At 64.0% G+C, this 112,620-nt stretch carries 120 protein-coding genes, 3 tRNA genes and 1 CRISPR repeat array (2 of these 124 only partly in view); of the genes, 83 read left to right on the top strand and 40 right to left on the bottom strand.

Annotated features, from left to right (window positions below; translation table 11 throughout):
- From OPIT5_04070 to OPIT5_03710, 71 genes are all read left to right on the top strand, one after another.
- Window positions 1-342: the 3' portion of a hypothetical protein gene (locus tag OPIT5_04070; protein AHF94052.1), read on the top strand. It extends 30 nt beyond the left edge of the window; the window shows 342 of its 372 coding nt (coding positions 31-372); its start codon lies off the left edge, out of view; the stop codon is at window positions 340-342.
- A gap of 53 nt (window positions 343-395) precedes the next feature.
- Window positions 396-566 carry a hypothetical protein gene (locus tag OPIT5_04065; GenBank protein AHF94051.1) on the top strand — a complete coding sequence of 57 codons (171 nt, stop codon included), beginning with the start codon at window positions 396-398 and terminating at the stop codon, window positions 564-566.
- Window positions 567-1,335: 769 nt separating this feature from the next.
- Entirely contained in the window at window positions 1,336-1,485 is a 150-nt protein-coding gene (locus OPIT5_04050; protein ID AHF94050.1) for a hypothetical protein, read from the top strand.
- Between the two features lie 59 nt (window positions 1,486-1,544).
- Window positions 1,545-1,793 carry a hypothetical protein gene (locus OPIT5_04045; GenBank protein ID AHF94049.1) on the top strand — a complete coding sequence of 83 codons (249 nt, stop codon included), beginning with the start codon at window positions 1,545-1,547 and terminating at the stop codon, window positions 1,791-1,793.
- A gap of 29 nt (window positions 1,794-1,822) precedes the next feature.
- Entirely contained in the window at window positions 1,823-2,050 is a 228-nt protein-coding gene (locus tag OPIT5_04040) for a hypothetical protein (protein AHF94048.1), read from the top strand.
- 53 nt (window positions 2,051-2,103) lie between these two features.
- Entirely contained in the window at window positions 2,104-2,511 is a 408-nt protein-coding gene (locus tag OPIT5_04035) for a hypothetical protein (protein AHF94047.1), read from the top strand.
- Between the two features lie 308 nt (window positions 2,512-2,819).
- Complete coding sequence (locus OPIT5_04030) at window positions 2,820-3,452, top strand: hypothetical protein (GenBank protein AHF94046.1); 633 nt, start codon at window positions 2,820-2,822, stop codon at window positions 3,450-3,452.
- A 60-nt stretch (window positions 3,453-3,512) separates the two neighbouring features.
- Window positions 3,513-4,862 carry a hypothetical protein gene (locus OPIT5_04025; GenBank protein ID AHF94045.1) on the top strand — a complete coding sequence of 450 codons (1,350 nt, stop codon included), beginning with the start codon at window positions 3,513-3,515 and terminating at the stop codon, window positions 4,860-4,862.
- Window positions 4,859-5,746: a hypothetical protein gene (locus OPIT5_04020; GenBank protein AHF94044.1), complete on the top strand. Its 888-nt coding sequence runs from the start codon at window positions 4,859-4,861 to the stop codon at window positions 5,744-5,746. Before OPIT5_04025 ends, OPIT5_04020 begins: the two co-directional genes overlap by 4 nt.
- 24 nt (window positions 5,747-5,770) lie before the next feature.
- Window positions 5,771-6,385: a hypothetical protein gene (locus tag OPIT5_04015; GenBank protein ID AHF89538.1), complete on the top strand. Its 615-nt coding sequence runs from the start codon at window positions 5,771-5,773 to the stop codon at window positions 6,383-6,385.
- Window positions 6,382-6,915, top strand: a complete 534-nt coding sequence (locus OPIT5_04010; protein ID AHF89537.1) for a DNA methyltransferase — start codon at window positions 6,382-6,384, stop codon at window positions 6,913-6,915. Before OPIT5_04015 ends, OPIT5_04010 begins: the two co-directional genes overlap by 4 nt.
- Window positions 6,912-7,406 (top strand): hypothetical protein, encoded by a 495-nt coding sequence (locus OPIT5_04005; GenBank protein AHF94043.1) that lies wholly within the window; start codon window positions 6,912-6,914, stop codon window positions 7,404-7,406. Before OPIT5_04010 ends, OPIT5_04005 begins: the two co-directional genes overlap by 4 nt.
- Before the next feature lie 73 nt (window positions 7,407-7,479).
- A complete protein-coding gene (locus OPIT5_04000; GenBank protein AHF94042.1) occupies window positions 7,480-7,794 on the top strand; it encodes a hypothetical protein in 315 nt (104 codons plus the stop codon).
- Complete coding sequence (locus OPIT5_03995) at window positions 7,791-8,213, top strand: hypothetical protein (protein AHF94041.1); 423 nt, start codon at window positions 7,791-7,793, stop codon at window positions 8,211-8,213. Before OPIT5_04000 ends, OPIT5_03995 begins: the two co-directional genes overlap by 4 nt.
- A 304-nt stretch (window positions 8,214-8,517) precedes the next feature.
- Entirely contained in the window at window positions 8,518-8,895 is a 378-nt protein-coding gene (locus tag OPIT5_03990) for a hypothetical protein (protein ID AHF89536.1), read from the top strand.
- The gene (locus tag OPIT5_03985) at window positions 8,892-9,146 is read left to right on the top strand and encodes a hypothetical protein (protein ID AHF94040.1); all 255 of its coding nucleotides are present in this window, start codon (window positions 8,892-8,894) and stop codon (window positions 9,144-9,146) included. Before OPIT5_03990 ends, OPIT5_03985 begins: the two co-directional genes overlap by 4 nt.
- 23 nt (window positions 9,147-9,169) lie before the next feature.
- Entirely contained in the window at window positions 9,170-9,910 is a 741-nt protein-coding gene (locus tag OPIT5_03980) for a hypothetical protein (protein AHF94039.1), read from the top strand.
- Window positions 9,911-9,966: 56 nt separating this feature from the next.
- Entirely contained in the window at window positions 9,967-10,302 is a 336-nt protein-coding gene (locus OPIT5_03975; protein ID AHF89535.1) for a hypothetical protein, read from the top strand.
- A complete protein-coding gene (locus OPIT5_03970; protein AHF94038.1) occupies window positions 10,299-10,694 on the top strand; it encodes a hypothetical protein in 396 nt (131 codons plus the stop codon). The genes OPIT5_03975 and OPIT5_03970 overlap by 4 nt, the downstream gene beginning before the upstream one ends.
- A complete protein-coding gene (locus OPIT5_03965; GenBank protein ID AHF94037.1) occupies window positions 10,691-11,032 on the top strand; it encodes a hypothetical protein in 342 nt (113 codons plus the stop codon). The genes OPIT5_03970 and OPIT5_03965 overlap by 4 nt, the downstream gene beginning before the upstream one ends.
- Window positions 11,029-11,394, top strand: a complete 366-nt coding sequence (locus OPIT5_03960) for a hypothetical protein (protein AHF89534.1) — start codon at window positions 11,029-11,031, stop codon at window positions 11,392-11,394. The genes OPIT5_03965 and OPIT5_03960 overlap by 4 nt, the downstream gene beginning before the upstream one ends.
- Complete coding sequence (locus OPIT5_03955; GenBank protein AHF89533.1) at window positions 11,387-12,505, top strand: hypothetical protein; 1,119 nt, start codon at window positions 11,387-11,389, stop codon at window positions 12,503-12,505. Before OPIT5_03960 ends, OPIT5_03955 begins: the two co-directional genes overlap by 8 nt.
- Window positions 12,502-12,735, top strand: coding sequence for a hypothetical protein (locus OPIT5_03950; GenBank protein ID AHF89532.1), 234 nt, complete (start codon window positions 12,502-12,504; stop codon window positions 12,733-12,735). The genes OPIT5_03955 and OPIT5_03950 overlap by 4 nt, the downstream gene beginning before the upstream one ends.
- Before the next feature lie 31 nt (window positions 12,736-12,766).
- Window positions 12,767-13,189, top strand: coding sequence for a hypothetical protein (locus tag OPIT5_03945; protein AHF94036.1), 423 nt, complete (start codon window positions 12,767-12,769; stop codon window positions 13,187-13,189).
- Window positions 13,190-13,612, top strand: a complete 423-nt coding sequence (locus tag OPIT5_03940; protein AHF94035.1) for a hypothetical protein — start codon at window positions 13,190-13,192, stop codon at window positions 13,610-13,612.
- 12 nt (window positions 13,613-13,624) lie between these two features.
- Complete coding sequence (locus tag OPIT5_03935; protein AHF94034.1) at window positions 13,625-14,068, top strand: hypothetical protein; 444 nt, start codon at window positions 13,625-13,627, stop codon at window positions 14,066-14,068.
- A gap of 14 nt (window positions 14,069-14,082) precedes the next feature.
- Window positions 14,083-14,988: a phosphoadenosine phosphosulfate reductase gene (locus OPIT5_03930; GenBank protein ID AHF89531.1), complete on the top strand. Its 906-nt coding sequence runs from the start codon at window positions 14,083-14,085 to the stop codon at window positions 14,986-14,988.
- On the top strand, window positions 14,985-15,146 hold the full coding sequence (locus tag OPIT5_03925; protein ID AHF94033.1) for a hypothetical protein: 162 nt from the start codon (window positions 14,985-14,987) through the stop codon (window positions 15,144-15,146). Before OPIT5_03930 ends, OPIT5_03925 begins: the two co-directional genes overlap by 4 nt.
- 64 nt (window positions 15,147-15,210) lie before the next feature.
- Window positions 15,211-15,603 carry a hypothetical protein gene (locus OPIT5_03920; protein AHF89530.1) on the top strand — a complete coding sequence of 131 codons (393 nt, stop codon included), beginning with the start codon at window positions 15,211-15,213 and terminating at the stop codon, window positions 15,601-15,603.
- 35 nt (window positions 15,604-15,638) lie between these two features.
- Window positions 15,639-15,899 (top strand): hypothetical protein, encoded by a 261-nt coding sequence (locus OPIT5_03915; GenBank protein ID AHF94032.1) that lies wholly within the window; start codon window positions 15,639-15,641, stop codon window positions 15,897-15,899.
- Window positions 15,900-16,311: 412 nt separating this feature from the next.
- A complete protein-coding gene (locus tag OPIT5_03910; protein ID AHF94031.1) occupies window positions 16,312-16,584 on the top strand; it encodes a hypothetical protein in 273 nt (90 codons plus the stop codon).
- Between the two features lie 21 nt (window positions 16,585-16,605).
- The gene (locus OPIT5_03905) at window positions 16,606-16,845 is read left to right on the top strand and encodes a hypothetical protein (protein AHF94030.1); all 240 of its coding nucleotides are present in this window, start codon (window positions 16,606-16,608) and stop codon (window positions 16,843-16,845) included.
- A 126-nt stretch (window positions 16,846-16,971) separates the two neighbouring features.
- Window positions 16,972-17,226, top strand: a complete 255-nt coding sequence (locus tag OPIT5_03900) for a hypothetical protein (GenBank protein ID AHF89529.1) — start codon at window positions 16,972-16,974, stop codon at window positions 17,224-17,226.
- A 471-nt stretch (window positions 17,227-17,697) separates the two neighbouring features.
- The gene (locus tag OPIT5_03895; GenBank protein ID AHF89528.1) at window positions 17,698-18,120 is read left to right on the top strand and encodes a hypothetical protein; all 423 of its coding nucleotides are present in this window, start codon (window positions 17,698-17,700) and stop codon (window positions 18,118-18,120) included.
- A 617-nt stretch (window positions 18,121-18,737) separates the two neighbouring features.
- Complete coding sequence (locus tag OPIT5_03890) at window positions 18,738-19,184, top strand: hypothetical protein (GenBank protein AHF94029.1); 447 nt, start codon at window positions 18,738-18,740, stop codon at window positions 19,182-19,184.
- A 1-nt stretch (window position 19,185) separates the two neighbouring features.
- Window positions 19,186-20,010, top strand: coding sequence for a hypothetical protein (locus OPIT5_03885; protein AHF94028.1), 825 nt, complete (start codon window positions 19,186-19,188; stop codon window positions 20,008-20,010).
- A gap of 173 nt (window positions 20,011-20,183) precedes the next feature.
- The gene (locus OPIT5_03880) at window positions 20,184-20,933 is read left to right on the top strand and encodes a hypothetical protein (GenBank protein ID AHF94027.1); all 750 of its coding nucleotides are present in this window, start codon (window positions 20,184-20,186) and stop codon (window positions 20,931-20,933) included.
- A 12-nt stretch (window positions 20,934-20,945) separates the two neighbouring features.
- Window positions 20,946-22,289 (top strand): plasmid partitioning protein ParB, encoded by a 1,344-nt coding sequence (locus OPIT5_03875; protein ID AHF89527.1) that lies wholly within the window; start codon window positions 20,946-20,948, stop codon window positions 22,287-22,289.
- Window positions 22,282-22,833 carry a hypothetical protein gene (locus tag OPIT5_03870; GenBank protein ID AHF94026.1) on the top strand — a complete coding sequence of 184 codons (552 nt, stop codon included), beginning with the start codon at window positions 22,282-22,284 and terminating at the stop codon, window positions 22,831-22,833. The genes OPIT5_03875 and OPIT5_03870 overlap by 8 nt, the downstream gene beginning before the upstream one ends.
- A 154-nt stretch (window positions 22,834-22,987) precedes the next feature.
- The gene (locus OPIT5_03865) at window positions 22,988-24,802 is read left to right on the top strand and encodes a hypothetical protein (protein ID AHF94025.1); all 1,815 of its coding nucleotides are present in this window, start codon (window positions 22,988-22,990) and stop codon (window positions 24,800-24,802) included.
- 2 nt (window positions 24,803-24,804) lie between these two features.
- Window positions 24,805-25,110 (top strand): hypothetical protein, encoded by a 306-nt coding sequence (locus OPIT5_03860; protein ID AHF94024.1) that lies wholly within the window; start codon window positions 24,805-24,807, stop codon window positions 25,108-25,110.
- 2 nt (window positions 25,111-25,112) lie between these two features.
- The gene (locus OPIT5_03855; protein ID AHF89526.1) at window positions 25,113-26,975 is read left to right on the top strand and encodes a portal protein; all 1,863 of its coding nucleotides are present in this window, start codon (window positions 25,113-25,115) and stop codon (window positions 26,973-26,975) included.
- A gap of 145 nt (window positions 26,976-27,120) precedes the next feature.
- The gene (locus tag OPIT5_03850) at window positions 27,121-29,280 is read left to right on the top strand and encodes a hypothetical protein (GenBank protein ID AHF94023.1); all 2,160 of its coding nucleotides are present in this window, start codon (window positions 27,121-27,123) and stop codon (window positions 29,278-29,280) included.
- Between the two features lie 86 nt (window positions 29,281-29,366).
- Complete coding sequence (locus OPIT5_03845; GenBank protein ID AHF94022.1) at window positions 29,367-29,603, top strand: hypothetical protein; 237 nt, start codon at window positions 29,367-29,369, stop codon at window positions 29,601-29,603.
- Window positions 29,604-29,609: 6 nt separating this feature from the next.
- Window positions 29,610-29,981, top strand: a complete 372-nt coding sequence (locus OPIT5_03840; protein ID AHF94021.1) for a hypothetical protein — start codon at window positions 29,610-29,612, stop codon at window positions 29,979-29,981.
- Window positions 29,978-30,628 (top strand): hypothetical protein, encoded by a 651-nt coding sequence (locus OPIT5_03835; GenBank protein ID AHF94020.1) that lies wholly within the window; start codon window positions 29,978-29,980, stop codon window positions 30,626-30,628. The genes OPIT5_03840 and OPIT5_03835 overlap by 4 nt, the downstream gene beginning before the upstream one ends.
- On the top strand, window positions 30,625-31,185 hold the full coding sequence (locus OPIT5_03830; GenBank protein ID AHF94019.1) for a hypothetical protein: 561 nt from the start codon (window positions 30,625-30,627) through the stop codon (window positions 31,183-31,185). Before OPIT5_03835 ends, OPIT5_03830 begins: the two co-directional genes overlap by 4 nt.
- Complete coding sequence (locus OPIT5_03825) at window positions 31,182-31,727, top strand: baseplate assembly protein (protein ID AHF89525.1); 546 nt, start codon at window positions 31,182-31,184, stop codon at window positions 31,725-31,727. The genes OPIT5_03830 and OPIT5_03825 overlap by 4 nt, the downstream gene beginning before the upstream one ends.
- 206 nt (window positions 31,728-31,933) lie before the next feature.
- On the top strand, window positions 31,934-32,107 hold the full coding sequence (locus tag OPIT5_03820; GenBank protein AHF94018.1) for a hypothetical protein: 174 nt from the start codon (window positions 31,934-31,936) through the stop codon (window positions 32,105-32,107).
- Between the two features lie 69 nt (window positions 32,108-32,176).
- Window positions 32,177-32,527 carry a phage baseplate protein gene (locus tag OPIT5_03815; GenBank protein AHF89524.1) on the top strand — a complete coding sequence of 117 codons (351 nt, stop codon included), beginning with the start codon at window positions 32,177-32,179 and terminating at the stop codon, window positions 32,525-32,527.
- Window positions 32,524-33,411, top strand: coding sequence for a baseplate assembly protein (locus tag OPIT5_03810; GenBank protein AHF89523.1), 888 nt, complete (start codon window positions 32,524-32,526; stop codon window positions 33,409-33,411). The genes OPIT5_03815 and OPIT5_03810 overlap by 4 nt, the downstream gene beginning before the upstream one ends.
- Window positions 33,408-34,112, top strand: a complete 705-nt coding sequence (locus OPIT5_03805; protein ID AHF89522.1) for a tail protein — start codon at window positions 33,408-33,410, stop codon at window positions 34,110-34,112. Before OPIT5_03810 ends, OPIT5_03805 begins: the two co-directional genes overlap by 4 nt.
- 6 nt (window positions 34,113-34,118) lie before the next feature.
- Window positions 34,119-35,678 (top strand): tail protein, encoded by a 1,560-nt coding sequence (locus tag OPIT5_03800; GenBank protein AHF89521.1) that lies wholly within the window; start codon window positions 34,119-34,121, stop codon window positions 35,676-35,678.
- Complete coding sequence (locus OPIT5_03795; protein ID AHF94017.1) at window positions 35,675-36,448, top strand: hypothetical protein; 774 nt, start codon at window positions 35,675-35,677, stop codon at window positions 36,446-36,448. The genes OPIT5_03800 and OPIT5_03795 overlap by 4 nt, the downstream gene beginning before the upstream one ends.
- Window positions 36,449-36,450: 2 nt before the next feature.
- Window positions 36,451-37,407, top strand: a complete 957-nt coding sequence (locus OPIT5_03790) for a hypothetical protein (GenBank protein ID AHF89520.1) — start codon at window positions 36,451-36,453, stop codon at window positions 37,405-37,407.
- A gap of 59 nt (window positions 37,408-37,466) precedes the next feature.
- The gene (locus OPIT5_03785) at window positions 37,467-38,246 is read left to right on the top strand and encodes a hypothetical protein (GenBank protein ID AHF89519.1); all 780 of its coding nucleotides are present in this window, start codon (window positions 37,467-37,469) and stop codon (window positions 38,244-38,246) included.
- 3 nt (window positions 38,247-38,249) lie between these two features.
- Window positions 38,250-38,810 (top strand): hypothetical protein, encoded by a 561-nt coding sequence (locus OPIT5_03780; protein AHF89518.1) that lies wholly within the window; start codon window positions 38,250-38,252, stop codon window positions 38,808-38,810.
- 78 nt (window positions 38,811-38,888) lie between these two features.
- On the top strand, window positions 38,889-39,326 hold the full coding sequence (locus tag OPIT5_03775) for a hypothetical protein (protein AHF94016.1): 438 nt from the start codon (window positions 38,889-38,891) through the stop codon (window positions 39,324-39,326).
- A 135-nt stretch (window positions 39,327-39,461) separates the two neighbouring features.
- The gene (locus tag OPIT5_03770) at window positions 39,462-39,776 is read left to right on the top strand and encodes an ABC transporter ATPase (GenBank protein ID AHF89517.1); all 315 of its coding nucleotides are present in this window, start codon (window positions 39,462-39,464) and stop codon (window positions 39,774-39,776) included.
- Between the two features lie 54 nt (window positions 39,777-39,830).
- A complete protein-coding gene (locus OPIT5_03765; protein AHF89516.1) occupies window positions 39,831-40,208 on the top strand; it encodes a hypothetical protein in 378 nt (125 codons plus the stop codon).
- A 136-nt stretch (window positions 40,209-40,344) separates the two neighbouring features.
- Window positions 40,345-40,542: a hypothetical protein gene (locus tag OPIT5_03760; GenBank protein ID AHF89515.1), complete on the top strand. Its 198-nt coding sequence runs from the start codon at window positions 40,345-40,347 to the stop codon at window positions 40,540-40,542.
- Complete coding sequence (locus tag OPIT5_03755; protein ID AHF89514.1) at window positions 40,539-40,781, top strand: hypothetical protein; 243 nt, start codon at window positions 40,539-40,541, stop codon at window positions 40,779-40,781. The genes OPIT5_03760 and OPIT5_03755 overlap by 4 nt, the downstream gene beginning before the upstream one ends.
- Window positions 40,782-40,845: 64 nt before the next feature.
- The gene (locus tag OPIT5_03750) at window positions 40,846-42,021 is read left to right on the top strand and encodes a tail protein (protein AHF89513.1); all 1,176 of its coding nucleotides are present in this window, start codon (window positions 40,846-40,848) and stop codon (window positions 42,019-42,021) included.
- A 59-nt stretch (window positions 42,022-42,080) separates the two neighbouring features.
- On the top strand, window positions 42,081-42,578 hold the full coding sequence (locus OPIT5_03745) for a hypothetical protein (protein AHF89512.1): 498 nt from the start codon (window positions 42,081-42,083) through the stop codon (window positions 42,576-42,578).
- A gap of 55 nt (window positions 42,579-42,633) precedes the next feature.
- Window positions 42,634-42,708: transfer RNA gene (locus OPIT5_03740), tRNA-Met, on the top strand.
- A gap of 25 nt (window positions 42,709-42,733) precedes the next feature.
- Entirely contained in the window at window positions 42,734-42,991 is a 258-nt protein-coding gene (locus OPIT5_03735; protein AHF89511.1) for a hypothetical protein, read from the top strand.
- Window positions 42,992-43,175: 184 nt separating this feature from the next.
- On the top strand, window positions 43,176-43,352 hold the full coding sequence (locus OPIT5_03730; GenBank protein ID AHF94015.1) for a hypothetical protein: 177 nt from the start codon (window positions 43,176-43,178) through the stop codon (window positions 43,350-43,352).
- A gap of 63 nt (window positions 43,353-43,415) precedes the next feature.
- Window positions 43,416-45,647, top strand: coding sequence for a hypothetical protein (locus OPIT5_03725; protein ID AHF94014.1), 2,232 nt, complete (start codon window positions 43,416-43,418; stop codon window positions 45,645-45,647).
- 2 nt (window positions 45,648-45,649) lie between these two features.
- On the top strand, window positions 45,650-46,045 hold the full coding sequence (locus tag OPIT5_03720) for a tail protein (protein AHF89510.1): 396 nt from the start codon (window positions 45,650-45,652) through the stop codon (window positions 46,043-46,045).
- Window positions 46,035-46,247, top strand: a complete 213-nt coding sequence (locus tag OPIT5_03715; GenBank protein ID AHF89509.1) for a phage tail protein — start codon at window positions 46,035-46,037, stop codon at window positions 46,245-46,247. Before OPIT5_03720 ends, OPIT5_03715 begins: the two co-directional genes overlap by 11 nt.
- Window positions 46,248-46,284: 37 nt before the next feature.
- Complete coding sequence (locus OPIT5_03710) at window positions 46,285-47,310, top strand: hypothetical protein (GenBank protein ID AHF94013.1); 1,026 nt, start codon at window positions 46,285-46,287, stop codon at window positions 47,308-47,310.
- 82 nt (window positions 47,311-47,392) lie between these two features.
- Here OPIT5_03710 and OPIT5_03705 read toward each other — a convergent pair.
- Window positions 47,393-47,467 (bottom strand) — tRNA-Thr (locus tag OPIT5_03705).
- 106 nt (window positions 47,468-47,573) lie between these two features.
- On the opposite strand from OPIT5_03705, the gene OPIT5_03700 reads away from it, so the two are divergent.
- Window positions 47,574-48,785, top strand: a complete 1,212-nt coding sequence (locus OPIT5_03700; protein AHF89508.1) for an S-adenosylmethionine tRNA ribosyltransferase — start codon at window positions 47,574-47,576, stop codon at window positions 48,783-48,785.
- Between the two features lie 99 nt (window positions 48,786-48,884).
- Here the strand turns inward: OPIT5_03700 and OPIT5_03695 are convergent, their stop codons facing one another.
- Both OPIT5_03695 and OPIT5_03690 read right to left on the bottom strand, forming a co-directional pair.
- A complete protein-coding gene (locus OPIT5_03695) occupies window positions 48,885-49,304 on the bottom strand; it encodes a hypothetical protein (GenBank protein AHF89507.1) in 420 nt (139 codons plus the stop codon).
- Between the two features lie 164 nt (window positions 49,305-49,468).
- A complete protein-coding gene (locus OPIT5_03690; protein ID AHF89506.1) occupies window positions 49,469-50,209 on the bottom strand; it encodes a hypothetical protein in 741 nt (246 codons plus the stop codon).
- 126 nt (window positions 50,210-50,335) lie between these two features.
- On the opposite strand from OPIT5_03690, the gene OPIT5_03685 reads away from it, so the two are divergent.
- Window positions 50,336-51,733 (top strand): dihydrolipoyl dehydrogenase, encoded by a 1,398-nt coding sequence (locus OPIT5_03685; protein ID AHF89505.1) that lies wholly within the window; start codon window positions 50,336-50,338, stop codon window positions 51,731-51,733.
- A 217-nt stretch (window positions 51,734-51,950) separates the two neighbouring features.
- On the opposite strand, the gene OPIT5_03680 is transcribed toward OPIT5_03685, so the two are convergent.
- From OPIT5_03680 to OPIT5_03660, 5 genes are all read right to left on the bottom strand, one after another.
- Entirely contained in the window at window positions 51,951-53,705 is a 1,755-nt protein-coding gene (locus OPIT5_03680) for a dihydroxy-acid dehydratase (GenBank protein AHF89504.1), read from the bottom strand.
- Window positions 53,706-54,008: 303 nt separating this feature from the next.
- The gene (locus OPIT5_03675; protein AHF89503.1) at window positions 54,009-54,455 is read right to left on the bottom strand and encodes a hypothetical protein; all 447 of its coding nucleotides are present in this window, start codon (window positions 54,453-54,455) and stop codon (window positions 54,009-54,011) included.
- A gap of 91 nt (window positions 54,456-54,546) precedes the next feature.
- The gene (locus OPIT5_03670) at window positions 54,547-55,461 is read right to left on the bottom strand and encodes a hypothetical protein (GenBank protein AHF94012.1); all 915 of its coding nucleotides are present in this window, start codon (window positions 55,459-55,461) and stop codon (window positions 54,547-54,549) included.
- 85 nt (window positions 55,462-55,546) lie between these two features.
- The gene (locus OPIT5_03665) at window positions 55,547-57,526 is read right to left on the bottom strand and encodes an alpha-galactosidase (GenBank protein AHF89502.1); all 1,980 of its coding nucleotides are present in this window, start codon (window positions 57,524-57,526) and stop codon (window positions 55,547-55,549) included.
- Window positions 57,508-58,284: an N-terminal cleavage protein gene (locus tag OPIT5_03660; GenBank protein ID AHF89501.1), complete on the bottom strand. Its 777-nt coding sequence runs from the start codon at window positions 58,282-58,284 to the stop codon at window positions 57,508-57,510. The genes OPIT5_03665 and OPIT5_03660 overlap by 19 nt, the downstream gene beginning before the upstream one ends.
- A gap of 109 nt (window positions 58,285-58,393) precedes the next feature.
- Here OPIT5_03660 and OPIT5_03655 point away from each other — a divergent pair, with 109 nt between their 5' ends.
- Window positions 58,394-59,497 carry a LacI family transcriptional regulator gene (locus OPIT5_03655; GenBank protein AHF89500.1) on the top strand — a complete coding sequence of 368 codons (1,104 nt, stop codon included), beginning with the start codon at window positions 58,394-58,396 and terminating at the stop codon, window positions 59,495-59,497.
- Here OPIT5_03655 and OPIT5_03650 read toward each other — a convergent pair.
- The 3 genes from OPIT5_03650 to OPIT5_03640 all read right to left on the bottom strand — a co-directional run bounded on the left by OPIT5_03650 (window position 59,472) and on the right by OPIT5_03640 (window position 64,027).
- Window positions 59,472-60,425, bottom strand: a complete 954-nt coding sequence (locus OPIT5_03650; protein ID AHF89499.1) for an anchor protein — start codon at window positions 60,423-60,425, stop codon at window positions 59,472-59,474. The genes OPIT5_03655 and OPIT5_03650 overlap by 26 nt on opposite strands.
- A 57-nt stretch (window positions 60,426-60,482) precedes the next feature.
- A complete protein-coding gene (locus OPIT5_03645; GenBank protein AHF89498.1) occupies window positions 60,483-63,095 on the bottom strand; it encodes an endopolygalacturonase in 2,613 nt (870 codons plus the stop codon).
- Window positions 63,096-63,175: 80 nt separating this feature from the next.
- Window positions 63,176-64,027: an N-terminal cleavage protein gene (locus tag OPIT5_03640; GenBank protein ID AHF89497.1), complete on the bottom strand. Its 852-nt coding sequence runs from the start codon at window positions 64,025-64,027 to the stop codon at window positions 63,176-63,178.
- 6 nt (window positions 64,028-64,033) lie between these two features.
- On the opposite strand from OPIT5_03640, the gene OPIT5_03635 reads away from it, so the two are divergent.
- From OPIT5_03635 to OPIT5_03610, 6 genes are all read left to right on the top strand, one after another.
- Entirely contained in the window at window positions 64,034-64,270 is a 237-nt protein-coding gene (locus OPIT5_03635) for a transcriptional regulator (protein ID AHF89496.1), read from the top strand.
- Window positions 64,271-64,818: 548 nt separating this feature from the next.
- Entirely contained in the window at window positions 64,819-64,926 is a 108-nt protein-coding gene (locus tag OPIT5_03630) for a hypothetical protein (GenBank protein AHF94011.1), read from the top strand.
- Between the two features lie 259 nt (window positions 64,927-65,185).
- Window positions 65,186-69,352: a hypothetical protein gene (locus OPIT5_03625; GenBank protein ID AHF94010.1), complete on the top strand. Its 4,167-nt coding sequence runs from the start codon at window positions 65,186-65,188 to the stop codon at window positions 69,350-69,352.
- Window positions 69,353-69,499: 147 nt separating this feature from the next.
- Complete coding sequence (locus OPIT5_03620) at window positions 69,500-71,254, top strand: CRISPR-associated protein Cas4 (protein ID AHF89495.1); 1,755 nt, start codon at window positions 69,500-69,502, stop codon at window positions 71,252-71,254.
- 5 nt (window positions 71,255-71,259) lie between these two features.
- Window positions 71,260-71,556: a CRISPR-associated protein Cas2 gene (locus OPIT5_03615; GenBank protein ID AHF89494.1), complete on the top strand. Its 297-nt coding sequence runs from the start codon at window positions 71,260-71,262 to the stop codon at window positions 71,554-71,556.
- Window positions 71,557-71,642: 86 nt separating this feature from the next.
- On the top strand, window positions 71,643-71,843 hold the full coding sequence (locus OPIT5_03610) for a hypothetical protein (protein ID AHF94009.1): 201 nt from the start codon (window positions 71,643-71,645) through the stop codon (window positions 71,841-71,843).
- A gap of 33 nt (window positions 71,844-71,876) precedes the next feature.
- Window positions 71,877-73,607: a CRISPR direct-repeat array (repeat unit 36 nt; unit sequence GCCGCAGCGAATGCCGTTTCACGAATCGTCAGGCGG).
- Between the two features lie 130 nt (window positions 73,608-73,737).
- Here OPIT5_03610 and OPIT5_03605 read toward each other — a convergent pair.
- From OPIT5_03605 to OPIT5_03525, 17 genes are all read right to left on the bottom strand, one after another.
- Window positions 73,738-74,577 (bottom strand): Restriction endonuclease, type I, EcoRI, R subunit/Type III, encoded by an 840-nt coding sequence (locus OPIT5_03605; GenBank protein AHF89493.1) that lies wholly within the window; start codon window positions 74,575-74,577, stop codon window positions 73,738-73,740.
- A gap of 310 nt (window positions 74,578-74,887) precedes the next feature.
- Window positions 74,888-76,186, bottom strand: a complete 1,299-nt coding sequence (locus tag OPIT5_03600; GenBank protein ID AHF89492.1) for a cell division protein FtsZ — start codon at window positions 76,184-76,186, stop codon at window positions 74,888-74,890.
- A gap of 224 nt (window positions 76,187-76,410) precedes the next feature.
- On the bottom strand, window positions 76,411-77,619 hold the full coding sequence (locus tag OPIT5_03595) for a cell division protein FtsA (protein ID AHF89491.1): 1,209 nt from the start codon (window positions 77,617-77,619) through the stop codon (window positions 76,411-76,413).
- 12 nt (window positions 77,620-77,631) lie between these two features.
- The gene (locus OPIT5_03590) at window positions 77,632-78,807 is read right to left on the bottom strand and encodes a cell division protein FtsQ (GenBank protein ID AHF89490.1); all 1,176 of its coding nucleotides are present in this window, start codon (window positions 78,805-78,807) and stop codon (window positions 77,632-77,634) included.
- Window positions 78,808-78,939: 132 nt separating this feature from the next.
- Window positions 78,940-80,100: a D-alanine--D-alanine ligase gene (locus tag OPIT5_03585; GenBank protein ID AHF89489.1), complete on the bottom strand. Its 1,161-nt coding sequence runs from the start codon at window positions 80,098-80,100 to the stop codon at window positions 78,940-78,942.
- The gene (locus OPIT5_03580) at window positions 80,097-82,484 is read right to left on the bottom strand and encodes a UDP-N-acetylenolpyruvoylglucosamine reductase (protein AHF89488.1); all 2,388 of its coding nucleotides are present in this window, start codon (window positions 82,482-82,484) and stop codon (window positions 80,097-80,099) included. Before OPIT5_03580 ends, OPIT5_03585 begins: the two co-directional genes overlap by 4 nt.
- A complete protein-coding gene (locus OPIT5_03575; protein ID AHF89487.1) occupies window positions 82,481-83,698 on the bottom strand; it encodes a UDP-N-acetylglucosamine--N-acetylmuramyl-(pentapeptide) pyrophosphoryl-UDP N-acetylglucosamine transferase in 1,218 nt (405 codons plus the stop codon). The genes OPIT5_03580 and OPIT5_03575 overlap by 4 nt, the downstream gene beginning before the upstream one ends.
- Entirely contained in the window at window positions 83,695-84,876 is a 1,182-nt protein-coding gene (locus OPIT5_03570; protein AHF89486.1) for a cell cycle protein, read from the bottom strand. The genes OPIT5_03575 and OPIT5_03570 overlap by 4 nt, the downstream gene beginning before the upstream one ends.
- Before the next feature lie 71 nt (window positions 84,877-84,947).
- Window positions 84,948-86,099 (bottom strand): peptidoglycan-binding protein, encoded by a 1,152-nt coding sequence (locus OPIT5_03565; protein AHF89485.1) that lies wholly within the window; start codon window positions 86,097-86,099, stop codon window positions 84,948-84,950.
- A gap of 91 nt (window positions 86,100-86,190) precedes the next feature.
- A complete protein-coding gene (locus OPIT5_03560) occupies window positions 86,191-87,753 on the bottom strand; it encodes a UDP-N-acetylmuramoylalanine ligase (GenBank protein AHF89484.1) in 1,563 nt (520 codons plus the stop codon).
- Window position 87,754: 1 nt separating this feature from the next.
- Window positions 87,755-88,876, bottom strand: a complete 1,122-nt coding sequence (locus OPIT5_03555) for a phospho-N-acetylmuramoyl-pentapeptide-transferase (protein AHF89483.1) — start codon at window positions 88,874-88,876, stop codon at window positions 87,755-87,757.
- 27 nt (window positions 88,877-88,903) lie between these two features.
- Window positions 88,904-90,355: a UDP-N-acetylmuramoylalanyl-D-glutamate--2,6-diaminopimelate ligase gene (locus OPIT5_03550; protein AHF89482.1), complete on the bottom strand. Its 1,452-nt coding sequence runs from the start codon at window positions 90,353-90,355 to the stop codon at window positions 88,904-88,906.
- Window positions 90,356-90,396: 41 nt separating this feature from the next.
- Window positions 90,397-91,881: a UDP-N-acetylmuramyl peptide synthase gene (locus OPIT5_03545; protein ID AHF89481.1), complete on the bottom strand. Its 1,485-nt coding sequence runs from the start codon at window positions 91,879-91,881 to the stop codon at window positions 90,397-90,399.
- 161 nt (window positions 91,882-92,042) lie between these two features.
- Window positions 92,043-93,965, bottom strand: a complete 1,923-nt coding sequence (locus tag OPIT5_03540; GenBank protein AHF89480.1) for a peptidoglycan glycosyltransferase — start codon at window positions 93,963-93,965, stop codon at window positions 92,043-92,045.
- Entirely contained in the window at window positions 93,962-94,429 is a 468-nt protein-coding gene (locus OPIT5_03535; GenBank protein ID AHF89479.1) for a hypothetical protein, read from the bottom strand. Before OPIT5_03535 ends, OPIT5_03540 begins: the two co-directional genes overlap by 4 nt.
- Window positions 94,430-94,461: 32 nt before the next feature.
- Window positions 94,462-95,439, bottom strand: a complete 978-nt coding sequence (locus OPIT5_03530; protein AHF89478.1) for a 16S rRNA methyltransferase — start codon at window positions 95,437-95,439, stop codon at window positions 94,462-94,464.
- A gap of 28 nt (window positions 95,440-95,467) precedes the next feature.
- The gene (locus OPIT5_03525; GenBank protein ID AHF89477.1) at window positions 95,468-95,968 is read right to left on the bottom strand and encodes a mraZ; all 501 of its coding nucleotides are present in this window, start codon (window positions 95,966-95,968) and stop codon (window positions 95,468-95,470) included.
- Window positions 95,969-96,136: 168 nt separating this feature from the next.
- On the opposite strand from OPIT5_03525, the gene OPIT5_03520 reads away from it, so the two are divergent.
- A tRNA-Val gene (locus OPIT5_03520) sits at window positions 96,137-96,213 on the top strand.
- 458 nt (window positions 96,214-96,671) lie between these two features.
- On the opposite strand, the gene OPIT5_03515 is transcribed toward OPIT5_03520, so the two are convergent.
- The 9 genes from OPIT5_03515 to OPIT5_03475 all read right to left on the bottom strand — a co-directional run bounded on the left by OPIT5_03515 (window position 96,672) and on the right by OPIT5_03475 (window position 107,301).
- Complete coding sequence (locus tag OPIT5_03515) at window positions 96,672-97,091, bottom strand: nucleotide-binding protein (GenBank protein AHF89476.1); 420 nt, start codon at window positions 97,089-97,091, stop codon at window positions 96,672-96,674.
- The gene (locus OPIT5_03510) at window positions 97,088-97,417 is read right to left on the bottom strand and encodes a hypothetical protein (protein AHF94008.1); all 330 of its coding nucleotides are present in this window, start codon (window positions 97,415-97,417) and stop codon (window positions 97,088-97,090) included. The genes OPIT5_03515 and OPIT5_03510 overlap by 4 nt, the downstream gene beginning before the upstream one ends.
- Window positions 97,418-97,514: 97 nt before the next feature.
- Window positions 97,515-97,970, bottom strand: a complete 456-nt coding sequence (locus OPIT5_03505; protein AHF89475.1) for a hypothetical protein — start codon at window positions 97,968-97,970, stop codon at window positions 97,515-97,517.
- A 39-nt stretch (window positions 97,971-98,009) separates the two neighbouring features.
- A complete protein-coding gene (locus OPIT5_03500; protein ID AHF89474.1) occupies window positions 98,010-98,474 on the bottom strand; it encodes a hypothetical protein in 465 nt (154 codons plus the stop codon).
- Between the two features lie 41 nt (window positions 98,475-98,515).
- Window positions 98,516-101,692 (bottom strand): cation transporter, encoded by a 3,177-nt coding sequence (locus tag OPIT5_03495; protein AHF89473.1) that lies wholly within the window; start codon window positions 101,690-101,692, stop codon window positions 98,516-98,518.
- A gap of 60 nt (window positions 101,693-101,752) precedes the next feature.
- Window positions 101,753-102,574, bottom strand: a complete 822-nt coding sequence (locus OPIT5_03490; GenBank protein AHF89472.1) for a hypothetical protein — start codon at window positions 102,572-102,574, stop codon at window positions 101,753-101,755.
- Window positions 102,571-103,881, bottom strand: coding sequence for a transporter (locus tag OPIT5_03485; GenBank protein ID AHF89471.1), 1,311 nt, complete (start codon window positions 103,879-103,881; stop codon window positions 102,571-102,573). The genes OPIT5_03490 and OPIT5_03485 overlap by 4 nt, the downstream gene beginning before the upstream one ends.
- Window positions 103,882-103,997: 116 nt before the next feature.
- Entirely contained in the window at window positions 103,998-104,417 is a 420-nt protein-coding gene (locus OPIT5_03480; GenBank protein AHF89470.1) for a hypothetical protein, read from the bottom strand.
- A gap of 304 nt (window positions 104,418-104,721) precedes the next feature.
- Window positions 104,722-107,301 carry a DNA mismatch repair protein MutS gene (locus tag OPIT5_03475; protein AHF89469.1) on the bottom strand — a complete coding sequence of 860 codons (2,580 nt, stop codon included), beginning with the start codon at window positions 107,299-107,301 and terminating at the stop codon, window positions 104,722-104,724.
- A gap of 144 nt (window positions 107,302-107,445) precedes the next feature.
- Between OPIT5_03475 and OPIT5_03470 the strand changes: the two genes are divergently transcribed.
- Complete coding sequence (locus tag OPIT5_03470) at window positions 107,446-108,309, top strand: alpha/beta hydrolase (GenBank protein ID AHF89468.1); 864 nt, start codon at window positions 107,446-107,448, stop codon at window positions 108,307-108,309.
- Here the strand turns inward: OPIT5_03470 and OPIT5_03465 are convergent.
- From OPIT5_03465 to OPIT5_03455, 3 genes are read right to left on the bottom strand one after another with little or no spacing between them, the layout of a single operon-like run.
- Complete coding sequence (locus tag OPIT5_03465) at window positions 108,246-109,214, bottom strand: DNA-binding protein (GenBank protein ID AHF89467.1); 969 nt, start codon at window positions 109,212-109,214, stop codon at window positions 108,246-108,248. The two genes, OPIT5_03470 and OPIT5_03465, sit on opposite strands and share 64 nt — an antisense overlap.
- The gene (locus tag OPIT5_03460; GenBank protein ID AHF89466.1) at window positions 109,211-110,863 is read right to left on the bottom strand and encodes a GTP cyclohydrolase; all 1,653 of its coding nucleotides are present in this window, start codon (window positions 110,861-110,863) and stop codon (window positions 109,211-109,213) included. The genes OPIT5_03465 and OPIT5_03460 overlap by 4 nt, the downstream gene beginning before the upstream one ends.
- A gap of 30 nt (window positions 110,864-110,893) precedes the next feature.
- Window positions 110,894-112,231, bottom strand: a complete 1,338-nt coding sequence (locus OPIT5_03455; GenBank protein AHF89465.1) for an adenine permease — start codon at window positions 112,229-112,231, stop codon at window positions 110,894-110,896.
- A gap of 129 nt (window positions 112,232-112,360) precedes the next feature.
- On the opposite strand from OPIT5_03455, the gene OPIT5_03450 reads away from it, so the two are divergent.
- Window positions 112,361-112,620, top strand: the beginning of a protein-coding gene (locus OPIT5_03450; protein ID AHF89464.1) for an amidohydrolase. It continues 598 nt past the right edge of the window; 260 of the gene's 858 nt are visible here — the first part of the coding sequence; the start codon lies at window positions 112,361-112,363; its stop codon lies beyond the right edge, outside the window.

The raw sequence follows: 112,620 nt of genomic DNA, 5'->3' as shown, positions 1-112,620 counted from the left end.
CTTCCCGCCTGCATCATCCAAGAGATGAAGAAGGTGGCGGCCAAAGCGCGTGATACGTTTGGCCCGATATCAGTTGAGGTGGAATTCCACGCACGCATCAGCAAAACAGGTGAGGCAAGCCGATCTGGTTACTCCTCCATTGCGGTCGAGATCGTCGGAGGAAGATATAATTCCCGCGAAGGCTCAGGAGATTCCATCGGAGAGGCGGTGCTCGATTTGGCGCAATCTACGTCCTTTCGAGAGAACGATATAGCCAATACCACTGACCGCATTGACCGCCTGCGCATTGAGCTGGCCGAGGCAAAGGAGCGGTTGGCGAGACTGAAAGGAGGTGCGTCATGAAGCACCCTTCCGCCAGCGACTCCAACCGCATGCAGCCACCCTTGCGTGACCGTATGCGTCCTCCGCCCCCTGCCCGCGACATGGACGGTCTCGCCCGCCAGTTGGCGAAGGCGCTCAAGAAGAAGGGGCACGACGTGAAGATCGGCTCTGACATCCGACACGACCCTATCGGAGCCGAAATTTCAGCCCCAACCCCGCGAACCCAAGAAAGGAAAACCGTATGAGCCAGACACTCACCCCCCACATGCAGACCGACGGCAACCCGCTCGTTTTCCTGAAAGACGGACAGGCCGTGACCACATCTCTCGCGATTGCCGAGGGCACGCAAAACGAACATCGTGCCGTTCTTCAGCTCGCCCGCAACTATCTCACCGACCTTGAGGAGTTCGGAGGGGTCGCATTTGAAATGCGACCCTTTGCGACCGCCGGCGGAACGCAAAACCGCGAGGTCGCCCTCCTCAACGAGCAACAGGCAACGCTCTTGCTCACCTACATGCGCAACAGCGATGTGGTGCGTTCGTTCAAGAAGGCGCTCGTAAAAATGTTTTGGGAGATGGCGAAGGCGCAGCGCCAGTTTGTCACCGATCCGCTGGCCGTGCTTAACGACCCTGCGCAAATGCGGTCGCTGCTCCTCAACTACACGGAGCGGGTTCTTGCCCTTGAGTCCACGGTGGCAACGCAGGCCCCCAAGGTCGATGCCCTCGACCGTATCGCCACACGCACGGGCGGCACTCTCTGCGTCACCGATGCGGCCAAGGCGCTGCAAATGGGCGTCAAGGCGCTCTTCGACTGGTTGAGCGCAAACCGGTGGATTTACCGCCGTGCCGGGGGTAAGTCGTGGCTCGGCTACCAGGACCGCGTGCAGTCCGGCCTGCTTGAGCACAAGGTAACGACCATCACCGTAGCCGGCGAAGAGCAAATCCGAGAACAGGTGCTTGTCACCGCCAAGGGACTCGCTCGCCTCGCCGAAATTCACGGGAAGGAGATTGCCGCATGACGAACATCGACCCCATCGCCTCCCATCTCATTGCCGCCGGAGTCGGTGCGCTCGTTATGGCCTGCGTCATCGCACTTTTGATACGCGAGCCGAGGCCAAGCCGCCCGAATTACGGAACCATTGACTTGCGAAAGGAGGATAAATGAGCCGCAAGCCAGAGCGATACGGAGAACTGGCGAGGTCCATCGCACTGCATGTTGTCGAAATGCTGCGCGCAGATGGTGCCATCATGCCGCCCGCAAAAGATCCGCTTCGGCTTCATGACCGGAAAAGCGCGGCCCGCATTCTGAACATGTCGGTTCGCTCTTTCGACGCGGAGCGCGTGCGCGTCCCTGACCTTCTCAAGCCTGCCGGCACCACCGGTCCGATGAAGGTCCGCTGGACCGAAGGCGTCCTCGACCTTTACCGCATGACAGGCGGAAACCCGATTTTGGCGAAGCACTTTCGCCGCTAATTCACCATGTAACAAAAATTGGATACGCGATGAATACCATGACCCCGCAAGCCTTTCTCATTTTCAACCGCTGGCTGATCAGCGAATTACTGAACGCGCTCCTTCGCCCGGTCTATCTGCGCGCCGGCGGCGACTCTTTGCGGTTCCTCCGGCTTCTCGATGCCTGCGACTGCTACCCGTTCGTCGTCGAGGTCGGCGGCGGGCTCTGGATTCTGGATGAGCCGACCGACTTCGACTTTGGCGATCCGTGCGCCTGAATGCGCCTCACACTTTCCCCGTTAGTATCACAATAACAAATACATAAAATGCTATGAGCACCACAACCGAACCCACACCCGCCGCCCCCGCGATCCGCGAGGACGTTGCCAACAGTATCACGCCCGTCGAAATTGAAGAGGCGATGAAGCGCCTCTTGGTCAAGGCAAAGCAGATGGTTCCCGGCATTACCGTAATCGGCATTGAGGCGAAACAGTATGCGGGCGATAAAAAGCCCCACACCGATTGGGATGGGCATGGTATCAACAACGCCTGCGTGGTGTCGTGCCCTAGCTCTGAGAGCGCCATCCGCGGGCTGGCGGAGCGACTTGCCGACCCTGCGACCATCGCTGAAAAAAAACGCAAAGAAGCGGCTGCTCTCCTCGCCGAGGCCGACGCTCTCGACCCGAAGCCGCGCCCGCACGTGGCTCCTTCGCCCATCACCGGCGTCCCCGTCGCCTGACCCTTTCCCATCCGCGCAAGGGGTTTCGCGGAGTGGGCTCAAAGCAAGCCGCCGCCTGCCTAGCGGGCGGCGGCAAACCCCAAGTTCTTTTTAACCGGCAAACTAGATGAGGCATCGAAACGCCGAACGGGCCAGACGGCTGGCAGTCAACGCGAGGCAGGCGGCCCCGCATAACAAGCCAATGAGAAAGGATAGCAGCAATGTTGTAACAAAATACGGATACGAAAAACAAACCCGGGCCGGGGCGGGTGGCACCCCGGCAAGCCCCAAGACTATTTTTCACCCACAAACCGCAGAACCTACACATCATGAAAACATACAGCAAGGCGCCCGAAGAGGCGTATGACCGCGTGGCGGAATTGGTCCGCCGCTTTTACCCGGAGATCGACAAACACAAGCTCCGCATCGACCTGCTCATGGTCGCCAGCGACAAGGAAGGCGCGGCGCTCAAACATCAGGGCTACCCGGCTAACGCCGTCGTTCGCGCCGTCCCGCAAAAGGAGCGGGCGAAAAAGGGCAACGGAGACGTCGAGATCGTCATCGACTACGTCCGATACGAGAAGATGACGAGCGAAGAGAAAGACGCCCTCCTCGATCACGAGCTTTATCACATCGAGATCCAGTACAACGACGACGGCGTGAAGCTCGACGGCCAGCACCGCCCGGTCGTTAAGATGAAGAAGCACGATCGCCAACTCGGCTGGTTCGACGAGATTGCCCGCCGGCACGGCGAACACTCCTGCGAAGTGCGGCAGGCCCGCGGGATCGTGGAAGAAACCGGCCAGCTTTATTTCGATCTCGACGACGGGAAAATCACCCGCGCCAACCTGAGCAAGCTCCGCCCGAAGGGCTGCGACAGTGTCACGATCACCGACCAGACCGGCAAGGGCGTGAAGATCGACGACGAAGGTGTCCACACGGTGGACGCGAACGCAGCCTGATCCACCGCGCACAAGTAACCTAATCACGGCGCAAGCGCGCCACCAAATTCCCGATACAAAATGGAACTTCAAGCCACTGCTTTGCCCGAAAATAACGACCCGGAGGAAGTCAAAACCGTCCTCGCTCCCGAGGTCATCGCGCCCGAACTGGTCCCCGCTGTGACGAATGTGGGACTTGAGCCGGAAACGGCGCAAGGTCTGCTCAACCAGTTCGCCCCCCTGTTTGCCAAGGCGAAGGCCGTCTTCGCCGACGCCGAGAAGATCAGCGTGACCGACGCGACGCAGGTCACGGAAATCAAAAAGGCTCGTGCCGCTCGTCTCGCCCTCCGCGTCATCCGGATCGATGCCGACCATCTGCGCGAGAAGCTCAAGGCGGATTCACTCCGTCGGGGAAATGCGATTCAGGGGGTGTATAATATTATCAAATACGCCATCGTTCCCGTCGAGGAGAAGCTGGAAGAGATGGAAAAGTTTGCCGAGCACGCCGAGGCCGCTCGCATGGAGAAGCTCAAGGTAGAGCGCGAGGAAGCGTTGCGCCCCTATGTCATCAATGCGTCGATTTACCCGCTCGGAGGGATGGACGATGCGTCGTGGCAACAATTTTTCGACGGCATGAAGTCCGCCCACGAAGCCCGCGTCGAAGCCGAGAAAAAGGCCGAGGCGGATCGCATCGCCAAGGAGAAGGCGGAAGCCGAAGAGAGCGAACGCATCCGCCAGGAGAACGAGCGCCTGAAGCGCGAAGCCGAGGAGCGCGAACGCAAAGAGCGTGAGGAACGCGAGGCCCGCGAGAAGACCGAAGCCGAAGCCAAGCGCAAGCGCGATGCGTTGCAGGCCGAGCGCGTGAAGGTGCTCGCGCCCTATATGCCCCAGGGTGCAGACGCCCGCCTTATGGACCTCGCCGTTTTTAGTGAGGTCGAGTTCGTGGCGCTCCTCGACACACAGAAGCGGCAGCACGCCGAACGCGAGGAGAAGGCGCGGATCGCTGCCGAAGAGAAGCGCGCCTCCGAGGAAGCAGCCCGCGCCTCCGAGGAAAAAGCGCGCAAGGAACGCGCCGCCCTTGAAGCCAAGGCCAAAGCCGAGAAGGAAGCTGCCGCCAAGGCCAAGGCAGAAGCCGAGGAGAAGGCACGCGAAGAGCGTGAGCGCGCCGAACGTGCAGAGGCGGAATTGCGCAAGCAGCGCGAGGCCGAGGAGGCGCGAAAGGCGGCAGAGGAGAAGGCGCGCCGCAAAGCCGCGCAGGCGCCCGACCGCGAGAAGGTCGCCAGCTTTGCCAATGCCGTCCGCTCCCTGCCGATCCCGACCGCCACCAGCGAAGAGGGTAAGCGCATCGCCGCGACCATCACGGCGCAGGTCGAGAAGTTCGCCAAGTGGATCGAGGAGCAGGCCGCGAAGCTCGGAGGAGAAGCGAAATGAGCGACGCGCCCAAACCTCTCGACGTTGGCCTGCACTACGGCGTGCCCGCGAAGGTCTATCACAGCGATCCTTGCCCGCTTCCATCGCTGTCCAGTGGCATTGCCCGCACGATCATCGGCCAATCGCTCGCCCACGCCTGGCTTGAGCACCCGCGTTTCGGCGGGAAGGGCAAGGTCGCCACGCCGGCGATGAATACCGGCTCGCTTGTCCATGCGTTGCTCTCCGGCAACGATGACGAATTCGAGATCGCCACTTACGACAGCTTCAAGGGCGGAGCGGCGCAGGCATGGAAAGCCAGCGTCGAGGCGCAAGGCAAGGTTGCCGTGCTGGAAAAAAACCTAGATTCGGCTCACGCCATCGTGGAAGCGGTCCGCAAGAAGGCTTCTATCGGAATCGACAATACCCCCTTTGCCACTCACGGCAAATCGGAGGTTACGGCGGTATGGAAACGCGGCGAGGTGTATTGCCGGGCGCGATACGATCGCCTCATGATCGACGCACACAGCGCCGACGTTTGGGATTGGAAGGTCACTAGCGACATAAGCGACCACGCGATCAACAACAAGATCGCCGAGTTTCGTTACGACATCCAGGCAGCGCATTACCTCGACGGACTGGAGGCGACGCTCCCCGAATATCGAGGGCGCATGAGCTTCATTTTTGTCTTCGTGGAGGACCGCGCGCCCCACACCGTGCGCCGCGTCGTGCTCTCCGACGAGTGGGCAAACTTTGGCCGCATCGAGCAGCGGGCGGCGGTCCGCGAATGGAGCGTCGCGGTCAAAGAGGACCGCTTCCCATCCCTGGGCGACCTCGGCCAAACCTTCGAAGCGTGCCCGCCAGCGTATCTCGCAAACAGATACGCCGATATGATCTCCACCAGTTAACACTAACCCCACGCACACGACATTATGAACTTGGCAAGCACCATCATTCCGAAGTCCGATCAGATGAACAGCGATGATCTGATCTCCGGTCCGCGCACGATCAGGATTACCTCGGTCGAGGCGGGCAGTCGAGAGCAGCCGGTAATCATCCGATATGAGGGCGACGACGGCCATCCCTACAAGCCGGGCAAGTCGATGCGCCGTGTCCTCGTGGCGATGTGGGGCAGCGAGGGTAAGGATTACGTCGGGCGCCGCCTCGTGCTCTATCGTGAACCCGAGATCAAGTTCGGCGGCGACAAGGTGGGCGGTATCCGAATTTCACATGCGAGCCACCTCGAAGGGCCGTTTGAAATCGCGCTCACCGAGACGCGCGGGAAGCGGAAGCCGTTCCGCGTGGAGCCGATGCCCTCCGAGAGGAAAGCGGTTTCGAATACAGAGGCGCAACCCTCCGCCATCGATCCCGACAAGCTGGCCGAGTTCGAGCAATACGGCGCCGAGAAAGCGACGGAGGGAACCGCCGCGTTCCGCACCTGGTGGGCTGGCATTCCGAAAGAAATTCAGTCCGCACTCAAGACCAAGGCTAGCACCGACTGGAAAGTCATCGCCGAAAAGGCCGACGCGAAGGGAGGGCAGGCGTGAAGCTAGTCCGTCCATCCGGCAGCGACGTTGCCATTGTCGAAATCACGGGCGGCAGGAAGAACAGCGAACCCGCCAGCGTCCGTATCGTATTTCCGGGCGGACACGTCGAGGTCACGCGCGCCACCGACGAGGATCGGCCCGCGTATTGGGTACACACTTACGTGAACCGCCCCGAGTCCGTCGGACACATCCCCGGCGAAACCGAGACGGCCCGCTTCGTCGCCGCGTTCCTTCGTGAGCATGGCGTCGAATTCGATGGCGAATTTGCCCGCGTGGGCGATTACGTGATCGTGGACATCGGCATGCGGATGCTCCGACCTCGCGAACTCTACCGGGCGCAAGGTTTCCCGGAAAACTACATCATCGACCGCGGACTGGATGAAGATCCCGAGACCGGCCGACTGACCGAAATCAAACTCACCGGAACGGCACAGGTTCGCATGTGCGGAAACAGCGTGTGCCCGCCGATGGCAGAGGCGCTGGTGAGGGCAAACCTGCCGGAAATGATCGAAGAAGAAATCGCAGCATGACTATGTATCCACAACCGAGAGACAACGAAATCCGCGAGCAGCGGGAACGGGAGATTGAGCAGGAGCGCCGCGAGGAGGCCAGCCTGATAAACGACGGGCCGATTGCGCGACCGTTGAGACATCCCGTGCAGCCGAAGCCGACATACGAGCAGCTTGAGGCGCTGGTGGCGGAGTTGCGCGAATGGCGTGACACGTTCTCCCTTCTTGGAGGAACGCCCGGGATTGCCTGGGAGTTCTACAAGGGTCTTGAGTCTGTGAAAATCGCCACAGAGGCGCTGGCGGTGGAGCTACGGGAAGCGCTGCAAATGGCAAACCCGTTCGTTCCGTGTCACGAGCACAGCGAAACGCGGAAGCTAGTTGAAGCCGCCCTCGCCAGGACGCCCGCGCCGTCCTCGAATCGCTCGGCATCACCAAGCGGAGGGCGCGCAAATGGCACCGGAAGTTTCAATCCACGCGCCCGCGAGGGCGCGACGCCGCCTGCATCGCCCTGATCCGCGCAAAGCGGGCGGATGGCGTGGATTTTGGACAGCGAAAAAAAGAACCGAGTAACGAAAGGACAACTACATGACTGCACAACAGTCCGTATCCATCAGCCAGCTTCGCTTCGCGCTGGAAAAGCGCGATGAATGGCTTGCGGCCGAACGCAGAGCCGAAGGGCAGGCGAGCGGATGGTACAGCAAAGCATGCCAATGTTTCGACGAGGCATTCCCTCCGGGGACGCGCGTAATTGCATCGTTCTATCAGCAAGGCGGCGAATATAAGGATTTCCCCGGAGTGCTTGTCGGGCGAGAGGGTGATAACGCCTGTGTCGCGACCAGCAACAGCTACATCGGCAAAACGCCGTTCACCAAGGTGCGCTACAGGGAGGACGCGTCATGACAATCCTACCAGGCCAAGTCCTCGCCATCGGCACCGATCCCGAGACGCACATTTGCCGCGCCGTCGTCGGCGTCGAGCCTGACGACGTTTCCGCGCTCAAAACCAATCTCGCCCGGCGCAAGGTCGTGATCGTTGACCCCGAGACGGCCAACTTCACGAATGCCGTCGGCTGCGCAATGGCGCTTTCTCGGGCGATTGCCCGTGGCGATTCGCATCGAATCGTCGAAATACAGACCGATCTTGACCACTATCGACGCGACAGGGAAGCGTCACGCGACATCGCCCTCCGCATTCTTACCGAAGAAGTCTTGAATCTCTTGATACTTCTCGGAAAGGAGAAGGGGAAATCCGACGACCTGGCGCGTCGCCTCGATGCGGCGCTCAACCCGCACCGGATGCCGGGGAGGGAGGAGCCGTGACAGACCTCCGGCTTTACTGCACCTGTGGCGCGAAGTGGATCGGCTTGCTGCCCGGCATGGTCGCAAAGCAGGTCCGGGCGGTGTGGGATGCCGAGCACACCGGCGAAGGCCACGCGCCGACAAACGCCCATCGGTGCGGCATGGCCCGCTACACCACTCCGCCAGATGTTGTGGCAACGATTGTTTCTATGGGGCGCGAGGGTTGCCACCAAAAGGAAATCGCTATCGCTACCGGGACATCGCAACCGACGGTATCCAAGATAATAAGACAGGCGGGAATTCGCAGATCACAAAAAAGGAAAATATGACTCTTTCACCCAAACAACTCCACATCCTCCAGCACTCGCTCGGCGTCGATAAATACGGGCAGGGGACACAGTATCGAAACCGCTTTGTGACCGGCCCCGGCAGCGATGATTTCGCTGACTGCCGGGCCCTCGCGGACGCCGGACTGATGATCGATCACGGCGCGAGGGAAATTTACGGCGGCGACCACGGTTTCTCGGTAACGCAGGCAGGCATTGACGCGGTGGCGTTGCAGTCACCGAAGCCGCCGAAGCGGAGTCGCTCGGCAGAACGTTATCAGCAATTTCTAAGGCAGGACACGGGCGAATCATTTCGTACTTGGCTCCTGCGAAATGAACACAACCGGAAGGTCGAAATGATGGAGGCACTACAATGAGCACGGTAATTTTTGCACCTGACCGCAAGGGATTCGTGGTAAGTGGGGAGGGCGTCTTGGCTACGAAGCGCCGCGAGAACAAGGGGCTGCGTTACATGCGCGGCCAGATGTATGAGCATCTCGAAGAAGCCGCGAAGCGTTACTACGGCGGCGAGACGGCTGCGATCGATGACTTCTTCCAGCTTTACAGCATCGGCGAAGAGGAGCGGAAGAAGGCAAAGGCCAAGCTGACGGAAGGGGGTGCACAGTGAAAGGGATGCCATTTTCTCCCCCGATGGCGGTCGCCGTGATGCAGGGCCGCAAGACGGTCACGCGGCGGATCATCAATCCGCAGCCAGAGGGCGGCGGCATCATTCGTCATTTGGCAGGCGAATTTTTCGCCCGGCAGTTGTCGGAGGATAACCGCTGGTGTGACATCCGGTCCGCATATCGTCCCGGCGAGCGCGTCGCCATGCTCGCGACGTGGGCGGTAAGCAAGGGGTTTGACCACCTCAAGCCGAGGGAGATCACGCTGGAAGAGGCAACCCATCCGTTCGCCGACTTCTGGCATTCTGGCATGGGCGAGCCGAAGTCGGAATACCTAGGCAAATCCCGCCCCGGTCGCTTCCTCCCGGACCACCTGCGCGGGCTCATGCCGATACTGGAAATTGTCAGCGTTCACGCCGAGCGGTTGCAGCACATCAGGGATGCGGATGCGATCCGCGAGGGGCTTCAAGAAGAGAATTTCACGGGGTGGGGAGACGAACCGCATTTGCCACACGTCCCCGAGCCGACTGTGTATCGAGGTTTTTCTGACGCCGAATGGGAGGAGTCTCCGATTGAGGCTTTTCGCGTCCTGTGGAACAGTATCAACGCCAAGCCGGAGCCTGTCCTTGGGGAAGACGGGAAGCCTGCGCATTACGTCAGCTATCCATTCGACGGAGTAGCTGAGATACGCATCAATCGAGGTAAACCCTGCTACGTATGCCCAAATCCGTGGGTTTTCCGGTACGAGTTTAGGAGGATTACAGCATGAGCCCGGACCTCCGCATAAAACGCTCCGCGCTCAAATCGGAGAACGCGAGATATGGCCTGGATTTCGTGGTGATCCCGCGATCGGAATGGCCGCTAAAACAGTCGAACATGATCACTGCGTATCGCAACCGGCACTACCTCGTGCAAGCATTCGCCGAGACGGGTGGCGTTGTCCGGCTGTCGGTCAACCGCACCGACATCGACCGCGACGGCAGATGGCGCGACGGCATCACCTGGGATGAGTTGCAGCGGATCAAGGCAGCAGTGGGCTTCGGCGACCGGCAGGCCGTCGAGATTTTTCCACCCGACAGAGACGTGGTAAACGTGGCGAACATCCGGCACCTTTGGGTGCTTCCGGAGCCGTTGCCGTTCGCATGGAGGGCCGAAGCATGAAGAAATATAAATGCTGGCGCTACAAATGCGAGCATTGCGGCAAAAGCGGTTGCCGGGCCGACGCGATCCGCGATCACGAGGCGCGATGCTTCAAAAATCCTGAGCGCCGTTGCTCAATTTGCCAGTCGCAGTGGCCGCGCCCGGAGTTGGTTGCGCTGCTTGAAGGCGTCGATGCGAGTAACGAGGCCGAGAGGGTCAAGGAAGTTGAAAAAGCGGCAGACTTTTGCCCGGCCTGCACGCTCGCGGCTATCTACCAGGGGCCAACCCGCGTGTTCGATGCAGAAGGCTTTGATGGCCAGATCGAGGAAATCCATTTCCGCCCAAGCTACGACTACAAGAAGGCGATGGATGAATACATGCGCGACCTCAGAGCGGAGGAAAACGGGCTATGACCGACCGCGTAACAATTCCGCATGACAACCGCCGCGTGACTCTCAAGCACATCGACGAGGTCAACCGCCTCATGCATGGGCAGGTGATCGACATGCCTGACACAAAAAGAGTCCTGCGCATCCACCATCTCGTGCAACTCGGGCACATGGACGACGCCGTGCATGCGCTCCGGATGCTCCCGCCCGCGAGTCGCCGCTACCGGATGCACCCCGAGACGCTGAAAGCCATCCGCGAGAGTGCGCGCGACCAGTCGGGCGGCGACGGAGAGGAGCTTGTAATGATCACATACACACAACTGCTCGAACTTTTGGATACATACGAAGGGAAAAACCAATGAGCTTTTCCAGCACAACGCCCATTGCCAAAACCCGCCGCGTCCATCGGTGTCGCTGGTGCGGCAAGCGCATCGAGATCGGGAGCGCAGCCGTCTCCGTCGCGGGGAAATGGGAAGGCGACTTCTTTCATGACTACCAGCACCCCGAGTGCTGGCGCGCCGAGAACCAATACGTGCGCGATGAGGGCGGATGCGAGGTCGAGTTGCCCGACGAAGCCCAGCCGCGCGGCGCAACCACAGACCAATACGGCGACGAGATCACGGACAGGTGGAGTGATGCGCCGGTCAGCAAGCGCGAAGTGCTTTTCCCTGATGAATTTATCAAGCGGATGAAAATCGAAAAAAAGGATACAACCAATGGCTGAATATACAAAAATCGAATGGTGCGACCACACCTTTAACCCGTGGATTGGCTGCACAAAAGTCAGTCCCGGCTGCGCACACTGCTACGCTGCCGCACAGGATGCATTCCGGCACTGGACGCCGGCGGGCTTCGGCAAAGGCAAGCCGCGCAAACGCACGAGCGAGGCCAACTGGCGGCAGGTGCTCAGATGGGATCGCGAGGCGGCTAGATTTGCGGAAGCCATGACGTCTGAACTCAAGATGGCTTTTGGGCCAGACGGAGGGCATCTTGACGCTCCGCGTCGCCCTCGCGTCTTTTGTGCCTCACTCGCCGACTGGCTCGATCCGGAGGTGCCGGTCGAGTGGCTGACTGACCTGCTCGACCTGATACGCCGCACTCAGCATCTCGACTGGCAGCTGCTCACGAAGAGGCCGGAGTTGTGGGAAAAGCGTATCGGGCAGGCTTGCGGGCTTGCGGGGAAGAGGGGCATGTCGGAAGCAGGCTGGTCTGACACATGGGGGATGGCCTTCGACTGGCTGCGCGGCGGCATACCCCCTGCCAACGTCTGGATCGGCACGACGGTCGAGAACCAGGACATGGCCGACAAGCGCATTCCGGAGTTGCTCAAGATTCCCGCCCGCGTGCGCTTCCTCAGCGTCGAGCCGATGCTCGGCCCGGTGGATCTATACAACCACCTGCACGACCCATCAGGCGGCGAGGAGTGGACATCGCGCCCGTCTGACTTGGTGCAATACGGGATACAGGACGGACTCCCTCTCATGCGCCGCGGTATCCATTGGGTGATCTGCGGTGGCGAGAGCGGACCGCACGCACGCCCGATGCACCCGGCATGGGCTCGCTCTTTGCGCGACCAGTGCGCTGCCGCCAACGTACCGTTCTTCTTCAAGCAACAGGGCGAGTGGCGCGAACCGCTACCCGGTGAGGAATATGATACAAGCAAGGGCCGTGCTAGTAGCCCGCCCGCCTTCATTGTCGCGCCTGATGGCTCTGTCCACTGCTACCACAGCGACCGGACAAATGGCGGCGCGGTCATGGTGCGCGTCGGCAAGAAAGCCGCCGGGCGCCTCCTCGACGGCGTGGAGCACAACGGAAGGCCGGAGGTGCAAGCATGAAACTGTCAGAACTAATTCAACACGTCGGCGACGAATGTATCCAGATGCAAAATCTTGAGCAATCTCTTGTGCGCGTCGTGCAGAAGAAAAACGACGGTGAAATCACCTTTGCGACCAGCAAGGGGAAAGCATCGCAACTGGCGAAATGCGCCGTTCTCGGAGGCAAGCCCGATCACGTCGGCCTGGTCGTGTGGTTGCCCCGAGAAAAACTGCCGGAGTCCATGCGTTGACATGAAATTCCACGTATCCAAAGAATGGTGCATGAAAGCGGCGAGCACCGGGCAACTGACAATCGCTCTCCCCGGCGTCCCGCCTGCGCCCGCGCCGGTGAACTCTCCTGTCAGGCGCGACCGCAAGGCATACGCCGAGGAATGCGCGCTGCGTTGGTCCGGCGAGTGTTTGCGTGATGCCCGGCGGAACTGGAACGTATTTGAAGAAAACTACGAAACGCTCGCTGAAATCATCCGGACGTACTTACGCGACAACTACTGTGAGGATTTGGACGGAAAGGCGCATAACCCATCCGGAACGCTGACTGCCTGGTTGTGGCAATGCTCGGACGCCAACCCGTGGATTTGGGGCTTTTGCGCGCACTACCAGAAGTGCCACCTGCGACGCGGCCTTATCGCCTACTGCAAGCAGGTTATCGGGGAGATTCAGGCGGATGAAAGAAAGGACACATAAATGAACGACACGATACCACCACTCGCACAAAAGCTCGTCGATTTCCTCCGGGGAATCGACACCAGATACGCCGCGCATGAATACTTGGTCCAGAAGACGGCGCGCATGATTGACGAGCATGTCCCGATCAAGTCTCTCGAATCCGAACTCAATCAGTTTCGATACGAAAACCAGTGGTATCCCGCGGATGAAGTGATCCCGGACCGTGGCAAGCCCGTGCTGGTGGGTTGGATCAAGCGCAATGGCGAGGAAACCTTACGAGTGGCTGTTTGGTGGGGATTGTCACGCGGTTGGCGCCTCAGTGGATCGGATGTCAGTCCACGCACGCCACCCGATTACTGGCGCGAACTGCCCACGATTAAGCGTCGTCCGTCTAGCACTGCTGACGGTACGGATAAAGCCTCGCACGAGTCGAACGGTTAGCCTGTATTTTATATGGATTACAAAACCGAAAACATCACCACACGAGCGGAACAATCTCCGCTTTGGCCTTTGCTCTCCAAGCAGGCCGGCGAGACAATGCCTTACCTGTTGGAGCGCTATCTCCTCCTCGAAAACTGGAAGCGCCAGGACATGTGGGACGATCCGCAAGTCGGGTTTTGTCCCACGGACGAAATCGCATTCCTGCATCTGCTGCTTGCCGATGCCGTCACCGTACTCCTCTCGCAGGAGGAGCGAATCCGCCACCTGGAAACCAAGGCCGGGACTCTGATCGCCGGAGAAATCGACCGCCCGCAACGTGCTAGCGCGGCAACTCATGCCAGCGAACGTATGTGCGAGGGATGCGGCAAGCCTTCGACTCACTTCGACAGCGAAGGCGTTCCGCTGTGCCAAGAGTGCTATGACGCGCTCCCACCGCTTGAGGAGGACGAAGCGTAACACCGAGGTGAAACATGACTGAGCAACGCGAAGGCATTGTTTCGACCGTTTGGTTGGACGGGTTTGCACCGGCGACGCTGGATGAGCGTGAGGCAACCGCGCTCGCCCTGCTCCGTGAGTGGGAGCCGGACGAAGGCTATTACCTCGCATTCTCTGGCGGCAAAGACTCCATCGTCGTCAAACACCTGCTCAAGCTCGCGGGCGTGCGTTTCGATGCTCACTACAACCAGACCACGATAGATCCGCCCGAGTTGGTCCGTTACATCCGGCAACATCACCCTGATGTCGGATGGAACTTGCCCAAATACGGCAACATGATGCACCGCGTCGCCACCGCCGCCAAAGTGCCGCCAACTCGGCTCATGCGGTGGTGTTGTGGCGAATACAAAGAGCGGAGCGGTGAAGGTCGCGTGCGTGTGTTTGGAGTGCGCAAGGCAGAAAGCGCGAGCCGGGCGCGGCGGTGGAACGAAGTGGCTGACTACAATGGGCAACTCGTCATCTGCCCAATCGTGCATTGGTCCGACGACGAGGTATGGGCATTCATCCGCAAACATGCGTTGCCGTATTGCTCCCTCTATGATGAGGGATGGACGCGCTTGGGCTGCGTAGGTTGCCCATTGGCAACGCCAGTAATGCAGGCCAAAGAGTTTGCTCGATGGCCCGCGTTTGAACGGAATTGGAAGCGTGCCATCGTGGCGAATTGGGAACGGTGGAAAGACATTCCGCGCGAAGACGGAAAACCACGGTATCATGCCCGCTTCAAGAGCGGAGAGGACTTCTGGCAATGGTGGCGCACGCAACGCGCACCAGACTACTTCCACGAGGACTGCCAAGGCGGTCTCTTGTGGACCAATCAACCCGGAGACGAGGACTCTCCGGCCAACACCACGACGAGCCAGCCGGCTCCTGAAAAATCATGAAAACTAACAACGCAACGGCCGGCTTGGCTCCGGCAGACGGTTCAGCCGACCTCGCCGCGCAGGTCGCATACCAGCGCGGAGTCGCGCACGGCATGGTGGCCATGCTGGGTATCGTCTTCGCATGCCTCGTTCTCACGGCACTTCTTGTCAATGGCTGAACACCGGAAATCAGCCGGCGAAGCTCGGCTGAGGAGACTTGGTTACGCATCAATTTTTTTACCTATGAGCAAAAAACACAAAAGAAATCGGATCGAAATAACGGATACGCAAAAAGCACGCCTTGACGCAGCGGTTGAGGCGCTTCACGAAATCTTGGTCGCCTACGAGGCAGCCAACGGGGAAAGCGACAGCGTGGAAATCGCTCTCAAAATTGAGCGCGGCACCAACATCGCGGACAAGTGGCCCCGCCCTCGGATCACCAAACCATGGTGGACCGTTGGCGGCTACTTCGACGGACAAGGCAGCGGGGCAACACTTCCCGATGCATTCGAGCGACACTTCGCGGCGAACGACGCGACAAAAAAACGTGAGGCCGCAAAAATGTGCCGCATCCAAGCTGACATTTACGAGCGCGAGGCCGACGCGATTGATGCTGAGGACAAGTCGCGTGAGTGAGCGTAACACCTAGCCGAGTAGCGGCCCAAAATATCATGAAAACGAAAACTGAAAACGCAGCCGGGCCGTCTGCTCCGGCGCCTGGTTCGGCAATGCCCGAGAGCCAGATGGATGATTGCCTCGCGATCTGTCCCTACTGCCTCAAGTCGTATCAGGTCGAGAGCGAGAGCTACTCCGAATTTGATGTGGAAGAGGACTGTTACCACTGCGGGAAGACCTACATCCGCTGCACTGCTTTTGAGATCACGCATCACACACGTCCTTTGCCGAACACCCAAACGGAGGCACGGCCATGACATGCGACGGATGCTCACCGGAATTTGGATGCTGGAACGACAGCCAGCCATGCCGCAAGAGGCCGTTGCCTCGTGCGAATGGTTCGGCGTTGTCCACGGAAGAACTGATCGAGGCGTATAAACTGATGCTCACATGCGCATTCAAACTTGGCGAAAGAGACGCAAAGGAGGGTGTGACGGTGCCGCCTGCTGAATTCTCAGTCCGCACGCAAGCAGCCGAAGCTTTGCGGGAGCAATGGCTGGCTGGTTATCAGTCGGCGAACACCCCAGCCCCGGACGCGGAGCGTTCCGGGAGATGACTGGTTCGACCTCTTTTTAACCCATGAAACACTCAATATTTCTCCCAAATCTCCACCACGCCTACGCGCAGACAGATAGCTCGTATGCTTTCCCGAACAGCAGAGAGGGCGATATGCTGAAGACGGCAAAAACCGAAATCGAATATCATCTCGCCGGTATCGAAAAGTTGCGGCGGGAAATCCACGAAGCCGAGGCGGACCACCGCCACGCCTGCCTGAATCTTGGCATTGCTGCGCAGATCGCAAAGTCATCTCGACTCGACACATTGCGCCAAGCCTTCGCGCTCGTGACCGGCACCGCTGTGAACGGTGCTCATTTCAACGCTCTTCTTGGGTCGAACACCCCCAATGCGGAGCACGTAGTGACTCCGCCAATACATGGTTAGCCTGTTTTTTCTATCACACCTATGAAAATCGCACTCTACTTTGAGGATCAGCCCGACGGCACCGTCAGGATGCAACGCAAAGATCTCGCTGGTCAGTCATCTGACGGCGAAGCAGCCAGCATTGTGCTTGTCGCACAAGATGCCGTCCGTGACTTCATGCTGCGGCAAAATCGACAACGCCGCGAAGAAGACACGGACATTGAGCCGTCAGATGCCGACCTCTCCCAAGCCGAAAAAATCCTTCGGGCATTCGGAGGCTAACACCACAGATCACGAATCGCCGAAGCACGGCGGCGATTCCAATTAAAACGAAACCGGCGATTTCGTGCATCGCATTGTTCGGAGAACCTCATGCAAACAACAGCAAATCAAGTCAGGCAAGTCCTGATGAATGAACTCGGATTGAGCCGCGAAAGCGTGCGCCAGTTGGTCGAGCAGATCGTTACCGAGACGGTAAATAAGCACATGACCACTTTGGAAACGAGCGGGGCGCTTGCCCGCATTGTTGAAGACGCTTTTCACCGCCTGTATCGCGATCCCAAGACTGGCTACGCTAATTTCAAGAGCCTCATCCAAGACGCAGCCATGACCACAGCCAAGGTATTCGTGTCGGAAAATGTCCGTATTTCTCCGAACACCTGATTCTGGAAAGACAGGTTCGCATATCAGTAACCAAATTCTAATGACAAATCATGAAAGAAACTATCATAGTATTTATCGCAGGCGCATTAAGTTTCGCCGTCCCGTGTGCGGTGGTGTTGTGCAGGTGCTACCCGAAGGCTTTGCATCGTGCTTACTGCCGAGGCTGGGTCGATTCGTTCATTAAACACACCAAGCCTCGTACGTATCGCCGAAATAATGACGGCCAGTTCGCCGGAAAGGAGACTTTATGATCCTCGATCAAGATAAAGATGAAACGAGTAACGTAAAACCTAATGCAGACAACCGAATCTCACTAACGTGGGGCGTCGATGGATACGGGAAGCGCCACTACCTCTGCGCGAAATGCGAAGAGGTGTTTGGGGCGGTGGACCCGGACACAATAAAACATGAGTGCAGGAAAAGACGACGAGATGACCCCGTTCTTATTTACAAAGAGAGAAGCGACCTAAAATGAGCCGCCGCGTAACCATTGCCGACCTCTCGCCGAAGTTTCAGGTCGAGGCATATCGCCAAATCGCCGCCAAGGCCGCGCCGGCGATAAAGCCCACCGTCGCGCCATCCGCCAAACCGCGCATCCGCCAAAAATCGGGCGACGGTCTCAACGGGTGGGAGCGCGAGCACCTTGGCCGCATCCGTCCCCTCTGGCATCACATTTACCGCGAGCCTACTCTTCCGCTCGCAAACGGTGTCGTCTACAAGCCCGATTTCCTCGTCGTCCGCGCTGGCGAAATCGAGGGGCACGAGGTGAAGGGTCAGCACAAGCCCGCCGGCATTGCAAAGGTCAAGGTAGCAGCCCGTCTGTATCCGTGGATCAAGTTCAGGCTCTTTTGGAAAGAGAAAGGTCAATGGAAAACGCAGGAGGTGCTTCCGTGACCCGCTATCCGCCATATTACGGATTAACGAGAACCGTAATAACGCGAAGCTGGTTTTTTCCGAGCAATTCGCCCAAGAGTTTTCCGACGCGAATCAACGCCTTCCCCTGCGGACAGCGGCCGTGAGAAAGCCGAAGCGAGACATGAATACATCATCACCACAACAATTTAACCCGCACTCCGAGAGCAGGCCAATCATGTCGGCCAATTTCTCACGCCTCGGAGTGACGGGTTCCTTTTTTGGATCAAATGGACTGGCTTAACCTGCATATCCCGACCGTCATTCGCTCGCCCGAATACATCGGAAGCTCACCTGCCGAGCGCGGAACATGGCTCTCGGTAATTGCGTATGCCTGCACGATCGAATGCGGCGGCATACTTGTCGGCGCTGCCGCATGGAAAGACCGCCAATGGCAGCAGTCTTGCGGGGTCACGTTGCGCGAAGTGCGCGCCGCCTCCCGCCTCTTGCGCGTCAGTGGAGATGACGTGATCGTCAATGGCTACCCTGCCTCAAAAGAGGCGCACGTGAGGCAGGCACGAGGGGCGGGGATGGCGGGCGCAATGGCGCGATGGGGAAAGCGTAGCGACTCTGCCAATACCGAACCCATTGGCGAAACGATGCCGACCGGCATGCCGACCGGCATAGCGGACGGCATTGGCGAAAAAATGGCGACCGGTATAGCGAACGCCAATGCGGAAGGGGAAGGAGAAGGAGAAGAAGAAGAAATACCCCCCCTCCCCCCTGAGGGGGGCGCGAAGGCTTCGGCAAAAAAGTCTCACCCACCCCCGCCGCCGGAATTTCCGCCACCCCTCGACACCCACGAATTCCGCACCGCCTGGGCCGACTGGCTGGCCTACCGTCGCGAACGGCGGCTGTCGGCCTACAAGCCTCGCACCGTCACCGCACAACTGGCCACCCTCGCCGAATGGGGGGAATCCGCTGCCATCACGGCAATCCGCGACTCGGTCCGCAACCAATGGCAGGGACTTTTCCCGCCAAAACCGACACAGGGTGCATTGCCACGCCGCCCGCCCTCCGACCCCGAACTGTTCCGTGCCTTCTGACATGCCCACAGACGCCGACACACCCGAATATCCGGCCATTGAGCCGCCAGCCGATGTCAACATAGGCGCCGCCGAAAACGACGCCGCCAAAGCGCAGGCAATCGCGCCAGCACCAAGGCCCGACTTCCTCGCCGTGCTCGCTGCCGAAACCGGCGTCGACATCAACGCCGTGCGCAACGCGCCGCCGCTCGACCACGAGGCGCTTTCGCGCAAAGCCATCTCCGAGGCACGTGCCAAATCCCGCCGCGAGCAATTCGAGCATGACATCGGTGCCGGCTACCGAGAGTCCGACTGGACGCACCCCAAAATGCAGCCTTGGCGCGAGCAAATCGACCGCGTGATTGGCTGGCAGGTGTCGCCCAAAGGACTATTGCTCTCCGGCCCAACCGGACGCGGGAAAACCCGGTCTCTTGCCGCGCTCTATCGCCGCCTAGCCATCGACGAGGGGCACGAGGTATTTTACACAAACGCCTCTGACTGGTTCGCCAGGCTCCAGACGTGGGTCAATTACGGACGCGACGATGCCAGGGGATGGGTTCACGCCCAAGCAAAGCGGCAGATATTCATCCTCGACGACATCGGGCAAGAGGCCGTCAGCACCGCCCGCGCCGATTGGGCACAAGCCTGGCTTTTCCGCTTCCTTGACCTTCGGCGCGAGCACGCTTTGCCGCTCCTCGCATCGACAAACCTTTCGTCTGCTCAGATCGCCGGCACGAGCGAGAAAAGCGCCATTCGCCAGGAGCCGTTACTCCGCCGCCTCCTCGATCTCTGCGAAGTCATCAACTTCGGTGAACGCCCTTCACGGCCCCATAACCCAAACTGCTAAAGTAACCACAAACCAACTACAGGCTTGACATGAAAACGACCGCATCCGGGAGATTACCCTTGTCGCCCCGAACCCACGAAGCGCAACCAGGACGGAGTTACGAAACACCCTCCCGCTTCGCCCGCGCATCGCACGCACAAGCCGACGACGCAGCCCTCTGGTAATCCGTAGCCATGCCCGACAGCAACGATCTGCTCTCTCGCAAGTCCCTCGCCGCCGCGCTCGGGCGAGGATACGCCTATGTCACCGCCATGATCCGCGACGGGTTCCCCATGCCAGCCAACCGGGCGACACTCGCCGAGGCGCGCGAGTGGCTGCGCGCGAATCCCGATTTCCGGCAATACCGGCCGATGAAGCAAAACAAAGAAAATCGAAGCAAAACAAAGCAGAATCTTTCACCAGCGGACCGCCCCACCTACGACTCGCTTCCGCCCCACGGCAAGGCCATCGCAGACGTGATCGGCATCCCTGACCTACTCCGCCTCGCTGCCGCTGCAAAGAGTCGTCACGTATCCATCCCGCACGCACTCAAGGAGGACTGCGCCGTCGTGCAGATGGTCGGCATGGAGGTCGCGCGTAAACTTCACGCCGCATTTCCCGGCGAGGTCATCCTGGTCCCGCAATGCTGGACTGCCGCGCTCAAGCCAAAGGCGATTGCGGCCATGCAGAAGGCCACGATTCTCGGGGTCGGTATCCGTGATCTAGCGTGCATAACAGGGCTGTCAGAAAGCGGCGTAAGGGCTGCCCTGCGGCGTTCGGTGACTGGCTCAGGCGTAGTTGATGGAGTAATACGGGACGCTAAATCCATGCAAGAAAATGATGGATGGCGGGGGGAGGCGGGGGGGGGTATAGGTTCTTCCCTGGGGGGAGGGGTGCGGGTGGAAAACAACCGCAGAGTTTCTGTAGTTAGCGAAAAATTGTGACCTTTTTACTAAATGACCACCGCACCACTCAAGATTGACTACCTCGCGACCGCCTCGCTGATACCTTACGCCCGCAACGCTAAGTTGCATTCAGACGCGCAGGTTGCGCAGATCGCCGGCGCAATAAAAGAGTTCGGTTTTAACAACCCGGTGCTGATCGACGACGAGGGCGTGATCGTCGCCGGCCACGGTCGCGTGCTGGCCGCGCAGAGCCTCGGGCTTGAGCAGGTGCCGTGCGTGCGCCTCAGCCACCTGACCGAGGCGCAACGTAAAGCCTACCGCATCGCCGACAACCGGCTCGCGGAAATCGGCGGCGGCTGGAACGAGGAGCTTTTGCGGATCGAGCTCGAGGAGTTGGCCGAGCGGTTTGATTTCGACACCGGCCTCACCGGCTTTACCGCGGCGGACATTGCGGCGCTCGCGTCGGGTGCCGATACGCCGCAAGGTTCCGGCGCCCTGTCCGAGCGGTTCGGTGCGCCACCGTTTTCGGTTTTCGACGCGCGCGCCGGCTGGTGGCAGGACCGGAAAAACGAATGGCTGGCCTATGGCTTGGCATCAGAGGAAGGCCGCAGCGACAGCCTGATATTTGAGTCCGAGACGGCGAAAAACTTCGGACGGATGCACGGCGGCAACGCACCCAAGGGGACCAGCATCTTTGACCCGGTGCTTTGCGAGTTGCTCTACACCTGGTTCTGTGCGGCGGGCGGCGTGGTCCTCGATCCCTTCGCCGGCGGGAGTGTCCGCGGCGTGGTCGCGTCCGAGTTGGGGCGGCATTACGTGGGCGTCGATCTTCGGTCCGAACAGGTCGAGGCGAACCGCGCACAGGCCGAGATCCTGTGCAAGCCTCCTCACCCGGCGCCGGTCTGGCACGTGGGCGACTCGCGCAACATCGCGCATCTCGCGTCCGACGTCCGCGCCGACTTTCTTTTTTCCTGCCCGCCCTACGCCGATCTCGAAGTTTACAGCGACGACCCCGCTGATTTGTCCACGATGGAGTATTCACAATTCATTACATGTTACCGGGAAATCATCAGCGCGTCCGCGGCGTTGCTCCGCAACGATCGCTTCGCCTGTTTCGTCGTCGGCGACATCCGCGACCCGGCTACCGGCCTTTACCGCAACTTCGTCGCCGACACCATCGCGGCCTTCCACGCCGCCGGCCTTGCGCTCTACAACGAGGCGGTGCTTGTCACGATGGCCGGCTCACTCCCGCTGCGCATCAACAAGCAATTCACCGTCGCCCGCAAACTCGGGAAGACGCACCAGAACGTGCTTGTATTCGTAAAAGGCGACCCGCGCCGCGCCGCCGCGTCGTGCGGTGACATCCAGCCGTGGGAGGGGAGGGCGGATGAGTGACGTTGACGCGAACCGCCAGACCGTCGCGATTGGTCCGCTTGCGAAGCTCTGCAACCTGACGCCCGCCCGATGCTCGCAACTGGCAAACGGGGGAGTCATGCGCAAGGCCGGGCACGGCCTTTATTACCTGCTGCCCTCGGTGAACGGATACATCCGCTATCTCCAGGAACGGAGCATCGGGAACAAGGAATCCGATTACGCGGGCGCCAAGCGTCCCGCCGAGACCAGCCCGCGTCGCCGGATCGAGGAAGCCAATGCGCGCATCAAGGAGGCCGAGGCCGCGCAGTTGGAGGGCGCATGGCTCCCCATCGCAGCCTACGCCAGTGCATGGATCGAGCTTGCCACCGTCATCAAGACCAAGCTCCTCGCCATCGAGGGCGAGGTTCCACCCGAGGCCCGCGTCGCCACGCGTGCCGCAATCCACGAATCCCTGAATGAACTTGCAGACCACAGTATGGAAGAAGTCGCTGAGCGAATTGCTAAAGAAGTCTCTGGAAGCGATGCGCCCGCCGCCGAACCTGAAGACGAGCAAGTGGGCGAATAAGTATCGGCGACTGCCGCGCGAGACAACCGCTTCGCCGGGTAGATGGCACAACGAGAAAAACCCGCTCCTGGTTGAGCCGATGGATTCCTTTGACGACCCGCTCGTCGAGGGGACGGTATTGAGAAAGTCGGTACAGGTTGGCGGATCTGAATTGTTGCTCAACGCCATCGGAAAGACTGTGCACATCGATCCATGCGCGATGCTCTACCTTATGCCCAAGGTCGAGGACGCGCGTAAATTCTCCATCAAGCGCCTTGCCCCGATGATCCGCGATACGCCCGTATTACGCACGCGGTTCGTATCCCCGAAGTCCAGGGACACCGGCAACACCATCGAGTATAAAAAATTCGTCGGCGGCGACATCACGATCGTTGGCGTCAACTCTCCGTCAAACCTCGCCTCCCTCCCGATCCGCATCGTCCTTTCCGACGAGGACGACCGGCAGGCGGCAAGCTCCGGTGACGAAGGCGACCCCTGGGAACTGGCATGGGCGCGCACGACGACCTTCCGAAACCGCAAGGGCATCCGCGTATCCACGCCCACGCTCCTCGGTTCCTCGCGCATCATCGCCGCCTATGAGAACACCGACAAGCGCCTCCTGCACATCCCGTGCCCGCATTGCCGGACGCTCCACGTCATCACCCGCGACATGCTCACGTGGGAGAAGCGCGAAGACAAGTCCCCCAGGCCCGGCACCGCGCGCCTGATCTGTCCGCATTGCCAGACCGGTTACGACAACGCGGCCAAAAACGCTGCCATCGCCACGCTCCTTCTCCCCTCCGACGACCCCGCCCCTCGTGCCCGCTGGATTCCCACCGCGCCTTTCAATGGCTGGCGCGGCTATTTCGTGTGGGCAGCGTATTCGCCATTCATGACGCTCGACGAGATTGCGAAAAAAATCCACGACGCCCGCACGTCCGGAGACCCCGCAAAAATCCAGGTGCTGGAAAACACCGTCTTCGGCGAAGGCTACGCTGGCGTTTCGGAGAAAATCGACGAAAAGAAAATCGCCGGTCGCGCCGAGAAATATACCGCCGCCGTCCCGCGCCGCGTCCTTATCCTCACCGTCGGACTCGACACCCAGGATGACCGCATCGAGGCCGAGGTTGTCGGGTGGGGCGCCGGGCACGAGTCGTGGTCCATCGACTACCGCGTCTTCCCCGGCGATCCCGACATTCCGGAGGGACAACCCGGCTCCCCCTGGGATGCCGTCACCGAATTCCTCGGCACGCTCTACCGCCACGAAAGCGGACTCGACATGCGCATTACCGCCGCCGCCATCGACACACAGGGGCACAAGACACAGTCCACTTATTCCTACGTCAACGCCCACCGCTCACGCCTGTTTGCCATCAAGGGCAAGGGAGGGTGGGACCGTAACCCTGTCTCGAATCCGACGCGTATCCGTTTCGGCAAGAACAAGTCGCGTCATATTTTTCTCTATACACTCGGCGTTGACCAACTGAAGAACACCGTCGTCGGTCGCCTGCAAATCGAGGCGCCCGAGTCAGGAGAGCCTTGTCCCGGCTACTGCCATTTTCCGCTCGGGCGCGATGCCACCTACTACGAACAGCTTACCGCCGAGCGTCTCGTCACCACGATCAAAGCCGGCCGCCGCGTGACGACGTGGCAAAAGGAAAAGGACAGCGACCGAAACGAAGCCCTCGACTGTCGCGTCTATGCGTGGGCCGCGTTTCTCATTCGGTCGCCGCGCCTCGATCGCATCGCGCTCAGGCAGAAGCGCCAGATCGCCGCCCGCTCTCAGGCCGCCCGCGAACTCGACGCCGACGACGCAACCCTTCCGGAGTCCGACGCCGGCACGCCCGACGACGCCGGCACACCTCCCGCACAAGACGAAACGCCCGATGTTGCGCAGGATACGAGCGACAACGAAACACCGCGCAGCCGCCGTAAGAGGCGCCGGCGCGATAGCATATCCAACCGCATCTCCCGCCTCCGATCCTGGTAGCCATGCCCGACACCACACCAACCGCCGACGTCCACGTCACCGCTGCCTTGCCGGTTACGGCATCGGGCAGCGTCTCGCCTCCCGGAACTCCCGCCGTCTCCTACCGCGAGATCGTCCGTAAAATTGACGCCATGATGGCGGGCCGCGCGGACGACGGCGTGAAGAGTTACCAGATCAACAACCGCCGCCTCGACCGCTACTCCATCACCGAACTCCTTGAGCTTCGCAAATACTACGCCGGCCTCGCCGCCCGGCAGGAAACTCCCCGCGACCGCCTCGGTGGTCGTCGCATCGTTTGCTATCTCTGACCATGAGCCTGCTTGACCGCATCCCGTTCCTGCGACGCTCCGGTAGTGACGTAAAAAATACGAACCGGCAATCGCGTGCGCACTCTCGCCCGCGCTCTGGCCGAGTCGCTTCGCCGCGAGCCATCCTTACCGCCGAAGGCACCGGGCGTCTTGAGTCCACCTGGGGTATCACTCCGCAGGAGATCGACAGCTTCATTTACTCCCACTGGAACAAACTCGTTGCCCGCTCCCGCGTCATGGCGCGGACAAGCGACCACGCCCGCAAGTTTGTGCAACTTTGCCGGGACAACATCGCCGGACCCAACGGCTTTACCCTGCAACCGCAGATCACCGGTGCTGACGGAAAGCCCGACAAAGTGGCATCCGATGCGATTGTTGATTCGTTCGCGAAGTGGTCGAAGAAGAAAAACTGCACGGTGACTGGACGCATGTCCCGGCGGGCGCTTGAGCGTCTGGCGGCGACGGAGCTGGCGACGACGGGCGAATTCATCCTCCGCAAGCGGTGCGGGCCCGGCGCGGGCCCGTGGGGATTTTCCCTGCAAGTGATCGACCCCATCCGCCTTGACCCCTGCCACGTTGAGCAACTCACCGATGATCGCTTCATCAAGCACGGTATCGAATTCAACGCCGACGGGCGCCCGCTCAATTATCACTTCCTGAAAGAGCCGCCGGGTGCGTGGCTATGGGGAGCCACCCGAACGAGCTTCGAGCGCGTCGTCGTTCCCGCCTCGGAAATCATCCACCTCTACGTTGCCGAGTACACGAACCAAAAGCGCGGACTACCTCCGATGATGACTGCGCTTGCGCGGATGCGCGTGCTGCAAAACTACGAAGACGCCGCCCTTGTCGCCGCCGATGTCGGCGCCCGCAAGTCAGGCTTCTTCAAAGATCTCGACCCCGAAGAAGAATCAGATCCCGTCGAGAGTGAGGACCTGCCTATGGACGCCGAAGCCGGCGTATTTGAAAACATAGGAAACCGGGAGTTCATAAAATTCGACCCTCAATATCCATCTGGCGAATTCGCCCCGTTCACTACTGCTGCCCTCCGCGCCATCTCCTCCGGCCTGTGTGTCAGCTACAACAACCTCGCCAGTGACCTGACCGGAGTAAACTTCTCCTCGATCCGCCAAGGCGCGCTTGACGAACGCGAGATGTGGAAGGGCATCCAGGAGGACGTCATCGAAGGCGTATGCGATGACACTTTCGAGGCATGGCTCGAATACTCGTTGCTTGCGAAAAAGATCGTCGCAAGGGGCAAGCCACTGAACCCCGCCCGGCTGGACGATTACCTCTCATGCACTTTTGCCGGACGCCGGTGGGGATGGATCGACCCCGCATCGGAAATGACCGCCGCCGAGAAGGCCCTTGCTCTCAAGCTGCGCTCCCGCTCCTCGATCATCCGCGACTACGGTGCCGACGCGTGGGCAACGTGGAACGAGATTGCCGCCGACAATGCCGACATGGAAGCCCTCGGACTCGAGACCGAGGTTATCGTTGCCGGTGCTACCAACGTCCCGACGACCGAGGAAAAGGACAAGGCCGACGACAAGGAGGGCAAGGGCAAGGACGCCGACGCGAAGGGCGGCAACGAGGACAAAGACGCCACTGGCAAGAAGCCTGTGCCGCCCCCCCCGCCTCCGCCCAAGAAAGCAGACGCCGAGACGACTCCCTCCGAAGCGACGCCCCCCGAGGCAGAGCAGGAGACCGCCGCCAAGGACGCCCTCGCCGTGCAGCTTGGCGTCGGCGGCACGACCGCGCTCGTCGAAATCCTGAAAGACCCTAACCTCACAAGCGCGCAGAAGAAGGATACCCTGGTCATCCTCTTCGGACTCTCCGAAGCCGACGCCGAAAAACTCGCCGGCTAAGGCCGGGCGCCCATCCGTATCCCTCCGCCTGTGACACCGCCCCGGCCTCGCCAGCCGGGGCTTTTCTGTGCCCGGCCATCCCTCGGCTGACCCCGCGCACTCCCCGCACAAGACCGCATTGCCCTCTGTGTGACAAGGTGACGCCATGCCCGCACCGGACATCACATTTTCGCCGCTCCCCGCCTGGACGTTGGGCCCGCTTTGCCGCGACACCGATCCACGCGGCAACGGTGACATCGGCGACCATCCTCACGCCGTCCCTGGCGAGCGCGGAGCGTGGCGCGAGCAGCCCTTGCGCCGCACTCTCAGCTTCGACCCCGCCACCGTCAACGACACCGACCGCACCGTCGAAGTCTCCTTTTCGTCTGACACCCCGCTCCTCCGGTGGGGCGATTACGAGATACTCAGCCATGCCTCGGGCGCTTGCGACCTCACCCGCCTCAACGACGGCGCTTGCGCCCTCTTCAACCACAACCGCAACGACTACATCGGCAAGGTTGTCGAAGGCACCGCCCGCATCGAGGGAGGCAAGGGACGCGCCCGCATCAGGTTTTCCGAGACGGAACTCGGCGAACGCATCTTCAAGGACGTAAAGGCCGGAATCCTCCGCCAGGTCTCCGTCGGCTACGAAGTGCTCGAATGGCAGATCACCCGTGCTGCCGACGGCAAAAGCCCCGACACCTACACCGCCCTCCGCTGGAGCCCCTACGAAATTTCCATCGTCACCGTCGCCGCCGACACCTCCGTCGGCGTTGGCCGTGCGTATCCGAAAAACAACCACCACACCAAAAGCACCATGAATCGCGCACAACTCATTGCCGCTCTCCGCCAGCGCGGCATTGCCTTTGCGGACGACGCCACCGACGAACAGCTTCAAGCCCTCCTCGATGGTGCGCCCTCCGACGGCAACCGTAACCACCAGCCGACGCCGCCCCCGGCGCAGGCTCCTGCCCCGGCTGCTCCTGCCGCCGCGGCCCCGGCTCCCGCCGCTCCCGCGGGTGGCGGCCAGCGCGCCACCGCGCCGGTTGTCGCCACGGTGGGCACCAGCGTCACCGACATCCTCAACCTCGCGGACGCCTACGCTCGCGCCATCCCGACGGCGCACGACCTCGCCCGCGATGCCCTGCGCCAGGGCCACGACATTACGCAGTTCCAGCGCACGCTGCTTGACACGCTCAACACCGGGAACCGTGCCGCCGAGAAGCAGATTCGCGAGACCGCCACCATCGGACTCGGCGAGCGGGAGGCCAGCAAGTTCAGCTTCCGCAAATTCATCCTCGCCATCACCGCCCGCCCCGGCGAGCGCCACGTTCTCGACGACGCTGCCTTCGAGCTTGAGGTGTCCGAGACCGCTGCCACCAAGCTCCGCGCCTCCGGGCGCGAGGTCCGCGGTCACGTCATCCCGCACGACGTGCTCGAACTGTCCGGACGCCGCGACATCGTTTCTGTCAAGACGGGCAATGACTATACAGGCACCGGTGGTAATGTGATCCAGAATACGCTCATGATGGGCTCCTTCATGGAGATGCTCCGCAACCGCTGCGTGTTCCTCAAGCACACCACGCCGCTCGGCGGGCTCCAGGGTTCCATTTCGATTCCCAAGCAGACCGGCGGCGCGACCTCCGGATGGATCGGGGAAGACGACGATGCGCCGGATACCGAGGTCACTCTCGGCCAGGTGGCTCTTTCCCACAAGACCGTCGCTGGCTATACGCAGATCACTCGCGACATGCTCAAGCAGCCGTCGATGGACATCGACGCCTTTGTCCGCCGCGAACTCGCCAACTCTCAGGGGCAAGCCATCGACACCGCCGGCTACTATGGCACCGGTGCCAACGGCCAGCCGCTCGGTCTCAAGAACGTCTCCGGCATCTCCGCTTACCAGTTCGCCGATGGCGCCGTCGATTACGCCGGCCTCGTCGCGCTGGAGACAGCCATCGCCGCCGAGAACGCCGACATCGGCTCCATGCTCTACTTGCTCAACGCCGTCGTGCGCGGCCAGTGCAAGACCACCAAGCGTTTCCCCGGCTCTGCCGGCGAGTCCGTGCTGTGGGAACCCGGCAACACGCTCAACGGCTACCCGACCGACGTGTCCAACCAGATTGCCTCGACCGACATGTTCTTCGGCGTCTGGTCCGAGATCATCCACGCCCTGTGGGGTGGCCTCGAAATCCTCGCCGACCAGAAGGTACGCAATGCGCGCATCGAGATTTCCGCGTTCCAGGACATCAACTTCTTGGTTCGCCGTCCCGAGTGCTTCGCCCTCGGCGACCTCACGCAGCCCGAGCCCGAGCAGGGCGGCTGACAATCCGCCAGTTACCAACCCTCGGTGACTGGCTTGCTTACATCTCACCAAACCACGTAAACACGTAACAGAAAGGTAATTACACTGTGAAAGTCGTAGAAATCATCAAGCCCATCATGGTAAACGGAAAGATCGCCAAGGCGGGATCGACGGTACAGGTCGATAACGGCCTCGCCAAAAACCTCGAACTGCGCGGTCGGGGAAAGATCATCAAGGACGTCGGGAACGCCGAGGGCACTCGCATCCTCACCACGCCCAAGGCGACCAAGGAATCCAAGGACCCCAAGGGCGCCAGTCCTCCCCCTGCCGATCCCAAAAAGTAACCGCTCGTGCAGGAAGATATTTCCATCTTCTTCCGCGAATTCTCCACGCCCGTCACCGCGACAATCGGTGGCGGGCTTTTCACGTTTCGCGGCATCTTCGATGACGGAGACCTGGCGGCCAGACTCGGCAAGACCGACGCCGACCTCACGCAGCCGCGTATCACGTGTAACATGACGGACGCCTCGCGCCTGTCGCGCAACATGCGCGTCACCGTGTTCGAGCGCGGGCCAGGTCTCCCCGGGCCCGGTGACTACGACGTGCTCGAAATCCTCCCCGAGGGAACCGGCCTCGCCGTCGTTGTCCTCGCCCCGCCCGGCCCCGCGAGTGCCGGCGCCGACGCGCTGCATGACGACCTCCTCGACGACACCGGCGCATGAGCACCATCGACATCACCATCACCGCCGACGGCCTCGACGACCTGCGCGCCGACGCCGAGGCGCTGGGAATCTCCGTCGAAGAGTTCGAGCGCGCTGCGAAGAAAGCCATCACGACCACCACGCGCACGCTTCACCGCCTCGGCCTCTCGCGCCTTGCGAAGATCACCGGAGCCAAGTCCGCATCGCTCCGCAAACACCACCGCGTTTCCATGCCGGCGAAAGGCGCGCTCGGCGTCATCTGGTTCGGGCTCGATCCTGTTTCGCTCTCTGCCTTTCCGGCGTCCGCGATTCGCAAGGTACCGAAGGGATTCCGTATCAAGAAAATCGGCTCGACGGTCTGGCAACGCCCGCCGAAGCGCGGCGACATCACGGCCAATGTTCCCGCAGATCACACCGGCCGCGTCTATTCTTTCGGTGGCAATTCCGGCGGGCAGGTATCCACCGCAGCCCTTGAGAAATCCCCCGGGCTCCGCCGCCGGGCCCGCAACACAAGCCCCGACGCCCTCCTCAAGATCTATCGCCGCATCAAGGCCGAAGGACTCGACGCCGTTGACCAACTCGGCGACGAGGCCGACGCCCTCCTCGAAAAGAACTTCCGCCGCGAACTCGATCAGGTCATCCGCCGCAAACGCTACGCCAAAAAATGAGCACGCCCGCCGACACCAACATCAAACTCCTGCCGCTCCTCGATGCCATCAACGCCCACATCAAGGGTAAGTTTTCGGCGCTGCACGTCGCCGACCACGAGCGTTTCACGAAAGACACACCGCGCCCCGCCGCGCTCACGGAGATTGCCGACATCGCCGTCCTCGATCCCACCGGCGACGACGGCACCGAACGCCTTTGCATCACCCTCTCGTTTTCCACCTTCGTCATTTACAAGGGCATCGGCGACGAGCGGGAAAACCGCATCGCCGTCCGCGCCCTCGCTCTCCGCATCGCGCACCATCTCCGCAAAAATCCGCTCGCCGGCCAGCCCGTCAGCCAGCCCGTCGTCACTGACATCGCTACCGACTACCTCGCGGCTGATGGGGACAACGCCAACGGACGCAACAACGCATCCCTCGTCGAGTGCCAGCGCATCGACTGGTCGGTCGATGGCTACGTTGGCGAGGACCTCTGGACGGATGAAATCATTGGCGAAACCCTCGTGTTCGGAGAGCCGCAAATCACCGACGAATACTTTGACCGCCTCTCGCCATGAGCCGGATACTGACCGACGCCATCCGCCGCATCACCGAGCTTGAGCGCCGCCAGGCGAACATGCTGCGCGTCGGCACCGTCGCGCAACTCAGTGCCGATCCGCCCCGCGTCCGCGTCAAGATCGGCCTGCTCCTCACCACTTGGCTCCGCTGGCTCACATATCGCGCCGGCAACGTCCGCACCTGGTCCGCGCCGACGATCGGCGAGCAAGTCCTCGTGCTGGCGCCGACCGGCGACCTTGCGCAGGCGGTAGTGCTCCCCGCGCTCAACCAGGACGATTACCCCGCGCCCGGAGACAACCCCGCCGAGACCGTCGCCGTTTTCCCCGGCGGGCTCCGCATCCGGACCCTTGCCGACGGCTCCGCCGTCATCGACGCAGCCGCGCTCACCCTCAAGGCCGGGCAAGTCACCATCGACGCACCCGTCTCCACGACCTCGACAATCACCAGCGCCGGCGACCACGTGGCCGGCGGCATCAGCCTGATCCAGCACACGCACGGCGGTGTGGATCGGGGCAGCTCACAGACCGACCCGCCCTCCTGAAAAAGACTCGCGCTCCGTCGCCGCCGCCGATTGGCTCCCGCATGGCCGTGACAAGCCAACCAAAACAAAGGCGCGAATCGCCCTATGCCGGGCGGCGGAGGGCGGCTCGTCTGCCGCCCAATTGTCACCCGTCGCTTGGCATAGGGTCTTAACCAGTGCGGACATGGGCCGTGACAAGCCTGCCCCGCACACACCCACCACAGACGATGACACAGAAAACGCCCGGCGATAAAGCCACGGACAGCGAAATCCCCAACCCCGCGACGGACATCGACGGCATGGCGCGAGCCCTCGCGCATGCGCTCAAGACCGAGCCGGTGTCGGACGACTTGCCGCCTCCGGACGCCAGCCGCGAACCAGCGCGGCCCCAGGCTGATTGAGCCTTTCGCGCGCGCCACCGCGCACTCCCCGCACAAGACCCCGGACGCCGCGCCCGGTAACGTGTCGCCATGCGCGGCACAGACCAACAGACAGGCAAGGCCATCGACGGCATCGCCCATCTCCGGCAGTCGATTCGGGACATCCTGACGACGCCGCTCGGCTCACGTGTCATGCGTCGGGACTACGGATCCCGCCTCTTTGAGCTTCTCGACGCGCCCGTTACGCCGGCATTGCTCGCGCCCGTAACCGCTGCCGTTGCCGAAGCCCTCGCCAAATGGGAGCCGCGTTTCGCCCTCGAAAGCGTCGGCATCAATTCCGGCGCCACCACCCCCGCCGCCGGTCGCCTCGTGCTCACCCTGAAAGGTCGCCACCTCCCCGACGGCCATCCGCTCACCCTGGAAGGAGTCGCCACCGCATGAGCGGCATCATCGACATTTCCGGACTCCCCGCGCCGGCCGTCGTCGAGACGCTGTCCTTTGACGCAATTCTCGCCGAGATGATTGCGGATCTTCGCGCCCGCGACCCCGCCTTTACCGCTCTCGTCGAGTCCGACCCCGCCTACAAAATTGTCGAAGTTTGCGCCTACCGCGAACTCCTGATCCGCGCCCGCGTCAACGACGCCGCCAAGGCCGTCATGCTCGCCTACGCGACCGGCGCCGACCTCGACAACCTCGCGGCAAATTACGGCGTCATCCGCAAGGTCGTCACGCCCGCCGACCCCGAGGCGCTTCCGCCGGCCGAGGCCGTGATGGAGACCGACGCCGATCTTCGCCGCCGCGCCCTGCTTTCCCTCGATGGCCTTTCCACCGCGGGCCCGACGGGTGCCTACAAGTTCCACGCCCTCAGCGTGGCCGGCGTCCGCGATGCCTCCGTTTCGTCGTCCGCGCCCGGCGTCGTTGACGTGTATATCCTTTCCACCGCTGGCGACGGCGAGCCATCCACCGAACTCCTCGATGCCGTGCAAGCCGCCCTCACCGCCGAGGACGTGCGCCCGCTGACCGACAACGTCGTCGTCAACCCTCCCGAGATCATCGAGTACACCGTTGCGGCTACCCTCACCACCTTTGCCGGTCCCGATGTCGCCGTCGTTCTCGCCGCCGCGCAGGCCGCCGTCGGGAAATACGTTTCGGAAAACTTCCGCCTCGGACGCTCGATCACGCTCTCCGGGCTCTACGCCGCGCTCCACCAGTCCGGCGTGCAGCGCGCTGACCTCGTCTCGCCCGCCGCCAACATCATCTGTCCTGCCGGACATGCCGCCCGCTGTAACGGCATCAGCATTACACACGGAGGGACCGAGACATGAGCACGACTGCCGCCGATCCCACCGCCCTCCTCCCGCCAAACTCCACTCCCCAGGAGCGCGCCATCTCCTTTGCCACCGAGCGCGCCGCCACCATTCCCGTTCCCAACCGCACACTCTGGAATCCCTGGACCTGCCCCGCCGACACCCTGCCCTGGCTTGCGTGGTCACTCGACGTGAAGGACTGGGACAGCGCATGGACCGAGCGCCAGAAGCGCGCCGCCATCGCCGCCTCTGTCGAAGTCCATCGCCGCGCCGGCACCGTCGGCGCGCTCCGCCGCGCCCTCTCCGCCATCGGCTACGAAGTCGCCATCAACGAAGCCACCGGCCAGCCCTACACCTTCGATCTGGAAGTCGAGGTGGGTGACAGAGGTATGGACGCCGAGACCTTCGACGAAGCCGAGCGCATCGCCCTCGCCAACAAAAACGCCCGCTCCCACCTCCGCGCCGTGCGGGCCATCCTCCGCAGCAACGGACGGCTCACCCTCGCCGCCGCCGCCAACAGCGGTGTCAACACCGCCGTCCTCCCCGCATGGCGTCGCACCCCGGCACTCGCCGAGGCGCTCCTCATCGTCGCCGCCGCCGCGCATGACATCGACACCGTCACGATGCTCGCGCCCGAAACCAACGTCACCGCCCTGGAGTGGGAGGCCGTCATCGCCCTCGGCATCGCCCCTCACGTCACCGCCCACCTCACCGCCTGAACCATCATGGTCCTCGAAACCATCGTTACCAATATCGGCCTCGCAAAGATTGCCTCCGCCATCGCCAACGGCGTCACCGTCAACCTCGCCGCCATCGCGCTCGGTGATGGGGGGGGCAACCCCGTCACCCCGTCGCAAACTGCCACGGAGCTTGTCCGCGAAGTCTGGCGTGGCGGGCTTACGAACCTCACCAACGATCCGAACAACCCGGACCGCTACGTCGTCGCCGAAACCATCGTGCCGACCGACGTTGGCGGGTGGGCGGTGCGCGAGGTGGGCGTGTTCGACGACTCCGGCGCGCTCATCGCCGTCGGCAACTTCCCCGACACCTACAAGCCGCTCCCCACCGAGGGAGCCGCCCGCGACCTCGTCGTCCGCATTTACCTCGCCGTTTCCTCGACCTCCGCCGTCGAACTCCGGATCGATCCCGCCATCGTCCTTGCCTCCCGCCAATGGGTGACGGACAACTTCACCGTCGGCGCCCAAATTCCCGGCGGCAACACCGGTTACGTCCTCCGTAAAAAGTCCAACGCCGACGGCGATTTTGAATGGGTGGATATTGCCAGCGGCACCACGATCCTTGTCGCGCCCCGCGAGGAAGTGCAAACCTTGGTTGCCGGGCAAACGGTCGTCACCCTCGCCGTTTGCACGACCGAAGGCGTCGCCATTTACCTTGACGGCGTCCGACTGCGCGGTCCGGCCGTAGCCGATCCGCAATTCAGTATCCAGGACGATACTACCCTGACACTCGCCACGCCTGCCACCGCCGGCCAGAAGCTCCACGCCGCGCAGAACGAACCTGCTAGCGAACTCGACTACCTCCGCGGGGTCAACAATCTCGGCGAGATCAAAGCGGCCGGCGCTCCGGCACAACAGAAGGCGCTCGAAAACCTCGGTCTCCCCAACACGCTTGGAAACCTTGCGAAGGCTGTCGGCGAATTGCTGATGCCCGTCGGGCACATTTACGTCACCGTCAACAACACCAACCCGGCTGCTCTGCTCGGCTTCGGCACGTGGGCCCGATGGGGTGAAGGACGCTCCCTGACCGGCTTCTCGACGAGCGACGCCGATTTCAACGCTGTCGAGAAAACCGGTGGCAACAAGACCGTCACCCTGACCGTCGCGCAACTGCCCGCCCACACGCACAACAACGCCGCGCAAACGATCACGACCACCAGCGCTGGCGCGCACACGCACGCGACCAATTCAGTTACCGTTACGACTACCAATGCGGGCAGTCATACCCATGCCATTTGGGGAAACTCATCGGCGGGAGAAACCTCCAGTGCATACGGCTTTGCCAACACCAACGCAGACCGCCCGATTACCGGCGACAATACGGGTGCGGCATGGTTCACCCAAAATGGTTTTGGCACACAACTGATCCAGACCGCCGGAGGGCACACGCATACCGTCACCATCCCCGCTCTCACGGCGGCCAGTGCCGGCGCGCACACGCATACTGTCACCGTCGAGGCCAAGGCCACCACCAGCGTCGGCAGCAACTCCCCGGTCAACATTCTGCAACCCTACATCGTCGCGCACCTCTGGAAACGCACCGCATGAGCTACGCCCTCCAACTCACCGACGCCGGCCTCGCCAAACTCGCCACTGTCCTCGACGGACAGCGCCTCATGCTGTCTCAGATTGCCGTGGGCAGTGGAGTCACCGAAACGCCCGCCGCGCTCGCTGCCCTCGTGCACGAGGAATACCGGACCGACATTACCAGCCGCACGCCGGTTGCCGGCGGCATCCGCGTTTCGGTCGTCCTCCCGGAAAACGTCGGTGGCTTCCTCGTGCGCGAGATCGGCCTCATCGACATCGACGGCCTCCTCATCGCCTACGGCGCCTGCCCTGCCTTTCCCAAATCGGGCGCGGGCGATGGCTACGCTTCCGCCGTCACGCTCGCGCTGACCCTCCTCCTCACTACCGCGCAGACCGTGCAGGTAAACATCCTGCCCTACGCATCGCTCGGTATTGGCGATGTCGCTACGAAGGTTCCCGACCTCGGCGCCTACCGCATCAAGACCGACGAGACCGGCAGCTACTACCAGCTAAAGAACGGCACGACGGGAGCCTTTCATACTCTCTACATCACCGGAGCCGCCGGAGCGGAGCAACTCGCCTTCGGCCCTGCCGATAACACCGCCTTGCCGACGTCGCCAACCGCGCTCGTCACCCGCGACCCGCAGGGCGGCACCTACCGATTCCGTCAGACCCTCGACGGTGGAGTCGTCTACCAGATCAAGAATATCACCACCGGAAAGTTTCACACGATTTACGTCTCCGGAAATGCCGGAGCCGAAACCCTCACCTTTGGACCTGCCGAAGACTGACCATGCACACGCTCGCCCGAATCCTCGCCTTCATTCTTCCGTTCGCCGCCGCCGCGCAGACGCTGCCGCCGCCGTCGTTCGTGACCGTTACCACCAATCCCGACGGCACGCTTCGGGCTCCGGCCGACTTCTGGACGGCCAACGAGGCCGCGATTGTCGCCGCGCTCGACGGCGCCTTCGTGCAGGGCTGGGCGGACCTGCCGGGAATGCGCACGAGTGCTTCCGTCCCGTCCGCAATCCCGTTCAGCAATGGGGATGAAACCGTTTACCTCACAGCGCCGGGCATCAGCATCGGCGGATACCCGAGCATCAGTCTCCCCTTCGACGCCGGCACGCTCGTCATTGGTTCCCGCACCATCAGTGCCAGCGGTCTCGCCACCGGCGGCGGCAATCTCACAGCCAACCGCACGATCACTGTGACGGCTGCGAGCAATGCCGAGGCGACGGCCGGCACAGCCACCAACCGGGCCATGACGCCGGCCTCAACCCGTGCCGCCATCGACGGGCGCCCGCAATACGCGAAGGTAACGATCCAGATGCCGGAAGGGTTTACCGATGCCGAATTGAAGCTCGCCACGGACAACTACGCCTCGGGCACGCTGACCGTGTATATCCACACACCCGACCTCTCCGGTAGCCTGGTGTCCGGGCAGGTCATTCCGGTCGGAACGAAGATTTACTACACGTGCACCGGTGCGACGGCGGGCGGGGACACTCGCAAGATTCGCGCCCTGCCGCTCACCGATTCCGGCGGCGTCGGCAACAAGATCGATGCCAGCGGGCGCGTGGGCAGCATTACGTTTTACATCCCGGTCACAGCCACGATCAAGCCCACGGCTACAAACCTGTCGTGGACGTACAACCTCATGACCTACGCCGCGCATGAGCAGGACAGCGCGGGGCATTCGCTCTGGCGCGAAGCGACCGCCGAATGGGTCTCGGTCGCACCGGCCTACTGACTTTCCGTAACCACTTTCCGCATACGTGCGGATTACTGAAAAACCAACCACACATCACCATGAAGAAATTCATCCTCATTATCTCGGCTCTCGCCTTTGCGAGCGGCCTTTTCGCCGCCTCTCCGGCCGAAACCGGGCAGGCGCTCTATACCGCCTGCAATGACCTGTATGCTGCCAACTCGGCTCGCCTCAAGATTGCCACCGCCAGCGGCGACAAGGCCGCCATTGCGCAGGCCAAGGCCGACAACACCGCTGCCAGCGCGGCTTTCCGCACGGAGAACCTCGCGTCGGTGCAGTCGCTTCTGTCCGACATCGATGCCATCGCCACGGTCAACCCGAACGTTGCGACCTGGGCCATCAAGTTTTCGCTCAACGCGAAGAACATTGACCCGGCCACGGGCAAGACCCTTCCCGTGTTCGACCAGGACGCCGATGACGCCGGGCTCGCCCGCAAGCTCCTCACCATCGGCACCGGCGGCCAGTCGTATTACTATTATCAGTACTACGCCACCGCCGATGAACTGAACGCGCTGGATGGTAGTGGGACTGGCGGCATCTACCTTGCCGGCATCCGCCGCGCCAAGGCGCTGGGCATCCTCGCCGACTTCGCGCCGGTCTGGAATGCCAAGCACCTGGGTCAAGGCATTGTCGAATCGGCTTTCGTCAAGTGGTTTAATGGCCACGCAAAGAAGATCGCCGACACCAACAAGGGTGCAGCCATCGACTTGCTCGCCAAAGAGCAGACCGCCGTTTCGCTTCTGCCGAACCAGACTGCCGCCACGAACAAGCGCATTGATGACCTGCGCAAGCAGATCGCTCTCCTCAAGGAGGTCAAATAAGCCATGCGCAACAACCCGCTTGTCCATCTCCTGGGCGTTGCCCTGCTCTTCGTCACGGCGGCGGGTGTTGCGCTCGCCGTCCTTCCGCCGGCCGGCGCGGATAACGAGGCCGACCTCGATGCCATCTTTGGCACCGACGCCGAGCTTTCCGCGCCCGTCGAGATCCCGGATAACGACGAACCCGAGTGGAAGCCGGTCGAGCCGCTGGTATTGCCGCCCGCGGTTGCGCCGATCGACCTGCAAAAACTGCCCACGCTGGAGCTTCGCCGGTTCGCCGCGAGCCTCTCGCCGGTGCAGTTGACCGCGCTCGGCACGGCCATTGCGCAGGCTGCTTACGGCGAGGTAATCACCCCGCAAGGTCTGGTTGTCCTGACACCGCCCTTGCGGGGCACTCCGCTGGAGTCCTTGGCGTCCTGGCTTCGCATCATGTCCGCCGCCGGCATTACCGAGTTGCCTTTATGGGCTTCCGGCACGCCTGCCTGGGTGCGCTGGCGGCAACTGTCGGCGTCTCCCCTCACCACCGAAGCCGAATGGATCGGCTTCTATCGTTCGCTGAAAACGTAGCGGCTCATCCGTGAGTCACAAAACCCGTAGCGTCTCACAAATCGAGAAATCTGAGGCACAAATTTCCGAATCCTGACCATGATCACCGCGCAGCAACTCCACGACCAGACGCGCGCCGTCTTCCCGAATGCGCAAGTCAGCGTGCTGGATGCGTCCTATGATCCCGTGCCGCTCGATGGCACGGGGCAATTCTTCGGCGAACTGGAAGACATGCTGAACAAGGTATGCGGGGATGCGTGGAAGGATTATTACGACTGCGACAACTTCGCCCTCGCCGCCGTCTTCCTCGGCGCATGGAAACACTACCGCGCACGCCTCCTCAATCTCGGTTCCGGGCAAGGCTGCCCTATCGGCATTCTCTGCTACCGAACCGATCCGGCCAACCCGGCCACCGGCCACGCCGTCAACGTCGTCTATACCGACCGCGGCTTGTTCGTCTTCGAGCCGCAGCGCCGGGAGTTTTTCAGCCTCTCACAAGCCCAAAAGGATTCCGCATGGCTCGTTTACTACACCTGATCGCCGCTCTCGCGGCCATCGTCACTCTCGCCGGGTGCGTATCCACGCAACCGGCACACACCGAAACACCCGCTCCCGTCGTCACGCCACAACACGGGGACGGGTTCAACCCGCAGCCGTGGCACTATCGCTAACATGAAAATCCTCACGGAAGGACACAGATACGAACTCGCGAACTTCGAGAAAAAGGACGCTCCCGGCCAGGTGATTCAGTTCATCGAAAAGGTTCCGGAGTCTCCGGGTTCCGCAACCCTCGTCACCGTCAATGACGGGACTACCAATGAGGAGTTGGCGCGTGTCCTTATCAACCGCATCCAGCACCTCAACGGCAAATTCCCCTGCCGCGAAAACGCCATCGCCATCACGCACTTCGAGACGGGGTTGATGTGGCTCGAAAAGCGCACGGCGGACCGCGTGGCTCGCAACGTCGAAGGCAAGGCCACGACCTAACCACTTCCCGCCGCTTCGGCAGCATAACGTAACCGAAATCCAAACACCAACACCATGAAAAAGCTACTCGTGTTCCTCGGGCTGTTCGCCCTCCTCCTCAACATGCTTGCTGCCTCTGCCTTCGCGCAGGAAGCCGCTAGCGCCGCCAATGCTCTTATCCAGAGCCTGCCGGAGAACGTGCAGGGCATCGCCGCCAGCGTCCTCGCCAAGGTGCCGGGATGGGTTTTCACGGCCCTGACAATCTACGGCACGGCCAGCCTCGCCTATCAGGCGCTTGTCGCCTGGTGGCACAAGCGCGTTGCCGACACGACCGAAACCACCGACGACGACTGGACCGACAAGCTCGAATCAGCGACCTGGTTCAAGATCCTCGACAAGATCTTTTACTTCGGCGGCTACATCGGTTCCGCGCTCGGCGGGAAGAAACTCTGACCGCAACCGCACATGGCAAAATTCCTCGCATTCCTGCTTGCCATCCTTCGGGCCATCCCGGCGCTTGTCGGCGTGGCCCAACGGGCGCGGGAGCGACAAGCCGACAGCCGCCGCAACGCCAAGAAAACCGCAGCCGATGAAGCCATTGACCGCCCTCCTCAGTCTTAGCCTTCTCTCCGGCTGTCTCTCCGGCTGCGTATCCGCGAAGCTGGACAACGGCGCACGCCTCATGCGCCGCCCGGATTTCGAAGCTGCCCGCCTTGCCGCGCCCGAATGGTGCCGGGACGCCCTCCATACCATCGCCGATCTCGAATACGAACTCGAACGCCAGTGAATACCTCCAGCATTACTGAAAAAACTCCCGTCAAACTGCCTGCCGGCGTCTGGCTCGCTCTCGTCGTGACCGTCGGCGGGGCGTTCTCTTCTTTCGCCGTGGCTCAATACCAGATCTCCGAGCACGGACGGCGCATCAACACGCTGGAAGAGCAGGTGCAAAACTCCCGCGAACTGCTCCTGCGCATCGACGAGCGCACCGCCGAAATCAAACGGCAACTCGACCGCATGACAAAATAACCGTCTCGCACACAAGCCGCACAAGACCCTTTCCCGATCACACGCTAACCTCTCCGCAAAACTCATGAGCACCACGTTTCTCCACGGCGTCGAAGTCCTCGAAGTCACCAACGGCCCCCGCGCCATCCGCACCGTCAGAACCTCCGTCATCGGCATCGTCGGCACCGCTCCCGAGGCCGACGCCGCTGCCTTCCCGCTTAACCGCCCCGTGCTCATCGCCGCGTCCCGCCGCGAAGCCGCCCTGCTCGGCGAGACCGGCACGCTCCCCGCCGCGCTTGACGACATCTTCGACCAGGTCGGCGCCGTCGTCATTGTCGTCCGCGTCGCCGAAGGCGAAGGCGCCACCCCCGCTGAAATCGCCGCCGCCACCCTCACCAACATCATCGGCGACGTCACCCCCGACGGCTCGACCGGCATCCAGTGCCTAGTCGATGCCGAGTCCGTCGTCGGCTTCTCCCCGCGCATCCTCATCGCTCCTGGCTTTACGAATACAAAAGCCTGCGCCGACGAACTCCTCTCCGTCGCCGACCGCCTCCGCGCCGTCGTCCCGATCGACGGGCCCAACACCACCGATGAAGCCGCCATCACCTACGCCGGCGACTTCGGCAACGCCCGCGCCTACCTCGTCGATCCCGCCGTCAAGGTGTTCGCCGACGGCGTCGAAGTCGTCCGCCCCAACTCCGCCCGCGTCGCCGGCCTCATCGCCAAGTCTGACAACGACCGCGGCTTCTGGTGGTCCCCCTCCAACCAGGAAATCCTCGGCATCACCGGCACCGCCCGCCCCGTCGATTTCCTCCTCGGCGATCCCAACTCCCGCGCCAACCTCCTCAACGAGCAAAACGTCGCCACCATCATCCGGCAGGACGGCTTCCGCCTGTGGGGCAACCGCACCCTCTCCAGCGATCCGCAGTTCGCCTTCCTCTCCACGCGCCGCACCGCCGACGTTATCGCCGACTCGATCCAGCGCGCCCACCTGTGGGCCGTTGACCGCCCCGTCACGCGCCAGCTTTGCGAGTCCATCGCCGACGGCGTCAACAGCTACCTGCGCTCCCTCGTCGCAATGGGCGCCATCCTCGGCGGCGAGTGCTGGTATGACCGTGCCGACAACGAAAACAACGACCTCGCGCAGGGCGTCATCCGGTTCCGCTACAAGTTCACGCCGCCTCCGCCCGCCGAGCACATCGCCTTCTACGCCGAGACCGTCGAGGACTACTACGACGTTATCTTCGCTAGCAGCTAATCCGCAACCTGCACCGCCAACCCGCACCGCCAACGTAACAGAAACAAGGATACCGCATCATGGCCGCCGCCGACAACATCCTCAAAAACTTCAACCTCTTCGTCGAGTCTGTCGGCTATGCCGGCAACATCGACGAAATGCAGCTTCCCAACCTCACCCTCAAGACCGAGGAATACCGTGCAGCCGGCATGGACGCCCCGCTCGATATTGACCAGGGCATGGAGAAGCTCGAAGCCTCCGGCACCCTCTCCAAGGTTGACGAGGGAATCCTCGCCACCTTCGGCAAGAGCATCAACCTGACCGCCCGTGGCGCCCTCCAGTCCCTCGGAGACACCGTTACGGCCGTCGAGGTCAAAATGACCGGCCTCGTCAAGGCGCACGAACACGGAGCCTGGAAGCCCGGCGAGAAGGCGACGGTCAAATTCACGGCCACGCTCTCGTATTACAAATACACGCAAGGCGGGCGCGTCGTCCACGAGATCGACGTCCCCAACATGAAGCGGATCGTCAACGGCGTTGACCAGCTTGCCGAGCAGCGCCGGGCCCTCGGCATGTAAAATCTTTCAGTGCCTGCCAAGCCTATCAACGATGCTCAAATAGGCGGGCCCCTTTAGCAGGGTAGAGTAACGGTAGCTCGCCGCGCTCATAACGCGGAATGTGCGGGTTCGATTCCCGCTCCTGCTCCCATTTCTGGAATTCGTATCAATCCACCATGACAACCATCAAGCTCAAGCATCCCTTCAAAAAGGCCGACGGCACCGAATGCAGCGAAGTCACCATTCGCCGGCCCCTCGTGCGCGACCTGCGCATCATGCACAACAGCGGAGGCACTGACTTCGACAAGGAGGCGCGTCTTGCCGGCAATCTTGCCGAGCTCTCCCCCGAAGACATTGACCGCATGGACGGCGCCGACTTCCTCGAAGTCTCGAAGGCCGCGGCGGGTTTTATCTCCCCCCGCGCCACGACCTGACGCGGGGCATCATCGCGCTCGCCCACTCCACCGGCTGGCCGCTATCGGAAATCGATCGCCTCGATTTCGAGGAATTTGTAGAATTTCTCCAGGCAGCCATCGACCTCAGCAAGTCTGCCGCCCACTGATTGGCGCCCCGCCTGTCGTCCTTGACGGGCGGGGCATTTTGTTGCAGGCTCCCGGCATGATCGAGGCACTCAAAACATTCGCCACCGTCCTGCTTGCGGGGGTGCTGTTTGTCATTGAGCACCCTGTTGCAGCCTTCGTTACCCTCCTGGTTGCCGGTCTGACCTTCCTGCTTTTTGCGGGTGCGCTCGTCGCCATACTGGAAGCGGCCGGCATCACGCTTTCCTTCCTCTGACGCTCTTGCCGGGTCACACCCTCCGCACAAGACCCCGTCTGTCTGCTGCGCTAGAGTCGCGGCATGGCATCCACCGGAACCGCAGTCACCCTCACGCTTGGCGCCGCGCTCGGCGCAGGCTGGGCATCCACGATGGGCAAGGCCAAGGGCGATATCAGCGGACTCGGCGGCATCGTCGAAAAGACCAGGGCACAGCAACAGGGACTTGGCCTTCCCGATTTCGGAGAGCACGAGAAAAACACTACAGCTCTCGCCGACGCCAAGCTGGCCCTCGACAAATACCGGGATACGTTAGATTCGACTCGCGCCGCCAAGCATTTTGAGGAATCCGAAAAGGCGCTCCTTGCGTTCGAGGAGAAAATGGCCGGCGTCACATTCCGCACCAAGGAGCAAACCGACGCCCAGGCGCGCCTCATGATCCAGTACGAGTCGTCCAGAAGGGCGATGGAGAGCGCGGCGGCTCCGACCGAGGAGCAGGCCGCCATTCTGGCCCGCCTCACCAAACAGCATGACCAGGCGGAGAAGACTTACAGAAGGTCGGAGAAGGCGATAAAGGACCGCACCATTGCCCTCAAGGCCGAGGGCAAGGATGTCGCCGCCCTCACCGCGGAGCATAAGCGGCTTGGCGAGGTTTTGCAGCGCCAGCTTGCATTCAGTAATGCCTGGAAAGATACGAAAACAAGGGCCATTGACCTGGGGAAGACAGTCCTTGCAGGCGCCGGCATCATTTCCGCCGCCACGACCGCCTCATACAAGTTCGTCAACGCAACCGCCGCCGAGGGTGAAGCCATCAATCAAGCCTCCTCCCGCCTCGGCATGTCGGTTTCCGCCTTGCAGGAATTTCGCTTCGCCGCTGAACAGTCCAGCATGGGGGCGGAAAAATTCGAGGGCGGGCTCGATAAACTCAGCCAGGGACTCGACGACGCGCTCATTAAAAAAAGCGGCCCTGCGCACGACGCCCTTACCCGCATGGGTCTTGACATGCGTGTCCTCGCCACCATGCCTGCCGACGAACGGCTGGCGGCGATTTCCGACGCCCTTGCCAGCATCGCCGACACCGACACGCGCGCCAGCCTGTCGTCGGACCTGTTCGGCAAAGACGCCGGGCGCGGCTTCAACACCATGCTCTCGGGCGGGCGCAAGGCCATCGAGCAGATGCGCCAGCAAGCTCGCGAATCCGGCGCGGTTTGGGATACCGGCGGCGCCGAGGAATACCAAAGCTCGCTTGGTGCCCTGCGCACCTCATGGGCCAGCCTCGGGCGGGTCATCGGCACCACGCTCATGCCCGCCTTTACCAAGCTCAACACCACGCTGCGCAACGTCATCATTGGCAACGGCGGGGCGGTCGGCAAGTCCATCGGCGCTCTCGCCAACGCACTCAGCGGGCTCGCTCCGCTTGTCGGAGGCATTGCCCGCGTGGCGGGCTTCCTGTTCGGCCTGATCGGCAAGGCCCCCTGGCTGGTCAACACCCTTGTCTTTGCCCTTGGCGTGCTCGGCTATACCATGCTTGCGCTCAAATTCGGCACGATGATTACCAGCGTCATCAGCCTCGGGCGGACGTTCCTCGGCGTCATCCCGCTCATCACCGGATTCAACGTCGCGCTCACGGCCAACCCCATCGGCGTCGTTGTAGTTGCCATCGGGCTACTTGTTGCCGGCATCTATGCCCTGTGGAAAAACTGGAGCGCCATCAACACATGGTTCGACGATCATCCGATTTTCGACGGCATTCTCCGTGTCATTTTCCCGCTCTTCGGCGTCTTCCGGCTCCTCCGTCGTCATTGGGAACCGATCAAGGCATTCTCCGTCGCAATCACCAGCGCCGTTGCGTCCGCATGGTCGTGGCTGTGGGACGGGCTCAAAACCAACATCTCCATCGCATGGGACTTTCTCAAGGCGATCTTTTCGTGGTCTCCACTTGGCCTCGTCATTCGTGCCTACGGCGCGATGTTCAAATGGCTCGAAGAGAAGTTTGGCATTTTCACAAAAATCGGCGGTGCCATCAAGACACTCTTCCGCATGTCCGGGTTTGGCAGGGCCGAAGAGGAGGTCGCCCGGGACCCTGCCCGCCCCGCTGGATCCGGATCGATCCCGCCATCAGGCACCATTCCCCGCCTCCCCGACGTGACTCCAATCATGCGGCAGACCGGCGACAAGACTGTCCATAGCAGCGTCAGCGTCAGCGTGCAGCAGCAGCCCGGCGAAGACCAGGATTCACTTGTCCGTCGTGTTGTCGCCGCCATTGACCAGCAACAATCCGCCCTCCTCGACGGCGCGCTCGCCGATCCCGCCTGATCATGCCTACGCCCATCCTCGCCCTCGGCACCTTCACCTTTTCGACCTCGACGGCCGCCTTCGACACCTTGCAGCGAGTCAGCGGATGGGAATGGGCCGAACAAAAGCGCGTTGGCGCGTCACCGATACTCCAATACACCGGCCCCGAGGCCGAGACCATCACGCTCCCCGGCACCGTTTTCCCGCTCCACGCGGGCGCCGGACTCGACCAACTCGACAAGCTCCGGGCCCTCGCCGCGAAGGGCGAGCCGCAAGCCCTCGCCGACGGCCAGGGGCGGTCACTCGGGCGGTGGGTGATTACGAGCATCACCGAGGATCAGTCAAACCACCTTCCCGGCGGCGCTCCTCGCAAGCAGACATTCACCATCAGCATCACCCGCTACCATGATGACCAGTGACCCGCGCACCCTCACGACCACGGAGGGCGACACCATCGACGAGATTTGCCAACTCCACTACGGCACCACGGCCGGTGTCACGGAAACGGTCATCGAGGCCAACCCGCACCTGCTCAACTACCCGCCGCGCCTGCCGGCCGGCCTGACGATCACGCTCCCCGCCATCCCCGCCGAGCCGCAGCGACATCGCCGCCTCTGGTGACATCCCAATTTCATCCCAGGAAACTCAAAGTTAGGACATGACGCCCACCTTCCGCCTGCTCGCTGACGCGCTCGACATCACCGACCGCATCCTTCCCCACCTCATTAGCCTGACCCTGACCGACAACGCCGGCGTCCAGGCCGACAGCCTGACCCTCGTGCTGGCCGACGCCGCCAAGGCGACCGTCATCCCCGAGCCTGACACCATCCTCCGTCTCTCCCTTGGCTTCAAGGGTCACCCGCCGCGCGATATGGGCAGCTATTCCCTCGACGAGGTAAAATGGTCCGACCCCCCGGCGCAGTTCAGCCTGACGGCCCGGACGGCATCGCACAGTGACCAAGGCACACCCGGCGACCTTGCCCCGATGCAGACCAAGAAAAGCCGGAGTTGGGAGGCCGGCACGAAGCTGACCGACATGGTCGCCAGGATCGCCGCCGAGCATAACCTCAAGCCCCGGGTTGGCGCCTCGCTGCGAGCCGTTGTCCTGCCCCACATCGACCAGACCGACGAAACCGACCTCAACCTTTTGCAGCGCATCGTTACCGACAGGGGAGGGTGGGTGAAGATTGCCTACGGCGAGATCGCGCTCGTGACCGCTGCCGACGCCCAGGCCGCCGCAAAGGCTCCCGTGGATCCGACCGCGCCGCCACCCCTGACCATCCGGCCCGGCGGCTATACCCGCATCGACTGGACCAACAAAAAGCGCCAGATCTACAAGCGCGTGGTGGCCGTCTGGCGCGATGCCGACGCCGCCACCGACCGTGAGGTTGTGGCCGGCGACCTCGATCCCACTGCACCGACCGACCGACTCCGGACGCCCTATCCAGACGAAGCGACGGCAATCACCGCGGCCCGCTCCCGCCTCGATGCCGTCTTGCGCGACGGGAAGACGCTCAACGTGACGCTACCCGCGCCGGAGGACATGAGCCCGAGCGCCGATGCGCCGGTCGTCATCGCCGGCGTTGCCGCGCAAATTGATGGGCAGTGGATGCCGAAAACCGTGACCTGGAATCTTTCGCGCAGCGGCCTTTCGGTGACGATCCAGTGCGAGACGAGCGGGTGACGGTTGCCAATTTTCCTCGTTTTTGCTGGCAACCCGGTTGCCAGCCGGTCGCCCGGACTTTCGTAAGTGCTTGGGTATTAAGTGGAGCCGATGGTCGGAGTCGAACCGACGACCAGCGGTTTACGATACCGCTGCTCTACCACTGAGCTACATCGGCCTTGGTGAGGAACTGCGGAACAAACTCGCACGCCACACAAGCGCAAGCTTCATTTTCCCGCTCCGTTTCTCCCGTTCTGTCTCACACCACCGTTTTCTCTCCGTCCGTGCCACTTTCCACCGATCTTTTCGATTACCACCTGCCCGCGCATCTCGTCGCGCAAACCCCGGCTGCCCGCCGCGATGCCTCGCGCCTCATGGTCGTGGATCGCGCCGCCCGCTCGGTGACACACGCGCATTTCTCCGACCTGACGCGATGGCTGCGCGCAGGCGATATTCTCTTCCGCAACAACGCCGCCGTGCTGCCCGCCCGTCTCCATGCCCGGCGCCCTACCGGCGGAGCCGTCGAGTGCCTGTTGCTGCGCCCCGAACCGGCGCGCGGCGACAATGTCTGGTGGTGTCTCGTCCGTCCGGGCAAAAAACTGCCCGTCGGCGGCATCTTTGCCCATGGCGCCGATTTTTCGGCCGTCGTTCTGGAAAAGGATGCGGAGGGCGCGGCGCTGGTCCGGTTCGACGTGCCGGCGGCATCGGGCGAGGGCGCCGCCGGAGGCCGCTCCGGCGGCGGGTCCATTGTCGAGGTCGCCAACCGGCTCGGCGATGTGCCGCTGCCGCCCTACATCGAACGCGCCCGCGTGGAGGCGGAGGTGACGGACCCGGCGTTTTCCGCCGACGCCGCCGGGCGGCGGGCGCTGGACCTGGAGCGTTACCAGACCGTTTATGCCGACCGGGCAAGGCAGGTCGCCGTGGCCGCGCCGACCGCCGGGTTGCATTTTACGCCGGAGTTGCTCGCCGGGGTGGCGGGGCTCGGCGTCACCACGGCGGATGTCACGCTGCACGTCGGCTTGGGGACCTTCAAGCCCATCGCCACCGGCACGATCGAGGAGCATCCCATCCACCGCGAGATTTACGAGATGTCGCCGGCCACGCAGCAAGCCCTCCTCGCTCCGCGTGCAGGAAACAACGGCGGACGACGTATTGCCGTGGGCACGACAACCGTGCGCACCATTGAGGATTTTCTGGCCCGGCAACCGGTCTTGACGGGCGGCGCCGGCGATCAGGCCGGCCGGCAGGACAGCGCCGGACGCCGTCCGCATGTCGCCGAAGCCTCGATCTACATTTACCCGCCGCGTGTGTTTCGCGGCGTGGATGCGCTCATCACCAACTTCCACCAGCCGCGTTCGACGCTGATGTGCCTGGTGGCGGCGTTTCTGGCGCCGGGTTCGATGGACGGCATCGCCTGGTTGCGTGAGCTCTATGCGGAAGCCATTGCCCGCGAGTATCGCTTTTTCAGCTACGGCGATGCGATGCTGATCCTGTAACGGGGAAGCGCGGACGAGGAATCGATGCCGGTTCACTCGGCGCTTGCCCGGCCCCCAGCCCCGACCCCGCCCCGGGTCCGGCATCGGCAATGCCGGGTCTTATCGTACGTCCTGTGTCACGCTGACGACCTTGCCGTCCTTGAACGACACGCGGAAATACTCGCGGTCCACGCGCGGTCCATAGGAGGTGTAGTACGGGTACCACGCGCTGTAGTAGGAGTGATACCAGCCGCTGTAGAGCATCATGCCACCGGGGCCGGCATACGTGGTGTAGCTCCACGCCTCGCTGTCGCCGGTTTCGTCGGTGCGCAGCCATCTGCGGTCGGGTTCGCCGACGGCGAGCAACACCATCTCGGGCGTGAAGCCGAGGCCGACCTTGCCTTGCTTGATGAGTTCCTGCTGTTCCGCCGGCAGGCTCTCGAAGAGCGCGAGATTTTTTTCGATACGGCGTTGCGGCGAAGAGCAGCCGGCCAGGCCGAGAGCCACCAGCAGGACGACGAAGAGCGCGCCGGGCAGCAAAGGGAAAACAGGATGATGAATACGGCGTGACATGCCGACACTGTCCGCCATCGGCGAGTGCTTCGCAAGTGCGGGAGGAGCAGGATCGGCTGTTGCGGCTGAAAAAATCGGTGGCGACCAGGGCGGCATCCGCCATCCCGCGCTCCGCCGCTCGCCGCTCCGTTTTACCACGGTTGCGTTTTTTCGAGGCTGGGCGGCACGTGGCGCTCGACCACGAGCTGATCGCCCGCGTACACCCGCAACTGGATGCCGATGATCTCGTCGGCGATTTTCTCGCGCGGCTTTTTGCTATCCTTCCAGGCATAACCGGGTTTCAGCTTCTGCGAACCGAGCGGAATCGGGTTGGTGCGGAATTCGGTGGTCTTATAGGGCGGGAGCCCGGTGATTTCTTCCTGCCCTTCGGTCTTGCGGATGCCGCCTTCCGTGGCCTGGTTGGAAGAGCCGGTGTCATTCTGCACAAACACCCGGTATTTGGCCGTGAGCGAGAGGGGGGCGGCGGTCTTGTTGGTGATTTTTACCCGGTAGCCCGACTGCTCCAGGGTGAGGACGAGGCCGGGCCGGGTTTTTTCGTCCTTCTCGGTGCTGTAGGTCGAGCGGACCATCTCGACGGCGAGCGCGGTGGCCGGGAGCGCGGCCGGTCTGGCGGCCTCGTCGCGAATCCACTTCTGGTCGGCATCGCTCAGCGAGGAAAGTTGCAGGTCGAAGGTGATGCCGTCATCGCGCCGGATCTTCACGACGCCGTTTTCGAGCGACACGAATTCTGCCTGGATCGTGCGGCCTTGCCGGTCGGTAAACGTCCGCGTCGCGGCGGCGAGCGTTCCGGCCGTGCCGACGCCGGCAATCATGATGACGAGGAACAACCGGAAAAGGGCGGGCCGGGGGAGAAAGTTCATGACGGTTCCCATAAGTAAATGCGCAACCCGCCGGTGCAAGCCCGGATGCAGCCGATATGCCCTCTGCGGCAGGGGCATGCGTCAAGAACGGTTGCCCTTTTTCGCGGACGAGGCACGTTTGGCCCTTCCACTCTCATCATGGCTGAAACTACGGAATACGATCTCATTGTCATCGGCGGCGGCCCGGCGGGCTACGCAGGCGCGATTCGCGCCGGACAACTTGGCAAAAAGGTGGCGTGCATCGAACTCGAGCGCGCCGGCGGCACCTGCCTCAACTGGGGCTGTATCCCGACAAAGGCCCTCCTCAAGAGCGCCGAGCTTTACCAGAAAATGAAAAAGAGCGATGTCTACGGCATCACGGCCACGGACGTTTCGTTCGATTTCGAGAAAGTCATGAGCCGTTCGCGCGACGTCTCCGCGCAGATGGCCAAGGGCATCGAGTTCCTGTTCAAGAAAAACAAGGTCGATTATTTCATCGGCAAGGGCCACGTGCCCGCCGCCGGCATGGTCGAGATCACCGAGGGCGAGCACAAGGGGAAGTTCTTCAAGGCCAAAAACATCCTTATCGCCACCGGTTGCCGGATGCGCCGCATCCCGGGTCTCGATTACAGCGGGGACCGGGTGATGACTTCCCGCGAGGCGCTCGCCAACACGAAGCTGCCGAAATCGATCATCATCGTCGGCGCCGGCGCCATCGGCGTGGAGTTCGCCTATTTCTTCAACGCGCTCGGCACCAGGGTCACGCTGGTCGAGATGCTCCCGCAGATCCTTCCGGTCGAGGACGCGGAGGTCGCCAAGACCCTTCATCGCGCCTTTGACAAGCAGGGGATCACCACGCTCGTCGACACGAAGTGCGAAAACTTCCGGGTCGGGAAGGATTCCGTGAAAGTGGACCTCGTGACCGGCGACAAGAAGCAGGAGGTCGAGGCCGATTTCCTGCTCTCGGCGATCGGTGTCGTGGCCAATATCGAGGGCGTGCTCGGCAAGGCCGCCAGTGTCGATCTCGACCGCAACTACGTGAAGGTCGGCGACGACTACCAGACGACGATCAAGGGCATCTACGCCGCCGGCGACATCATCGGCCCGCCCTGGCTCGCCCACATCGCGACCTTCGAAGCGGTCAACGCCGTCAACGGCATGTTCGGACACGGCAAGCCGAAGCGCGTGAAAAACTTCCCCGGCTGCACCTATTGCCAGCCGCAAGTGGCCTCCATCGGCCTCACCGAGAAGGCGGCGAAGGACAAAAAGCTCGATATCAAGGTCGGCAAGTTCCCCTTCACGGCGTCCGGCAAGGCGGTGGCCTCGGCCGAGAGCGAAGGATTTGTGAAAGTCGTCACGGATGCGAAGACCGGCGAGATCTACGGCGCGCACATCATCGGCAGCGAGGCGACGGAACTGATCGCCGAGTACGGCCTGGCGATCGAACTGGAAGCCTCGGTCGAGGAAATCCACCAGACGATCCACGCCCACCCGACGCTGAGCGAAGCGATCATGGAAGCCGCCGCCGCCTCGATGGGCGAGGCGATCCATATCTGAGTTCGCTGCCGCTCCGAGGAGGCCGCGCGTAACATCAGCTGATGCTACGCGGACGGCAGTTGATGTGGCACGGGCTTCCAGCCCATGGGATTGCGTGGCATGGCCATCCTTGGCCATGTGCCTGGAATCATGGGCTGGAAGCCCATGCCACGCGGAACGGGGAGGCGACGTGCACGGGCTGGAAGCCCGTGCCACAAGGGCTGCCGCTCGCGCAAGATCACAGGTACTTGTCCGTCACCGCGCCCTCGCTGGCGGTGCTGACGAGCTTCGCGTACTTGGCGAGCACGCCGCGGGTGGCGTAGGGCTTTTTCGGTTTCCACGCCTTCTTGCGCGCGGCGATTTCCTTCGCGGCGATGTCGAGCGTGATCTGGTTCTTGACGGCGTCGATGGTGATCGGGTCGCCGTTTTTCACGAGACCGATGGCGCCGCCGATCGCCGCTTCGGGCGTGATGTGGCCGACGACAAAACCGTGCGAGCCGCCGGAGAAACGTCCGTCGGTGATGAGCGCCACGTCCTTGCCGAGACCGCGGCCCATGATGGCGCTGGTGGGCGAAAGCATCTCGCGCATGCCCGGGCCGCCGACGGGGCCCTCGTAACGGATCACGACGACGTGGCCCGCCTTCACGCGGCCGTCGAGGATCGCCTTCATCGCGGCTTCCTCGCCTTCGAACACGATGGCCTTGCCGGAGAAACGCAGGCCCTCCTTGCCGGAGATTTTCGCCACGGAGCCCTCGGGCGCGAGGTTGCCGTAGAGGATGCGCAGGTGGCTGTCGGCCTTGATCGGCTGGTCGAAGGGGCGGATCACGTCCTGATCGGCCGGATACGGTTTCACGTCCTTGAGGTTTTCCGCCACGGTCTTGCCGGTGACGGTGAGGCAATCGCCATGGATGAGGCCGCGGTCGAGCAGCGTCTTCATGAGCGGGGGCATGCCGCCGATGCGAGAGAGGTGGACCATGCCGTATTTGCCGGAGGGCTTGAGGTCGGCGAGCACGGGCACGCGTTTGCCGATGCGGGTGAAGTCGTCGATGGTGAGCTTCACGCCGGCGGTGTGCGCGATGGCGAGCAGGTGGAGCACGGCGTTGGTCGAGCCGCCGAGCGCGATGACCACGGTGATGGCGTTCTCGAAGGCTTTTTTCGTCAAAATGTCGCGGGGGCGGATGCCTTTTTTCGCGAGTTCGACGACGGCGGCGCCGGCGCGGCGGCAGTCTTCCTCCTTCTCCTTGCTGATGGCGATCTGCGCGGAGGAGTTGGGGAGCGAGAGGCCGAGGGCCTCGATGGCGTTGGCCATGGTGTTGGCCGTGTACATGCCGCCACAGGAGCCGGGGCCGGGGATGGAGCACTCCTCGACGACCTTGAGGCCGGCGGCGTCGAGCTTGCCCGCGGCGTGCTGGCCGACGGCCTCGAACACGGAGACGATGTCGCACTCCTTTTTGTTTTCCGGATGGATGCCGGGCAGGATGGTGCCGCCATAGACGAAGACGCTGGGGCGGTTGAGGCGGGCCATGGACATGACGCAGCCGGGCATGTTCTTGTCGCAGCCGCCGATGGCCACGAGGCCGTCGAAACCCTCGCCGCCGACGACGGTTTCGATGGAGTCGGCGATGACCTCGCGGGAGACGAGCGAGTAACGCATGCCGGGCGTGCCCATGCTGATGCCGTCGGCGATGGTGATGGTGCCGAAGATGATGCCCTTGCCGCCGGCCTCGTTGGCGCCCTGCTCGGCGTATTCGGCGAGCTTGTTGATGTGCATGTTGCACGGGGTGAGCATCGACCAGGTGGAGGCCACGCCGACGACGGTTTTCCGGAAATCGGGGTCCTTGAATCCGACGGCGCGGAGCATGGAGCGGTTGGGGGCGCGGTCGGCTCCGTCGTGGACGATGGAGGAAAACTGGCGGGTGGCGTCGGGCGCGTGGTCCTTGCGTGCGGCGGGCCTGGTCTTGTTAAGGGTCGTTTTGGCAGTCGTCGGCTTCATGGGAAAAATTGAAAGCGACCAGCAAACCACCTGCGGGCGGGGCGGGCAAGCGTGGAGAAAGGGAGGAAACCGCGAGGTTGCAGGAAGTTTCCCGGCCGGGGAAATCGTTTTCGATCCCCGCAAAGCTTTGTTTTCAGGCAGAATTGGCCGCGAAGGCGCGCAAAGGACCTTTTCGCAGCGGGACTCTCCATGGCGCCTGTAGGCGCCACGCCACCCTTCATCTGCAGAAAGATTTTGCGCTCTTTCGTGGCTGATCCGGTTTGCAGAGGCGGGCGGGCGGTTAGGGCTGCCTCCGTGTTCCCGTTACTTGCTCACCACGACGCCCTGTTCGTCCAGATAGAGGTTCTTGTGTTTTTTCTTCCAGAACGGGCCTTCGGAGATGCCCACGTCATACATCTGGCGGTCGCCTTTCACGATATGCTTGGCCCCGAGGATCTTTGCCTTGGGGTGGTGGGTGGTGACATACGCGGTGACGGCAGCGGGCAGCGAGCTCACCGGGATTTCGATTTTCGAATAAACCCGTTCGCCGGCCGGGGTGAATTCCAGGTCGTGCTCGAAACCGTCGATCCTGAACTCGGCTTCGTAGACGCCGTCGTCCTTGTCGAAGTCCCATTCGATCGGGCCGGCCTTGGGGTACTGCTGCTTGACATGGTTGACGATGACAGCCGGCACCTGCGCCTCGGCGAGATCGCCGGCACGCAGGGCAGGGAGGAGAACGAGGAGAGCGGAGAACAGGAGGAGGTTTTTCATGATGTGCCGGCAAGGTTTCCGGAATCGCAAGGGAAAGGCAATGCTTCCGAAGCGGTCTGCCTGCACATCGCGGTCTGGACGTGTCCTTTCCTCACGCCTGCCGCCGGCACCGGAGGGCGAGGGCGATGGCCAGCAAAACCGCGCCCGCCACCGCCGCCGTTACGGCCGGCTCCGGAATCGGAGCGGTCGTGCTGATGACGATGTTGTCGAAATACACCGGACTGGAGATCCCCTGCGTCGAAAGGCGCAACGTATCGAATGTATAACTACCGGCTTCGCTTTCGATCACGTAATTTGCCAGCGTCGTCGTGCTGCCATCGGTTTCCGTGATGGAGGCCGATACCTGCAAGCCCGTGCTTACGACCGTGAGCGTGAACACCAGGTGGTGGTCCACGTTGTCGCCGACGGATATGTAGTCGCCGGCTTTCTGGACGGACATGCCGGTCAGCCCGGTCTCCGCTTCGTTGAGGGAATACGTGCCGTAGCGGTAGACCCGCTCCGAATACGAGTACAGGAACTGGCTGTATTCGACTCCCGTGGCGCCGACCAGAGGGTTGGCCTTCTGCCCGCCGCCCAGGATTGTGGTTGCGGGGGGCGTTGCAAGATCCAGCAACCCGACGATGAGTTGCCCGGCAGTGCCGCCGGCCGAACGGAAATCGAGCTCCAGGATGATGGATTCTCCGATGCTGCCGAGCGTCACCGGCTCAAACGGACGGAAGGCGAAGGTGTTGGCCCGTGAACCGGAGGTGGTTGACAGCACGGTGCCGGAAAGGCGGGTGGCGTCTCCGGGGGCGGTGTCGGTCCGCCATGCGTACCCGTCTGCTGATGTGTTGAAAAAATACCAGCCGTAGTTGCCGAGCGCCGCGCCGTTCTGGGCGGAGCCGGAAACCCCGGTGAACATGTCGTTGACGATCACCGACTGGGCATGGACGAGGGCTCCGGCCAGCAAGCCGGAAACCAGGAGGAGGAGCGCACCGGGGCGCGGGATGGAGAACGATGTTTTCATGTCTGGATTGCGGGTCTGTGTATGGGTTGCGTTGCGGGAAGGGGGCGCCTCGCGTCACGCGAGGCGGGATACGCCGGGAAATACGTCATTCTTCGGTATCGATTTTCAGCAGTTCGCCTTTGGCAAGGGGGCCGGGATTGCCGATGCGGTTGTCACGCAGCACCAGGCCGCGCACGGATTCCAGGGCGATGGCGTGATCCGCTCCGGCCGGCCGCGCCGCCGTCTCGACAGTCGGCCTGGCCAGGCGGTAGCCGTCGATGACGTTGCCGGTTATGGCGAGGTTCTCCGCGCCTCGCGCGACGATGGCCGGGCCGCCGGCGCGGCGCAGCGTGTTGTTTTCCACCCGGATGTTTTTCTGGATACGGTGTTCGCGATAGCTGCCCTGCCTGATGAGTACCGCCGCCCGGTCCGCGCCGCGGTCCTGGCCGATGCAGATGTCTTCAAGGGTGTTTCCGGTGACAACGACATCATGGACATAGGGGCCTTCGCCCCAGTAGGCGGCTTCGCTGATCATTGCGATGCCGTTATTCATGACGATGGAGATGCGGTTGTTTTCGATGCGGGTGCGCGGGCTGTGCAGGAGGATGCCGCGCGCCAGCGAGCCCCGGAAATCGTTATTGCGGATCACGCCTCCCGCCGTGGAAAACGCCTCCACGCACGCGATCACATCGCCGGTGAGTTCGATGGGAGAATCAAGGGTGAGCCGATGCACGGGAACCCGTTTCCCGTAAGCCAGCCCCGCCGCCTGTCCCGAATGCCACTTGTGATCGAGGTCGGCCAGGCAGCGTTCGCGTTCGGGCGTCCACGAACTCACCGACGCCTCCAGGATCCGCCGGCTGCCTCGCGGCGCCATTGTGGCGCGGTCAAAAAATTCCACTGTCACCGGCCCGGTAAAATTCCGGCGGTTGTTCATCTGGCTGGTGAGGAGCGTTGTCGGATTCTCCTGCCAGAGCACGCGGGCGAAGTGGCCGTGCAGATTCACAAAATCGTCCCCGATGGTTTCGATGCGGCAGTCTTCGATGAGGGGCCCCTGGTCCATGTTGCCGCAGTTGATGCCGTCGGCGTTGCCGGCGAGGAGCCGGTTGGTGTCGGGCCGGCGCACGATGCCGCAGCGCCGGAAGACCGTGTTGCTGCCCGTGTTTTGCGAGAAGCAGACGAAGGGGCTGGCATACAGTATCACATTTTCAATTACGCAATCGACCGCGCCGTCGAGCCGGACGGCCCGGCCCATCCGGGAAAGGATGGCGATCAGGTCGCCCTCGGCCAGGCCGCTTTTTGACAGTGGCACGTCGTGGAAGCCGCGAAATTTTACCCGATAGTCGCCGCCGGGCAGGCGGTTTTCCCAGTAAAAGCCGACCGAAAACCCGATCACGCCCGGTTTCAGTTCCCGGGTGTCGGGATCGAAGACCACGCCGCGCCAGTGGATGTCGCCGTCGATGCCGGCCATGCCGGGGCTGGTGCGTTCGCGTTCGTAACCGGGGTCGAGCCGCACGTCGAATGTGCCCGCCTTCGGGTTGAGCGCGGTGATCCGGCCTTGCGTGAACGGCAGCGGGTCCCAGTCCAGGAACACATTTTTCAGGGTCACGTTGCGCCCGCCAAACATCGCGATGCCGCCCGCTTCGGTTTCGAACCAGAGGGTGGAGCCCAGGAAATCGAGAGTGATGTCGCGCAACCCGGTGAGCGGCAGATGCGAGGGGCCGCCCCATCCCGCCCTGACGGCTTCGGCGAAGCGGTAGTGGCCGGTCGGGATACGCAGTTCCTTTTGTCCGGACGAGGCGGCGGCCGCGATCTGTTCCCGCAAGGCCTGTCCGGCTTCGCGTTGACGGGCTTTTTCGGTTTCGTCCCATGCGGCGATGTCGGCGGGAAGCGGACCGGCGGCGGCGATGTCGGCGGCGAGCGGCAGGGGGAACATGCGGGCAATCAACAAAAATCCGGTCAGCAGGAGCCCGGAGAAACGGGGAAGCCGGGCTGGCAGGCGGAACTGGCGGGCGGTTGTGGTCATGGGAATGTCTTTGATGAAGGCGGGAGCGGTGGCGCGCGCAGGGGCTAGAAACCCCGGTTCCATACGTTTTCCGCTCCGCCAGGACTGTAGTTACCCGTTACATACGCCTCGATGTCGCTGGTGGCCGTTACGTGTCCGTCCAGCCAGAGCAGGTGGCTGACTCCGGCGATGGCGCCGCCGTTGTAAACCAGGGTGCCGCCCTTCGGTTCGCAGGCGGAACTGCGCAGGTAGTTGGGCGTCAGGGTAGCGAGTGGAGTCTGCGAGTTGAAGCCGGACTCCGAGCAAAGCAGTGTCCGCGAGGGAAGCGGGACGGAGGCCAGGCGCACCCGCCGGTCAAGGCCCGACGGGTAGGCTATGGCCGGCCCGAGGCGCCCGTTCATCCCGTAGGAGGGTCCCCTGTCCAGCCAGGCCTTGCCCGTGTGGCCGGCGATCTTGCGCGATTGCCAGGTGCTGCGAAGCGTGGGGATGCGGGTGAATTCGCTCCATGTATCCGACTTTTCCCTGCCCGTGAGATAGGGAGAGACATGACTCCACCAGTAGCGGGATGTGTCGCTGTCGGGCTCGACTTCCGGGAGCAGGTCGCGGTTGTCCTGCGCATAGAGGGCGACGGCGAGGCCGATCTGGCGGAGGTTGGATTTGCTCTCCGTCCGCCACGCGCTCACGCGTGCGGCCCGGAGTCCGGTGAAGGCAAGCGCCGCCAGGACGCCGATGATGGCGATGACGGCCAGCAGTTCGATGAGTGTGAAGGCACTGTGCCGATGCAGTGGGCGGCTGGTCGGGCAGGTTTGGGGTGGGGGGAGCGTTTGCGGGGGAGAGTGCATCAGGGTGGAATGGTTGGGTGCCCGATAAGAAGGTGGCACGGGCAGAGGGGACAAAGCTTTTATAAGTAAACAAGTTTACTCGTGGCTCCTCCTCTGGTTTTGAATCCCCATGCCCGTGAATACATCCACGTACCGCCAGATCGCGCGCGAGGCCGGAGTGAGCCTTGCCACGGTGAGTTTTGCGCTGCGCAACCGTCCCAATGTATCGGAGGAAACCCGCCAACGTATCCGCGCAATCGCGGAACGGAGCGGCTACGTGCCCAATCCCGTGTTTGCATCGATGATGAGCCGGCACCGGCGCCGGACATCGCAGAGGCAGATTCGGGCGATCCTCGGCTGTTTCATGCCGCACAAGGCGACCGGGCATTTGCGACGCCACTCGACGAACAAGGAGTTTCTTGCCGGAGTGCAGGCCGCGTGTGAGGAGGAAGGATTCCTGTGCGAAAAATTTATCTGGGAGGATTTCGACAACTCTCCCCGGCGTTTGTTCGCCAGCCTGCGGGCACGAAAGGTACCGGGGGTGGTCTTTCTGGGCGGCGTGGTGCCGGAGTGGGCGGCGGCGGAGGAAGGGTGGGCGCGGTACGCATTCGCGGCGATGGGCAACCCCTCGGACCATCTGAAAACGCACTACTCGTCGGCCGACCACTACAACAACGCGTGGCTGGCGATGACGAGGCTCTCGGGTCTGGGCTACCGGCGGATCGGATTCGTGATGTTGCGGACCGTCTGGGCGGAGCGTTCCAACTACAAGGCGCTCTCCGCCTACACGGGATGGATGAGCCAGGCAGGGCTGGCCGTGCCGGCATCAGGGAGAAAGAAGGCGGCGATGCCTCCGCCGTTCTTCGTGCGGGAGTGGCGACGTGACGAATTCCTGTGTTGGCTGGATCGTTACAAACCGGACGCGTTGTTGATCTCGGAAGACGAGCCGGTGGAGTTCTTGCGCGACGCGGGATGGCGGGTGCCGGACGATATCGGGGTGGCGCATCTGGATCTTGATACGGGGTGGGAACAGCGGGCCGGCATCCGGCAAAACAACTTCGAGGCGGGGCAGGCGGCGACACACCTGGTGATCGACCAGATCAACCGCAGTGTATTCGGCGTGCCGGAGTACGCGCGGGCGGTGCTCATCACGGGCGACTGGTTCGCAGGACCGAGTGTCCGGGGCAATGACGGGCACCGCCCGACGGTCACGCCTGCCGGCGCCGGAGAGTGAGGGCGAGAGCCAGCAAAAGAGTTCCGGACAGTACTGCCGCCGCGGCCGGTTCCGGGATGGCCGGGCCCGTGATGTCGGCGGTCATGATCTGCTGGAGTTGTTGCTGCGTCAGCGCGCCGCCGGAGCCGGTCGTTTCGCCCCAGAGGCGGAAGTTGTCGAGCAGGCCCTGGAACGGGCGTTGCTGGTCGTTGCCCCCGCTGTTGCCGAGGGACAGGCTCTGGTTGGTCACGGTGCTGACAACGCCCCGATTGGCGAGGGCGACGCTGTCGATGAATTCGAGCTGCCCCGAATCCCTGGTTCCCGCATACAGCGAGACCAGTCCGGTGTCGCCGTCATAGGTGAAGGCGAAAAACGTCCATGTATTGGCCTGGAAAAGACGGGTGTCCGCGCTTGCCAGCTTGGACCCTGCCGAACCGCCAATCGAGGCCGAGAGTTGCAGGCCGGCTCCGGTCTGGAACCAGACGCCGGCGGAGCCGATTTCGATGAGGCGGGCATAGTTGCCGGGGGCGGTGTCGCCGGCGGTGTTGTACCAGCCTGCAATCGTGAACGAGTTCATGCCGTTGAGAGAGGCGGCTCCGTTGGTCAGAATCGCCACGCCTCCGTAGCCGGCGCCGCTGCCGTTGATGGCGCCGCTGCCGCCCATGCGGGTGGCCGTGGTGTTGTTGAAGGCGTAGTCGCCGGCCTTGCCGGAAACGCCGAGGCTGTCGGCGCTGTGCAGGTCGGCGGAAACACGGTTGCTGCTGCCCGCCTCGACGTAGTTGGTCATCGAGGCCGAGCCGCCCAGCGTGCCGGTGGACGCGGTCGAGGCGCCGTTGGCCGGGTCGTTGAAGGTGAACTCGTGCAGAAGCGTCGCCGCGGGAAGCGCGACGGCGGAGGAAAGGACCGCGAGCGCGGTCCCGGCGATGGAGCGGAGGGAGCGGATTTTCATGGCTGGGTGTGTGTGGTGGTTGGACGGGGGATGCGAAGGAGCGGGAGGCGTGCGGGGTCAGTGCCGCGCACGCTGCCACTCGAAGATCGAAGGCACTGCCGGTTGCGGACGGGCAGGCAGCGAGCCGCTGTTGCCGTCGGCGGAGGGAGGGTACGGATGTAGCGAGTTACCGGATACGAAAGAGAACCGGCCGAGCCCGCCGGCGAAGCCGGCGACGGTTTTCACGGGGCCGTAAAAACGGTTGTCGACGACGTCGATGCCGGTGCAGTCCGCCGATCCGAAGAAGATCGCGACGGGAGCCGGTTTCTCCATGATGAAGACATTGCCGCGGATCGTGTGGTCGAAGCTCTTCTCCCGGCCGTAAACCGCATAACCCTGCCCGAGCCGGAAGCGGTTGTGCAGGATCAGCCAGGCTTCGTTGCCACCGACCATGTGCACGCCGTCGAGAGGTGCGGAGACATCGTTGTTGTAAACGACATTGCGCGGTCCCTGTGGACCGTGCGAGGTGCTGGCGGGACCGGAAGCGAAAAAGGCATGGCCGTAAGCGCCGTTGGCGCGGTCGGCGGCGGTTTGCTCGATGACGTTGTTTTCGTAGAGGTTTTCGTTGGTCCAGCCGGCATGCCACTGGCCATCGCTGCCGATGAAGCGGCCGTTGCGGACGACGTTGCCGGCGGCGCCCCATTGCACGTCGGGCGCGTGGCGCATGCCGCGCGTGAGCACGCCGTCCATCAGACAGTCGAAGGAGCGTTCGAAACCCACGTAGCCGGTGCCGCCACCGCCCTTGAAGATGGCGCCGTCGACCTCGATATCGCGCACCTCGCACTGGCGCGAGCGCGTCAGATAAAGCGGATTGCGGCCCGAGTTGACGATGCGCACATCGCGCACCCGGCAGTGCCAGCCATAAGCGAAGGTGATGCCGTCGGCCCACAGATCCTCCATCGGATACCAGAGCGTGTGTTTGATGCGCGGGCCGACGAGCTCGGTCGTAAACACCTTTTGCTCGACCGTGAAACCTTCGAACCCGGAGCGTTCCACGGTGCCGATGCGTTGCACATACGAACCGTCCTCGACAGGAAACTCCAGACGCAGCGGCGCATCGATGCTCAACGCGGAAACGGCGGCGCGACCGGCCGCGGCCGGTTCGTCCTGCACGGCGGTGATTTCGTAATGGTTGATGCGATACGTTCCCCACGGGGTGACGTTGCCGGTGAGCCTGTTCCAGCGGTCCGTGGCGGGCGCCTCGATCATGATGCGGTCGCCGGGTTTCAGGCCGTGGCCGGGGGCGAGACGCAGGCGGTTGTCGCCGCGCCGGGCGGTGGCGACCAGCGGCAGGCGCGAGCCCTGCAAACCGGCTCCGGCGATGATGAACGCCCCGTGCTGGTCGGCCCATGTGTCGCCGGGTTGCGGCGTGGCGGCGACCTCGATTTCGAAGGTGTCGCGGAAACGTTCGCCGGTGGAGTAACCCGCCTCTGCCTCGATCCGGTGCCGGCCGGGACCCAGTTTGCCGAGGATCGCGGAGCCGCGCAGGCGGGCGGAGAAGCGGTTTCCCCAGTGATCTTTGCGGATGTGTTCCGCCAGCACGGCATCGCCGGCGGTGATGCGGAGCAGCGTCAGGTTTTTCGGGTTGGTCTGGATTTCCCAGAAACTGTCGGGGCCGGTTTTCCCGTTCGGGTTCCAGCAATAAAGCCGGAGCGTGCCGAAGGGGATGTGCTCCTGGTAAACGAACCGGGTGCGGTCGCGGCCGGCTCCGCGGATGACGACGCCGGAGTCGCGGATGATGACGGGGCTTTCGAGCAAAAACGTGCCGGCAGGCACCGCGACGACCCCGCCGCCTTGCGCGGCGGCGCGGCGCACGGCGTCGTTGAGAAGCGGGGCGACGTCGCGGCCGGCGAGGCCGGCGAACGTTTCCGGGCCGACGACGACGGGCAGGCGGGCGGGATCGGGAATGCCTCCGGGGATGCCGACGTGTTTCCAGTTCGGATACACCAGTCCGTCGGGACCGACCACGTCGGCGGCGGTGAGCCGGGCCGCATCCGCGGGATCGGCCGGGTTAATCTTGTAGACGGAGGGCCACGGCGGCTCGATGCGGGGGACGAACGACTCGATGGAAAGATCGTCGAAATCGACCGTGACCTTCGAGCCGGCGTAGGTGTGTATCCATGCATCCAGCGAGACGGCGCCGGCGGGCGGAGCCGCGGTCACGGTGACGGCGCGCCATGTGCGGCTCTGGATGGCAGCGCTGTCGCTGGCCTTGGGCCAAGGGTTGAGGTGTTTTCCTTTCGCGTCGAAGAATCGCAAATACACGCCGACGCCGTCGCCGGAAATGAGCCGCGCGTGGACCGTGAGGCGGTAAGCGCGTCCGGGTTCGACAGGGAAGCGGGGCGCAGCGACGGAGGAGCCGGCGGTGTCGGAGTTGTCGGTCACGCGCAGGCCGAGTTTCCCGGTGCGGGCGGCTTCGGGGATGGCGGCACTCATGGGTGCGGCGCCTTCGTTGACGATCCAGCCGTCGAGGCCGGATTCGAAGCCCGGATTGGGCAGCGGGAGCGAGGCGGCGTCTCCGTCCGTCGCGGCCCGGAGGGCGAAGGGCGCGAGCAGGAGAAGGGCGAGCGTAGGCAGAAAGCTCCGGAGCGCAGGGCTTCGGAAGCGTTGAGGGAGTCGGGAGTTTGGCATGGGAGAAAAGAGGGAGGCAGGAAAACGCGGAATGCGGGTGCGGGTTGGACGGGAAAACAGGAATGGCGGCGGATGGCGTGTCAGGGGTCGGCGTCGCGGGGAACGGAGGCGACGTGGGCGTCGAGATAGAGCCGGAGGCGGGCGTTGCCCCAGACAGGGGTTTCGGGGATGCGCCCCTTCGTGTACCAGCCGGATGACGTGAGGTTGCTGTCGCTGAACGCCGCGTTGTCCGTGTGCAGTGACAGGTCGAGATTGGTGAGAACCCAGACGCGGGCGGGGCCGCCGAGGGTTTCGAGTTCGTGAAGCGCAACGGGAGGCCGGTTTTCCGGATCGGCTTCGGTGCCGAGAACGCGGGCGTTCTGGACGCCGTTGGTGTACCTCGTCTTCAGGGTGAAGTTCTGGACATAATGAGGTGGAGGGCTGGTGACGAGGTCGGGAAACTGTTGTTCGACGCCGGGGCAGACGAGTTGGGGGGTGAGGGCTTTTTCGCTGCTGCCGAGGGTGTCGGGATCGCGGTTGCCGAGGTAGGGGGCGAGACCCGCACCGAGAGTAACTTTTTTGGGATCGGAGTTGGTGCGGGTGTAGTTGACGGTGATGCCGAGGGGACCGGCGCCGGGTACGCGCTGGTCCTTGCGTTCATTGGCGTATTGCAGGATGGCCACGCCCACCTGGCGGAGGTCGGAGATGGCCCGGCCCTTGCGGGCGACCATGCGGACCTTGCCAGTGACAGGGATGAGGATCGCGGCCAGCAGGCCGATGATGGCGATGACGGCCAGCAGTTCGATCAGGGTGAAGGCATGGGGGCGGGAAGGGTGACGGAGGGGAGTCATGGCAATGAGGAGACGGTTCGGGTGGAGTTTCACGACCCAATGGGTCGTGTTTTGAAAAACGACCTGATAGGTCGTGTTGTGCAAGGAAAAAATGCGCCCCAATGAGGCGTGTCAAAAACCGGTAATCCAGATCCTCAGAAGCAGTGGCTGCGAACAGTCGGCGCGAACATCCGCCACGAACGGGAGGTCGCTGACCTCACGCAGGAGCGTCTTGCCGAAAAGGCCGACCTTGCGACCCGCACGATCCAGAAAATCGAGGCCGGCCAGATCACGATCCTGATCACGACCCTCCGCCGCATCCGGAAAGCCATCGGCTGCTCCTATGAGGCGTTGTTGAAGGAGTAGGGTGGCATGGCAGGTATGTGCAGGTCGTAATTAGTTTCTAATGCGGAAACAAAACGCCATCTTGGTCCATTATCGTCAAGTTTCTTTTTTGGAAACTTGAAACTTCCTGCTCATACGAAACTCAAGGGCCGTAACATCATCGGCCAAAACATGCAGCGAATCCGTTATGCGTGTAATCCGGTGGTTACGCTGGATGATCTCGCAGCGAGGCTGGAAGTACGAGGGCTCTTTTTGAGCAAGTCCACACTCTCGAAAATTGAAAACCGTCAACGCGTCGTTTTGGATTTTGAAGTTCTGGAACTTGCTGCAGCACTGCGTGTTCCGATTACACAGTTGTATGGTCAGAAATGACTTTGAGCGACTGCGATAAATGAAAAAGACTGCACCCGTTAAAGGTCGGAATGTCGTTGGTGTGAACGTGCGCCGAATTCGCATGAGTCAGGAGCCCAAAGTAACGCTGGAGAACATGGCCGGGCGATTGGCTGTGAGGGGCGTCCAGCTGGACCGCTCTGCTATCCGGTCGAATCGAGAATGACGACCGCTACGTCTTGGACTACGAAGCCGTGGCCCTTGCCGATGCTCTCGGTGTGGATGTTGCCGACCTGTTCCGCAAGATCGATTGCCCCAAGAACCTGCTGCGCAGGCGGGCAGGGTAGGGGAGCGGTTTCCGGCGGAGATTTTCGGAGGCGCCGGTAACGTTATGTCGGGGAATTTGCTATACATCGACGATAATTAGTTTTGTTGATTCAGGATCGAAATGCGCTCAAACAAAGAACGTTCCGCGTTTCCCTCATGCGCTACTACGCCCACACCGCCATCTTTCGGCACGCAAACAAAGCAGATGGGTTGCCTGTCAATGGGTGATCATTGCCTGAAGTTACCATCCATCAATAATATAAATCATCCTTACTCCGAATGTCCCTCAATCGCATCTATCAAGGCCGCGTGGCGGCCGTCGAAACAGGAACGGCCTTAGCGAAAGGTAATGTCGAATGGATGCCTGCCGCAGGAGGCGACGAAGTTCTCTGGCAGCACCACGAACTTTTCCAAGCTGCCATCAACTACTATCTCGTCGCCCTGCTCGCACTCGCCGACAAAAACAATCCCGTACTTGGCCCGCTGATCAGCCAGATGGATAATCCCCAAAGCCCTTACCATGTCTGGGGAAGTTTCCGCCGCCAAGGACGTCAGCGCACAGGTCTCAGTCAAGCCGTTGCACCTTATATCACGCCGGGCAATAACGCTCCCACCCTTGACGAAGTTTTCCGCTCCATTCTTGCGGGCAACCCAACCGACCGCGCAACTTTGGACGCTGCACTCATGCAATTGCTCAAGGCTTGTGACGGCGCGGGCGCTATCCAGCAGGAAGGTCGTTCCTACTGGCCCAAATTCTGCGATCCTGACTCCACTGCCAACTTCGCGGGAGATCCGGCCATGCTCCGGCGTGAACAACACCGCCTCCTCCTTCCGCAAGTTCTCCACGATCCGGCGATTACTCACGACAGTCCTGCCCTTGGCTCGTTCGACACTTATTCGATTGCTACCCCCGACACCAGAACTCCTCAACTCACCGGCCCCAAGGCACGCGCCCGTCTTGAGCAGGCGATCACCCTCTGGCGCGTCCGTCTTCCCGAATCGGCTGCTGACTTCGATCGCCTTGCCAGTTCCCTCAAAAAAATTCCGGACGACGATTCTCGCCTTAACCTTCAGGGCTACGTCGGCAGCAGTGCGAAAGGCGAAGTTCAGGCCCGTCTTTTCGCCCTTCTGCTATTCCGTCACCTGGAGCGTTCCTCCTTTACGCTTGGCCTTCTCCGTTCCGCCACCCCGCCGCCCAAGAACGCTGAAACACCTCCTCCCGCCGGCGTTCCTTTACCTGCGGCGTCCGCAGCCGATCCGGTGCGGATAGCCCGTGGCAAACGCAGTTTTGTTTTTCGCGCATTCACCAGTCTCCCCTGCTGGCATGGCGGTGATAACATCCATCCCACCTGGAAGTCATTCGACATCGCAGCGTTCAAATATGCCCTCACGGTCATCAACCAGATCGAGGAAAAGACGAAAGAACGCCAAAAAGAATGTGCGGAACTTGAAACTGATTTCGACTACATGCACGGACGGCTCGCCAAGATTCCGGTAAAATACACGACCGGCGAAGCCGAACCGCCCCCCATTCTCGCAAACGATCTCCGCATCCCCCTCCTCCGCGAACTTCTCCAGAATATCAAGGTCGACACCGCACTCACCGATGGCGAAGCCGTCTCCTATGGTCTCCAACGCCGCACCATTCGCGGTTTCCGCGAGCTGCGCCGCATCTGGCGCGGCCATGCCCCCGCTGGCACGGTCTTTTCCAGCGAGTTGAAAGAAAAACTAGCCGGCGAACTCCGCCAGTTCCAGACCGACAACTCCACCACCATCGGCAGCGTCCAACTCTTCAACGAACTCATCCAAAACCCGAAATACTGGCCCATCTGGCAGGCTCCTGACGTCGAAACCGCCCGCCAATGGGCCGATGCCGGTTTTGCCGACGATCCGCTCGCCGCCCTTGTGCAAGAAGCCGAACTCCAGGAAGACATCGACGCCCTCAAGGCTCCAGTCAAACTCACTCCGGCCGATCCTGAGTATTCAAGAAGGCAATACGATTTCAATGCCGTCAGCAAATTCGGGGCCGGCTCCCGCTCCGCCAATCGCCACGAACCCGGGCAGACGGAGCGCGGCCACAACACCTTTACCACCGAAATCGCCGCCCGTAACGCGGCGGACGGGAACCGCTGGCGGGCAACCCACGTCCGCATCCATTACTCCGCTCCCCGCCTTCTTCGTGACGGACTCCGCCGACCTGACACCGACGGCAACGAAGCCCTGGAAGCCGTCCCTTGGCTCCAGCCCATGATGGAAGCCCTCGCCCCTCTCCCGACGCTTCCGCAAGACCTCACAGGCATGCCGGTCTTCCTCATGCCCGACGTCACCCTTTCCGGTGAGCGTCGCATCCTCCTCAATCTTCCTGTCACCCTCGAACCAGCCGCTCTTGTCGAACAACTGGGCAACGCCGGTCGCTGGCAAAACCAGTTCTTCGGCTCCCGCGAAGATCCATTCGCTCTCCGATGGCCCGCCGACGGTGCTGTAAAAACCGCCAAGGGGAAAACCCACATACCTTGGCACCAGGACCGCGATCACTTCACCGTACTCGGCGTGGATCTCGGCACGCGCGATGCCGGGGCGCTCGCTCTTCTCAACGTCACTGCGCAAAAACCGGCCAAGCCGGTCCACCGCATCATTGGTGAGGCCGACGGACGCACCTGGTATGCCAGCCTTGCCGACGCTCGCATGATCCGCCTGCCCGGGGAGGATGCCCGGCTCTTTGTCCGGGGAAAACTCGTTCAGGAACCCTATGGTGAACGCGGGCGAAACGCGTCTCTTCTCGAATGGGAAGACGCCCGCAATATCATCCTTCGCCTTGGCCAAAATCCCGACGAACTCCTCGGCGCCGATCCCCGGCGCCATTCGTATCCGGAAATAAACGATAAACTTCTCGTCGCCCTTCGCCGCGCTCAGGCCCGTCTTGCCCGTCTCCAGAACCGGAGCTGGCGGTTGCGCGACCTTGCAGAATCGGACAAGGCCCTTGATGAAATCCATGCCGAGCGTGCCGGGGAGAAGCCTTCTCCGCTTCCGCCCTTGGCTCGCGACGATGCCATCAAAAGCACCGACGAAGCCCTCCTTTCCCAGCGTGACATCATCCGGCGATCCTTCGTTCAGATCGCCAACTTGATCCTTCCCCTTCGCGGACGCCGATGGGAATGGCGGCCCCATGTCGAGGTCCCGGATTGCCACATCCTTGCGCAGAGCGATCCCGGTACGGATGACACCAAGCGTCTTGTCGCCGGACAACGCGGCATCTCTCACGAGCGTATCGAGCAAATCGAAGAACTCCGTCGTCGCTGCCAATCCCTCAACCGTGCCCTGCGTCACAAACCCGGAGAGCGTCCCGTGCTCGGACGCCCCGCCAAGGGCGAGGAAATCGCCGATCCCTGTCCCGCGCTCCTCGAAAAGATCAACCGTCTCCGGGACCAGCGCGTTGACCAAACCGCGCATGCCATCCTCGCCGCCGCTCTCGGTGTTCGACTCCGCGCCCCCTCAAAAGACCGCGCCGAACGCCGCCATCGCGACATCCATGGCGAATACGAACGCTTTCGTGCGCCCGCTGATTTTGTCGTCATCGAAAACCTCTCCCGTTATCTCAGCTCGCAGGATCGTGCTCGTAGTGAAAACACCCGTCTCATGCAGTGGTGCCATCGCCAGATCGTGCAAAAACTCCGTCAGCTCTGCGAGACCTACGGCATCCCCGTCCTCGCCGTCCCGGCGGCCTACTCATCGCGTTTTTCTTCCCGGGACGGCTCGGCCGGATTCCGGGCCGTCCATCTGACACCGGACCACCGTCACCGGATGCCATGGAGCCGCATCCTCGCCCGCCTCAAGGCCCACGAGGAAGACGGAAAAAGACTCGAAAAGACGGTGCTCGACGAGGCTCGCGCCGTCCGGGGACTCTTTGACCGGCTCGACCGGTTCAACGCCGGGCATGTCCCGGGAAAACCTTGGCGCACGCTCCTCGCGCCGCTCCCCGGCGGCCCTGTGTTTGTCCCCCTCGGGGACGCCACACCCATGCAGGCCGATCTGAACGCCGCCATCAACATCGCCCTCCGGGGCATCGCGGCTCCCGACCGCCACGACATCCATCACCGGCTCCGTGCCGAAAACAAAAAACGCATCCTGAGCTTGCGTCTCGGCACTCAGCGCGAGAAAGCCCGCTGGCCTGGAGGAGCTCCGGCGGTGACACTCTCCACTCCGAACAACGGCGCCTCTCCCGAAGATTCCGATGCGTTGCCCGAACGGGTATCCAACCTGTTTGTGGACATCGCCGGTGTCGCCAACTTCGAGCGAGTCACGATCGAAGGAGTCTCGCAAAAATTCGCCACCGGGCGTGGCCTTTGGGCCTCCGTCAAGCAACGTGCATGGAACCGCGTTGCCAGACTCAACGAGACAGTAACAGATAACAACAGGAACGAAGAGGAGGACGACATTCCGATGTAACCATTGCTTCATTACATCTGAGTCTCCCCTCAATCCCTCTGCCCCATGCGTGATATAACCTCCACCTCATGTCCCGGATCGGCGCCGGCAACCTGTAGTTCCCTTCCATCCTCCAACACTCCCGCAGATCGCGATCCGCTGCCGCCGATGCCGGTGCGCCGCCTTCACAACTATCTCTACTGTCCGCGGCTTTTTTATCTCCAGTGGGTCGAGAATCTCTTTGAGGAAAATGCCGACACCATTGCCGGCAGCGCCGTGCATCGTCACGCCGACAAACCTACGCGTTACGATGATGAAAAAGCCGAGGCACTTCGCACTGGTCTCCCTGAAGGCGCGCACATACGCAGCCTTCGCCTGGAAAACGCCCAACTCGGTCTCGTTGGCGTGGTGGATATCGTGGAGGGAGGCCCCGACGGACTCGAACTCGTCGACTACAAAAAAGGTTCCGCCTTCCGCCTCGACGACGGCACGCTCGCTCCCAAGGAAAACGACACCGTGCAACTTGCCGCCTACGCTCTTCTCCTGGCTGCCGATGGTGCGCGCGTTGCGCCCATGGCGACGGTCTATTACGCTGCCGATCGCCGGCGTGTCACCTTCCCGCTCGATGACGCCCTCTACGCCCGCACCCGTTCCGCCCTCGAAGAGGCCCGCGCCGTTGCAACCTCGGGGCGCATACCTCCGCCGCTCGTCTCTGACGTCCGCTGCCTCCATTGTTCCTCCTATGCGCTTTGCCTTCCCCGCGAGTCCGCCTGGTGGTGCCGCCATCGCAGCACGCCGCGGGGAGCCGGCCACACCCCCATGTTGCCGGGCTTTGAGGATGACGCCGCCGCCATTCACCAAATCTCCGAACCTGACACCGAGCCACCACCCGATCTTGCCAGCCAGCCTCCCCGTCCCCCGCGGCTCGATGGAGAATTGTTGGTTGTCCAGACTCCGGGAGCGATGATCGGACAAAGCGGCGGTGAGTTTACCGTGTCCGTCAAGGGTGAGGTTTTGCGCAAGCTTCCGGTTCATCAACTCCGGGCCATTTACGTTTACGGAGCCGTGCAACTCACGGCGCATGCTGTGCAGACCGCCCTTGAGGAGGATATCGACGTCTCCTATTTTGCGCCCAGCGGCCGCTTTCTTGGCCTCCTCCGCGGCCTGCCCGCATCCGGCGTGGATGCGCGTCTCGGGCAATACACCCTGTTTCGCGAACCCTTTGGCCGTCTCCGTCTCGCCTGCGAGGCGATTCGGGCCAAGATCCATAACCAGCGCGTCCTCCTCATGCGTAACGGCGAGCCCGGGGAGGGCGTCTTGCGCGAACTCGCCCGTCTGCGCGACGCCACCAGTGAGGCGACTTCGCTCGACGAACTCCTCGGCATCGAGGGCATCGCCGCGCATTTCTATTTCCAGTATTTTCCCACCATGCTGAAAGAACGGGCGGCCTGGGCCTTTGATTTTTCCGGACGCAATCGCCGCCCGCCGCGCGACCCGGTCAACGCCCTGCTTTCGTTCGGTTACAGCGTGTTGTCCAAGGAACTTGCCGGCGTCTGCCACGCTGTTGGCCTAGACCCGTTTTTCGGCTTCATGCACCAGCCGCGTTACGGGCGCCCCGCACTCGCTCTCGATCTGATGGAGGAGTTTCGCCCTCTCATCGCCGACAGTGTTGCCCTGAATCTCATCAACCGTGGCGAACTCGACGAAGGGGACTTTATCCGGTCGGCCAATGGCACCGCGCTCAATGATCGGGGCCGCCGGCGTTTTTGGGAGGCATGGTTCCGGCGTCTCGACAGCGAAGTCAGCCATCCTGAATTTGGTTACAAGATGAGCTATCGACGGATGCTTGAAGTGCAGGCGCGCCAGCTATGGCGCTATGTGCGCGGTGACGCCTTCCGCTACCACGGATTCACCACCCGTTGATTCCGATGTCAGATCCCCGCCGCCGTTATCTTGTGTGTTACGACATCGCCAATCCGAAGCGATTGCGCCAAGTGGCCAAGCTGCTGGAGAGCTATGGCACGCGTCTGCAATACTCGGTTTTCGAATGTCCTTTGGACGATCTTCGTCTTGAACAGGCGAAGGCTGATTTGCGCGACACGATTAATGCCGACCAAGACCAGGTGTTATTTGTTTCGCTTGGCCCCGAAGCCAACGATGCCACGTTGATCATCGCCACGCTTGGGCTCCCTTATACCGTGCGCTCGCGAGTGACGATTATCTGACCCATAACCCACGTGTTGAAGAGGCTGAAAACAGACGGACCTCTATGAAGAACAATTGACGTTTTGGCCGAACTCAGCAGACCTTTATGCGGCTAAGGCCAATGATCATCCATCCTACCGCCATTGGGCTGGAGACGTTTTTTGAAACGGCGAGTGCTGCGGATAGCGAGTTTCTCTTGGGGAGGCGCTCGCGGCCACTTTTACAGAGGAGATGTTCGGGCGAACTGGCCGACCTAACAAGGCGTACCCGGCTCAAAATCGAGGCACGCTCGCACGGGATGATGTAATTCGTTGTTTTTCAGCATACCGTGCGAGCACGGGCCGCAGCGAATGCCGTTTCACGAATCGTCAGGCGGTGGACGCTTTGAACTCTTTCACCACGCAGTGCAAGCCGCAGCGAATGCCGTTTCACGAATCGTCAGGCGGGGGGATTTCGCAACAGCATCGCAGGGAACGCTGGCGCCGCAGCGAATGCCGTTTCACGAATCGTCAGGCGGTATGATCCTGAAACCGTTTCTCGGAATTGTGCTGCCGCAGCGAATGCCGTTTCACGAATCGTCAGGCGGATTTGAATTCGGGAACTGTGTTTCGGGGCGTTTTCGCCGCAGCGAATGCCGTTTCACGAATCGTCAGGCGGCATCTCCTGAGCGTAGATTGCCCCTGTGAGCGGAGCCGCAGCGAATGCCGTTTCACGAATCGTCAGGCGGGGCAAGGAAATGGAGCCGGAGGCGCGTGATGCGTTGCCGCAGCGAATGCCGTTTCACGAATCGTCAGGCGGTGTGCCATCTTGAGGTCGCGGTTGACGAGGGTTCGCCGCCGCAGCGAATGCCGTTTCACGAATCGTCAGGCGGAGTAGGACTGTCAGACACACTCGCCGATGCTATGCCGCAGCGAATGCCGTTTCACGAATCGTCAGGCGGAATTTACTTTGTGAGAGCAAAAACCCCACGTGCTGCCGCAGCGAATGCCGTTTCACGAATCGTCAGGCGGTGGTGCCAAGGCGAAGTGTTACCAAAATTGACATGCCGCAGCGAATGCCGTTTCACGAATCGTCAGGCGGTGGTGCCAAGGCGAAGTGTTACCAAAATTGACATGCCGCAGCGAATGCCGTTTCACGAATCGTCAGGCGGTGTATCGCGTCGGCGGCTTCGGTTTCGCCATTTTTGCCGCAGCGAATGCCGTTTCACGAATCGTCAGGCGGTCTATGCCGCCAATAACGCTCGCCTGAAGGTCGCCAAGCCGCAGCGAATGCCGTTTCACGAATCGTCAGGCGGATCATGACCGGCAATGTCTGGCGTGATTGTCCGATCGCCGCAGCGAATGCCGTTTCACGAATCGTCAGGCGGAAAAAAGAATACAAGAAAGACGGCGACAGCTACGCCGCAGCGAATGCCGTTTCACGAATCGTCAGGCGGGTGACGATCGACTACGCACTCGTTTCCCCGCGAGCCGCAGCGAATGCCGTTTCACGAATCGTCAGGCGGAAGGCCATCGAGACCGATAACCGCATGGCCGGGCACGCCGCAGCGAATGCCGTTTCACGAATCGTCAGGCGGTATAACCGGGAAATGATAATCGCTTTTGTGGAGCGCCGCAGCGAATGCCGTTTCACGAATCGTCAGGCGGCCAGTACCCCGCATCATATTCGAATTGACTGAGAGCCGCAGCGAATGCCGTTTCACGAATCGTCAGGCGGAACAGGGAATCCCATACCTTTAATCAGACGTATATTGCCGCAGCGAATGCCGTTTCACGAATCGTCAGGCGGGGTTCGGGTCAAGCCATGCTCCAGGCGTTACATTGCCGCAGCGAATGCCGTTTCACGAATCGTCAGGCGGGTCTGACCCGCGCCAACACCACGACTCTTTTTCTTGCCGCAGCGAATGCCGTTTCACGAATCGTCAGGCGGTGTAGGAGCTACTATAACATTTCCAGAGACTATTGCCGCAGCGAATGCCGTTTCACGAATCGTCAGGCGGCAGTGGATGTTTTTCCATGAGGCGAAGAATTTCATCGCCGCAGTGAATGCCGTTTCACCATTGATGAAGAATGCGAGGTGAAAACAGAGAAATTGGGTCAACTCTATCACTCTTATTCAGCCATCGTTTCAAGAAAGGATACCTCGTATTGGATACAACACAGCTCGTTCGTTCTCTCTACCTCCCTCGACAATCTCAAGGACTATGGCGATGCCAGCGATGGAACAGCCGAGGCAGAAGGGGAAGGGGACTCTGGCGCAGATGCCGGGGAAGGTTGTGGCGCCGTAGTTGTTTTGGCCGCACGCAAGGCTCTGTTGGCAATGCGTGCGAGAGTCCGGGTGGCTTCGATGTGTTTGTCGCCTTCCAGTACATCACGTTTGATGACTTCCTGTTTCAGAACGGTCTCGATCTGGTCAACTTCGATGCGGACATCTGGCGAAACCCGTTTGAGTTCGCGGCGGATCGCACTGAGAACAGGTTCGGTCAGAAGGACGGCACCAATGTAAAACCTGCTCAGAGCCTGTCGTTGTTGGTAAAAATCATTCATGACCGACTTTAGCCAGCCCTCCTTGGTGATGAGGTAAAGCAAGCCCAACTGGTCTTCGCTTTTGGGACTCAGCTCCAGAAAATTGAATTCGCAGACCAGTTCCTGATCGATGGGTTTGGCAAAAATGACCCGATATATGCGCCATTGAATGCCATTGGTGAGAATAACCCACTCCACGCCCTGGTTGGCAGCATAGTCGACAGCCTGCTTGACGTGCTGATCTTTCAGGTCGATGCCCACCGCCTTGACTTCAACCAGAATCTGGAGCTTGGAATCCAGCTTGATGGCGAGGTCGCAGTAGGTGCCACGAATGGCAAACTCGCTGGTAACTTCAAAGTATTTATCGTAACCAAGGATTTCCGCGAAGACATCGTTGAGTATCACAACCGTGTCAGATTCGTTTACATCACGATTCTTGGCTGCAAGAAATACGGGTTGGAACTTCCTGATGCCGGCAGCAAGCCGGTCCGAGACTCGTTTGGGGATGGTAGGCATAAAGTTCTGGGTTAGAGAACCCAGAAGGGGATATGTTTACAAAAGAGGCAACTCTTTATATTTACGCAAATAATGGGCATTTGTTTTGGGGATCGTGACATTATCAATGTCACGAGGGATGTATATGGGTTGAAAAGAAAAGACCTCCCGCGATATGCGGAAGGTCTTTTGGCTGGATTGGGAAAGGGAAGGCGAGGGGGGGCCTGTCTGGTCTCCCTACCTGGCAGGAATGCTTGGTGCGACGGCGGGAAGTTGTTCTCCTTGCACACAGGACAATGTTTTCCTCCTGTATCCTGAAAAACGCTACCGGTTACAACACGATCTTGATGCCTTTGCGCAGGTAGGTGGGGATGTCGAGGTCCTGGCCTTCGAAGAGGTTGCGGTCGGTCTGCTCGAAGGTGCCACGGTTGGGCAGGTCCTCGAGAGGGAGTTCTTCCTGGGCGGCGCGCATTTCTTCCTGATAACGGCCGGTCGTTTCCGTGGCGGGAGTGGGGCGGGACGCGGGCTTGCGTGTGACCGGAGCAGGGACGGAGGGGAGTTCCAGGCCGATCTCGGTGTTGGTCGCAGGCGCAGGCGAACGGGCCGGTGTCGCGGCGGCAGTCGCGCGGGGACGGCGAGGGGTGTAGCCGCGGCTGCTGATGTCGGTCGTGCCGATGACAACGATGTCCACGCGGCCTTGCATGTCCTCGTCGATGACAGCGCCCATGATGATGTGCGAGTCGCGGCCGAATTGCTCGGTGACGGCAGTCATGATGTCGTTGACCTTGGGGAGCGTGAGGTCGGTACCGCCAACGATGTTGACCAGGAGCCGGTCGGCCTTGCGGGCGAAATCGGGGGTGGCGAGCAGGGGACAGAGTTTCAGCCCCTCGATGGCATCGACCACGGCCTGCTCGCCGGAACCGGAAGCGAGGCCGAAGAGCGTCTTGCCGCCGCGGGTGTGGAACGCCTGGCGGAGCGTCGCGAAATCGAGATTGATCAGGCCCGTGCGGTGAAGCATCGACCAGAGCGACTTGACGGCGCGGCCGATCCATTCGTCGGCGCGAGCGAAGGAGTCGAGCGCGGTTTCGCCTTCGGCGGCTTCCTGGAGGAGGATGTCGTTGGGAAGGGGAATGACGGCGTCGCAGACCTTGCGCAGGGCAATGAGGCCGTCCTCGGCCTGCTTGACGCGGCGGCCGCCTTCGAAGGTGAAGGGTTGCGTGACAAAGGCGATGACGAGAGCGCCGGCCTCGGAGGCAATTTCGGCGACGGTGGGCGCGGCGCCGCTGCCGGTGCCGCCGCCCATGCCGGCAACGAGAAAGACGAGGTCGCAATCCTTGACGGCGGCGGTGATCTTGTCGCGGTCGTGATCGGCGGCGGCGCTGCCGAGTTCGGGGTCGCCACCGGCGCCGAGCCCGCGGGTGATGGCAGAGCCGATGAGGATTTTTTCCTGGACGGGCGAGGCGGAGAGCGCCTGAAAATCGGTGTTGATGACGGCCATGTTGAGCCGTTCGAGGTTCTCCATTTTCAGGCGGTCCACACAGTTGGAGCCGGCGCCGCCGACGCCGACGACCTTGATCGCGACGGTGCGGTCGGAGAGGACGGTGTCATCGACCGGGAGGGGGAGGGGCAGGTCTTCGGGAGAGGATGCGTCGGACATGGCGGTGAAGATTACAATTTACGAATTTTTACACAAAGGGCGCAAAGGGCGCAAAGATCCGGGCCTCCGGAAACTTCGCGTTCTTCGTGATCTTTGTGCAGAATCAAAAACATCAGGGACACGGGTATGAAAAGATGTGGTCGTCAGATTGTGGATACGAAGTGAGTGGAAAATCGTAACGGGTACTTCGAACATCCTCACACGGAGATGAGTTTCTTGATGAAGCTGCCGAGGCCGGGGCGCTGGCGGCGCGAGCGGGCTTCTTCGGTGAGGCTCTGGCCGCCGTAGCTGAGGAGGCCGAGGACGGTGGCGAAACGCGGATGGCGGAGGTTTTCGTTGACCCAGCCGGGCAGTTCGCAAAGGCGGGCGTTGACGCCGAAGACGCGGGCGGCGGCTTCCTCGGTGGCAGGCATCTGCGAGGCGCCTCCGGCGAGCACGATGCCGGCGGGGAGATTCCCGGGGGCGCAGGCCTCGCCGATCTTTTTCTTCACGACCTCGAAGAGTTCCCACATGCGCGCCGAGGTGATCTGTTCGATGGTCTGGCGGGGAAAGGCGCGGTCGCCGATGCCGAAGTCACCGTTGAGCCAGACCTTGTCGGAACGGTCGCGGGCGGCGACCATGCTGCGGCCGTAGAGGTGTTTCAGCTTGTCGGCCTGGCCTTCGGTGACGCGCAGGCCGAGCGAAAGGTCGTTGGTGACGTGGGAACCGCCGACGGCGACGACACCGGCGGTGTGGGCGCAGCCGTGGCGATAGAGGATGTAGTCGGTGGCGCCGGCGCCGATGTCGATGACGAGGACGCCGTTTTGCCGGTCCTCGGCGGAGGTGAGCACGGTGCCGGACGCCAGGCCGGAGAGGATGAGCTGGGTGACGGGCAGGTTGAAGCCCTTGATGATGTGGATGTGGTCGGCGATCTTGCGCTCGTCGCCGTGGACCGTCCAGTACTGCGCTTCGAGGCGCTGGCCGCTGAGGTGCTCGGGGTCGGGCGTGAGGCGCCCGTCGAGGCGGAAGGGGCCGGGGAGATGATGGACAACGACGCGGCCTTCGGGGAGTTTCCGGCCCTTGGCGAGGCCGCAGACGGTGTCGATATCGATCTGGCTGACCATGTTGTCGGCGGCGCTGACGTTGATGGTCGCCTCGTTGCAGAAGCCGTCGAGGTGGCTGCCGGTCTGGGCGAGGAAGACTTCGTCGATGTGGACGCGGGCGTTTCTCTCGGCGTCGGAGATGGCGCGGTGGACGGCATCGCTGGCCCGGCGGAAGTCAACCGCGGCGCCTTTGATGATGCCGGACGAGGAGGCCTCGCCAAACCCGATGATGTGGAGGGCGCGGCCGGCGGTGACTTCGCCGATGAGAACGGTGACCTGGGAGGTGCCGATTTCAACGGCTCCGACAAATCTGGATCTGGACATGGCAGGAGAAGGCTAGATGTGGAAGGCGATGCGGGGGAGGACGGATGTCTGCGTTTGCGGCTGGGCGCCGGGGCGGGTCGGCGGGAGCAGCCGGCCGGCCGGCGCCTGCGGCTGCGGCTGTTGCTGCGGCGGCGGCGTGTGCGCCGGGGTCCCGGCTTCGGCGGGCGGAGCCGGGATGACGATCTGGCGCAGGGCGGGTTCCGGTTGCGGTTGCGGGGCCGCCGCCGGTTGCTGGCGCGCGACGGCCCGGCGTGGCGCGGGTGCGGCCGGGGCGGGTGCGGGGGGAGCCTGGAAGCGGATCGGAACCTGGCGGCCGAGAGCGAGGTTGACGGACTGGAGCGGGCGGGCGTCGGGAGCCTGGCGGGCCTGTTCGAGGATGTAGTCGAGCCGGGCGAGCTGGCGGAAAAAATCGTCGGAGGTGCCGAAGAGGAATTGCTCTCCGCGGGTGGTGTTGACGATGAGGATGCCGTCATCGGCATAGCGGACGAGGGAGACGATGCTGAACTCGGGGGCGAGGGCGGGCGTCCAGGTGCGGGTGTCCTCGAGGAGCCGGGCAACGCTGTCGATGCCGGCGACGGGCGCGAACGTTTCGCCGGAGAGCCGGCGCAGGCCGACGCCGTCGAGCCAGGGGAGCGAACTGATCAGGGCGGGATCGTAGTTGATGCCGCGGTACACGGTGCCGTCCTGCGAGACGACGGCATGGAGGGGCTGCCCGCTCTCGTCCTGCACGAGGATGCGGATGACGGGGGTGCGCTCGTCGAGCGTGACGGCGAGGGTGTCGGGAAACTGGCGGGTGAGGATGGCGTTGCGCACCTGCCCGTTGGCGAGGAGGCGGGCCTTGAGGGCTTCGAGATCCAGGCCCATGAGCGTGGAGCCGGGGCGGATGGCGAGCGTCTCGACGAGCCAATCCCGGGTGAGGACGCCGTTGGTGTGCTGGAGGGCGATGGTGCGCAGGGGGCTGGATTGCGTGGGATCGGCGAGGCGGCGGGGATCGTGACGCCAGGTCATGTAAATCTCGATACCGGCCCAGATGGTGGTGCCGATGAGGGCGGAGACGAGGATGAGCTTGCACATCGAGAACGCGGCGCGGCGGCGGCCGGCGGCGGACATGGCGCGCGGCGCGATTTCCTGGGGGATCTCGGTCCAGGAGCGGGCGGGCGGCGGAATGCTGAGATGAGCGTGACTCACGGAAAATGCGGACTGCGGAGTGCGGAGTGGCGCGGACGAGCGCGGTTGTGGTGATTTTGTAGATACTGCGGTGGCGAGTGATGCGCGGATTGGTTGGAAATCGAAAATCGGGAATCGAAAATCGAAAATGTTTCAGGGCGCGAAGCGCCGGATGGCCGGGCGGACGAGTTCGCGGACCAGCGCGGTGAAATCAAGCCCCGCGCAGCGCGCGCTCATCGGCAGGAGACTGGTTTCCTTCATGCCGGGGAGAGTGTTGATTTCGAGCAAATAAAGGGGGTTATTAACATTTTGCTCACCGGGGGAGACGCTTCGCGCCGGTTCAGGGTTCAGGGTTTCCGGTTCAGGGTTGTTGGCAGGTGCGGCGTTGCCCGAACCCTGAACCCTGAACCCTGAACCCTGAACGTCCGCCGCGTCGGCGTCGTCGTCGGGTTCGCAGAGGATGAAGTCGATGCGGGCGTAGTCGCGGCAGCCGCACGCCGCAAAGGCGCTTTCGGCGGCGGCGCGAACGAGCGCGGTCGTGGCTTCGGGAAGCGGCGCGGGGGCGAGGTACTCGGTGCGGCCTTTTGTATATTTGCTGGTGTAGTCATAGACGCCGGAGCGGGGGCGGATTTCGACGACGCCGAGGGCGCGGCCGTTGAGGACGCCGATGGAAAGTTCGCGGCCGACGAGGCGAGGCTCGGCGAGCCAGGCGGAGGCGGCGAGGTGGCGCGGGGCACCGCCGGCGGGCGGAGCGCCGGCGCCATGTTCCGGAAACGGGCGGGACGCCCGCGCCACCTGGGCGAGGGCGGCGGCGATTTCGGCTTCGGTGTCGGCGAGGTGGAGGCCGACGCTGCTGCCTTCGGCGTTGGGCTTGATGACGACGCGGGGGCCGAGAGCGGCGACGAGGTCGGCGGCGGACGGGAGGGCGCCGGCGGTGAAGACGACTTCGGGGGCGACCTGGACGCCGGCACGGGCGGCGGCGGCTTTGGTGGCCGACTTGTCCATGGTCAGCGCGCTGGAGGCGGCGTCGCAACCGGCATAGGTGATGCCGGCGGCGTCGAGAAGGCGCTGCATCCGGCCGTCTTCACCAAAGGTGCCGTGAAGGGTGGAGAACACGATGTCGCGCGCCGGGTCGAGGCCGGGCGGGAGGGCGTCGGCGGAGACTTCGACGAGGCGGGTGGGGAAGGTGTTGGCGAGGGCGAGCGCGCAGGCGCGGCCGGAGCCGAGCGAGACTTCGCGCTCGGAAGAGGTGCCGCCGGCGAGGACGACGACCCGAAAGGAGGAATGCGGAGTGCGGATTGCGGAAGGAGTCACGGAGAGAAAGAGGCGGGCGGGAGGTCGGCGACGCGGTCGAGGACGGTTGCCCAGTCCTGGCCGTAGAGGATGGCTTCGGGTTCGAGCGTGGTGCCGGTGGCGGCGTGGACGCGGGCGCGGACTTCACGGACCAGGGCGATGACGTCGTCGGCGGTCGCCTGGCCGTGATTGACGATGAAGTTGGCATGGACGGGCGAGACTTCGGCGCCGCCGATGCGCAGGCCCTTGAGTCCGGTGGCGTCGATGAGACGGCCGGCGGAGTCGCCCTCGGGGTTTTTGAAGATGCAACCGGCGCTGGGTTCGCGAGGCTGGGTTTTTTTGCGTTTGTCGCGGTAGGCGTCCACCTGGCGGGCGACGTCGTCGGAGTGATCGGCGAGGGCGGCGGGGCGGAGGATGGCGCCGAGGGCGATGGCGTTTTCCAGCTCGGCGCAATGGCGGTAGCCGGTATGGAGCTGGTCGCGGCGGAGGGTGAGGAGGTCGCCGGCGAGCGTGAGCAGGTCGACGGATTCGACGATGTCGAAAATCCAGCCGCCCATGGCGCCGGCGTTCATGCGAAGGGCGCCGCCGATGTTGCCGGGGATGCCTTCGAGAAATTCGAAGCCGTGCAGGCCGGCGGTGACGGCTTTGCCGCAGAGTTCTTTCAGGCGCAGGCCGGCGCCGACGCGGAGGGTGCCGTCGGGGAGCGCTTCGAAGGTGGACCAGGACGGATGGCGGAGGCTGAGGACGAGGGCGTCGACGCCTTCGTCGGGCACGATGAGGTTGGAGCCGCGTCCGAGCATGAGCAGCGGGATGCCGGCCGCGGCGGCGGCGCGGACGAGGGCGGCGAGATCGTCGCGGGTGGCGGGCTCCGCATAGAGCCGGGCGGAGCCGCCGACGCCGAGGGTGGTCTTGCGGGCGAGCGGTTCTTCGCGGCGGAGGAGCGTCGCGGTGTCGGGAGGAAGGACGGCGCGGAGGGTGTCGGCGGCGGCGCTCCAGCGCGCGCGGTCGACGAGCCAGCGGCGGGCGGTGGCATCGATGTTGCCGGCGCCGATGAAGGCGACGAGAGCGGGAGTCGGGAAGAGCGGAAGCGCGAGCGAGGAGGCGCGGTGGCAGGTGGCTTCGGGCAGGAGGGCGGCGAGGTCCGCGGTGGCGCCGCCGGGGAGCGGGGATTCGCCGGCGCCGTAAACGTCGAGAAGATGGATTTCGTCGGCGAGGCGAAGGGCATCGGCAAACTCGCGCAGGAACTGGCGCGTGCGGCTGTACCGGTGGGGCTGGAAGACGGCGACGAGGCGGGCGGGGGGGGTGGAGGCTGCGGCGCGCTCGCGGAGGCTGGCGAGGAGGGCGCGGATCTCGGCGGGATGATGGGCGTAGTCTTCGATGACGGTCAGCTCGTCGGCCGCGAGGAGGACGGTCTGGCGGCGGCGGACGCCGGGGAAGGCCGCGAGGAGATCGGGCGTCGGGGCGGGGACGCCCATGCATACGGCGGCGGCGAGGGCAGCGGCGGCATTCCGGCGATTGAAGGCACCGGCGATGCGGTCGGGGAAGGACGCGGCGTCGGGAGGCGCAGGGAGGTCGCGGATGACGCGGCCGGTCGTACGGGCGAAGAGTCGGTCGAAGGCGGCTTCGAGATCGGCGCGGGTGCGGTAATGGTCGGGGTGATCCCAGTCGATATTGGTGACGACGGTGATTTCGGGGGAAAAGTTTTCGATGGTGCCGTCGCTTTCGTCGATCTCCGCGACAAGCCACGCTGCCGCCGGCAGCGGCGGCGGGAGTTCAGGGTTCAGGGTTTCGGGTCCGGAGTTGTCGGCGGGCGTGGCGTTGCCGGAATCCTGAACTCCGGATTCTGAACTCTGGACCCTGAACTCCAAACCCTGAACTGCGGCGGCGGCCGCCGCCGGCGGCGTGTCGTCGGCGAAGAGCCCGCCGAGGATGTAGTCGGCCGGGAAGCCGGCGGCGCGGAGGAGGCTGACGAGCATCGCCGTGGTGGTGGTTTTCCCGTGGGAACCGCAGACGGCGACGAGGCGGCGGGTGCGGGCGAGGGCGGCGAGGAGTTCGCCGCGGCGGATAACGGGGAGATTGCGCGCGCGGGCGGCCTGGAGCAACGGGTGCGCGGGGGCGATGGCGCTGGAGATGACGAGGAGTTGTACGTCGTCGGGGAGGCCGTCGGCAAATGGCGGGCGGGACGCCCGCGCCACGCCGGAGGCGGGCGAGACGCCCGCGCCACAGAGGGTGATGCCGGCGCGTTCGAGGTGGGCGCGCATGGCGTCGGTCAGGTGATCGTCGCTGCCGGAGACGCGGTGGCCGAGGGCGGCCAGGTAGATGGCGAGCGGGCCGAGGCCCATGCCGCCGATGCCGACGGCGTGAATGCGGGAAGGCAGGCGGGTGGTGGCGGACGCGGTGTTCATCGGCGGGCGAGGGTTTCGAGGTCGGCGATGATCTGGTCGAGCGGACGGGCGCGGTCGAGCCGGCGCAGGGCGTCGGCGAGCGCGGCGCGGCGGGCGTCGTCGGCGAGGAGCGATTCGGCTGCGGGCAGCAAGTCGGCGGCGAGGCGCTCTTGCGGGATGACGAGAGCGGCCTCGTGCCCGGCGAGCCAGGCGGCGTTGGCGGCCTGGTGGTTGTCCGCCGCGTGCGGATACGGGACGAGGATCGACGGGGTGGCGCAGCGGATGAATTCGGCGAGGGTGCCGGCCCCGGCCCGCGCGATCACCAGATCGGCGGCGGAGAGAAGGGCGGCGACGTTGTCGCAGAAAGGGACGTAGCGCGCTTCGGGCGCACTGCCATTCGGGATTCCGGATCCGGAATCCGGGAGGGAGGCCGGCCCGCCGGTTTCCTTGCCGGGGCCGGTGACGCAGTAGAGCCCGGTGTCGAGGCGGGCGAGGTCGGGGGCATGGCGGCGGGCCCAGTCGTTGAGCGCGGAGGCGCCCTGGCTGCCGCCGAAGATGGCGAGGAGCTTGGCCGGCGCGTGCGGATCGAGCCCGAGGGCGGCGCGGGCTTCGGCGCGGGGGAGCGGCGCAATCTCGGCGCGGACGGGGAGGCCGGCTTCGCGCTGTTTGCCTGGCCGGACGGAGGGAATGCGGATGCCGGGCGGCAGGTAGATGCGCTGGGCGAGGCGGGCGAGGAGGCGGACGGCCCGGCCCGGCACGCGGTTGGATTCGTGCAGCGCCACGGGTACGCGGAAGAGGCGGGCGGCGACAATGACGCTGGCGGTGGTGAACCCGCCGAAGCCCACGACGATCGCCGGCCGGTGGCGGCGGACGAGGCGCAGCCCGGCGAGGAAGGCGCGGGTCTGCGAGGCGGCGAAGCGCAGGAACGGCACGGGCGAGAACGAGAGCGGCGCGCCGGGGATTTTTTCGAACGCGAGGCGCGGGTACTTGGCGAGCAGGCGGGCGTCGATCTGCTTGTGGCTGACGAGCAGGAGCGGGCGGTGGCCGCGCGCGATGAGCCCTTCGGCGAGCGCGATGCCGGGCGTGAGGTGTCCGCCGGTGCCGCCGCAGAGGATGAGAAAGGTGAGGGGGGGGGGGCCGGAACACGGGCTGGAAGCCCGTGCCACGCCGGACGGAGAGGCAACGCTCACGGGCTGGAAGCCCGTGCCACTCCGCATTCCGCATTCCGCATTCATCGGATGTCCTCCCAGGAGGTGGCGCGATCGTCGAGAGTGGCCCGCGACCAGGTGCGCTGCGTGTTGACGATGATGCCGATGAGGATGCCCATGAGCAGCAGGTTGGACATGCCCGCGCTGATGAAGGGCAGCGACATGCCCTTGGTCGGAAAAATCCCCGTGACGACGCCGAGGTTGATGATCGCCTGCAGGCCGATGAGGAGCACGGCGCCGGTGACGAGCAGGTACTGGAACAGGTTGGGCGCGCGGCGGAGGTGGGTGAAGCCCGCGATGCACATGACGAGAAACACCCCCACGATGCCGAGCGTGAACCAGAGCCCGAGCTCCTCGCCGATGACGGCGAAAATGAAATCGGTATGGGCCTCGGGCAGGAAGTTCATCTGCTGGCGTCCCTGGCCGAGCCCGGCGCCCCCCGTGCCGCCGGCGGCGAAGGCGAGGAGCGACTGGTAGAGCTGGTAGGTGCCGGCCTGCTTGTTGGCCTCGACGTCGAGAAACGCGGTGAAACGCGCGAGGCGGTTGGGCATCAGGTACACCAGCGCGCCGAGCCCGCCGAGGCCCGCGAGGAAGGCCGGCGCGAGATAGATGAGCCGGGCTCCGGCGAGAAACAGCAGGGTGAACCCGACGACCCCGGTGAGCGCGGCCGTGCCGAGATCGGGCTCCTTGGCAATCAGCGCGGCGAAGAGGCCGATGATGCCGACAGGAACGAGAAAGCCGCACCTGAACTCGCGGATGCGCGACTGGTTGATCGCCAGGTAGTGGGCGAGGCAGAATACCATCGCGATCTTGCCGATTTCCGAAACCTGGAAACGCGCCGAGCCGATGCCCAGCCAGCGGCGGCTGCCGTTGACCGTGACGCCGATGCCGGGCACGAGGACGAGCACGAGGAGCAGCAGGGCGGCGCCGCCGATCCACCAGGCATAGCGGCGGAAAAACTCGATGTTGAGCCGGCTGACGACCAGCGCCGCGCACGTGGCGAGGCCGAGGCCGATGAGCTGCTTGGTGAGATAATACCAGGGGCCGACCTTGTAGGAGACGCTGGCGCTGAACAGGATGGTGAGCCCGAGCGAGGCGAGCCCCGCGGCGCACACCACCATGACGCCGGCCGGAGTGCGCACGAAGTGCTGGCCGCGGGCGGGCGGAGCGGAAGCGTGTCGGGTGGCGGCTGCAGCGCGGGCCATGTGGCGGGAAAGGACGGGAGCGGATGGCGCCGGGCTGAAGGAGCGGCTCCGTCGCCGGCGTCGATCGTGCCTCAGTTTTCCTCGGCGGGGACGATGGGCGTGAGCTGGGCGGGAGGCGGGCTGGCGGTGCCGGGATTGAAGAGCGGATCGTCGGGGGCGAGCGTCCCGGGTTCGGCCGGCGTGAACGACGAGCCGGCGGAGGGCGTGAGCGGCACGGGAGCAGGCGTCGAGGGCGCATACTCGACGGGATCGGGATTGAAGCTGGCGGAGTTCGACGCCGGAGCGGGCGCGGCGGTGGCGGCGGCGCTGGCGGCCGGAGCAGGCGCGGCCGCGCCGGGGATTTTCAGCTCCTGGCCGACCCGCAGTTTTTTCGGATCGGTGATGTTGTTGGCGGCGGCGATGGCGCCGACCTTGACGCCGTGCTGTTTGGCGATGGCCCCGAGGGTGTCGCCGGATTTCACGGTGTAGGTGAGGGTGGCGGCGGAACCGCCGGAGGGAGCGAAACTCGCGCTGCTCTCGGCCACCGGCGTGGTCGTGGCAGGCGGGATAGTGAGGACCTGGCCGACACGCAGGTTGTCGCCGCGCAGGTTGTTGGCCGAGCGGAGGGCGGCGAGCTTCACGCCATGTTTGCGGGCGATGGCGCCGAGGGTGTCGCCGGAAACGACGGTGTAGGACATGCTGCCAGTCGGGGAATCGGCGGAGGGAGCCGCGGTGGAGGCGACCGGGACGACGAGTTTCTGGCCGATGCGGAGCGTGGCGTTGCCGGAGATGTTGTTGGCGGCGGCCAGTTCCGTGGTCTTGATGCCGTGCTTGCGGGCGATGGTCCAGAGGCTGTCGCCTTTCTGCACTTCATAGCTGGTGGTGGCGGCGACAGGAGCGAGGGGGACGGGAGACGTATCGACCGGCGTAAGACCGGCGGGCGCGGGATCGGACAACGGCGCCGGGGTGAGCTCTCCGTAGTTGTGATCGACGGGCGTGAGGGCAGTGCTGGCCGGCGCGGTGTTGCCGCCCGGGCGGGTGGGCGAGAAGCGCACGGGGGCGCTGGCAGGGCTGGCGCCTTGCGGTGCGTCGGAGCCGGGCGCGCCGGCCACGGACGGATCGGCGGGATCGGAAGCGGAGGCTTTGCTCTTGCTGCCGGAGCTGCAGCCGGGGAGGGCGATGGCGAAGAGGCCGACAACGAGGTGGATGGCGACGACGGCGCCGAATATGTGCATCATTTTCATTGGCGTGGGCGGGTTATGAATCGGTTGGTTGCGTTTTGTTGCGGGTTGGGACGGGTGACGGTGAAGGGTGCGGAGGAGGCGCGAGTGGTGGTCAGGATGTGGCTGAAGTTGTTCCGAGTTTATCCACAAACTGGCGAAAGCGAAGCCCGCGGTCGGCATATCCGCGAAACTGGTCGAAGCTGGCGAAGCCGGGGCTGAGCAGGACGTGGTCGCCGGGGGCGGCGAGGCGGGCGGCATCGGTGACGGCGCGCTCGAGGGTGGCGCTGACGGTGTGGGCGAGGCCGGCCTCGCGGGCGGCGGCGGCGAGGACGGGCGCGGTTTCGCCAATGAGGAGGGCATGGCGGACGCGCGGGGCGATGCGGCGGACGAAGGCGGGAATGTCGCCGCCCTTGGGTTTGCCGCCGAGGATGAGGATGACGGGGGCGGTGAAGGAGCGGAGCGCAGCCTCGGTCGCGTGGAAGTTGGTGGCCTTGGAATCGTTCCACCAGGAAACCGGCGCAGCCGCCGCCTGCGGCGGCTGCGGTTCAATGTTTGGAGTTTCGGGTCTGGAGTTGTCGGCAGGCGCGGCATTGCCGGAACCTGAACTCGGAACTCCAGACCCTGAACCCTGAACTGCCGTCGCAGGCGGCTGCGGCGTGGTGGTGGCGATTTTCTGGAGGCGGTGGTCGGCGAGGGTGAAGGTGCGGGCGGCGGCGTAGAGCGCGCCTTCGCGGTGGCCGGCGCCGCGCCACCAAGCGGAGGCGAGCAGGAAGTTTTCGCGCTGCGGATAGTCGGCGAAGGGCGTGCCGCGCAGGAGGATGTCGCCGGGCTGGTCTTCGGTGGCGACGCGGGCGTCGGCGGGGAGCGTCTGGCCGAGGCGGTCGGCCCAGGCCTGCACGCTGGTGCCGGCGTAGACATGGCCGCCGATGGTGCGTTCGAAGAGGCGCCATTTGGCGTGGAAATACTCTTCGATGGTCGGGTGGCGTTCGAGGTGGTCTTCGGCGAAATTGGTCCAGAGAGCGGCGTCGGCGCGGAAGTGGCGCATGGTTTCGGCCTGGAAGGAGCTGACTTCGCACACGGCGACGGAGTCGGGCCCGCCGCCGCCGCGTTCGGCGACGAGGTGGGCGAGAGGCATGCCGATGTTGCCGGCGGCGGTGGCGTCGAGGCCGACGCTGCGCAGGGCGTGGGTGAGAAATTCGGTGAGGGTGGTCTTGCCGTTGGTGCCGGTGATGGCGACGAGGGGGCCGCGCCAGAAGAGGGAGGCGAAATCGAGTTCGCCGAGGCAGGTGCAGCCGGCGGCGCGGGCGGCGGCGAGCCAGGGGTGGCCGGGCGGGAAGCCGGGCGAGAAGATGACGAGCCGGTGAGCGGCGGCGGCTTCGCTGTCGAAGAGGACTGCGGAGGGAGCGGCGGCATTCCTGCCGCTGCGACGGCGCGAAGCGTCGCCGGGTTCGGGAAATCCGGAGGGGGGGGCGGCAAGGGGCGAGGCGCGTTGCGCCTCGTCGCAGCGGCAGGAATGCCGCCGCTCCGGGAATACGGCGCGCTCGTCGAAAACGGTGAAGGTGGCGCCGAGGGTGGTGAACAGATCGCAAACGGCGCGGCCGCTCACGCCGGCGCCGAGGATGGCGACCGGTTGCGCGAGGAGCGGGTGCAGGAAAGGCGGGATGCGGGTTTGCATGTCAGCGGAGCTTGAGCGTGCCCAGGCCGGCGAGGGCGCACATCAGCGAAAGTATCCAGAAACGGAGGACGACCTTGGTTTCCGGCCAGCCCTTTTTCTGGAAGTGATGATGAATGGGCGCCATCAGAAAATAGCGCCGCCCGGTGCCGGTGGTGCGGCGGGTGTATTTGAAATAACCGACCTGGATGATGACCGAGAGGGCTTCGGCGACAAAAACGCCGCCGACGATGATGAGGGTGAACGGCTGCTGGACCATGAAGGCGATGACACCGATGAGGCCGCCGAGCGCGAGCGAGCCGGTGTCGCCCATGAATACCTCCGCCGGATGCGAGTTGAACCAGAGAAACGCCATGCCGGCGCCGACAAGCGCGCCGCAGATGACGGCGAGTTCGCCGGTGCCGGGCACCCAGTTGATGAGCAGGTACTGCGCGATCCGGGCGTTGCCGGCGGCGTAGGCCATGATGCCGTAAACGAGCGCGACGGAGATCGTGCAGCCGATGGCGAGGCCGTCGAGGCCATCGGTGAGGTTGATGGCGTTGCTGAAGCCGACGATCCAGAAAAAGACCATGACGAAGAGCCCCCCGAGGCCGAGAATGCCGGCGAAGCGGTAAACGGGTTTTTCGACGAACGGCACGCACAATTCGCGGATGCGCGCGGCGCTGTCGGGATGCCAGAGGAGCACGGCGAGGGCGACGAGGGTGGTGACGGTTTGCCAGAGGATTTTTTCGCGGGAGGAAATGCCGTCGCGGTTCTTGCGGACGGCTTTCAGGTAGTCGTCACGAAAGCCGACGGCGGTGAGCGCGGCGTAGACGAAGAGCGCGGTGAGAACCCAGACATTGGGCGTGGCCCAGAGGAGGGCGCTGGCAAGGACGGACAGGAAAATGAGCAGTCCGCCCATGGTGGGCGTGTTTTTCTTGTCGAAGCGGGCGGCGAGGTCGCCGGTGCGGTCGTCGTCGTAGTGCTGCCCGAATTTGAGAACGCGGAGTTTTTTTATCAGCCAGGGGCCGATGATGAAGCCGATCACCGTCGCCGTGCCCGCCGCCATCAAGGTGCGGAAGGAGATGTAGCGCAGGAGGCGGAGCGGGCCGAAATGGTCTTCGAAATTGGCGAGATAGCTGAGCATCGGGCGGCGGTGGAAGGCGACGGGAGATCAGTGCGTTCTGGACGAGTTGGGAGTGCGGGCAGGGAAAACGAGGCGCTCGAGCGCGTGGCGGCGGCTGCCCTTGACGAAGACCGGGCCGGAATGCGTGGCGAGGAGGGCGGCGGTGGCGGGCGCGGACCGGGCGGCGTCGGAATCGGGATGGGCGTGGATGTGGGAAGCGGAAGGGGGGGAGGAGGATTTTTCCGGAGACGCTGCGCGGGTCACGGTTTCGGCGTGGGGACCGATGGCGACGAGATGATCTTGCGGGCGAAGGTGGGTGGCCAGGGCGCGGCCGAGCGCTTCGTGATGGCGGGCGGACCCGGGGCCGAGTTCCTCCATGCCGCCGACAAGGTAGAGGCGCGGGGCATCGGCCGGAGCCGCGGTGGCGGCGAAGGTGGCGAGGGCGTCGAGCATCGAGGCCGGATTGGCGTTGTAGCAGTCGAGGTAGACGGGCCGGCTGGCGGCAGGGTTGGCGGGAACGGGCAGTTGTTGCCACTCGCCGCGCAGGGGAACGGGTTGCCAGCGGGTGAGCCGGGAACGGATATCCGCCGGAGAGATGCCGAGGTGGAGCGCGGCCCGGATGGCGAGGGCGGCGTTCCGGGCCATGCCGTCGGTGACGCGGGGGAGTTCGTAGACGCTGGCGTCGATGCTGATGGCGGTGGTGGCCGGGGTATGGAAGGTGGCGTGCGCGAAAGGAGCGGGCGGGACGCCCTCGGAACACGGGCTGGAAGCCCGTGCCACTTCATGGGCAGGATGCCCATGCCACGTCGCGGGCGGGACGCCCGGGCCGCGCAGGGCGAGGCCGCCGGGGCGGAGCGTGTTGAAAAGGACGGATTTTTCGCGGGCGATGGTCTCGAGGTCGCGGAGGGCTTCGAGGTGCGCGGGAGCGACGAGCGTGATGATGGCGACGTCGGGCTCGATCATCGCGGCGAGCGCGGCCATCTCGCCGGGAGCGCTGATGCCGGCTTCGACCACGGCAAAGCGGTGGCGCGCGGGATCGAGCCGCGTGAGCGTGAGCGGCACGCCCAGGTGATTGTTGAGGTTGCCTTCGGTGGAAAGGACGTCGCCCGGATCGGCGGAAAGAAGGAGGGTCAGCAGGTTTTTGGTGGACGTCTTGCCGGCGCTGCCGGTGATGCCGACCACGGGACGGCGGAAAGCGCGGCGGTGTTCGCGCGCGATCGTCTGGAAGGCAGCGAGCGGGTCGGAGACGACAAGCTGGGGGAACCCGGCGAGGGCGGGATCGCCGGAGGGCGACGCCACGAGAGCGGCGGGCGCGCCGGCGGCACGGGCGGCGGCGAGGTAATCATGGCCATCGCGCTGCGGGGTGCGCAGGGCGACGAAGATCTCGCCGGGGCGGAGCGTGCGCGTGTCGGTGCTGAAACCGGCCAGAAGGGTGCCATCCGCAGGAAGAAGGGTCCAGCGGGCGGAGGTCCAGGTGGCGAGTTGCGTGGCGGTGAACACGGGCGGCGGGTGTGGACCGGACGGAGAGCGGTCCGGCGTTTTCAGGTCTGGGCGAAGCGTTTGATCGCGATGAGTTCGCGGACGACCTGGCGGTCGTCGAAGGGAGTGACGGTGTCGGCAAATTCCTGATACGTCTCGTGGCCTTTGCCGGCGATGAGGAGGCAGTCGCCGGGCTTGGCCATGTCGAGCGCGAGGCTGATGGCGCGGCGGCGATCCTCGATCCAGGTGAGTTTGCGCGGATCGGTGACGCCGGCTTTCATGTCGGCGAAGATCTGCTGGAGTGGCTCGTTGCGGGGGTTGTCGGCGGTGGCGAAGGCAAAATCGGCGTGCTCCTGCACGGCGCTCGTCATGAGCGGGCGTTTGGTGCGGTCGCGGTTGCCGCCGCAGCCGAAGACGACGAGGAGCCGGCCGGGCGTGATGGCGCGGAGCATGCCGAGGGCGTTGCGGAGGGCGTCGTCGGTGTGCGCGTAGTCGACGAGGACGTTCCACGGCTGGCCGGATTCGATGCGCTCCATGCGGCCGGGGACGCCGGGGAAGCAGGCGAGGCGAGGGAGGAATTTCTGCGGGTCGCGGCCGAGCCCGTAAACGCTGGCGGCGGCGGCGAGCACGTTGCTGACATTGTAGCGGCCGATGAGCGGCGAGCGCACGACGGCGGAGCCCTCGGGCCAGTGGATGCGGAAGGTGGATTCGCGGAAGCCGAGGTTGACCTCGGTGGCGCGGACCTGCGCGTCGGGGTGCTCGCCGTATGTGACCACCTTCACATGGGCGGGAATGCGGGCGAGGAGGGCGCGGCCGTGTTCGTCGTCGAGGTTGATGACGGCGACGCGCGGGGCCTTGCCGGGCCCGGCGGTGAAGAGACGGGTCTTGACCTCGAAATAGTCCTCGAGGGTCTTGTGGTAATCGAGGTGGTCGCGTGTCAGGTTGGTGAATACGGCGGCGGCGAGCGAAAGGTCGAGGACGCGGTTTTGCGCGATGCCGTGCGAGCTGACTTCCATGACGGCCTCGCGGCAGCCGGCGTCGCGGATCTGGGCGAGCATGCCGTAGATATCGAGCGCCTCGGGCGTGGTCTTGAAGGAGGGGACGGTGCGGGCGCCGAGGTCGTAGTTGACGGTGCTGAGCAGGCCGACGCGGCGGTGCTCCTCCATGAAGTGCTTCGTGAGGTAGGCGACGGTGGTCTTGCCGTTGGTGCCGGTGATGCCGACGACCTCGAGATCGGTGTCGGGCGCCTTGTAGTAGCGGCGGGCGACGCGGGCGAGGGTGGCGCGCGGGTCGGCGACCTGCACGAAGGTGACCTTGGCGGGAGTCACCGAGGGGATCTGCGTGCCGACGATGGCGACGGCGCCGCGCGCGACGGCTTCGTTGACAAAGGCCGCGCCGTCGGTGCGGAGGCCGGGCAGGGCGAAAAAGACGTTGCCGGGGACAACGCGGCGGCTGTCCATGACGAGCCCCGAGATGGGCCGGTGGAGATCGCCGCGGACGGCGAGGACTTCACCTGCGGGAAAGAGATCGGCGAGTTGTGGTGCCATTTGGAATACGCGTTGGGAAACTTTGTCGGACGGGCGGCGGCGGGGGGGACGGGCGGCGCGGCGCGCCGGGCGGCCGATGCGGGCGGAGACAGGCGCGGCGACGTCGGCCAGACCGTTGGCGAAGGCGTGGATGAGGGAGTGGTTTTGCGTGAGATAGCCGATCATCGGTAGCTGTTTTCCTGGCGGGCGAGCAGCCCGCCGGCGGCGGTGCTGCGGACGGGTTTGATGTCGAGATACTGGATCAGTTGTTCCCCGATCCGTTTGAAGCTGGGGATGGCGACGACGGCGCCGTAGCCGGGGCGCCCGTTGGCGGGGTGGCCGTCGTCGACGATCACGGAGATGACGACGCGGGGGCGGCTGGCGGGGAAGAAGCCGACGAAGGAGCCGACGTGGTTGCGCGTGGAGTAGCGGCCGTTGATGAGCTTCTGCGCGGTGCCGGTCTTGCCGGCGACCTCGAAGTCGGGGATGACGGCGGCCCTGGCGGTGCCTTCGTCGGAGGCGACGCGCTGGAGCAGGTCGCGCATGATGGCGGCGGTGCGCGGGGTGATGACGGTGCGGCGGACTTTCGGGGCGAAGGTGTAGTTGGCGATTTCGTTGCCCCGCTTCGTGTCGACGCTGAAATCCTGCACCTCGCGAATGATGCCGGGGACCATCAGGTTGCCGCCGTTGGCGATGGCGGCCATGGCGTAGTGGATCTGGAGCGGGGTGGCGGCGATGGAGTAGCCGGCGGGGATGCGGGTCATGTCGATGTCGCTCCAGCGGGCGGGCGGGGCGAAGATGCCGCCTTCCTCATAGCCGAGGGGAAAGCCGCTTTTTTCGCCGAAACCGAAGGCGCGGGCGTAGTCGTAGAATTTCTGGTCGCCGACGGTCATGCCGAGGAGCGCGGCGCCGCGGTTGCTGGAGTGGGCGATGATTTCGGTGACGGAGAGGGGCTGCGGGAAAGGGTGGTCGTCGCGCATGAGGCGGCGGGGTTTGCCACGATAGAGGACGGTGTCGGCGGCGCAGTTGAAGCGGGTGTCGGGCGAGACGAGGCCCTCGTTGAGCGCGGCGGAGGCGGCGACGATCTTGAAGGTGGAACCGGGCTCGACGAGGTCGGTGGCGGCGACGTTGCGCTGCACCTCAAGCGGAGCGCGGGCGTAGTCGTTGAGATCGAAGGTGGGGTAGTTGGCGAGCGCGAGGAGGTAGCCGGTGCCGGGTTCGCTGACGATGATGGTGGCTTTTTCGGGGCGGAAGGTGGCGACGAGGTTTTCCATCTCCTGCTCGACCATGTGCTGGATGACGGTGTCGATGGTGAGGACGACGTTGTAGCCGTCGCAGGGGGGCACTTCGCGGGTGCGGAACTGGGCGAGTTCGCGGCGGAGCCCGTCTTTTTCGGATTCGCGCCAGCCGTCCTGGCCGCGCAGGTAAAAATCGGCCCAGGCCTCGACGCCGCCGGAGGGAATGCCTTCCCGGTTGATGTAGCCGATGAGGTGGGCGGCGAGCGAGCGCTGCGGGTAGGCGCGGATGTAGGTGCGGTTGCCATACACGCCGCGGATGCCGAGCTTGAGGATTTCGGTGTAGGCGGATTCCTCGACGGTGTCGCTGAGTTTGGCCCAGCGGATGAGGCGGGCGCCGGTGTCGGGAGCGATGTCGTCGCTGTCGGTTTCCTCGGCGGTGGGCTCGGGGATGCGGCGGGCGGTGGCGGCGGATGTCACGGACGCGGCGCTGCCGGGAGCGGGGCGCGTCCTGGTGTCCATGATACGGTTGATTTCGGAGAGAGGCAGGCCGAGGAGCCGGGCGAGTTCGGCGCGGGCGGGGCGATCCTCCTCGCGCACCATCTGGGGATCGACGCCGAGGTGGATCAGGGTGCGGGAGGTGGCGAGGACGTTGCCACGGACATCGAGCGAGGAGCGGGCGAGGATGTCGCCGCGGCGGGCGGGCTGCGTCTCGATCTTGCGGCGGGCCCGGTCGAGCTGGGACGCGTAGTGCTCGCGGTTGAAAACGTGGAGATCGGCTAGGCGCCAGCCAATGCCGGTGAACGCGGCGACGACTACGCCGGCCACGAGAGCGATGCGGTAGTTGCTGGCGAAACCGCGGGAGGTCATTGACGGCGCGCGGGCGTGGTGCCGCCTCCGGTGCGGGTGGTGTCGATGTAGAAACTCGCGGTGTCGGCGGGTGCGAACCGCAGGGATGCGGCGCCGGCGGCGGGGACGACGCGGTCGCCTTTGAAGAGCTCGCCGTTGCGCCGGGTGGCGAGGCGCTCCTCGACGGGCTCGGTGACGTGATGGACGTTTTCACGGCGCGGGAGGGCGAGGCCCAGACGCATGTCGCGGTTGCGGCGCTCGAGGGTGTCGGGCGACTGCTCGGCGGCGACGAAGGTGTTGGTTTCCGCGAGGCGGCGTTCGACGCGGGCGAGTTTCTGTTCGAGTTCGAGCGTGGCGCGGGCTGTGAGGGAAATCTGGTGACGCAGCCACACGGCGCCGAGACCGGCGCTGCCGCCCAGCACGAACACCACCAGCATCCCCACGAGGAGCTGGTTGATGAATGCGTTTTTGCCGGAGAGGTGCATGGTGGAAATGCGGATTGCGGAGGATGGAGCGGTCAGAGTTTGCGGATGGCGCGGAGCTTGGCGGAACGGGCGCGGGGATTGGCGGCGAGTTCGGCGTCGTCGGGGGTTACGGGTTTGCGGGTGAGCGGCTCGGCGGCCTTCTCGCGAAGATCGGCCGGGCGGTGGTCTTCCTGGCTTTCGGGCTGGCCGCAGAGCCGGCGGAAGGCCTGCTTGACGGGACGGTCCTCGAGCGAGTGGAAGCTGATGACGGCGAGGACGCCGCCGGAGCGGAGCAGCCCGAAGGCGGCGGGCAGGGCGCGTTCGAGGGCGCCGAGTTCGTCGTTGACGGCGATGCGGATGCCCTGGAAGGAGCGGGTGGCCGGATGGATTTTCGAGGCAAAACGGTCGCGCGCCGGGATGGCGGCGGCAATGAGCCCGGCGAGCGAGGCGGTGCGGGCGAGGGCGCCGGTGCCGCGGGCTTCCTTGATGGCGCGGACGACGCGGGAGGCATGGCGCTCTTCTCCGTAGTCGCGGATGGCGCGGAAGAGCATCTCGTCGGTGGCCGTCTCGAGCCAGAGCGAGGCGGGGACGCCGGAGCGGGGATCCATGCGCATGTCGGCGGGGGCGTCGTTGCGGAAGGAAAAACCGCGCGCGGTGTCGTCGAGCTGGAAAGAGGAGACGCCGAGGTCGAAGAGGATGCCGTCGAAGCCCTTGCCCTCGCGGATGGCGACGAGAGCGGGGTGTTCGCGGGCGAGTTCGCCGAGGCGGCCGAAATCGCGGTCGATGAGCTCGAAACGGCCGGAGCCGAATTCCTCGCGCAGCGCGGCGGCGCGGGGGAGCGCGGCGGGATCGCGATCGAGCGCGACGATACGGGTGCGCGGGGCGGCGTCGAGGAGCGCGCGGGTATGGCCGCCGCCGCCGAAGGTGCAGTCCAGGTAACGCCCGTCCGCATACGGAGCGAGGAGCTCGAGCACGGGCTGCAGGAGGACGGGAATGTGGGCGGGCTCGGACATGGTTTCGGTGGCGGTCATCGGGGGGCGCTCGGGAAGGGGAGGCGGATCAGATGCCGATGCGGCGCATGAGGTCGCCCATGTTTTCCCCGGCAGTGCGCTGCTCGACCCTGGTCCAGCGCTCGGGGCTGTAGATGTTGAACTTGGTCAGCGAGCCGACGAGGACACCGTCCTTGGCGATGCCGGCGTGGGCGCGGAGTTCGTCGGTGAGGGCGATGCGGCCCTGCTTGTCGAACGTGAAGGCGTGGGTGGCGGCGAAGAAGCGCGCGGCGACGTCCTGCGCATCGCGGTCGGTCAGCGCCATGGCGGCGATCTTGGCGTGGAGCTTCTCGACTTCGGCGGGCGGGAGAACGGCGATGTAGCCGTCGGGATGCGGGGTGGCGAGGAAGGTGTCTCCATCCGCGTGGGCAGACCGCCACGCCGACGGAATCGTGATGCGATTCTTGTCGTCCAGCGTGTGCCTGTGAAGGCCGGTGTAGAACGGTTTGCCCAAGGTTGCCATGTGGAGTGGTGGCACGAATGCCTCCCAATATGCCCCATTTCGCCCCATTTTCACCCCCAGGGTCAAGAAAACTCCCTCTGTAAACGGGTTGTTTCGGGCAAAAGTTATTCACAATGTTGCCCACAATTTTACCGCGGAGGGTGAAAACGGTGTTGATTCGGGCAAGGGGGCTCGCCACGTTCGGCGCTCTTTCCCGGTCAAGGACCGGCAAACGACGGACGCCTAGCTCAGTTGGTTAGAGCACATCCTTCACACGGATGGGGTCACAGGTTCGAGTCCTGTGGCGTCCACCAGTTCAGCCTCCGGAAAACCGGAGGTTTTTTGTTGGTTTTCAATCACTTGAAAACTCTGTATCAACTCTTGAATTACGATCTGCCAAGGCCTGCACACTCCGCTTTCCCCTCGGGAAGCCGATGCGGCAGGTGAGCTCTGGAGTGTGTTGGAATTTGGTTCATTCATATTCCCGAACCAAGGCAACTTCCCCGCCTCCCGGCCCAATTCCACCGCCTGGCGATCCATGTAAGCACGCGCCGTCAGATCAGGCGTCGAATGCCCCAATATTTCCTGCGTACTGCGCAGACTGATGCCCGCCACCGCGCCGAGAGTCGCAAACGTCGTCCTGAACGCATGCCAATCGATCACCCCTTGCGCCGTTCGCTTGGCAGCGAATCACCCCGACCGGCAAACCCCTCATCATCCATCCCCGACTCCGTAAAGCGCAGTATCCTCGCCTGGGCGAGAGCACCCGGTTTCAGAGTCCACCGTCCCGCAGCCTTTCCAGTGCCTCACCTGGGCTCAGGATCGTTATCCCCAACGCCTTCGCCGGAGCGAAATCACGAGGATTGTGTGTCACGATAACCTTGCCCTCCGTAGCCAATGCTGCCGCTACAAATGGCAGGTCGTCAGCATCCGGCCAATCAGCATCCGGCACCGGTTCAGGCGAAACCTCGCCGCCAGATGAACGCAGCTTCAGCAAGACTGCCACACGCTCCCGGAGATCGATCCCGAACTCCTCACGCGCCATCACTTCCGCATACTCAGCCGATGTCTCACGACTCCATGCCAGATGCAGGCGTCCAGCAAAGAATGCATCCACAAGCACCGCAGAAGCTCCCCGTGATTTCAGCAGGCCCGAAATCAAAACACTGGTATCCAGAACTACCGGTTTCACTTTGTCTGACGACGCTCCCGCCTCGCCCTTTTTACGACCGCCGCAATATCATCATCACTCATGCGAGCCACCTTGGCCGCTTTCGCACGCGCACGAATCGAATCCAGCGCAATCAGGGCCATGCCATCGATAGCCATCTTTTCCAGCTCCCGGCCAAGGCCGGACACCGGCGACGTGACCGCAACCTCCTCTGCCGCAGTCACAAAATATCGATTCAGGCTCAGCCCCCGGGCTTTCGCCGCACGGGAAAGCCGTCGCTTGCTTTCCGGAGTCAGACGAATAGTTGTCGTGATGGTCGCAGGCATTGTGCTACACATGTAGCACATACGGAGACCTGTCAAGGAGCGCGAAGATCCGGTGTTCCGGAACTTCGCGGTCTTTGCGATCCTTGTGTAGAAATCCGGATGTTCCGGAACGTTGGCGTCAGTGTTGATGGCCGCCGGTTTCCTCGCACAGGCAGGCGTACTCGGCGCGTTTGCATTCGCCGCACACCTCGTCGTGAAACAGTACGCGGTGGTTTTTCGGTCTGGCTTCGGCGGTATCGCGAATCTGCACCACCACGGTGTAGCCGTCGCCTTCCGGCAGCGGTTGCCGGGAAACGAAGCCGGACGCGGTTTTGCCGAAATCGAGTTTCACCTTGCCCGCGCCGGCTTCGGCGATGGCGTTGACGACCTGCGTGCCGGGAGCGACCGGCTTGAAGTCCTTGTCGTAAAACGTGATCGCCACGGTGCGGTCTTTTTCGACGAAAAATTCCACCCAGGGCGCTTCCGTGGTCAGGATGCGGCCGCCTTTGGGGCCGGGAACCGGCCTGGCGGCAAACGCCGCCGCCGTGACGAGAAGCACCGACGAAGCGAGGAGAAGGTTGCGGATGGTTTTCATGGGCTGCGGGTGCAGTGACGGGGTTTTGCTTCCGGACCTTCAGGCATGGGGACCGAAACGGGCTTCCACCTGGATCCGGGCCGTGCCGGCGGGGAGTTCCGGCAGCGTCAGGGTGTAGTCGCCGGTCCGCTTGACTTTGGCCCGGGTGACCGGACGCAGTTCGCGCGGCGCGTACGCCACGGTCTGCCGGAGGAGCGGCGCGCCGGAGGCATCGAGAAACACCACCTCGAGATGAGTGCCGGTGGTGCGTTGCGTGGTGGGCTGCTTCGTCACGGTGCCGCTCAGGACGACGCCGTTTTCCGAGCAGGCAAGCGTGGGTTGCGCGATGTTCAGGACCCGCGAGGAGACGGGCGTCAGCAGGATGGCATCGGGCGTGCCGCCGCAGGCGGGCGGGTTGGCGACGCCGGCGGCATAGGCGGAGGATCCGGCGCCGGCGGCAAGGAAGGCGACGAGTGCGAGGAGGCTGCTTTTTGTGGTGGTCATGATGGTTTTGATGATGGGCATGTTCGATATGTCCGGGTGGTTGGTTGTTGGTGTTGTCCGGATCAGGAAGCAGGCGTGGTTGCGGCCGGTTTGCCTGAGCCGGAATCGGGTTTCCATGTCCGCTGCTCGCACCAGTCATAAAGCGCGGGCAGAAGAACGAGAGTGAGCAGAGTCGCGCTGATGATACCGCCAATCACGACAGTTGCCAGCGGCCGCTGGACTTCGGCGCCGGAGCCGCGGGCGAGCGCCATCGGCACGAAGCCGAGCGAGGCGACCAGCGCGGTCATCAGCACGGGACGCAGCCGCGTGAGCGCGCCCTCGATCACGGCTTCGCGGACGGTGCGGCCTTCCTCGCGAAGCTGGTTGATGAACGTGATCATCATCACGCCGTTGAGCACGGCCACGCCGGAGAGGGCAATGAAACCCACCGCCGCCGAGATCGAGAACGGCATGTCGCGCGCCCAGAGCGCAAGGATGCCTCCGGTGACGGCGAGCGGGATACCGGAGTAAACCACGAGCGCCTGGCGGAGGCTCCCGAACGCCATGAAGATGAGCAGGAAAATCAGCGCCAGAGCGGCCGGCACCACGATCGTCAGGCGCTTGCGCGCTTCCTGGAGATTTTTGAAGGCGCCGCCGTATTCGACAAAATAGCCGTCGGGCATCTCGATCCCTGCGGCGATCTTCTCGCGCGTCTCGTCGACAAAACCCTGCACGTCGCGTCCGCGCAGGTTGACCTGGATGGCCATGCGGCGCTGGAAGGCCTCGCGCGTGATGGTGTTGACGCTTTCCGTGACGCTCACGTCCGCGACCTGCCGCAGCGCGACCGTGCCGCCGTCGGCAGTGCGGACGGGCAGGTCGCCGACGGCGGCGAAATCCTGGCGCGCGGCTTCGGCGAGTCGCGTGATGATCGGATAGCGCCGGTTGCCGTCCACGATGACGCCCGATTCGTGGCCGGCGAAAGCCGTCTCGACGACGCGGTTCACGGCGTCGGCCTGCACGTTGTAGCGGGCCATCGCGGCGCGGTTGAGCACGATCTGGAGGACAGGGGCCTTGCCGGCCGCGTCGAATTCCACGTCGGCGGCGCCGGGGATTCTTTCGACAATCTCGCGGATTTCGCCGGCGACTCTTTCCAGCGTGTCGTAGTCGTCGCCAAATACCTTGATGGCGATGTCGGCGCGGCTGCCGGAAAGCAGTTCGTTGAAACGGAGCTGGATGGGTTGCGAGAACAGGTAGCTCTGCCCGGGGAACCGCGTGGCGAGTTCCTCCGACATCAGGTGGGTGAGCTCCTCCTTGGTGACGGTGCGGCCGTCGACCTTGCGCCATTCGGAGGGCGGTTTCATGAGGATGTAGCTGTCGCCGACGTTGACGCCCATCGGATCGGTCGCGACTTCGGACGTGCCGACGCGCGAGAACGTGTGGGTCACTTCGGGAAATTTTTCCAGCATCACCCGCTCGGCGGCTTTCTGCATCTCCATGGAGGGCGTGAGGCCGATGCTCGTGGTGCGGATCATCTGGGCGGCGAGCGAACCTTCGTCGAGTTGCGGGATGAATTCCGCGCCGAGCCGCCCGAACACCCAGAGCGAAAACGCAAACACTCCCGTCGCCAGCACCAGCAGCAGCCAGCGCATCCGCAGGCTGAAGTGCAGCACCGGCGTGTAGACGCGCTTGGCCAGGCGGATGACGACATTGTCCTCCTCGCTGACCTTGCCGGTCATGAGAAACGAGCAGAGAACGGGCACCACCGTGAGCGCCAGGACGAGTGCGCCGATCAGGGCGAACACCACCGTGAACGCCATGGGCGTGAACATTTTTCCCTCCACGCCGGTGAGCGTGAACATGGGCAGGTAAACGATGGTGATGATCGCCACGCCGAAGACCGTGGGCGTGCCGACCTGCTTGCAGGCGGCGAGGATCGTGTGCAGACGCTCGCGTTTCGTGAGCAGGCGCCCGAGGTGCTTTTGCCGGTGCGCGAGCATGCGCACGATGTTCTCGGCCATCACGACCGCGCCGTCGACGATCAGCCCGAAATCCACGGCGCCCAGGCTCATGAGGTTGCCCGAGACTCCGTAGCGCGCCATGCCCGTCATCGCGAAGAGCATGGAGAGCGGGATCGCCGTGGCCACGATGAGCGCGGCGCGCCAGTTGCCGAGCAGCGCGATCAGCACGGCGATGACGAGGATCGCTCCTTCGAAAAGGTTTTTCTCCACGGTGGCGATGGTGGCGTTCACGAGATCGGTGCGGTTGTAAACCGTCCGGATCTCCATGCCGGAGGGGAGCTTTGTATTTAGTTCAGTGATACGATCGTGAATGCGTCCGGAGACGGTGCGGCTGTTTTGCCCGATGAGCATGAGCACGGAGCCGAGCACGGCCTCCTCGCCGTCGTGCGTGGCCGAACCGGTGCGCACGCCGGAGCCGATGCCGATCTCGGCCACGTCGCGGACGAGCAGGGCGGCGGCGCGACCGGAAAACTTGAGCGGCAGGGCGGCGATTTCCTCCGTCGTCTGCACGCGACCGATGGAGCGGACGGTGACGGCCTCGGCGCCTTTTTCGACGACGGAGCCGCCGGCGTTGGCGACGTTTTCCGAGATGACGTCGGCAATGTCGTCCACCGTGAGCCCCGCGCTGGCGAGCCGGGCGGGGTCGGGCATGATCACGATCTGTTTGTCGTAACCGCCCGATGTATTCACTTCGGTGACACCGGGCACCACGCGGAGCGCCGGTTTCACGAGATAGTCTTGCACGAGCTTGAGCTGGCGCAGGCGTTCGACGGGATCGGCGGGGGCGTCCGCGAAGTCCTCCTTGTAGTGGAGCGTGTAGTGGTAGATTTCACCGAGCCCGGTCGTGATCGGCGCGAGCTTCGGGGTGACGCCGGGCGGCAGCTCGTCGAGGACGGCCTGCAGGCGTTCTCCGGCGAGCTGCCGCGCGCGGTAGATGTCAGTGCCTTCCTCGAAGATCAGCGACACCTGGGAGAGGCCGAATTTGGAGATCGAGCGGATCTCGGAGAGTTTTTCGATGCCGCCCATTTCGACCTCCACGGGATACGTGACGAGCTTCTCGATCTCTTCGGGGGCGAGGGAGGGCACCGCGGTGTTGATCTGCACCTGCACGTTGGTGATGTCGGGAACGGCGTCGATGGGCAGCGTCCAGGCCGACCATGCGCCGATAAAAACGAGCGCGGCAGCGCCGATGAGCACGAAAGCGCGCTGGCGGAGAGCGAACTCGAGGATTCTGTCGATCATGGGAAAAGGAAAAAAACGGGAATGGATGAAGAGAGGCGGGAGAGGCGCGCGCGGGGCGGATCAGTGGCTGTGGCCTCCGCCCCGGGTGAGGCGAAGCTCCGTCAGCCATAATTGATCGACGGGCGAGGCGACCACCTGATCGCCGGAGTAAAGGCCGTCGGTGATCTCGACGAGATCGGACGAACGCGCCCCTGTCCTGACCGGAGTGCGCAGCCAGGCGTCGCCGTTGACGACGTAAACGAAGGCGCCGGTGGCTCCGTCGAGCACGGCCGCCGACGGCACCGTGAGCACCGTGGCCGGTCTGCCGGTCAGGGACAGGTTGACAAAATCGCCGACGACCGCGGCCCCGTTTTTTCCCGGGATGGTGGCGGTAGCGACGGCGGCGGCGGGCGGGGGCGTGTCGAATTCGAAAATCAGTTCCGCAAAACCCGTGACTGCCTGCGCGGAGCGGTCCACGCGCACGAGTCGGCCGACGGGCAAAGACGCCTGCTCGAACTCCGTCACCTCCGCGGACGGGACACGGGCGCTCGCGCGCACGGCGGGAGCGGTCATGTAAACCTGCGCCGTCAGTCGCAACTCCGCGGCGAGCGGGCGCTCCTCGGCCTCGGCCACGCGCACATCCAGCGCCTTGATGACTTCCGGCGGAAGCCGCAGGCCGCGACCTTCCTTGAATGTCACCGCAGCCCCGGTTGCCGCTGCCGCCTCGTGGCCGCCGGGCCCGGCCTCTCCGTCAGCGTGTTCGCCGTGTTTGTCATGTTTGTGCCCGGTCGCGTCATGCCCCGCGCCGCATCCGCCGAGCAAGGCCAGTGCGACACCGAGAATCCCGGACACCACGGGCAGGCGGAGGGTTTTCCCCTTCGGCAGGCGGATGCAGGGCGTCATGGCGCAACCTCCACGGGATTGAATTCGAGCCCGGTCAGTTCCTGAAGACGCAACCCGGCCTCCATGGCCTCGCGCTGCGTGTCGAGGAGCGCCTCGACCGCGTCCAGATAACTGTTCTGGAGCTCGACGTAGGTGGCGACGGGCACCGCGCCGAGGCGATAGTGGCGGTCGGCCAGTTCGGCGGCTTCCCGGAATTTTTCCACCGAGTCCGGCGACCAGCGGCGCGTCTCCGCGAGCTTGGTGGCGAAGGCCTGTGCGGTTGTCAGCACCTCGCGCTCGAGATCGCGTCCGGCGACGAGCATGAGGGCCTCGGCCTGGCGTCGCCGGGACTCGGCGGCGGCCGCCGCGTTGCGCCCGCGTCCCGTGACCGGGATCGGCATGGAAAGCCCCAGGCCGACGATCGTCTCCCGGTCGCCGGCCTTGTCCTGCGAGATGAAAGGGCTGACGCTGAAGGCCGGATAACGTTCGTTGCGGGCGAGCCGTACGAGGTAGCCCTGTTGCTCCACCTCCAGGCGGCGCATCCGGAAGTCGAAATTGTTTTCGTGCGCGGCGGCCAGCAACGTGCCGGGCGGGGGCGCGTCGTTCAGCTTCAGACGCGGAGCGGCGATCCGGAGCGGCGTGTCGGCAGCGACGCCGCGCAACTGGTTCAGCTCGATCAACGCGGCCTGCGCCGCCAGCGCAGCCTCCGTGGCGCGGCGCTGGAGCGCCAGTTCGCTCGCCTCGATGACACGCGTTTCGAGCAGCGGAGTGATGCCGGCGGGGTCGCGGGCGAGAAACGTGTCCTTCAGAGTCTCGAACCGGTCCGCGACCTCGCGCACGGCCGCCGCCCTGGCATCGGCCGCATGCAGCCCTTGGGCCAGCGTGCGGGCGCGGGCGCCGAGCGCATGCCGGAAACGGGCGAAACCGAGCTCCGCCATCGCCACATCGCGATTGGCAATGGATTTTCTGAGGGCCAGACGCCCGGGCCATTCAAAGGTCTGGGTGATCGAGAGCGACCATGAGGCGCCCACGTCCTGCAATTTGCCGCGCTCGTCGTGGACGGTCTTGCGGCCGCCTTCGATCGAAAGCTCGGGATCGTTCCACAAGGCCGCCGTGCGGCGGCCGATTTTTGCGGCTTCGATTTCGGATTCGTAAAATTTGAGTTCGGGGTCGCTGGCAATGATCTCCGCCACCACGGCCGCCAGCGGCACGGCCGGAGGCGGAGGAGGTTCGACCGGACTTTCGGCGCGGAGGCAAACCGCCAGCGTGACGATCCCGCCGAGCGAGCTGATGATATGGGTGAAAAGGCGATAACGCAGTGATTTCATAAAAACGGAGAGCAGGTGCAGTGAAAATCCGGATACAGCACGACCCGGACAGACGCGGCGCGACAGGCGTTCACGCCGGCAAACACAAAAAACCCGTCAGCCCGCGCAGGGGCTGATCAGGCAAAAATCACTGACGGCGCGCGCGGCGACGGGGCTGCGCGCTGCACAAACTGCCAGACGGGCACCCATGCCCGGGGCCTGTCCGTTCCCCCGACAGGCGGGGCGGCCAGCTCGCTCGTCTCAAGCCGGGCGAGCAACAGGGCCAGCCGGCCGGCGGCATCATCGACGAAAAAAACCGGCCGCGGCAGCGCCGCGAGATTGCCGGCGGGTCTCGGGTTGTCGTTTTCGACGATGTCGCAGTTGTCCCTCTCCGCCGGAGATCCGGCCTGGCTGCAGCATCCGGTATCCTCACCGGCAGAAAACGCGATGATTCCCGCCGCTTCGAGATCACAGTGCCCGACCGCCGGCAGCCAGAGGCCCAGCAGAAAAAGCGCGGTGAGTTTGAAGAGGGCGGTCACGAAGGGGCTGATGAACACGATATCCGTGAGGTGTCAAGTCGCGCAGCCGTTTCAGGCCGGCCATGGGGTGTGGCTCAAGGGAGTATCCGGAAATTACACAGAGGACACCGAGGAGGCACAGAGGGAGGGGAGGGCCTTCCGGCTGAATGAGATGTGTTTCCGCGAAGGGCCGGTTTTGTCATTCATGTATCCAAAAAGAAATCATCCTCGCTGGTGGAAAAGAGAACAGGGTCGTTATGGCCTCCCCAGACTCTGTGTCTCCTCTGTGATCCCTGTGTAATTTCCAACTCCGGATTCCCCCTCATGGCTCGGAACCGGATGCTCAGAAGAGCGCGAGCTGCGGGGAATCGGCGTCGTCCTGGACGGTGATTTTTTTGCGCGGGCGGGCCTTGGGCTGGGCAGCGGGCAGCTCGACCTGGGTTTGCGTGTCGTCGCCTTCGAGACGGGCGAGGATGGTCTTGGCGCGGTCGATGACGGGCGCGGGGAGGCCGGCGAGACGGGCGACCTGGATGCCGTAACTGCGGTCGGCCGCGCCGGGGACGACGCGGCGGACGAAGACGATCTCGTCGTTCCACTCTTTCACGGCGACCGAGTAGTTGCGGAGGCGTGACAGGTGTTTCTCGAGCTGGGTGAGCTCCTGGTAGTGGGTGGCGAAAAGAGTGCGCGGGCCGCGCTCGGGGTCGCGGTGCAGGTGCTCGACCACGGCCCAGGCGATGCTGAGGCCGTCGTAGGTCGAGGTGCCGCGGCCGATCTCGTCGAGAATGATGAGGGAGCGGTCGGTGGCGTTGTTGAGGATGTTGGCCGTCTCGTTCATCTCGACCATGAAGGTGGAGTTGCCGCGGGCGAGGTCGTCGCTCGCGCCGACGCGGGAGAAGATGCGGTCGACGAGGCCGATGCGGCAGCGTTTCGCCGGCACCCAGCAGCCGATCTGCGCGAGCAGGGTGATGAGGGCGACTTGCCGGATGTAGGTCGATTTGCCGGCCATGTTGGGGCCGGTGATGAGAGCGAGCTGGGCGTCGGAGGAGGAGAGCTGCGTGTCGTTGGGGACAAAGCTCTGCGCGCCACGCGCGGCGGAGGCGGCGGGGTTTTTCAGCATCTGTTCGACGACGGGGTGGCGGCCTTCGGCGATGTCGAGGACGTCGCTGTCGTCGATTTCGGGGCAGACGTAGTCCTGGTCGCGGGCGAGGGCGGCCCAGCCGGCGAGGACGTCGAGTTCGGCGAGGGCTTCGGCGGCGCGGGCGAGGGCGATGGATTCGTCGAGGATGGCGGTGACGAGGTCGGCGAAGAGTTCGCGTTCGCGGGCGAGGGCGTTTTCGTCGGCGTGGAAGATCTCCTTTTCCTTGGCGCGGAGTTCCTCGGTGACGTAGCGCTCGCCGTTCACGGTGGTCTGGCGGCGGATGTAGTTGTCGGGGACGAGGTGGAGGTTGGCTTTGGTGATCTCGATGTAGTAGCCGAAGTTGTTGGTAAATTTGACCTTCAGGCTCTTGATGCCGGTGCGTTCCTGCTCGGCGCGTTCGAGGTCGGAGAGCCAGGTGCGGTTGTCGGTGGTGAGGGAGCGGAGGCGGTCGAGTTCGGGGTCGTGGCCGGAGCGGATGCAACCGCCGTCGGCGATGTCGGCGGGCAACTCGTCGGCGAGGGCGCGGGCGAGGAGTTCGCGGAGGGAGGGGATGTCGGAGATGCGCGGGGCGTAGTCGGTGACGAGCGGGGAATCGGGACCGGTGATGCGGGCGAGGGCGGCGTTGATGGCGGGGAGTTGGGCGAGGGTGTCGCGGACGCCGCCGAGTTCGCGGGGGTTGCGGAGGCGGTTCTGGAGGCGGCCGAGGATGCGGGGGATGTCGCGCACGCCGGCGAGCAGGTCGCGGAGTTCGGCCAGCGGCGCGGGCGCCGCGAGGAGGGCGCCGACGTGGGCGGAGCGGCGGCGGATTTCGTCGGGCGAGAGGGTGGGGGAGGCGAGCCAGCGTTCGAGGAGGCGGGCGCCGGGGGCGGTGGAGGTGCGGTTGATGGCGGCGAGGAGGGAGCCTTCGCGGGTGCCGCGGGTGGACTGGAAAATTTCGAGGTTGCGGAGGGTGGCGGGGTCGATGAGCAGGGTGCCGGAGGAGCGGTATTCCTGGAGCGTGCGGAGGTTTTCCGGTCTGGCGCAGAGGCTGTCGGTCGCGTACTGGACGAGGACGCCGGCAGGGCCGAGGGCGGGGTGATCGTCGGCGAGGCCGAAGCCTTGCAGGTTGAGCACGCCGAGGGCTTCCGTGACGGCGCGGGCGCCGGCGGCAGTCTCGAAGAGGAAGGCGGGGCGTTCGGTGAGGGCGCGGCCGGAGAGGAAGGCGTGGAGGGCGTGGGCGGCAGTATTGTCGTGGGGGGCGTTTTTCCAGCGCTCGGGATCGCCTTCGGGGACGACGACCTCGGCGGGGTCGATGGCGGAGAGGACGGGCAGGAGGTTGGCGGGGGAGGAATCGTGGGCGAGGCGGAACTCGCCGGTGGAGAGGTCGAGCCAGGCGGCGGCGAGGCCGGTCTTGCCGGCGAAGTGGAGGGCGCAGAGGTAGCGGTTGCGGGTGGCGTCGAGCTGGTTGGTCTCGATCGTGGTGCCGGGGGAGAGGATGCGGGTGAGCTGGCGGCGGACGAGCTTGCCGGTGACGGCGGGTTCGGCCTGGTCGCAGATGGCGACCTTGCGGCCCATGGCGAGGAGTTTGGCGAGGTAGTTGTCGGCGGCGTGGTAGGGGACGCCGGCCATGGGGTAGTCGTTGCGCTTGGCGACGGTGAGGCCGAGGAGGCGGGAGGCTTCGAGGGCGTCGTCGTGGAAGAGTTCGTAAAAATCGCCGAGGCGGAAGAACAGGAGCGTGCCGGGCTCGAGGCTGTTTTTGACCTCGAGGTACTGCTGCATCATGGGCGTCAGTTTGGGCTTCGTCATGGGAAGTAAAAGTGGTGCGCCGGGGACGGGCGCGGGGCAAGCGTTTGGTTTTGGGAGGAGGGAAAAACGGAAAGGCAAGTCCGTGGCCGTGCGAGGGGCGGGCCGGGGCTTGCGCGGGGGGCGGATTCTTGCGGGGGTGGGGAGATGGTTTCGCTTTTTTTTCGTGATCTGGGCGGGGCGGGAAAGCCGCCGCTGGTGTTGTTGCACGGGTTGCTGGGATCGTCGCGCAACTGGCAGTCGGCGGGCGGGGAACTGGCGCAGGCGGGCGATGGCGTAGAGGGGTTTCATGTGTTTGCGCCCGATCTGCGGAATCACGGGCGGTCGCCGCATGCGGACGGGATGAGCTATGCCGCGATGGTCGGCGATGTGCTCCGGTGGCTGGATGAGCATGTCGGGCGGACGGAGGACGGAAAGCCGGCGCCGGTGACGTTGCTCGGGCACAGCATGGGGGGAAAGGTGGCGATGGCGCTGGCCTGCCGGCACCCGGAGCGGGTGTCCCGGCTGGTCGTCGTGGACATCGCGCCGAAGGACTATCTGTCGCGGGCGCACCGGGCGGAGTTCGCGGCGATGAACGAGCTGGAGCTGGCCGGGCTGCAATCGCGTGGCGAGGCGGAGATGCGGCTGGAGGCGCGGGTGGCGGACTGGGCGATGCGAAAGTTTCTGGTCACGAACCTGGAACGCGCGGAGGCCGGCAACGGCGCGCGTGACACCGGAGGCGGAGGGAGCGCGGGCTGGCGGTGGGTGGTCAACCTGCCGGTGCTGACGCGGGCGCTGCCGGAGCTGGAAGCCTCGCCGCTGGCGGAAAACGAGCGGTTTGCGGGACCGACGTTGTTCATCACCGGAGGCAGGTCGCACTACGTGCGCCGGCCGGAGGACGAGGCGGTGATCCGGCGGCATTTTCCGACGGCGGAGATCGTGACGCTCGCCGCTTCGGGACACAATCCTCACATGGAGGCGCGGGCGGAGTTCGTGCGCGCGGTGCGGGCGGCGGCGGCCGGAGCGACCTGAGGCAGGCGGCCGGCCTCGCGGCGTTCCCACGCGAAAAGGTATTGCTGGGCGAGGCCGGCGGCGCCGCCGAAATGGACCCGGCCGAAGTGGGCGACCTGTTGCGGAGCCCAGCCGTGGAGACCGTAGTGCCGGGTCATCGCCTTGATGATCCAGGTGTCCACGGGAAAGGCTTCGAGCCGCCCGGCGCCGAAGAGGAGGACGCAATCGGCCACTTTTTCGCCGACGCCGGGGAGCGCCATCAGGCGGGCTTTGGCTTCGGGGTAGGGGAGGGCTTCGGTTTCCTCGAGCCAGCCGGGGCGAGCGGCGAGGTAGCGGGCGGTTTCGGAAATGTAACGGGCGCGGAAACCGAGCTGGCAGGCGCGGAGGCCGGATTCGGGGATGGTTGCGAGGCGAGTCCAGGAGGGAAGGGTGCGGACGGCGTTGCCCCGAAGCGGTTCGCCGTGGCGCCCGGCGAGGAGGGCAAGCATCTGCCTGATCTGGACGATCTGTTTGGTGGCGCTGCAGAGGAAGGCGAGAAGCGTCTCGCCGAAGGGCTGGCGGAGAAGGGTGAGCCCGGGGAAGGCTTCGATGCAGCGGGCGAGGTGCGCGTCGCTGCGCCAGGGCAGGGCATCGACGAGCGCGGGGGTGTCGTGGCCGCAGAGATAGCGGCGTAGTGTGTTTTCGGATGCGGCGGCTTCGCTGGCGTTGGCGGGCGATTGCGGGATGCTCCACAGAAGTTGCCCGGAGGAGTCCAGGCAAAGCCGGAAATGCGAGGAGGACCAGATGCCGGTCCAGGTCGTGCCATCCGCTTCGGCGGAGGCGTGCCAGCGGAAGGCCTGGCCGCCGTCGAGGATTTCGGCGAGCACGGCAGGCGTGAAGCGCGGAGCGGCGGAGAGCGGGCGCCAGCCGGTCCAGGAAGGCGTCATGCGGGCGGGGCGTCTTCGAGGAAGATCCATTTGTCCACGTTGATATGGTGGCGGTTGAGCGCCTCGGCGTATTCGGGTTTTCGCACGAGGCTTTCCGGCGAGTTCATCACCATCTGGATGCGTTCGCCGGGCAAATGGTGGCGCAGGAGAATGATCGAGGCATCGTAGTCGCGGCTGTCGTACGCGACGGCGAGAAGGCGGTAGGCGTCGTCGGAGGAATGGACGACGCCCGTCTCGGTCATCATGCGATCGGTGGCGTGGGCGCCGAAGCCGGCTCCGCGTCCGTCATTGTGGAGGAGCAGCATGACGCCGGAGCCATAACTCACGATGTGCCAGGCCGCCTGCTTGAGCTTGTCGCGGTTGCCGAGCGTGCGCAACGGGAAGCGGTCGAAAATGGAATCGCTGTGCAGGCGGACAACCGGTGCATCGTCGGCCGTGGGCTTGCCATGCGTGAGCACCACCCAGTCCTGGCTGGTGACGATATCGTAGTAGGCGTGCACACGAAACCACCAGGGGGAGGTCAGCAGCGCCGTGAGAGGGTGATCGGGTTCACGCTTCTTGAACGCCGCGAGATTGTCGGCATGGATGCGGACAAAATAGCGGTTGCCCCGGATACGGCGGTATTCGCGAACGAGAGGCTGCGGGCCGCTCATCCAGCGTTCGATCGCGTGCTGGCTGAAGAGCTGGCGAAACTGGTCGGCGGTGAGCAGGATGTCGTCGCCGACCGGCGTCATCGGCAGGAAGTAGCTCGCTGCATGGATAAAGCGGCGGGCGTCGGCCAGCGCATGCGGACGGAAGGGCGTGACCGGCTCGGGCGGGAGCGCGCGGCTGACGCGGCTGGCGACCGGCCGTTTGAGCTGGTGACCGCTCGCGGCCTTGGAGGTGAGGTAGGCGAGATTGAACGGTCCGGGTTCAAATTCCAGCGGTTCGTTGCCGGTGACCGGCAGGCCCTGGGCGCGAAGCGCGGAGAGCTTGTCCGGGTTGTTGGTCAGGACAACGAATGACGCGGTGATGCCGAGGAGGTGGCAGATGTGGGAGATGTTCTCGTAGTTGCGGTGGTCCTTGGCCAGGCCCATCGACGCGTAGGCGTCGAAAGTGGAAATCTGGTCGAGCGACGCCTGCACGAGCATGCGGTCGCGCGCCTTGGCAAAGTAGCCGACGCCGCGGCCTTCCTGCATCAGGTAAAACAGGATGCCGCGCCCTTTCCCGGCGATGACGCGAAAGGCGCCTTCGAGCTGCTGCACGCAGTCGCAATCGCAACCGCGCAGGGTTTCGCTGGTGACGCAGGAGGAATGGATGCGCGTGTGCAGTTCCTTCGCCCCGCAGATGTCGCCATGGGTGAGCGCGAGGACGTAGTGCTTGTCGGCGATGTCCTGGAAGACATAGGCCCGGAAGGGTCCGTAGCGGGTATCGAGCGCGCAGGTGGCGAGGTAGAGCGTAGTGCCGTAAACAGGACGCTCCCCCTTGCCGCTCCCGGCGAGCGCGCGCACGGCGCCGGGGCCGTGCTGGAGCGCATCGATCAGGGCGGAAAACTTCACGGCCTGCCCGCCGCTGCCGGCATCGTGAGGGTTGCCCGGGTTTCCTGCGGGCGGGGAGGTGTCGGCCGGACCGGGTGGCGGAGGGCTGAACTGGACGATACGGGAAGACATGCGGGTGACGCCGCCGGGCGCGTGGCGCGCTCAGCCGCTGAAGGGAAATATGTGGAAGAAGCTCAAAAAGAAAACCCCGGCGATCACATAGCCGAGCAGCGGAAATTCCTTCGGCCGGCCGGTGCCGAGAGCGAGGAGGGCGGAGGCAAGCAGCCCCAGGCCGATGCCTTCGGCAATGCTGAACGTCAGCGGAATGGCGAGGATCGTGAGCACGAGCGGCGCGGCCTTGCGGAACTCGGTCATCGCTATCTCCGACACCGACTGCATCATGAAAATGCCCACGACAACGAGCGCCGGCGCGGTGGCTTGCGGAGGCACCATCAGGATCAGCGGGGTGGCAAACAGGGCCAGCAGAAACAGCGCGGCGGTGGTCAGCGCGGTGAGCCCGGTGCGACCGCCGGCCTCGACGCCCGACGCGGATTCAACATAGCTGACCACCGTCGACGTGCCCGAGATCGCGCTGAGCATGGCGGCGATGGAGTCGGCCATGAGCGCGCGGCCGGCTTTGGGCAAGGTGCCGTCGGGCCGGAGCAGGCCGGTGCGACGGGCCACCCCGATGAGCGTGCCGAGGTTGTCGAACATATCGACGAGGAGCAGCGTGAGGATGATCGGCAGCGCCTTGAAAAAGGCTTCGCTGCTGTAAAGGAATTCGAAGCTCAGCTTCCAGAACACGGGAGCAGGGGAGGCCGGGGCGGCAAACCAGGAGCCGGCTGCTTTCGTGATCGTGCCGCCCTGGCCATCCGGCACGAAGAGACCGGCGACCGTGGTGAGGGCGACGCCGAGGACAATGGCGCCCGGCACGCGGCGGGAGACGAGCAGGAAGGTGACCGCCACACCGCCGAGACAGAGCGCGACCGAGGGCGTGGCGAAGTTGCCGTGCGAGACAAACGTCGCCGGGTGCGCCACGATGACTCCGCCGTTTTTCAGACCGAGAAACGCGATGAAGAGTCCGATGCCGCAGGTGATGGCGATTTTCAGTTCGTAGGGGATGGAGCGAACGATTTTTTCCCGGACGCCGGTGGCGGAGAGCAGGAGGAAGACGGCGCCATTGACAAACACCATGCCGAGCGCCTGCTGCCACGGCACCTGGTAGATGCCGCAAATGGTGAAAGCGAAAAAGGCGTTGATCCCCATGCCGGGCGCGAGGGCGAGGGGGAAATTGGTCATGAGCGCCATCAGCACGGTGCTGACGGCGGCCGTGATGGCGGTGACCGTGATGAGCGCGCCACGGTCCATGCCGGTGCCGGAGAGGATGTCGGGATTGACGGCCAGGACGTAAGCCATGGCCGCGAAAGTCGTGAGGCCGGCGATGATCTCGCGCGGAACAGTCGTGCCGCGCTGCCTGAGCTGGAAGATGCGTTCGAGCATGAGGGAAAGCGGTGACGCTGACAGCCGGAACCGGGGGACGGAAAGGCTGAAAATCATCATCCCCCGATCCACCCTCTTTGCATTTTGCCGCTTTGCGGCCGGGCGGGCGAACCGCATAACCTCGCACGCATGCCGATTGTCGATGCCCATGTTCACCTCTATCCCGATGCGCTTAACCGCGATCCCGCCGGCTGGGCGGCGGAGCGCGGGGAAGCGCACTGGGCCGTGCTGGCCACGCGCCGGCGGCGGGTGAGCGGCGAGGCGGTTCAGGAGTTCCCTTCGCTCCGCGCCCTGTTGCAAGCCATGGATGGCGCCGGGGTGGATCGGGCGGTCTTGCAGGGGTGGTATTGGGAACGTCACGCAACCTGCGCGGAGCAAAACCGTTTTTA

This window comes from Opitutaceae bacterium TAV5 (genome assembly GCA_000242935.3).
Lineage (GTDB): Bacteria > Verrucomicrobiota > Verrucomicrobiia > Opitutales > Opitutaceae > Geminisphaera.
This window is presented reverse-complemented; position numbering and strand designations above follow the sequence as displayed.

Coding starts and splice junctions, on each gene's coding strand:
- OPIT5_04065 (AHF94051.1), top strand. CDS start 396: ATGCGTCCTCCGCCCCCTGCCCGCGACATGGACGGTCTCGCCCGCCAG.
- OPIT5_04050 (AHF94050.1), top strand. CDS start 1,336: ATGACGAACATCGACCCCATCGCCTCCCATCTCATTGCCGCCGGAGTC.
- OPIT5_04045 (AHF94049.1), top strand. CDS start 1,545: ATGCTGCGCGCAGATGGTGCCATCATGCCGCCCGCAAAAGATCCGCTT.
- OPIT5_04040 (AHF94048.1), top strand. CDS start 1,823: ATGAATACCATGACCCCGCAAGCCTTTCTCATTTTCAACCGCTGGCTG.
- OPIT5_04035 (AHF94047.1), top strand. CDS start 2,104: ATGAGCACCACAACCGAACCCACACCCGCCGCCCCCGCGATCCGCGAG.
- OPIT5_04030 (AHF94046.1), top strand. CDS start 2,820: ATGAAAACATACAGCAAGGCGCCCGAAGAGGCGTATGACCGCGTGGCG.
- OPIT5_04025 (AHF94045.1), top strand. CDS start 3,513: ATGGAACTTCAAGCCACTGCTTTGCCCGAAAATAACGACCCGGAGGAA.
- OPIT5_04020 (AHF94044.1), top strand. CDS start 4,859: ATGAGCGACGCGCCCAAACCTCTCGACGTTGGCCTGCACTACGGCGTG.
- OPIT5_04015 (AHF89538.1), top strand. CDS start 5,771: ATGAACTTGGCAAGCACCATCATTCCGAAGTCCGATCAGATGAACAGC.
- OPIT5_04005 (AHF94043.1), top strand. CDS start 6,912: ATGACTATGTATCCACAACCGAGAGACAACGAAATCCGCGAGCAGCGG.
- OPIT5_04000 (AHF94042.1), top strand. CDS start 7,480: ATGACTGCACAACAGTCCGTATCCATCAGCCAGCTTCGCTTCGCGCTG.
- OPIT5_03995 (AHF94041.1), top strand. CDS start 7,791: ATGACAATCCTACCAGGCCAAGTCCTCGCCATCGGCACCGATCCCGAG.
- OPIT5_03990 (AHF89536.1), top strand. CDS start 8,518: ATGACTCTTTCACCCAAACAACTCCACATCCTCCAGCACTCGCTCGGC.
- OPIT5_03985 (AHF94040.1), top strand. CDS start 8,892: ATGAGCACGGTAATTTTTGCACCTGACCGCAAGGGATTCGTGGTAAGT.
- OPIT5_03980 (AHF94039.1), top strand. CDS start 9,170: ATGGCGGTCGCCGTGATGCAGGGCCGCAAGACGGTCACGCGGCGGATC.
- OPIT5_03970 (AHF94038.1), top strand. CDS start 10,299: ATGAAGAAATATAAATGCTGGCGCTACAAATGCGAGCATTGCGGCAAA.
- OPIT5_03965 (AHF94037.1), top strand. CDS start 10,691: ATGACCGACCGCGTAACAATTCCGCATGACAACCGCCGCGTGACTCTC.
- OPIT5_03960 (AHF89534.1), top strand. CDS start 11,029: ATGAGCTTTTCCAGCACAACGCCCATTGCCAAAACCCGCCGCGTCCAT.
- OPIT5_03955 (AHF89533.1), top strand. CDS start 11,387: ATGGCTGAATATACAAAAATCGAATGGTGCGACCACACCTTTAACCCG.
- OPIT5_03950 (AHF89532.1), top strand. CDS start 12,502: ATGAAACTGTCAGAACTAATTCAACACGTCGGCGACGAATGTATCCAG.
- OPIT5_03945 (AHF94036.1), top strand. CDS start 12,767: ATGAAAGCGGCGAGCACCGGGCAACTGACAATCGCTCTCCCCGGCGTC.
- OPIT5_03940 (AHF94035.1), top strand. CDS start 13,190: ATGAACGACACGATACCACCACTCGCACAAAAGCTCGTCGATTTCCTC.
- OPIT5_03935 (AHF94034.1), top strand. CDS start 13,625: ATGGATTACAAAACCGAAAACATCACCACACGAGCGGAACAATCTCCG.
- OPIT5_03930 (AHF89531.1), top strand. CDS start 14,083: ATGACTGAGCAACGCGAAGGCATTGTTTCGACCGTTTGGTTGGACGGG.
- OPIT5_03925 (AHF94033.1), top strand. CDS start 14,985: ATGAAAACTAACAACGCAACGGCCGGCTTGGCTCCGGCAGACGGTTCA.
- OPIT5_03920 (AHF89530.1), top strand. CDS start 15,211: ATGAGCAAAAAACACAAAAGAAATCGGATCGAAATAACGGATACGCAA.
- OPIT5_03915 (AHF94032.1), top strand. CDS start 15,639: ATGAAAACGAAAACTGAAAACGCAGCCGGGCCGTCTGCTCCGGCGCCT.
- OPIT5_03910 (AHF94031.1), top strand. CDS start 16,312: ATGCTGAAGACGGCAAAAACCGAAATCGAATATCATCTCGCCGGTATC.
- OPIT5_03905 (AHF94030.1), top strand. CDS start 16,606: ATGAAAATCGCACTCTACTTTGAGGATCAGCCCGACGGCACCGTCAGG.
- OPIT5_03900 (AHF89529.1), top strand. CDS start 16,972: ATGAATGAACTCGGATTGAGCCGCGAAAGCGTGCGCCAGTTGGTCGAG.
- OPIT5_03895 (AHF89528.1), top strand. CDS start 17,698: ATGAGCCGCCGCGTAACCATTGCCGACCTCTCGCCGAAGTTTCAGGTC.
- OPIT5_03890 (AHF94029.1), top strand. CDS start 18,738: ATGCCGACCGGCATGCCGACCGGCATAGCGGACGGCATTGGCGAAAAA.
- OPIT5_03885 (AHF94028.1), top strand. CDS start 19,186: ATGCCCACAGACGCCGACACACCCGAATATCCGGCCATTGAGCCGCCA.
- OPIT5_03880 (AHF94027.1), top strand. CDS start 20,184: ATGCCCGACAGCAACGATCTGCTCTCTCGCAAGTCCCTCGCCGCCGCG.
- OPIT5_03875 (AHF89527.1), top strand. CDS start 20,946: ATGACCACCGCACCACTCAAGATTGACTACCTCGCGACCGCCTCGCTG.
- OPIT5_03870 (AHF94026.1), top strand. CDS start 22,282: ATGAGTGACGTTGACGCGAACCGCCAGACCGTCGCGATTGGTCCGCTT.
- OPIT5_03860 (AHF94024.1), top strand. CDS start 24,805: ATGCCCGACACCACACCAACCGCCGACGTCCACGTCACCGCTGCCTTG.
- OPIT5_03855 (AHF89526.1), top strand. CDS start 25,113: ATGAGCCTGCTTGACCGCATCCCGTTCCTGCGACGCTCCGGTAGTGAC.
- OPIT5_03850 (AHF94023.1), top strand. CDS start 27,121: ATGCCCGCACCGGACATCACATTTTCGCCGCTCCCCGCCTGGACGTTG.
- OPIT5_03835 (AHF94020.1), top strand. CDS start 29,978: ATGAGCACCATCGACATCACCATCACCGCCGACGGCCTCGACGACCTG.
- OPIT5_03830 (AHF94019.1), top strand. CDS start 30,625: ATGAGCACGCCCGCCGACACCAACATCAAACTCCTGCCGCTCCTCGAT.
- OPIT5_03825 (AHF89525.1), top strand. CDS start 31,182: ATGAGCCGGATACTGACCGACGCCATCCGCCGCATCACCGAGCTTGAG.
- OPIT5_03820 (AHF94018.1), top strand. CDS start 31,934: ATGACACAGAAAACGCCCGGCGATAAAGCCACGGACAGCGAAATCCCC.
- OPIT5_03815 (AHF89524.1), top strand. CDS start 32,177: ATGCGCGGCACAGACCAACAGACAGGCAAGGCCATCGACGGCATCGCC.
- OPIT5_03810 (AHF89523.1), top strand. CDS start 32,524: ATGAGCGGCATCATCGACATTTCCGGACTCCCCGCGCCGGCCGTCGTC.
- OPIT5_03805 (AHF89522.1), top strand. CDS start 33,408: ATGAGCACGACTGCCGCCGATCCCACCGCCCTCCTCCCGCCAAACTCC.
- OPIT5_03800 (AHF89521.1), top strand. CDS start 34,119: ATGGTCCTCGAAACCATCGTTACCAATATCGGCCTCGCAAAGATTGCC.
- OPIT5_03795 (AHF94017.1), top strand. CDS start 35,675: ATGAGCTACGCCCTCCAACTCACCGACGCCGGCCTCGCCAAACTCGCC.
- OPIT5_03790 (AHF89520.1), top strand. CDS start 36,451: ATGCACACGCTCGCCCGAATCCTCGCCTTCATTCTTCCGTTCGCCGCC.
- OPIT5_03785 (AHF89519.1), top strand. CDS start 37,467: ATGAAGAAATTCATCCTCATTATCTCGGCTCTCGCCTTTGCGAGCGGC.
- OPIT5_03780 (AHF89518.1), top strand. CDS start 38,250: ATGCGCAACAACCCGCTTGTCCATCTCCTGGGCGTTGCCCTGCTCTTC.
- OPIT5_03775 (AHF94016.1), top strand. CDS start 38,889: ATGATCACCGCGCAGCAACTCCACGACCAGACGCGCGCCGTCTTCCCG.
- OPIT5_03770 (AHF89517.1), top strand. CDS start 39,462: ATGAAAATCCTCACGGAAGGACACAGATACGAACTCGCGAACTTCGAG.
- OPIT5_03765 (AHF89516.1), top strand. CDS start 39,831: ATGAAAAAGCTACTCGTGTTCCTCGGGCTGTTCGCCCTCCTCCTCAAC.
- OPIT5_03760 (AHF89515.1), top strand. CDS start 40,345: ATGAAGCCATTGACCGCCCTCCTCAGTCTTAGCCTTCTCTCCGGCTGT.
- OPIT5_03750 (AHF89513.1), top strand. CDS start 40,846: ATGAGCACCACGTTTCTCCACGGCGTCGAAGTCCTCGAAGTCACCAAC.
- OPIT5_03745 (AHF89512.1), top strand. CDS start 42,081: ATGGCCGCCGCCGACAACATCCTCAAAAACTTCAACCTCTTCGTCGAG.
- OPIT5_03735 (AHF89511.1), top strand. CDS start 42,734: ATGACAACCATCAAGCTCAAGCATCCCTTCAAAAAGGCCGACGGCACC.
- OPIT5_03730 (AHF94015.1), top strand. CDS start 43,176: ATGATCGAGGCACTCAAAACATTCGCCACCGTCCTGCTTGCGGGGGTG.
- OPIT5_03725 (AHF94014.1), top strand. CDS start 43,416: ATGGCATCCACCGGAACCGCAGTCACCCTCACGCTTGGCGCCGCGCTC.
- OPIT5_03720 (AHF89510.1), top strand. CDS start 45,650: ATGCCTACGCCCATCCTCGCCCTCGGCACCTTCACCTTTTCGACCTCG.
- OPIT5_03715 (AHF89509.1), top strand. CDS start 46,035: ATGACCAGTGACCCGCGCACCCTCACGACCACGGAGGGCGACACCATC.
- OPIT5_03710 (AHF94013.1), top strand. CDS start 46,285: ATGACGCCCACCTTCCGCCTGCTCGCTGACGCGCTCGACATCACCGAC.
- OPIT5_03690 (AHF89506.1), bottom strand. CDS start 50,209: ATGGGAACCGTCATGAACTTTCTCCCCCGGCCCGCCCTTTTCCGGTTG.
- OPIT5_03685 (AHF89505.1), top strand. CDS start 50,336: ATGGCTGAAACTACGGAATACGATCTCATTGTCATCGGCGGCGGCCCG.
- OPIT5_03680 (AHF89504.1), bottom strand. CDS start 53,705: ATGAAGCCGACGACTGCCAAAACGACCCTTAACAAGACCAGGCCCGCC.
- OPIT5_03675 (AHF89503.1), bottom strand. CDS start 54,455: ATGAAAAACCTCCTCCTGTTCTCCGCTCTCCTCGTTCTCCTCCCTGCC.
- OPIT5_03670 (AHF94012.1), bottom strand. CDS start 55,461: ATGAAAACATCGTTCTCCATCCCGCGCCCCGGTGCGCTCCTCCTCCTG.
- OPIT5_03665 (AHF89502.1), bottom strand. CDS start 57,526: ATGGAACCGGGGTTTCTAGCCCCTGCGCGCGCCACCGCTCCCGCCTTC.
- OPIT5_03660 (AHF89501.1), bottom strand. CDS start 58,284: ATGCACTCTCCCCCGCAAACGCTCCCCCCACCCCAAACCTGCCCGACC.
- OPIT5_03655 (AHF89500.1), top strand. CDS start 58,394: ATGCCCGTGAATACATCCACGTACCGCCAGATCGCGCGCGAGGCCGGA.
- OPIT5_03650 (AHF89499.1), bottom strand. CDS start 60,425: ATGAAAATCCGCTCCCTCCGCTCCATCGCCGGGACCGCGCTCGCGGTC.
- OPIT5_03645 (AHF89498.1), bottom strand. CDS start 63,095: ATGCCAAACTCCCGACTCCCTCAACGCTTCCGAAGCCCTGCGCTCCGG.
- OPIT5_03625 (AHF94010.1), top strand. CDS start 65,186: ATGTCCCTCAATCGCATCTATCAAGGCCGCGTGGCGGCCGTCGAAACA.
- OPIT5_03620 (AHF89495.1), top strand. CDS start 69,500: ATGCCGGTGCGCCGCCTTCACAACTATCTCTACTGTCCGCGGCTTTTT.
- OPIT5_03615 (AHF89494.1), top strand. CDS start 71,260: ATGTCAGATCCCCGCCGCCGTTATCTTGTGTGTTACGACATCGCCAAT.
- OPIT5_03610 (AHF94009.1), top strand. CDS start 71,643: ATGCGGCTAAGGCCAATGATCATCCATCCTACCGCCATTGGGCTGGAG.
- OPIT5_03605 (AHF89493.1), bottom strand. CDS start 74,577: ATGCCTACCATCCCCAAACGAGTCTCGGACCGGCTTGCTGCCGGCATC.
- OPIT5_03595 (AHF89491.1), bottom strand. CDS start 77,619: ATGTCCAGATCCAGATTTGTCGGAGCCGTTGAAATCGGCACCTCCCAG.
- OPIT5_03580 (AHF89488.1), bottom strand. CDS start 82,484: ATGAACACCGCGTCCGCCACCACCCGCCTGCCTTCCCGCATTCACGCC.
- OPIT5_03575 (AHF89487.1), bottom strand. CDS start 83,698: ATGAATGCGGAATGCGGAATGCGGAGTGGCACGGGCTTCCAGCCCGTG.
- OPIT5_03570 (AHF89486.1), bottom strand. CDS start 84,876: ATGGCCCGCGCTGCAGCCGCCACCCGACACGCTTCCGCTCCGCCCGCC.
- OPIT5_03565 (AHF89485.1), bottom strand. CDS start 86,099: ATGAAAATGATGCACATATTCGGCGCCGTCGTCGCCATCCACCTCGTT.
- OPIT5_03560 (AHF89484.1), bottom strand. CDS start 87,753: ATGCAAACCCGCATCCCGCCTTTCCTGCACCCGCTCCTCGCGCAACCG.
- OPIT5_03555 (AHF89483.1), bottom strand. CDS start 88,876: ATGCTCAGCTATCTCGCCAATTTCGAAGACCATTTCGGCCCGCTCCGC.
- OPIT5_03545 (AHF89481.1), bottom strand. CDS start 91,881: ATGGCACCACAACTCGCCGATCTCTTTCCCGCAGGTGAAGTCCTCGCC.
- OPIT5_03540 (AHF89480.1), bottom strand. CDS start 93,965: ATGACCTCCCGCGGTTTCGCCAGCAACTACCGCATCGCTCTCGTGGCC.
- OPIT5_03535 (AHF89479.1), bottom strand. CDS start 94,429: ATGCACCTCTCCGGCAAAAACGCATTCATCAACCAGCTCCTCGTGGGG.
- OPIT5_03530 (AHF89478.1), bottom strand. CDS start 95,439: ATGACCGCCACCGAAACCATGTCCGAGCCCGCCCACATTCCCGTCCTC.
- OPIT5_03525 (AHF89477.1), bottom strand. CDS start 95,968: ATGGGGCGAAATGGGGCATATTGGGAGGCATTCGTGCCACCACTCCAC.
- OPIT5_03510 (AHF94008.1), bottom strand. CDS start 97,417: ATGTGCTACATGTGTAGCACAATGCCTGCGACCATCACGACAACTATT.
- OPIT5_03505 (AHF89475.1), bottom strand. CDS start 97,970: ATGAAAACCATCCGCAACCTTCTCCTCGCTTCGTCGGTGCTTCTCGTC.
- OPIT5_03500 (AHF89474.1), bottom strand. CDS start 98,474: ATGCCCATCATCAAAACCATCATGACCACCACAAAAAGCAGCCTCCTC.
- OPIT5_03495 (AHF89473.1), bottom strand. CDS start 101,692: ATGATCGACAGAATCCTCGAGTTCGCTCTCCGCCAGCGCGCTTTCGTG.
- OPIT5_03490 (AHF89472.1), bottom strand. CDS start 102,574: ATGACGCCCTGCATCCGCCTGCCGAAGGGGAAAACCCTCCGCCTGCCC.
- OPIT5_03485 (AHF89471.1), bottom strand. CDS start 103,881: ATGAAATCACTGCGTTATCGCCTTTTCACCCATATCATCAGCTCGCTC.
- OPIT5_03475 (AHF89469.1), bottom strand. CDS start 107,301: ATGACGAAGCCCAAACTGACGCCCATGATGCAGCAGTACCTCGAGGTC.
- OPIT5_03470 (AHF89468.1), top strand. CDS start 107,446: ATGGTTTCGCTTTTTTTTCGTGATCTGGGCGGGGCGGGAAAGCCGCCG.
- OPIT5_03465 (AHF89467.1), bottom strand. CDS start 109,214: ATGACGCCTTCCTGGACCGGCTGGCGCCCGCTCTCCGCCGCTCCGCGC.
- OPIT5_03460 (AHF89466.1), bottom strand. CDS start 110,863: ATGTCTTCCCGTATCGTCCAGTTCAGCCCTCCGCCACCCGGTCCGGCC.
- OPIT5_03455 (AHF89465.1), bottom strand. CDS start 112,231: ATGCTCGAACGCATCTTCCAGCTCAGGCAGCGCGGCACGACTGTTCCG.